A 115343-nucleotide genomic window follows, 5' to 3' on the forward strand; every position below is an offset into this window, starting at 1 on the left:
TCAGTTGGAAGATTTGTATTTGCCATACAAACAAAAGCGCAAAACAAGAGCGGTAAAAGCTCGAGAAAAAGGATTAGAACCTTTGGCTAAAATCCTTATGAAACAAGTGGAGCGCGATGTTGATGGCAGAGCAGCACAATTTGTGAACGACGAGGTTGCCAATGAGGATGAAGCTTTGCAGGGAGCTCGAGATATTATTGCCGAATGGGTGAATGAAAATGAAGTGGCTCGTAATTCGGTTCGTGGAATTTTCCAACGTCAGGCTATAATTCGTTCAAAAGTTATTAAAGGAAAAGAGACAGAAGGAGAGAAGTTTAAAGATTACTTTCAGTCGGAAGAGCAATTGAAAAGATGTGTTTCGCACCGTATTTTGGCTTTAAGAAGAGGAGAAGCTGAGGGAATTTTAAGATTGGAAATTGCTCCAAACGAAGAAGATGTATTGGATAGACTGGATAGAATTTTTGTGAAGGGAAATACCCAGGCATCCGAACAAGTTGAAGTGGCAGTGAAAGATGCTTACAAAAGATTGCTGGGGTCGTCGATTGAAACAGAGTTTTCGAAATCTTCGAAAGAAGCGGCAGATAAGGAAGCCATTCGTGTTTTCTCTGAAAATCTGCGACAGCTATTGTTGGCTTCGCCATTGGGGCAGAAAAGAGTTTTGGCTGTAGATCCGGGTTACAGAACCGGTTGCAAGATTGTTTGTTTAGATGCACAGGGGAACTTATTGCACAACGAAACCATCTATCCTCATGCTCCACAAAATCAGGGAAAGATGGCAGCAAAGAAGCTGACCAATATGGTAGAAACCTACAATATACAAGCTATTGCAATTGGAAATGGAACTGCCAGCAGAGAAACCGAGCGATTTGTTACCAATTTGCATTACGATAGAAAAGTTCAGGTGTTTGTGGTGAGTGAGGCGGGAGCTTCCATTTACTCTGCATCGAAAGTAGCTCGTGAGGAATTTCCACAATACGATGTAACGGTTCGTGGAGCGGTTTCTATCGGAAGAAGATTGATGGACCCCTTGGCTGAACTTGTGAAAATTGATGCCAAGTCGATAGGTGTTGGGCAATATCAGCACGATGTGGATCAAAATCTACTAAAGCAAAGTTTGGATCAGGTTGTGGAATCCTGTGTGAATAAGGTTGGCGTAAACCTGAATACTGCAAGTAAGCACCTGTTGAACTATGTTTCGGGATTGGGACCGCAATTGGCGCAAAATATTGTTGATTACCGTGCCGAGAATGGAGCATTTACAACTCGTAAGGAAATCACGAAAGTGAAGCGAATGGGAGCCAAGGCGTTTGAGCAATGTGCTGGTTTCTTAAGAATACCGAACTCCGAAAACCCTTTGGATAATTCAGCTGTGCATCCCGAATCGTACAAGATTGTAAAGCAAATGGCAAAGGATTTAAAAAGTTCGGTGGCTGATTTGATTGATGATAAGGAATTGCGAAAGCAAATTGATTTGAATAAATATGTAAGCGATGAGGTTGGCTTGCCTACTTTGAAAGATATTATTGATGAGTTGGAAAAACCAGGTCGAGATCCGAGAACTGCCATTAAAGTATTCCAGTTTAAAGAGGGAATTTATAAGGTAGAGCAGTTGGAAGTGGGAATGGAGATGCCTGGTATTGTTACCAATATTACCAATTTTGGTGCCTTTGTTGATGTGGGAGTAAAGCAAGATGGCTTGGTTCATATTTCACAATTGGCAAACCGATTTATATCCAATCCTGCCGATGTGGTTCAATTGCATCAGCATGTAAATGTAAAAGTTACCGAGGTTGATGTGGCTAGAAAACGCATTCAGCTTTCGATGAAAGATTGTGAGCAGTAGGTTTGAAGTAATGTAAGTATGTGGTGTATTTTCTTTCCTGTAGCCTGCAGGAAGAAAAATACACCCCTGAAAAAGCTTCCCGCAGCTTGCAGGAAAGAAAATACAGTATGTAAAAACCTTCCTGTAACCTGCATGAAAAAAAATATAGTATGTAATAATGTTCCTGCAACCTGCAGGGAACTTTCTACAGCCTGTGTACGCATTCCTGTAATCTACAGTAAGAATTCTAAACTGAGAATTTGCTTTTGGGAAGTTTTAGCTATTTTTGAAACGCGATAATAAAAAATAAAAATATGGATTTTAACGATCAGGATGTAATCATAGAATGTCCAAATTGTAAAAAAGAGATGATTGTAAAGATTTTAGAGATCACCAATCATCATACGGTAAGTTGCCCGGAGTGCGGTAAGAAGGTAGATTTATCAGCAAATGATCCATCTGCAAAGTTGGGTATTCCGAAAGATTATAAACCATTTGAAGGTTTGGGTGATTACTTGAAAGAAGTAGAGGCAAAAAGAAAGAAATAGAATATAAAAAAAGAGACGCAATAATTTGCGTCTCTTATAGTTTGCGATTTATCGTCGATTAACGTCTCCACCGCTTGAACTGCTTACATTAAATTTTTCCGGACTTCCGTAATAGCTAACATCACCACCCGAACTGGCATGTGCTTCTATCGATTCTACAGCATAAACGCTTACATCGCCACCGCTCGAAGCTTTAGCTTTACATTCCAAAGCTTTTAAATCACTGGCTTTAAGATCGCTTCCGCTACTTGCTTTTCCGTAGAAATAATCAGCTGATCCGTAAAGAACTGCGTCAGCACCTGAACTTACCGAACAGGTAACATCTCCAGCTTTTAATTCAAGTTTTGCATCGGCACCACTGCTCACCGAAATATCTAGATTCTCAGCTTTTATTAAACTGCGAGATTCTAGATCAGAACCACTTGAAACATTTATTTCATCAACCATTACCAAGGTTACATATACATTCAATTTCTTGGCTCTGCGAATGCTCTCTTCCGTTTTAATAATCAGCTTGTCACCTTTAACACGAGTAACAATTAATTCTAATAAATTTTCATCTGCTTCCACAGTTACCGATTCTTTATCGCCTTGCACGATATAAACATCAATACCACTGCTGGCTGATATTTTAGAAAATGTTCCGATTTCTCTTTTTTGCTTTTGCACATCTCCGTTACCTTTTTCGCCCCAGAATTGAGCATTTACAGTAGTGGAAAATACTAGAGTTATGGCAACAAAGCTTAAGGATAGTTTTTTTATCAAATTATTCATAAGGATAAGATTTTAGTGAATACGTTAATCAGTTTATAAGACGCCGGTAATAGGCATCAAGTTACAGTTCAAGAGAAAAAAAATAAAAACCCTACTAAGGATTTTATTTTCTATTGTTTTAAAGACCTAGTAATGATTGGAAGTGTTGCATCAAAATTAAAATAGAGATCTGAAAAATCAGATCTCTATTTTAATTTATATTGTATGGTTAAAAGAGCTTTTTTTACAATATATCGCCACCTACGGGGCTATTTTTTGAATGATCATGTGTTGCTACCATATTGTAGCTCCTATAGGAGCTATTAAAATCCTGTAGGGATGTTAGTATGGTAGTTGTCAATTCATAATTAAAATAAGAAGTGCTGTAAGCACGAAATAAAATAATAGCAAAATTATTCGCTTAGTAATGATATCAGTTCTTTTTTTTATAATCTAAACTCATTAGAATAGATTGAGAAATGGTTGTTTAATAAGGCTTTTAAATCGTTGAGATATGGAATTAGTATTCCGATCAGTAATTTTGCCTGGAATCTGTGTGTGATTTCCCAAAATAATGACGGCGGGAGAGGCTGGTAATTCTGATTTTTCAATCCTACTAAAGAAGCTGGTATTTCCGCTCAAAACAGCACTATCCTGATAACTTACCTTTGAGACAACATTTATATGGGTCTCTTTTGAAAGTTTTTGATTCAATTCACTCGCCATCTCATTCAATCGTTCCAGTCCCATGTAAATTACTACTGTATCATTGTTCTCAATTTCTTTGATAATTTGATTTAACCCACTCTTTTTACCCCCAACTTTTACTGCCGAATGAAAATGAATTCCGGAAGATTTCCCCCGTTCTGTTAAGGGAATCCAATATTCGTTTGCAGCAGCCATTCCAGCGCTAATTCCTGGTATCAGTTCAAAGTCAATTTCCGATTCCATTAAGAATCTGATCTCCTCAACACCTCTACCGTAAACCATAGGATCGCCAGATTTTAATCTCACCACCTGATAGCCTAATAAATAGTACATCAACATTTGATCGTGAATTTGCTCTTGACGTGTTACTGGATTTTTCCCATCACCAGAGCGTTTTCCAGCATCCAGGACTATCGCTTTTTTAGGGAATAGCGAACGAACTTCATCTGTAATGAGAGCATCACTTAAAATTACATCGGCATTTTCGATGCTTCTTAGTGCTTTTATTGTGAGCAGATCAGCGGCGCCAGGTCCGGCGCCAACAATCCATATTTTTCCTTGTTTCATTGGTTTCAAGTTTAATTGGAGTTCAAGCCTAATGCTTAAAATCTTGTCCCTTCACTATTTCATCAACATACTTTTTGCGGATAATAAAGTCCCCGAAAGTTTCTCCATCTTCTCTGGTTTCGGAGTAATCTTTAAGAAGAGGACGTAATTCGGTAAGAATTTCATCTTCGTTTACATTTTCTCTGTAAAGATTATTTAAGCGAGTACCATTGAAGTTTCCTCCCAAATAGAGGTTGTACCTGCCCGGACCTTTTCCTATAAAGCCTATTTCGGCAACATAAGGTCTTCCACAACCATTGGCACAACCAGTCATTCGAATCACAATTTCATCTTTATACAATCCGAATTCACTTAAACCATTCTCAATTTTGTCAATTAAATTTGGTAAATACCTTTCTGCCTCGGCAAATGCCAAACTACAAGTGTTTAATGCAACACAAGCTATAGAGTTGGCTCTTGTTCCGGAAATTGCTTGTGGAAATAATCCGTACTTTTTAAGAATTTGATTGACCTTGCTTTTGTCAGATTCCTTAATTTTTCCAAGAATCAAGTTCTGATTCCCTGATAATCGGAAGTCAGATATTTTTAATTCTGCTATCTCTCGCAGAGCGGTTTTTAGCTTTATATTTTCTTCATCTTTCACTCTACCACCTTCTATAAATAGCCCCAAATACCATTCTTTATTTACGGTTTGATGCCATCCAAATTTATCTCCATTTCGAATTAGGGTATAGGTACGTTCCTCTTCCAGTTCATAGCCCAATTTTTCGTGTAATAGATCTTTAAATTTATCAATTCCCAAACGATCAATGGTATATTTTAAACGGGCATTCTTTCTTACTTTTCTGTTTCCTTGTTCTTTCTGAACCAGTACAATTTTCTCAGCTACATCAACTGTGTTTTCAGCCTTTGCAAAACCCAAAACAGTTCCCAATCTAGGATAAGTTTCTGCATCGCCAAATGTGGTTCCCATTCCACCTCCCACAACAATATTAAAACCTTCTAAAACACCATTATTTTCTATGGCAATAAATCCAATATCCTGGGTGAAAACATCGGTATCGTTAAAGGGAGGAATGGTAAATCCAATCTTAAATTTACGCGGCAAATATACCGGTCCGTAGAGAGGCTCCACTTCACCTGCACTTCCTTCGGCTACCTTTTTTTTGTCTAACCAAATTTCATAGTATGCCGGAGTACGTGGAGTAAGATGATCACTAACCTTATTGGCATATTCCTGAACCTGATTAAATACATTGGAGGAATAAGGATGTGGACTTGCCATTACATTTCTGTTTACATCACCACAAGCGGCAATGGTATCTAACAGAGATTGATTTATGGACTGAATACTTGGTTTCAAATTTCCTTTTAGTACCCCATGAAATTGAAACGCCTGTCGGGTTGTTAGCTTTAAAGTTCCGTTGGCATATTCATCAGAGATCCGATCCATTTGTAACCACTGGTCCGCATTCACTAATCCACCGGGAACTCTTACCCTTATTAAAAAAGAGTAATCGGGTTCCAATTTTTGTTTCTTTCGTTCACGTTCAGTATCTCTGTCAAATTGTTGATAAATGCCATGAAATTTAGATACCTGTCGATCATCAAGCGCAATTGCATCAGTTACGCTATTGGCAAGACTTTCCTCTAATGTGCCGCGTAAATAATTGCTATCGGTTTTTATTTTTTCTATTTCGGACAATTCAGCCCAATTTATATTTTTATCTGTCATGATTTGTTTTGCTTTAATCTAAACTGGTTTACTATCCGTTTAATACACATCTAAAAGAAGTCTTCTTTCTTTTTTGAGCTTCTTAAAGTATTCTTCAGCTTTATCGGGAGTAACTCCTCCTTCAATTTCGATAATCTCTTTTAAGGTATGCTGAACATCTTTAGCCATGTAATTTTTATCACCGCAGATATAAAAATGAGCTCCACTTTCCAGCCATTTGAAAACTTCTTTGGCATTCTCTTTTAGTCGATGTTGCACGTAAGTTTTTTCTTGCTGATCTCTCGAGAAAGCTACATCTAATTTGTTCAGGACTCCTTTTTGAAGGTATTTCTGCCATTCGACCTGATACAGGAAATCCTCCTTGAATCTTTGGTTCCCAAAGAACAACCAACTGTTTGCATTTTCGCCCTTTTGTTCCAGTTCTTGAAGAAAACTTCGATAAGGAGCAATTCCCGTTCCGGCACCCACCATTATTACTGCTTTGTTATTCTCCTTTGGCAATCGGAATGCTTCGTTTTTTTCAATAAATATTGGAATGTGATCGCCAATATTAATTTGATCGGACAGGTAGGTTGAACATGCTCCGTTTCGATCTCGTTTTTTATGCTTGTATCTAAGGGAAGCCACGGTAACATGAACTTCTTCAGGATTCTGAGCCGGACCGGAAGAAATCGAGTAGAGGCGAGCGTATAATACTCTTAGAATTCCTAGCAATTCATCGGCTTGAATCTTTCCCTGGTAATCTTCTAACAGATCGTAAACATCGGCACCGTAAAGGTATTTGTCAAGTGCTTTCTCATTTTCAAGTAGCGAAGCCAGTTTGCTGTTGTTTACAATTGCATTGTATTTTTCAAGAACCTCTTTATTGAGCACGGTAATTTCTAATTTGTGCTGTAGTGCGCTGAAAATCGACAACTGCTTACCTCCAACACTTACTATTCTTTCCGGATCATCCCCAAAGAAATTGATGATCAGTTCGACCAGATCAACAGGATTGTTTGGTAAAATTCCTATGCTGTCTCCCGCTTCATAACTTATACCTGAATCCTCCAATGAGATTTCAACATGGAATATTTCTTTTTCAGACTTATCGGTAGTAATTCTTACCTTATCCAACACCTCTGCATAAAAAGGATTGGCTCTGTTGAATTTCTTCTTTACCTGGACAACGGCATTGCTTGTGCTGGTTGAACTGATTTCTGGGTTTAATTTTTTCAATTCTTCTGCGATTGCCTCAATCCAATTGACAGCATCTTCTTCATAAGCAACATCTGCTTTTTGAATGGGAACAATTGCCTCTCCTCCTAATTTTGTAAATGCTTCATGAAAATCTACCCCTGTTTGGCAAAATTTTTTGTACGATTTATCGCCAAGAGCTAAAACAGAGAATTTGGTTTCATTAAGTTTCGGCGCTCTTGAACCAAGAACGTATTCATGAAAATCTTCAGCTTGTAAAGGTGGTTCGCCTTCACCGTGAGTACTCACAATTAGAAATAGATATTTCTCCTTTTTTAGATCATTCTTTTTGTAATCATCAAGAGATTTAAGATTTGGATTAAATCCTAAAGCTTTAATTCTCTCGTGCAAATCAGTGGCAATTTCTTTGCTGTGACCTGTGTGAGTCCCGTAAAGAATGGTGATTTTTTCAGAAGAAGTTACAGGAGTTTGAATCGAAGAACTATCTGCGCTTGCATTTCCATTTATAATTCCTGAAATGTATCCGTCCACCCAAACCAACTGTTCGTTTGAGAGATTTTTAATAATCGAGTTAAGCTGCTCGAGTTGTTCTGTATTTAGTTTATAATTTGTTGTCATGATTTAGTTTGCAATTAGTAGTTTTTGTAATCGGTAATTTTCAAAGTAATCCTTTAACTGATTGCGGATTTGGATGGATTTGTACACATCTTCGCCATTTGAACTTACAGCAATGCTGATATTTTCCCGTTTGTAAATGGCAGGAGAAACAAATTCACAAAATTCTGGTTGATCGTGAACATTTAGTAACACGTTAACATCACGACAATCGCGAATTAATTGCTTGACAAACGAAGGATCATCAACACAACTGTAGATGAGATAGTAGTCTTTCAGAAAATCTTTGTGGTATTGTTGTTCGTGATAAACTATACCCGAATTCTTAATCCAGCTAATGATTTTGGGAGCAATAATTTCAATTAAATTTGTGCTTCGCTGCAGTATTTTTAGTTTTTTGTAGGCATCTTCGCCTCCTCCGATAATCAGAATTTTTTTATCGGTAACATCTATTGCTATGGGTAAAAATTGTTTTTTCGACATAATGCTTGTTTTTAAATGTGATAATCAACGGGATGTTTTTCTTCTCTTCCAAATTTGATTTTATTCCATGTTCTTTCGTGTAGAAAATAAAGCCCCATTTTAGTGAAGAGTTCTACACCACCAATCGACATTGCCCAGGTGATATCGCCAATGATCAACCATGAAATTAAGACGGTATCTATGGTTCCAATAGTTCTCCATGAAATGGTTTTGGCGATGCTTCTGTAGGTTTTTTCTTTCATTTCTTTTGCTTACAAATAAAAAAAGAGCCTTTCTGGATTGCAGAAAGGCTCGATATGCTTGGTCATAATAGTGCACAACGAATTCTGCTAGGGAGGAAACCATAACATACACATACAACAACATGCAAAAATGTTGAGTTGGATACTGATATGTGAATTTTTGAAATTCATTCTTAATTTTAATATGCTATATCTAAAGCAATTGAATTCATAAAAAAAGCCTTTCTGCGAGTGCAAAAAGGCTATTCTATATATTTTGATTCGATTTAACTCATCAAGCAATTCCTTTTTGCAAAACACAATTTTCCATACACATACAACACATTGTACATGCAACAGAAACATTCATTTTATTATTTAGGATATTACTCATTATTTTGTTTTAAATCGGACTAAATGATCTCTTATTCGGCTACAAGGATATGAAGATATTTTGAATAATCCAACATAGTGCAACAAAAATAATTTCAGCCAATTGCCGTTTTACTTATTTAAATCGATTGCATGCATCTAAATAAAATGAGAATTTAAGAATTTTAAAAATTATGAATTGTTAACATGGAATTTGTTGCTTGGGATTCAATCTCTTCATATATTTACGGCACAATAAATAAATTACAACTATGCTCCCAAAGTTTTTACTAGCAGACAATTCACAAGAGTTACCAGACACTCTTTTCATCGTTCACACACGCAATCCGAAATGTATTATCGAATGTGATGTTGAAGATTTTAATTCCAACCAAACGATTCATTGGATGGATAAAACTCCTGAAGATCAAAATATGATTGAAGATTTGTTGGATGAAGCAGAAACTTTCTATAACGATGAATTGGACAGTCAGGAAGATCTTTACGACGAAGAATTTGAAGATTAAATACATATTGCATGACAAAAAAGTTAAAACGATCATCGAATAAGTTGGTCGCAGGTGTTTGTGCGGGAATTGCTGAATATTTGAATCTTGATGTTACACTTGTGAGAATATTGTATGTGCTAATTTCTATTTTTAGTGCCGGATTTCCTGGTTTATTAGTTTACATTATTTTCTGGTTTGTTATGCCTGATTATAAGGATATCTAGTATTGATATAATCATTGTAAATGATATTGGAGAAAACGGAAGTTTTCTCCTTTTTTTATGCCATAAATTAAGATTGTACAGCAAGTTTATTTATGCTAGAAACATGTGTTCTAAAACAGTTCAAAAAGACCACATTTGTCATGATTTAGAAAAGTGTTTTCATCTATTTTTGCAGCGAATTTTTGAGGTGATATTAAATAACAGAACTAAATATATTAATCTGAATTGTAATATTTCCTTACGCAAACAACAACACTTAAATATTCTAACTGATGAACCTAAAAAAACTGATCCCTTTACTTGGGTTGGTATTTATCTGTATGGGAGTTTCTGCTGAAAATCTTCCATCGAAAACCAAAGTGAATCGTAGTATTGACTTTGTAAGTAAACACTTGTGGCGTGGATCTAATAGTGGTACAGCTCCTACAATTGAGCCAACACTTGAGATACAAACCGGCAAATTTACTTTTGGGGCTTGGGGAGCCTATGCTACTGATGATAGTTATCAAGAGGTAGATTTCTACGTACAGTACAACACACCATTATTTCAGTTTAGCTTGTACGATTTTTATTGTCCGAGACCAAATTTTGAAAACTCGAAATTCTTCGACTTTGATAGTGAGAATAGTGTTCATCTATTCGATGCTACAGCTAAATTTAAAGGGCATGCAAAATTCCCAATTTCAGTAATGGGATCTGTGCTTTTCTATGGAGAATTCGATAAAGATGAGAATGGAGATCAACAGTATTCAACATATTTCGAATTTGGTTACTCTAAGCTAATTGCAGGGAAAAAATTCTCTTGGGCACTTGGTTTTTCGCCATTCGAAGGCATGTACGATGACAAGTTTAATGTGGTAAATGTGAACATGTGCATGTATGATCAAATTAAGCTTACAGATCAGTTTTCATTACCTATTAAAGGAGGGATTACCTTGAATCCTGCTACAGAGAGATTGTTTTTGACTTTTGCTGTTACCATTAAGTAATTTCAAAAGTATAGATATGTAAAGGCTTCCAATCGGAAGCCTTTTTTTTGTTATAATATGGAGAAGCTCCACATTAGGCTGTTGAAGCGTTCCATATTAAGCTGTTGAATGGTTCCACATTAGGCTATGGAAGCTTTCCACATTAGGCACTGATAATTTTTCATAGGCTGAGCTTTTGATGTGACTATTTTATCAATTCAAAAGAATTGGTGATATTTAAGTTTTTAAGATAATTGTACCAGAAAACTATACAATGACAGAGTTAGAGAAAGTAAATCAGTTTCATGATGCTTTTGGTGTGAACGTAGAACAGACTCCAAAAATTCCAGGTCGTGAAAGGTGTGAATTGAGACAGAATATTATACAGGAAGAGGTTGATGAATTAAAAGCTGCATGGGAATCTGGCGATTTGGTTGAAGTGGCAGATGCATTGGCAGATATTCATTACGTACTAATGGGAACAGTATTGGAATTCGGCTTGCAGGATAAATACCCCGATATTTTTTCGGAGGTTCACAAAAGCAATATGAGTAAGCTGGATGCAGATGGCAAACCTTTATACCGGGAAGATGGGAAAGTAATTAAATCGGACTTATTTAATGCACCTGATATTGAAAAAATCTTAAAAGGATAGAACATCATGAAAAAACTAAAGCACATATTCCTTGCACTATTTTTATTTTTAGCCATCAATCTTTCTGTTGAAGCGCAAAAAGTATCTCCGCTAAATGGTTTTGATAATTTAGTTGGTGGCATTTGGTTGACAGAAGGAGAATGGTCAAACGGTCAGAAATTTAAACAGGAAGTTGATTTTTCCTGGGGGGTAAATCAAAAAATTGTAAAGGTAAAGACTTATGGAACCATTGATCCTAAAGGTAAGGAATATGGCTTGAGGAATGAAGGGATTCGATCTTATAATACTCAAGATTCAGTGATTCAATTTTGGGAGTTTGATATTTTCGGAGGTATTACTACGGGTATTTGTTATTTCAATAATAAAGATCTTTATTATGAGTATGACTACAATGGAGAAACCTTAATAGAGAGCTGGATTTATATGGATGAGGATAATTATAAGTATCAGATAGGAAACATGAGAGATGGCGAGATGGATAAAGTTTACATGAAATCATCGTATCGAAGAATTAAAAAATAACAGGAGCTATGAATTTAAAGAAGTATCATATTGATGCATTTACAGATATGTTGTTTGGTGGTAATCCAGCTTGTGTAATTCCATTAAATGAGTGGTTGCCCGATGAGGTTTTATTTAATATTACGAGGGAAAATAATTTGGCGGAGACAGCCTTTTTTGTACCTGTAGAAAATGGATTTCGTATTCGTTGGTTTACGCCCGAAGTTGAAATGGATTTGTGTGGTCATGCTACATTGGCTACCGCTCATGTTATAAAAAATCATCAGAATTATAAAGAAGATATTATTCGTTTTGAATCGTCAAGTGGAGAGTTGAATGTTACTTGCAAGGAAGGTAAATATGAACTGGATTTTCCGTCGAGAGTGCCTGTGGAATCTGAATTGCCGGATATTATTTCTTCCAGCTTAAACATTCTGCCAAAGGAGATATATAAATCACGAGACTATGTTTTGGTTTATGAGAATGAGGATGAAATTTTAGCTTTAAATCCAGATAAAAATAAACTAGAAGGTATTGATTTGGGACATGGAGGAATTGTTTGCACATCAAGAGGGAAAAAGGTAGATTTTGTATCCCGATTTTTCACACCTGGAGCGAGTATTTTTGAGGATCCCGTAACAGGTTCTGCACATTGTAGTTTAATTCCATTTTGGAGTGAAAGATTGGATAAGAGGGAGATGTTAGCTCATCAGATATCTTCACGAATGGGAGTTTTGTATTGTGAAAACAGAGGTACACGTGTGAGAATTTCGGGGAATGCAATAACATATAGTTCAGGAGAGATATATTTGAAATAATATGGAATATATAGAGGAACAAGTATTCGAAAATCAGGATTTTTCAGGTTTGGAAATGGATAAAGCTGAGTACGATAATTGTAGGTTTAAAAATTGTTCATTTGCCAATGCAGATTTATCGAATTTGATTTTTCTGGAATGCGAGTTTGAAAGCTGTGATTTAAGCAATGCAAAAGTGATTAATACTGCACTTCGGGATATTGAATTCAATGCTTGTAAAATGCTTGGAATCTCTTTTGCCGATTGTAACAATCTAATGCTTTCGTTTAATTTTACAAATTGTCTGTTGAATTTAAGTTCGTTTTACCAATTAAAATTAAAAGCAATAAAGTTTAGAGACTGTAAATTATCTGAAGTTGATTTTACTGAAGCTGACCTTAGTCAATCTCTTTTTGAAAATTGTGATTTAAGCGGAGCAGCCTTTGAATATACCACTTTAGAAAAAGCAGATTTAAGTACTGCAATTAATTATTCGATTCACCCGGAATCCAATAAAATTAAAAAAGCAAAGTTCGCTGCACAAGGCTTGGCAGGATTGCTTCAACAGTATGATATTGTGATAAAATAAAAAATCCCGCCAAGTAGACGGGATCAATGTTAAAAGCAAATTTGTAATATTTGATGATATTTATGCAGCTGATTCACTTAAAGATTTGGCTTTAGGAAAATCTACTGGAACTTGAGTTAAGTTGTGAGTGTAATTGGTAAATGAAATTTCCATTACTACTGCCAAAAAATCAATTAAGGCTTTTTCATCGTATCCAGCAGCAAAAAACTCATCTAGTTTATTTTGACTTACTTTTCCTCTATTTTGAGCTACTTCGGCAGCGAGAGTGCTTAAAGTGTTAAGCTTGGCGTCGGCAATACTTCCTTCTCTTAACTGAATCGTTTCATCTTCGGTAAAACCATTCATTTTGGCAATTGCAGTGTGCGCAGCTAAACAATATTCACATCCGTTTACTTCTGATACGGCAAGTTTAATTGCTTCCATTTCCTTGCCCGAGAAACTGTCTTTACCAGCTTTGCTTGAAAAGTTAAGATAGTTTTCTAAGGTATCACTCGAATATGCAATAGTAGCATACAAGTTAGGAACCATTCCCAATTGACTTTTTACCTTATCTAAAATCTGTTGTGCTTTAGCGTCTACTTGATCTCTTGTTGGTACTTTAATTGTTCTCATCTCGTTATATTTTTTGTAATTATTAATATATGATCTTTTAACTTTTTGCGTTTTGATCTTTTGTTATTACAAAGATGGAGCAATAAAAGAGGGGGAAGAATGGCTATTCTTCCCCCTGACTTGATGATTTTTCCTTTTGGATTAAATAATGACTGTTTTTTTGAATTCAGTTGGACTTTTGCCCACTATTTTTCTGAAAAAACGACTAAAGTGAGCGGCATCTTCAAAGCCTATTTCAAAGGCAATTTCTTTTGCGCTTTTATCGGTATACAGGAATAATCGTTTCGCTTCTAAGCCTATTCGTTCCTGAATAACTTGCAAGGGCGTTTTATCGTTGTACTCGCCAAATAGGTTCGATATGGTTTTAGGAGATTTATTCAGTAATTCGGCATAATCAGCAACCTTGTGTTTATCGCGAAAGTGCATTTCAACCAATACATTATACTGACGAATAAGATCGAGCTTGTCTTGATTAATTTCCGGATTTTTAAGGTTCTTTCTTACTAGTCTGGTACACTTTATAAGAAATCTCTTTAAAAGCACCTGAAGCATTTCTCCTTGAATTTGATCAGAGTTTTCAAATTCTTCGAGAATAACTTGAACCAACAAATCAAAACTTTCTTGTTCCTTTGAATCCAGTGATACTATTGGCACCTCAGAAGAACCAAAAAACAAATAGCCATGGCATGAAACTTCATGATCGTGCTGTTGAATGCAATAAAACTCACGATTGAAAGAGAGTAAATTTAAACAATCCGTATTCTCAAGAATCTCGAATTGGTTAAGAGGAGTAAGAAATAGAATCTGATTCTGAAGAATATGGTATTGAATACCATCAACAATAATGGTTGAGTTTCCTTTTCTCTGCCATAATATCCGGTACAACGGCTCCTTGTTCACAAGTTTGATACTTGGAGTAGAGAATGAGCAAAACGAGAAATAGGAGGCATTCCTTTTATTTTCAAAAACGTGATTCATTAATTAATAAGATTGGTGATTACATGTTGACATATTCGAATCCATCATTAGGGTGTAGTGGATCTTCTGTTCTATCATGTAAAAGCACATGATATTCCAGGTAAGATTTAAGATTGGTCATCCAAAATGTCCATCCATTGCTGCAACCAACATAGTTGTTCATTTTACTGTCTTCATCCAATTTAATGTCGCTTTGAGTTAATTTTACCAGAGTCATTCCTTTTTGGCGACTTAATTCTATTTTCACGGTGTTATCGGCAAATTGAAATACTATTTTATCTTTTCCGTTTGCTTCAATAATCTTTCCTTTTTGCTCATCGTCCCAATTGTGCCACTTCCATATATAGGTATCACCAGTCTGAGTAAATTCTTTTGACGCTCTTTTAGCTCCATTTTCACTTCTGAATGTTACTTTTTTAAGAAACCATCTTTCCAATTTATGCCTGGTAGCCCAACACTTGTAGACTTTTTCGATAGGCACATTAATGTGAATTTTACGAACAAAATGACTCCAATCTCTATTTTCCATTTTACTGATTTGTGATTTTTTACCAGATAATAAAATACAAAAAAAGGGACAGAAAACCGTCCCTTTTTTTGTGATCGAAATTATTTAGACCTCTTCGGGATGTTCTTTTTTGAACTTATCCCAATAGGTGTTTAGAGTTGATTTCATATCCTTATGCAACATTAATATACCTGCCAAGTTGGGCAGAGCCATTAAAACAATTGTGATACCTGAAATGGTCCAGATAATGGTAGTATCGGCAAAAGAGGCAATAAAAAATCCGGCACAATAGATAATTCTGTATGGTAAAACTCCTTTAGCTCCAAATAAATAAGTTACAGAACGACCACCATAATACGCCCAAGCTATGGCTGTAGAGAATGCAAATAACAGTAATCCAATTGACACAATCCAACGTCCCCAATCACCAAGTAAACTTCTGGAGAATGCTTCTGCAGTTAGTGGTGCTGAGTGAACAAGTGAATTACCTTTAAAGTACACTCCATTTTCAGATATAGATTTTCCATCCTGTATTTTAATACTTCCTGTATACAAATCATCATTGGTAGTGTATACCATAACTTTTTCAGCTATGGATCGAGCATTGATAATGCTGATTTGATTTTTGATAACACCTTGCTCAACATTTAACTCACCTGAAAATACAGGAAGTTCAGCTTGATTGCCTAAAAACTGAATCAGCTTGGTTCTATCCTCTTCTTTTGTATCATCATATTGGTCAGCCATTATAATCATATCAGTTGACTGGAAACGATTCGGTAATTTTTCAGTCCATACTCCTGAAGAAAGAATTACCAAACCTGTTAATGTACAAATGATAATTGTATCAATAAATGGCTCTAAAATAGCAACCATACCTTCAGATACAGGCTCTTCCGTTCTGGCAGCAGCATGAGCAATTGGAGCCGAACCCTGACCAGCCTCATTACTGAACAATCCACGATTTACACCTTTAGTTAATGCATAAGAAAAACCAGCACCTAAAAATCCACCAACAGCTGCAGTTCCTGAGAATACATTGGTAAATATTGAAACAAACGAAGGAATAATATTTTCGTAATTATAGAATATCACGGCAAGTGCACCAACAAAATAAATAATTGCCATACTAGGAACTAACTTTTCGGTTACCTTGGCAATTCTCTTAATACCTCCCAAAATTACGAATGCTAAAAGAACGGTTAGGATTCCTCCTACAATCATTTTATCGAAGCCAAAAGTAGAATATAGAGAGTTGGTTATAGAGTTAATCTGAGGTAAACTACCTGTTCCAAATGAAGAAAAAATAGTCATGGCTGCAAAGAAACCAGCTAGCCATTTCATATTCAGCTTATTTTTCATGTAGTACATCGGTCCACCAGAGATAAAACCCTTTTCGTCGGTTTCACGATATTTGTGCGAAAGTGTAACCTCAACAAATTTGGTAGTCATACCCAGAAATGCGGTTACCAACATCCAAAATAAGGCTGCCGGTCCTCCCAGGTAAATGGCAAGAGCTACACCTGCAATATTTCCAGTACCAACGGTTCCTGATAAAGCTGTGGTAAGAGCTTGAAAATGGGAAGCATCTCCTTTTTCACCAGGTTTGTCGTATTTGCCACTAACTACTTTAATGGCATGTTTAAAAAAACGGAATTGTGGGAATTTTAGATAAATAGTAAAGAATAAACCGGTTCCAATAAGAATAAATGGAAACCACTGGCTTCCTCCTAAATATCCTTCAATTAGGGTTAAAAAGTCATTAATGCTATGCATAAATTAAGGGTTAATGGTATTGAGTTATCGAATTTTTTATTGAAAGTCATCTAAGATAAGGGAATATTTTTAAAATGGGCAGAGCCAAACTAAATCAATAATTTCCATAATAAAGAAGAATTTGAAATGTTCTTTTCTAATCAATTTAACATTCATGTAATATTAAAATAAATCTGTTGATCTGCTTGTATAGCCATTTTGTCGAAAAAAAGGGTTTCCTCACAAGTAATTTTTCTACATTCAATATTGATTTTTTTTTGAAAGATCTTTAGAATAAAAAACTAACCATCCCTTTTGGATGATATCTATACCAAAACAACAAAAAAATGAAAAAGTTAATTTATGTGCTGCTATTTTTTATAGCTGCAAATGTCAATGCTCAAAATAACATTGACTTTCAAAAGCCTCCAAAACAAATTTTGGATTTGGCTGATGTTGAACGAGCTCCTTCCGTATTGATGGATGAGAGCAAAGAGAACATGGTATTGTTGTATCGTGATGCGTACAAAACAATTGCCGAATTGTCGCAGGAAGAAATGCGTTTAGGGGGACTTCGCATTGATCCAAAGACTAATATTGGCAGCCGTGTTAGCTATTACAATAATGTTAAAGTAAGACGATTGGGTGCTAAATCGGATGATGCAATTCAATTCAAAGGATTACCAACAAATCCACGATTTTCTAATTTTGTATGGTCTCCTGATCAATCAAAGTTGGCAATGACGAATACAACAGCTAAAGGTGTTGAAGTTTGGGTTTTGGACCTAAAAACGGCCAATGCAAACAAAATTGCTGAAGGAAAAGTTAATGCAAACCTGAGAGATGTTATCAATTGGTTTAAAGATGGAGAATCGGTATTGGTGAAATTTGTTGCTGAAGCAAGAAAAGAATTAATTAATGCGAAAAGTTCTATTCCATCAGGACCAACGATTTCCGAAAATGCTGGTAAAAAGGCTCAAAACAGAACTTATCAGGATTTGTTGAAAAATAAAACAGATGAATTCAACTTCGAACAATTGGCAATGTCTGAATTGTTTAAAGTTAAATTGGACGGATCATCAGAAAAATGGTTATCAGCTGCGATGTACAAAAGTGTTACTTTCTCTCCTGATGGTAACTATGTAATGATAAGTGTTGTTGAGAAACCATTTTCTTACTTAGTACCTTACTATCGTTTTCCTTCCAAAACTACTATCTATACAAAGGATGCAAAAAAGGTTGAGGATGTATTAACAGTACCTTTGATTGAAGATTTACCACAAGGATTTATGGCTGTACGTAAAGGTCGTCGATCGGTTCAGTGGAGATCAGATGCAGCTGCTTCTATCATTTATGTTGAAGCTTTAGATGGAGGAAATCCTGAAACGAAAGTTGATTTCCGTGATGAAGTTTTCCAGTTAGAAGCTCCTTTTAATGGCAATGGAAAAAGTATTTTGAAAACAATCAATCGTTTTTACGATATTGAGTGGGGAACAGAAAAAATGGCTATTGCTCATGATTACTGGTGGAATAGTCGTAATACTAAATCTTATATTTTTAACCCATCGGATGCTTCAGTAGCTCCAATCAAGATTTACGATCGTAACTATCAGGATAGATATAATGATCCAGGAAGTTTTGTAAGCAAGAGAAACAAGTATGGAAAATCAGTTCTTGCTCTTGATGGTGATAATGCATATTTGTTAGGTGCTGGTTACTCAAAAGAAGGTCAATTTCCATTCCTGGATAAATTTAATTTGAAGAGTAAGGAAACTAAGCGTCTATACCAGTCGAAGTATACTGATAAATTAGAAAGTCTAAGAGATTTTGATGCGGATAAAAAAGAATTGCTGGTTCGAATTGAGTCAAACAATGAGTATCCTAACTATTTCTTCAGAAAACTTAAAAATAAGAAGTTAGAGCAAATTACTGCTTTTGAAAATCCTTTTAAGAGTATCGAAGGAATTCATAAAGAAGTGATTAATTACAAAAGAGAAGATGGCGTTGAACTTTCAGGAACTTTATATCTTCCAGTAGGATACGATATGGAGAAAAAAGAGAGAGTTCCAATGATTCTTTGGGCTTATCCAACCGAATATAAGGATAAGGCTAGTGCAGGTCAAACGACTTCAAATCCAAATGAGTTTACCTATTTGTATTGGGCTTCTCCTGTATTTTGGGTAACTCGTGGTTATGCGGTTTTAGATGATGCTTCTTTCCCAATTGTTGGAGAGGGTGATGAAGAACCAAATGACTCATTCCGCACTCAGTTAGTTGCAAATGCAAAAGCAGCTATCGATGCGGTTGACGATTTGGGATATATCGATAGAGAAAGAGTTGCTTGTGGAGGACACAGTTATGGTGCATTTATGGTAGCTAATTTGTTGACTCATTCGGATTTATTTGCGGCAGGTATTGCGCGAAGTGGAGCTTACAACAGAACTCTTACTCCGTTTGGTTTCCAAAGCGAGGAAAGAAACTATTGGGAAGCACCAAAGGTATATTATAACATGTCTCCTTTTATGCACGCTGAAAAAATGAAGCATGCACTTCTATTGGTTCATGGTGAGGCTGATAACAATTCAGGAACTTATCCAATGCAAAGTGAGCGTTATTTTAATGCATTAAAAGGTTTAGGAGCGACAGTTCGTTTGGTAATGTTGCCAAAGGAAAGTCATTCGTACCGATCAAAAGAAAATATCATGCACATGTTGTGGGAGCAAGATCAATGGCTTGAAACTCATGTAAAGAATAAAAAACAAGTAGCAGATAAGTAATATTTGCCTTATTAAAAGAATAAAGAGCCTGCACGAAAGTGTGGGCTTTTTGTTTATCTATTTATTTGTAATAATGATAAATAAAGAATGTGTTTATTATTGAATCATTATAATTATTATATTTAGTATGAAATTCTAAAGGGAGAGGTTGCTGAAAATCTTAAGAGTAAGCATTAATGTTAATATTTAACACATGAGAAAAATATTAGTTTTTATTGTTATAGTTTGTATAGCAAATGTATCATTTGGGCAAGAAAAGAATAGGGTAAAGGAAATCGGTCTTGCTTTTAATAATTTAGACGAATTTGGTTTTGTTTATAAAATAGGGCACGAGAAATCGATGTGGAGGTTTAATGTTATAGCATTAAATAATTCTAAAAGTGAAACCGAGAATTTGAATGTTTTAGATAAGGAATATAAAAGTTTAGGTTTTAGTTTTAGTGCAGGAAAAGAATATTATAGTGAATTAACTGCTAACTTTAAATTTAAATATGGTTGGGATTTATTTTATGGATATTATAAGAATAAGGAAAAAGAACTCTCTTCTAATATGTATGATTCAATGGATAAATTAGAAAATAAATCTAAAAATTATGGAGTAAATCTTGTTTTAGGTATTAATTATCCAATAAATGATCATATTGTATTAGGAGCAGAGGTTACGCCGGGAATAAGTTGGTATGAAAAGGAATATGAACTTAATGGTAATAAAACATCGGGAAGAGATGGCTATAATTTTGGATTAACTAATTCTGATGCTAAAATTACACTATCCTATAGATTTTAAAAAATAGTATCAGCAGTTGAAGATAAAAAGGAATAGTTCACAAGAGCTATTCCTTTCTTTTTGCCTATCCATCAGTTTTGTTAATTTTGCAAAGAATAAATTAAGACAGAAAGTTAGCACGTGATATATCCAGATAATTTTGAAATAAAACTAAGGTTCGATAAAGTTAGAGAACTTGTTAAAAAGCAATGTCTAAGTTCGCTTGGTCGCGATTTAGTTGATGAAATTCGTTTTTCCAATTCGCACAGAACTGTAAATCGTTTGGTAAACGAAACCAATGAATTTAAAACCATTTGCCAGGAAGAAGAGAGTTTTCCAATTGGCTACTTTATTGATGTAAGAGGAAGTTTGGAAAAAGTTCGTATTGATGGAACTTACCTGGAATTAGAGGAATTGTACAATTTAAAGCGTTCTTTGGAGTCGATTTCTGCCATTCTTCGCTTTTTTGAGAAGAAGGATGAGGATGATTATCCATACCTGTTGAAATTAACTGGCAACGTGAAAATGTATCCATACATTTTCGAAAGAATCAATGGTATTATCACAAAGAATGGAAGAATAAAGGATAATGCATCGCCCGAATTACAGCAAATTAGAAGCTCTTTGATTCAGAAGCAATCGAACATATCAAAGCGCATGCAATCTATGTTAAAGATGGCACAACGTGAAGGTTGGGTGGATAGAGATGTAGCACTTTCTATTCGTGATGGTAGAATTGTAATTCCAATTCCTGCAGGTCACAAACGTAAGATCAAAGGGATTGTACACGATGAATCGGCAACAGGAAAAACCAGTTATATTGAACCTGCCGAAATTGTTGAAACCAACAATGAAATTCGAGAATTGGAGTATGCTGAACGTCGTGAGATTATTAAAATATTACAAGAGTTTACAGCTCAACTTCGACCATATATCGACGATTTATTTCGCGCTTACGAATTTTTAGCAAATATCGATTTTATCAGGGCAAAAGCAATGTTCTGCATTCAAGTGAATGCACTTTTGCCTAAAATGGTAAATACACCAACTCTGTTATGGGAAAAAGCAACACATCCGCTTTTATATCTTACCCTGAAAAATGAAGGTAGAAAAGTGATCCCTTTAAATCTTCAAATTGACGATGATAAGAGAATTATTTTGATTTCAGGTCCTAATGCCGGTGGTAAATCGGTTTGTTTGCAAACAGTAGGATTGTTACAGTACATGTTTCAGTGTGGCTTTTTGGTTCCCATGGAAGAGGAATCAAAGATTGGTATTTACGACAAAATTTTCATTGATATTGGAGATGAGCAATCTATCGAGAACGACTTAAGTACCTACAGTTCTCACTTGATGAACATGAAACATTTCCTTCGTAATTCAGATAAAGATACTTTGGTATTGATTGATGAGTTTGGAACAGGAACGGAGCCTGCATTGGGTGGCGCGATTGCCGAATCGATATTAGATAAGTTGAATCGTAAACAAGTTCTTGGTGTAATCACTACTCACTATTCCGGCTTAAAACACTTTGCTTCGGAAGCTGACGGAATTGAGAATGGAGCTATGCTTTACGATTCGCATCAAATGAGACCTTTATTTCAATTGGAGGTTGGCAAGCCAGGTTCTTCATTTGCATTTGAAATTGCAAGAAAAATTGGCTTACCGGAAGAAATATTAAAAGCGGCAACCGATAAAATTGGTGAAGATCACATCAATTTTGACAAACACTTGCGTGATATTGTTCGCGATAAGCGATATTGGGAAGGTAAAAGAGATAAAATACGCAGAAACGATAAGAAACTCAACCAGCTTGTTGAGCAATACGATAAAGAGCTAAAAGATGCCAGTAAACTGCGTAAAGATATTATCGAAAAGGCACAGGAAGAGGCGAAACAATTGCTTCAGAACGCCAATAAAACGATAGAAAAAACCATTCGCGAGATTAAAGAGAGTAAAGCCGAAAAAGAAAAAACCAGAAAAGTTAGAAAGGAATTTGAAGAGACGAAAGTTGAATTAACTCAGTCTGAACTGGAGGAAGAGGAGAGAATCAACCGAAAAATTCAGAAACTTCAAAATCGCGAAAAGAAAAAAAATCGAGGAGCTAAAGAGGAAGTAAATCAGGTTAAAGCAAGTAAGCCAGTTGTAAAAGCCAAGAAACAATTCAACCCTGGTGTAATTGAGAAAGGAGATAATGTAAAACTAGATAGTCAAACTTCTGTTGGAGAAGTGATTGAAATCAATAATAAAAATGCTGTTGTTGCATTTGGAAGTATACAAACAACAGTTAAAATTCAGCGTCTTACAAAAGTTTCTAAATCACAAGTTAAGAAACAAGAGAAGACATACAATCAAACATCAGCATTGGTTCAAGAGAGAATCTCCAAAAGGAAACTGAATTTTAGACAGGATTTGGATGTTAGAGGTACGAGAGGCGATGAAGCATTACAAATTGTAATGAATCATGTTGATGAGGCAATTATGCTAGAGGTGAAAGAATTTAGAATTTTACATGGAACTGGCTCTGGAATTTTGCGTCAGTTGATTCGCGAATATTTGCAGACTGTAGGTTTGGTTCGACATTTTAGAGATGAGAAAATTCAAATGGGAGGATCGGGAATAACGGTTGTAACTATGGATTAAGAAAATAGAATCTAAAATAAAAAAGGGAAATTCATTGAGTTGAATTTCCCTTTTTCTACTATTATTCTAACCCGTCATTGATTGCTTTTGCATAGGAACTGCTTTTTCCATAAGCAGCACATTTTTGAATATCATCATACAGCCAAATAAATCCACCATCGATATTCTCTTTTTCGTTAGAGATTTTTTCTTGAATAATGGCTGGTTTATCACCATTACTGCAGTTTTCACCATTTCGACACCACAATCCGTAGGATACTTTTAAGTCTCCGAAATATTGATTCCACTGAGAAGGTTTGTTTTTCCAACCACCAGCGTAGCACTGCAAATAAACTCGGTCAACAGTTCCAGCCTGTTTTGCTTCTACTTGTTCATAAACCGCTTTCCAATACTCATCTTCGTTAAAAGGGCATAGCGCAACTTTATATCCCATATCTGCAAGCATTAAGCTAAATTCAACTGTTGAAGGAACATCGAAGGTAACTTCATCGTCGTAATTAATTGCAGATGCACCAGTAATATCTTGTAATTTTTGAAAAGCCTTGTAAAGTTTTGTGTCAGGACCGATTCCTTCGGTAGCAATTAAGTTTTTAATATTTTCCCACGATTGAGCTCCCCATGCGCCAACCCCAAGTTCTATTCTGTCAACCGAAGTTGGTTCAGTTGTTAAGGTAGCTAATCTGGTTTTCCATTCTGGATCTCCTATGTATTCACCTTCTGCATTGATAATAGGTGTGTCGTTAAAATTCATACTAGCATCAGCGCCAATATGTATGGTCCAAATAATCACAGTTGAAAAACCTGATGATTTTAAATCTTCCATTACTTCCATTCCACCCGAGTAGAATGGTCCGCCACCAAAAACGGCAGAATACTTTCCAGCAGGAACTTCTGAAGAGTTTTTCGATGAGTTATCAGAATCATTATTTGAATCACTACAAGCATTGCAAGCCGATAATGTGAAAAAAATAAAGAGATAGCTTAATTTCTTTAGAATTGTCATTAGTGTAAATTTATGTGTAAAAATATAGCTCTAAAGTAATTGTTAAGGGTTAATGAAAGAGTTAATCTTGACTTAACAGATAGAAAAAGGCATTAATTGAGCAAAAAAAGAGCCATTCTCTAAGGAATGGCTCGAAGTAAAAGGTGTGAAATATTTTTAGATAAACATGCTTATCAATACATAAAGGTAATGAGCAAAAGTACCTGCAAGTATACCACCAATGGTATGTGATAGCAGTGCTTTTGATGTTAACTCACGATAATTTAAGGTATCTAACATTGCGGTATGTGTACTTAAGTAACCACTCCAACACATTCCCATTGCAGTAAATACGGCAATTACGTTTCCATCGATAATTCCTTTAGCAAGGAATGCTTTTACCAATGATAAAGCCGCTCCAACCGCACCTAGAGATGTCACCGGAAATGCGATTAATTCTGGATGTTTAAATCCGAATAAGCCTTCGAAAATCCACCATACATATCCAGCCAATTCAGGCAATATAGGTACTCCTTCATAAGCTAATCCCTGGTATCCTAAAGCAGCATCTTTTGGTCCAAAAGTTAGCATCATAACCATGGTTGATATAATCAAAACACCAGGAATAATAGCAAGACCTAAGTCAACTCCCGATTTTCCTCCATCTAAGATAGAGTTAAGGAAACGAAGGAATACGCTACCTTCCGATTTGAAGCTAATTTTTTCAGTTGCACCTTCAAAATCATTATCCTTACGAACAGGAATGTTTCCTTTGATCAATCGTTGCATTAATCTAGTTGAAACAACAGCTCCAAACAATGCACCAACAAGACCAATAAGGGCAGGAATAAATAAATTCTCATCATTTCCAGGAATCTTTAGGGTAGACATGAAAGTGATTACAATTAATCCCATTCCGAAAGCAGTACCAAAATTGGTTAAAGAAACCAATTGGTAGTTTTTAAAGTATTTGCTAAAATTCTTATCATTAGCCAAACTAATAATAGCAGGATTATCCGATAAAAAAGTCAATACTCCCGCAAGTGCGCCAACACCAGGAAGATTGAATAATGGTTTCATAAGTGGAGCAAGAATTTTTTCCAGTAATCGAACCACTCCAAATTCAATTAAAAGCTTGCCTAATGCTCCCGATAAAACGGTAATTCCCATAATATAGAATACGGTATTCATTAACAAATCCCATGCAGTATTCATGATGGTATTCAGCATATTGGCAACGCCCATCGTATGACCGATGTATCCAAAAATTCCGAAAAATGTAAGAAGAAACATGACAGCTTCGTAGCGTCGCTTCTTCAAAAAATCCGTCTCTTTAATCGACTTAATTGCGTTCATTCTAAAAGGTTGTGTTTTTGTGTTTGTATTTCGCTGCAAATGTAAATTTTTGCAATGGTTTCCGTGATTTTTTTGATATGATCTTTATCAGCTTTTTAATGGGCTAAATATGTTGCAAAAGCATATTTAATATTTCATGTTTTATAATCAATAGAAGATAGTAATTACTCAATTTGTTGATAAAATCTTCTTCATTCTTCCCTCTAATTGTGCTAGCTTTGTCTTCCCAATCAAATTTCATCAATGTCGGCAGCAAAACACGCATTAAAAAGATATTTCGGATACGATCAGTTTCGTCCATTGCAGGAAAAGGTTATTCAATCGGTGCTTAAAGGCAACGATGCCGTGGTAATTATGCCTACCGGTGGAGGGAAATCGATGTGCTATCAGATTCCAGCTTTAATCATGGAAGGAGTTACCATTGTGGTTTCGCCATTGATAGCATTGATGAAAGATCAGGTGGAAGGATTAAGAGCCAATGGTGTTTATGCGGATTATTTAAATAGTTCTCAAACATCTCAGCAGCAAGCCAAGGTATTGGAGAACATTACTGCGGGTAATATAAAACTCTTGTACGTATCACCCGAGAAATTAGTGAGCCAGGAATTTTATTATTTGCTTTTGCAGATGAAAGTCAACTTGTTTGCTATCGATGAAGCGCATTGTATTTCGGTTTGGGGACACGATTTTCGTCCTGAGTACGCGAAAATGTCTTATTTGAAGAAGCAATTTCCGCATGTGCCAGTAATTGCTTTAACCGCTACAGCGGATAACTTAACGCAAAAAGACATATTAAGTCAGTTGAATTTAGAAAATCCTGAGAAATTTATTTCTTCCTTCGACAGACCAAATTTGAGTTTAACGGTGGCTCCCGGCAGAGACAAGTTTAAATCGATACTTGGATTTTTAAGACAACGTCCGCATCAATCGGGAATTATCTATTGTTTGAGCAGAAAGGCAACCGAAGGCTTAGCCGAGAAATTGAGAAATGCTGGCATAAATGCGGCTTATTATCACGCAGGTTTATCACCTGATGAGCGTGCACAAAGACAGGAAGATTTTATCAATGATGAAGTGCCGATAATTTGTGCAACCATTGCATTTGGAATGGGGATTGATAAGTCAAATGTTCGTTGGGTAATTCATTACAATTTACCACGAAATATCGAGTCTTATTATCAGGAAATTGGACGTGCAGGTAGAGACGGCTTAAAAGCGGATACCTTGTTGTTTTATAGCTTTTCGGATGTGATTGTGCATAGAAGATTTATTGAGGAATCAGCTCTTAAAGAAGTTTCGAACGCCAAATTGGAAAGAATACAACAGTTTTGCGATGCCCAGAATTGTAGAAGAAAAATACTCTTAAGTTATTTTGGAGAACATTTGGAAGAAGATTGTGGCAATTGCGATGTTTGTAAGAATCCACCTCGATTATTTGATGGAACTATTATTGCACAAAAAGCATTTTCAGCAATTGTACGATTGAAAGAACAAGTTGCTGCAGGAACTTTAATTGATATCTTAAGAGGATCTTCTCGCCAAGAAATTATAAATAAGGGATACAATAAAATCAAGACATATGGTGCTGGAAAAGATATAGCCCATTCCGATTGGCAACAATATCTTCTTCAGTTACTGAATCTTGGTTTTATATCAGTGGCTTACGAAAATGGCAATGCTCTAAAATTGACAGAACAGGGAAAAGAAGTTCTGTTTGGAGAACGATTGGTGAATTTGGTTCATTTGGCATCTATGAAATCTGAGCCGGAAGTAAAACCAATTGTAAAAACAGAGAAGCAAGTTGCCAGGGAAGGATTATTTGAGGCATTGAGAAAACTAAGACTTCAGATTTCTCGAGAAGAAAATATTGCTCCATATCTGGTTTTTTCAGACGCTACTTTACAGCAAATGGCTCAGGAAGAGCCTACAAGTGAGTTCGAGATGAAATTGATATCGGGGGTGGGAGATAGAAAGTACCAATTGTATGGTGAGTTATTCATTAATGAGATATTGGAATTTGCTCAGGCTAAAAATAAAGAAGCTAAAAAGAGTGGAGAATCTTTCTATAAAACTTACGAATATTATAAGCAAGGTTTTTCTGTTGATGAAATTGCCAGTATTAGAAAGGCAAATCCGGTCACCATTTATTCGCATTTAGCATCACTTTATGAAAAGGGAGCTGATGTTGATTTGTCTGAATTTTTCACATCATCCGAATTGGATCAAATAGGTAATGCATTCAGATCTTTAAACTATTCTGAAAATATAAAGGAACTCTATCTGTATATGAATGAGGAAATAGAATACTATAAAATACGCCTAGCAATATCTTATTTGAAAGTGACTTCATCGTGAATAACTAAGTATTAATCGTAAACATAAGCTTTCTATCGAAAAATTATGGATTGCTTAAATGTTTTTGTTAAATTGGGAGTTGGTTCAATTGAATCAGATCATCGAATTTTTCTTTTTTGATGATTTTTAACCTACACCTATAAATGATTTACAAAACATGAAAGCGAGAACAATAGTAAGTTTGGCTGCCCTTGGTTTTATGGCAGTTGCTTGTAATCAAAAGGCAAATATGCCTGATGCTCCTGATGCAAAGAAAATAGCAAAGGAACTAACAATTCACAACGATACTCGAGTTGACAACTATTATTGGTTAAATCAGAGAGAGGATTCTGCGGTAATCAATTATCTGACGGCTGAAAACGAATATACCGATGCCGTGATGAAGCATACCAAAGAATTTCAAACAAAATTGTTTGATGAAATGGTGGCTCGAATCAAAAAAACAGACGAATCGGTTCCTGCTAAATCGAATGGATATTTCTATTATAGCAGAACGGAAGGCGATGCTGAATATCCACTTTATTGCCGAAAGAAAGAAAACTTAGAAGCTAAGGAGCAAATCATGTTAAATGTTCCTGAAATGGCAAAAGGCTATAGCTATTTTAGTATTGGTGATTACTCAGTTAGCGAAAACAATAAGATTTTAGCCTACTCTGAAGATACACTTAGTCGTAGAAAATATACGATCAAATTTAAAAGCCTTGTAGATGATAAAGTTTACGAGGATGAGATTGGAAATACTACGGGTGGAATTACCTGGGCAAATGATAATAAAACTATATTCTATACTACAAAACATCCTGAAACTCTATTGCCTCATAAGGTATTTAAACATGTTTTAGGAACTTCAGCAGATAAAGATGAGTTGGTTTACGAAGAGAAAGACAATACTTTTTATACTTTTTGTTATAAAACCAAATCAAGAAAATACATCATGATTGGTGTAAGTAGCACAGTTTCTTCTGAATATAGATTTATTGATGCTAACAAACCAAATAGCAAGTTCAAAGTTCTTCAGCCAAGAGAAAGAGATTTGGAATATGGAGTATCTCATTACAAAGATCATTTTTATATCAGAACCAATTATCAAGCAAAGAACTTCCGTTTAATGAAAACACCAATTGCCAAAACGGAAAAAGAGAATTGGGTTGAAATGATTCCAAATCGCGATGATGTCTACTTAAGTAGTTTTGAGATTTTCCGTAATTATCTTGTAGTTAGTGAGCGAAAGAACGGTTTGAATCAAATCAGAATCAGAAATTGGGAAACAAATAAGGAACATTATCTTGATTTTGGCGAAGAAACTTATAGTGCCTGGATTTCAAACAATCCGGAATTTGAAACCGATGTGTTGCGATATGGATATACCTCATTAACAACTCCAACTTCAACTATTGATTACGATATGGAAAGCAAGGAAAAAACCATATTGAAACAGCAGGAAGTTTTGGGTGAATTTAACAAGGAGAATTACGAAGCGAAGCGTACCTGGGCTATTGCTGATGATGGAACCAAGGTGCCAATTTCTTTAGTATATCGAAAAGATAAATTTAAGAAAGGTACCAATCCACTTTGGTTATCAGCTTATGGTTCTTATGGTTCTAGTTCTGATGTTTATTTCAGTACGGTAAGATTAAGTTTGTTGGATAGAGGTTTTGTTGTAGCTACAGCTCATGTTCGTGGAGGACAGGAAATGGGACGTTATTGGTATGAAGATGGTAAGCTTTTGAAAAAGAAAAATACGTTTACCGATTTCAATGGATGTACCGAACATATGGTTGCAGAAGGATTTGCAGCAAAAGATAAAGTATTTGCTTGGGGTGGAAGCGCAGGAGGATTATTAATGGGAGCAATTGTAAACATGCAACCAGAATTGTACAAAGGTGTTATTGCTGCTGTTCCTTTTGTTGATGTGGTAACTACAATGCTCGATGAATCAATTCCATTAACTACTGGTGAATTCGATGAGTGGGGAAATCCTAAGGACAAGGAATATTACGATTATATGTTATCCTATTCTCCATACGACAATGTGAAAGCTCAAAATTATCCTGCAATGCTTGTAACTACAGGATTACACGATTCACAAGTGCAATATTGGGAGCCTGCTAAGTGGGTGGCCAAGTTAAGAGATATGAAGACGGATAAAAATCCACTACTACTAAAAACAAATATGGATTTTGGACATGGTGGAGCTTCTGGTAGATTTGAAAGATTGCATGAAGCAGCTTTGGAATATGCTTTCGTATTGGATCTTGCAGGAATAAATGAATAATAAATTGACAAATGTTTAATTAAGGCACCCTTTTTGGGTGCTTTTTTTGTATATTTAAATCTATTAGGAGACTTTAAAGACGCTATTACTACAATGATTCGAACTTTAATTATAGATGATGAGATGAAGAGTCAATCTACTCTTCATAAACTTTTGGAAAGATACTGTGAAGGTATTGAGGTGATTGGTTTTGCAAATAACGTTAAAACAGGTGTTGAAGCAATAAATAATTTAAAGCCTAATCTGGTTTTTTTAGATATTTCTATGCCTGATGGAGATGGGTTTGAAGTATTGCAAAATGTGCAAGAACGTAACTTTGAAGTTGTTTTTACTACTGCATTTAATGATTATGCCATAAAAGCTTTTCAATATTCGGCCATACATTATCTTTTAAAACCTATAAATTATATAGAATTGCAGGATGCTGTAAAAAGATATAAGGAAAATCATCAGGATATCGACTTAAATGAGAAAATTCAAGTGCTATATGATAGTTTAAATAACTTACATAAAAAGATAGTCCTTCCTACCTCAAATGGTTTGAAAATGGTTGAGCTTGATCAGATTATCTACTGTTGTGCTGACGGAAGTTATACCAATTTTTATTTAAAAGGTGAAGATGTTGTTATGGTTTCTAAAGCCCTTTCAAAGTTCGAAGAAATTTTACCCGCTGATAGTTTTTGTAGAATCCACAGTAAGTATCTAGTCAATTTAAATTACGTAAAACAATACGTTAAAGGGCGTGGTGGTAAAGTTTTACTAGCTAACGGTAAAGAATTAGATGTGTCGGAAGGGAAAAAAGCTGAATTTTTAAAGAATTTGAAGAATATTGCTCATTTTCTGCCAAATTCGAGTAAATAGAATTACGCAATTACAAACTCAAATTACGTAATCGGAAATTGGTATGTTGAAATAGGCAATTGGTGATTGAATTGCCTAATTTTCTTGAGTAATTTCATGGTGTTTTTGACTATCAAAGCACCACTACAATGATAGAAATAGTAAAAGAAGAGATTCTTAAAAAATTTGGAGGAGATTTAGTCTATACAAAAGATTGTAAATTTCTTGCCGATACAATATGTGAAGAAACAGGCAAACGAATTAGCACTACTACAATTCGACGATTGTTTGGTTTCCTAAAATCGAATACAATACCAGGAAAATACACTCTAAATATATTATCTGCTTACCTTGGTTATCAGAACTGGGAACATTTTAGCAGTGCTTTCGATGTAAAATCTCAAACGAATGAAAAGCCAAAAGAAAGTTGGAGTGAATTCTACGAGAAGGCATTTTCTTTTAGTAAGGAAACCTACAATATGATTGTTGGGCAATCGGGGATTCCATTTAATGCGGTTGTAAACAGAGATGATTCGGAGGAGAGAATTCAGCGATTTTTAAATTCTTCAAATACAGCTTTAAGTTTTGTTGCATCAGGGGGATATGGAAAATCTACCATGTTGGCAAAATGGTTTGAAAAAAAATGGATTGAAGAAAACAGTAAAGACGTGGTTCTATTTTTGAATGCGTCAATGATGATAAGTTTTCTAAATGCAGATTTTAAACTTGATTCCTGGATTCAAGATCAATTGAGATTTACCAAGAAAGATTCTTTAAAATATTTTCTAGATCACCCTGAAGATTGTGAAAGCAATATCATTTTTGTAATTGATGCTCTTGATGAAATTACGTATGATAATTTGAAGTTAGAGCGACTGTTTTTACAGTTGAAGCAATTCATTTTGAATTATAAGGATTCAGGAAATGTAAAACTTATTATAACGTCTAGGAATTCAACTTGGGGAAAATTTGCAATGCCGTTCGTCGTTAGTGGTAACGATCTAAAAAACTGTTGGTTCGATTTAAATAATGATCTTGAGAGAGTTAATGAGGCTAATTTGGGCGTTTTAAATCAAAGAGAAATACAGTATGTACTTGATAAAACTATAAATCAACAATATTCTTTGGGCTTAAAAATAGAAGAGTTGTCATATACTCACAAACGAACAATTTCTAATCCTTTTTTCTTAGAGTTATTTGTTAAGTTGTATTCTCCCGAAAGAGGATATCAAAATGATGAAGGTCAGGAATTGATGCAGGAATATATCAAGAATAAGATTTTTTATGCACGCTATTCTGAAGAAAAGGTGGATATTCTTCATGGGATATTAGATTTAATACAGCATGGTAAAAATGGCACTGCAGCAAAAAAATGGGAATTAAGAGATCGATATCCTGTGCATTTGAAAACAGCAGGTAATTATTATCTGGCTTATCAGGAGTTGATTTCTTACGGAATTATATCTGAATATACATCAACAAATGAATTTAATAGTTACTGTAAGTATGTAAAAATTACCAATGAAGTGCTTTTTGAATCATTAATTGGTATCAGTTTAATTGAAGCAAATGGAGGTCTTAATTTTGAATTGATATGTAAGGTTGATGAGGAATACGAAGGATATGACTTAAAAAATAGATTAATCTCAAATCTTCTATCTTCTGAATTTTTCAATAAAGAGAAATTGGTTTTAGAAGATTTATTAAGGCTAAGCGAGGATACATTATCAGATCCAATTGTTTTAGAAACGATTCTTAATTCTACATGCTTTATTGGTGATGATTTGGAAGAGTTTAAAGAGCAATTATCATCGAATAAGAGAATAAGTAAATTATTTTCTCGCTCATTTGGAAAAAAGTTTTCTTTAAATGAAAATAATACTCGATTGCTAAAAGTTGTTGCTGGCAATTCAGCAGATAAAGATTTAAGATTAAGATCATTAGGATTGATGTTGATTTCTTCGATTCATAACGGAGATACAATTAATGCTGATAAATATTACGTTGATTTAACTTCAGAAGAGGCTGATTCTTCATGTACTGGATATACAATAGCCATAAGATTTGCAGGAATATTAATGTATAATTATTTTATTCAGAATGATATTGAAGATCTTGAATTGTATAAGTTGTTTTATTACAGAGAAATGGCTTTTGTAAATTATGAACAAAGCGGATCTGTTGATGGAGAGTTTGAGATGATTCTGTGCACTGCATTGATATATATGAAATCATATCATAAAGTTCTTCAGTTAGTAGATGATGCAGAACATTTATATTATAAAAATGCAGGAAAAAAATGGTCTGTAAATTATCGTATTTTGCAATGCTTTAAGATTTTTGCACAACAGGCATTGGGAATTAAAATAGAATCAAATCAGGTGGAGTTTTTGCTTCAGAGTATGGCAGCAATTAAAACATCAGAAAACTACTATCTACAAATATATTACCACTCGGCTTTAAGTAAATATTATGCTGAAAACAATGATATTCTTAAAGTTGAAGAATTTTTTAACAGAGCTATTGAGTTGAGTGAGTATGCAAATTATCATTTGTGTACAACTGCTTTATATCGAAAAATGGCTCAGTTTTACAATAGTATAGGTGAAAAAACCAGAGAAAGAATTTGTTTAGCAGAGGAAGAAAGAATTTTGAAAAACCATGTTTCTAATTATTCATTAGAAGCCCTATTAGTATAATTACTCTTCACAATTCACTTTTAATTTATAAAGCTGTTTGCATTTGCGGGCAGCTTTATTTTATTTATCATGTTCTTATTCTCTTGCAAAATTTTAACTTTACATGTGGGAAGATATGCGAGCATAATCTTCAATATTTATTTTTGTATATAAATAGATTATATTACAGAAATAATAAGATTGTATATTACTGCGTTGATTACATAGTGAAATATATTTCTCTAAACTTCTTTATTTAAAATATAGAATAAATAACATGAATATTACTAGGATAAACCTACCCTCAATATTTAAATTATTAGTATTTTTTTATCTGCTATTATGTGGATTGATGACTTTTTCGCAAGAAAAATACTCGGTAACAGGTAAAATAATCATAGAACATGGAACTCTAGAAAATACAATTATTACGATCTATAAAAATGCGGAAAAAGCTGATGCAAAAATGATCGAAAATAGTGGGAAATTTAATTATGATTTAGAATTTGGGAATGATTATATTTTTGAATTTTCTAAAGAAGGATTTGTTACTAAGAAGGTAAGTATTTCAACTTTTGTTCCTATTGAAGTGTTGAGTCGAGATAGTCAGTTTCCTCCATTTAAGTTTAAAATTTCACTCTTTCCAGCATATAAAGGTTTAGACCTTTCGATATTTGATCAACCAATGGGAATGATCATGTATGATAAAGAATTGGATGATTTTGATTACGATAGAGACTATGACTCTCAAATTAGAGATGCAATTAAAAGAGCAGAGGAGGAAGCAAGGAAGAGAGCAGCAGAACTTGAAGCTCAGAGATTGGCAAGAGAAAAGGCATATAAAGATGCAATTCAAAAGGGAGATATTAATTTCAGAGGAAAGAAATATGAAGAATCGAAATTAGCATACAATGAAGCTTTGGCAATAAAGTCAGAAGAAGCTTATCCTAAGGCTCAAATAGCTAAAATTGATGCATTACTGGCAGGAGAGCAGGCGAAAGCTGATGAAGCTGCACGCTTGGCAGCAGAGAAGAAAGCGATTGATGAAAAGTATGCAGCCATAATAGCTTTGGCAGATTCTCAATTTACTGCTGGAGATTATGCAACTTCTAAAATTAGTTATACAGATGCTTTAGAAATAAAAGCGGAAGAAATTTATCCTAAATCACAAATTGCAAAGATTGATGAATTGTTAGTGGAACAACAAAGACAATCAGATGAAGCGGCTCGTTTGGCGGCAGAGAAGCAAGCTTTGGATGAAAAGTATACAGCTTTAATCACATCAGCAGATTCTCAGTTCGAGGCTAAAGATTATACCAATTCAAAATCAAACTATACGGAAGCATTGGTTTTAAAAGCTGAAGAAGTTTATCCAAAGTCGCAAATTGCAAAGATTGATGATTTGTTGGCAGAACAGCAAAGAAAAGCTGATGAAGCTGCTCGTTTGGTAGCAGAGAAGCAAGCTTTGGATGAAAAGTATGCAGCTTTAATCGCATCCGCAGATTCTCAGTTTGAGGCTAAAGATTATACAAATTCAAGATCAAATTATTCGGATGCTTCGGCATTAAAGACGGAAGAAGCTTATCCAAAGTCACAGATTTCAAAGATCGATGAATTGTTGACAGAGCAGCAAAGACAAGCTGATGAAGCAGCACGTTTGGCATCAGAAAAGAAAGCGTTGGATGAAAAGTATACAGCTTTAATCGCATCAGCAGATTCTCAGTTCGAGGCTAAAGATTATACCAATTCAAAATCAAACTATACGGAAGCTCTGGCTTTAAAGGTTGAGGAAGTATATCCAAAGTCACAGATTTCAAAGATCGATGAATTGTTGACAGAGCAGCAAAGACAAGCTGATGAAGCAGCACGTTTGGCATCAGAAAAGAAAGCATTGGATGAAAAGTATACAGCTTTAATCGCATCAGCAGATTCTCAGTTCGAGGCTAAAGATTATACCAATTCAAAATCAAACTATACGGAAGCTCTGGCTTTAAAGGCTGAGGAAGTATATCCAAAGTCACAAATTTCGAAAATTGATGAATTGTTGGCAGAACAGCAACGACAATCAGATGAAGCGGCTCGTTTGGCGGCAGAGAAGCAAGCTTTGGATGAAAAGTATACAGCTTTAATCGCATCAGCAGATTCTCAGTTCGAAGCTAAAGATTATACCAATTCAAAATCAAACTATACGGAAGCTCTGGCTTTAAAGGCTGAGGAAGTATATCCAAAGTCACAAATTTCGAAAATTGATGAATTGCTGGCAGAGCAACAACGAAAAGCTGATGAGGCTGATCGCTTGGCATCAGCTAAGAAAGCTTTGGATGAAAAATATACAGTATTAATAGCCTCAGCAGATTCTCAGTTCGAAGCCAAAGATTATACCAATTCAAAATCAAACTATACAGAAGCATTGGCTTTAAAAGCTGAGGAAGTTTATCCAAAGTCGCAAATAGCAAAGATAAATGAACTGATATCAGAACAACAAAGACAAGCCGACGAAGCTTCTCGATTGGCTTCAGAGAAGCAAGCCTTAGATGAAAAGTATGCAACACTAATTGCTTCCGCAGATTCTCAGTTTCAAACTAAGGATTATACAAATTCAAGATCAAATTATATTGATGCTTTAGCATTAAAAGCAGAAGAGGTTTATCCGAAATCACAGATTGCGAAGATTGATGATTTGTTGGCAGAACAACAAAGACAAGCCGATGAAGCAGCACGTTTGGCAGCTGAAAAACAAGCCTTAGATGAAAAGTATGCAGATTTAATTGCTTCAGCAGATACTCAGTTCGAAGCCAAAGACTATACGATTTCAAAATCAAATTATACTGATGCTTTGGCATTAAAGGCAGAAGAAACTTATCCAAAATCGCAGATTGCCAAGATTGATGCTTTGTTGGCAGACCAGCAAAAACAAGCGGATGAAGCAGCACGTTTGGCAGCAGAAAAACAAGCTTTGGATGAAAAATATGTAGCATTAATTGCATCCGCTGATTCTCAGTTTGAGGCTAAAGATTATACCAATTCAAAATCAAACTATACAGAAGCATTGGCTTTAAAAGCTGAGGAAGTTTATCCAAAGTCGCAAATAGCGAAGATTGATAATTTGTTATCAGAACAACAAAGACAGGCTGATGAAGCAGCACGTTTGGCATCAGAGAAGCAAGCTTTGGATGAAAAGCATGCAGCTTTGATTGCATCGGCAGATTCTCAATTCGAGGAAAAAAATTACACTAATGCTAAGGCTAAATATCGTGAAGCTTTAAGCTTGAAATCAAATGAATCTTACCCAAAATCACAAATTTCGAAAATTGATGAATTACTAGGAGAGCTGCAAAGACAAGCTGATGAGAAAGCGAAATTATTGGCTGAACAAAAGGCAAATGATGCGAAATACTTATCATTAATTCAATCTGCAGATAAATTCTTTGAATCGGAGAGGTGGCAATCATCTGCACAGGATTATCGTGGAGCCTTGGAATTAAAACCTGAAGAAAGATATCCAAAAGGAAAACTAGAGGAGATTGATGAAATTCTTGCTGAAATTGAGAGAAAAAACAAGGAGAAGTTAACCCTTAAATATCAGTACGCAGAACTAATTAAAGAGGCTGATGAAAGGTTTACTAGTGAAGAATATAATTTGGCGATTGGCAAGTATGAGGAAGCATTAAGTTTAAAACCAAAGGAGACTTATCCTACAAAGCAAATTAAGAGAATTGAAGTGATTTTGGAACGATTGGCACTTGCTGAAAGAAAACAAAAGGAATTGGACCAAAAGTATAGTGAGGAATTAGAAAAGGCAGAAGAATTTTTCAGTGATGAGAAATTTAGCGTTGCTCGTCATCATTACAAAGCTGCTCTTGAAATTAAGCCTAAAGAAGAATATCCAAAGGAGAAATTAGCAGAAATTAAGAAAAGGTTAGAGGCATTAAAAATATCGGAACAGGAAGCAATTGCTAATAATCCTACAAATTTTGAAAATAAGCTTTCGATTAAGAAAGAGCGGGAATATGCCAATATTATTGCAAAAGGAGATGAATCATTTAAATCTAATCAGTATACAGTTGCTAAGGTGATGTACGAAAGAGCATTGAATTTATTTGAAAGAGAGTATCCTAAAAAGCAATTGAAGGAGATCAATAAACTGATTCGTGATGGGAAATATTCAATTCTTTCCGAAGAGTATCGAAAACTGATAGCACAAGGAGATAAGGAATTGGCTGCTGATCATTATTCTGTTGCTAAATTTTATTACAAAAAAGCAATACGATTGAATTCATTGGAGAAATATCCAAAAACTCAACTTGATAAGATTGATGAGTTGGTAAATTCAAAAAAGAATCAGAAGATAGACAAGGAGTACAATGATTTAATTGATAAAGCGGATGACGCCTTCGATAAAGGAAGTTTAACGGTAGCCAGGTTCTATTACCAAAAAGCATCAAAATTGAAGTCGAAAGAAAAATATCCAAAAGAAAAACTGAAAATGATTCAAACTAAGCAAAGCAAAAAGTAATTTTGCATTATACATCCTATCAAAACACACTATGGCTTTAAATTATCTGTTTATTTTCTTTTTCCTGATTGCTTTCGTAGTTGGATTAATCAAACTTATTTTCTGGGGAGACATGGATGTGTTTCCTGCCATGATTGATTCTACTTTTAACATGGCAAAAACGGGTTTTGACATTTCCCTTGGACTGACAGGTGTTTTGACGCTTTGGTTGGGTATCATGAAAATAGGAGAGAAGGGTGGAATTATAAAGGTGTTTTCCCGACTGATAGGACCATTTTTCAATAAGTTATTTCCTGAATTGCCAAAGGGACATCCGGCTCATGGATCAATAATGATGAACCTTGCTGCAAACATGCTTGGATTGGATAATGCAGCAACTCCGTTGGGTTTAAAAGCAATGAAAGAGATGCATGAGGTAAACCCAACCAAAGACAGAGCTTCTAATGCTCAAATTATGTTTTTGGTGTTGAATACCTCGGGCTTGACAATTATTCCAATATCTATAATGGTTTATCGAGCTCAATTAGGAGCGGTAAATCCATCTGATATCTTCATTCCTATCTTGTTGGCAACCTATTTTTCTACCATTGCAGGATTAATTAGTGTTTCTATTGTTCAGAAAATAAAACTATGGGATAAGGTGATATTAGCCTATTTAGGTGGATTAACTGCTTTTATTATTGCATTGATTGCCTATTTTTCAAGCCTGGAAAAGGAACAGATCACCACAATATCTAAGGTAGTAAGTAATGTCTTTTTGTTTTCCATTATTATATCATTCATTTTATTAGCGGTTCGTAAAAAAGTAAATGTCTATGAGAGTTTTATTGATGGAGCTAAAGAAGGATTTTCAATTGCAGTAAAGATTATACCTTACCTAATTGCAATATTGGTTGCCATTGGAGTATTTAGAGCTTCGGGTACAATGGATTTATTGGTTGAAGGAATGAGACAGTTGTGTATTTTCCTTTCGGTAGATCCTGATTTTGTAGAAGCTTTGCCAACTGCGATGATGAAACCTTTAAGTGGAAGTGGTGCTCGTGGAATGATGGTGGATGCAATGCAGACACATGGAGCTGATAGTTTTGTTGGAAAATTGGCATCGACATTACAAGGAGCTACAGATACTACCTTTTATATTATTGCAGTCTACTTTGGAGCTGTAGGCATTAAGAATACCAGGTATGCAGTTACATGTGGTCTAATTGCTGATTTTTCAGGTATAATTGCTGCAATTGCAATTGCTTACCTTTTCTTTCATTAAAGAAGGATTTGCCTTACATTTGTCATCCTTAAAATTACGGATATGATAAAGTTTAAAATTGAAACAGAATATATTGAGTTGATAAAATTGATTAAAGCAACTCATATCAGCGAAAGTGGTGCTCAGGCAAAACTATTTGTAGAAGATGGTATTGTTGTTCGAAATGGAGAAGTTGAAACCAGAAAAAGAGCAAAAATTCGTCCGGGAGATAAAATTGAAATTTTCGATGAGGTGATTATCGTAGAATAACACACTTTAATAAAATAGAAAAAGCGCAAATACATTACTGTATTTGCGCTTTCTTTTTTAGCCAATAGTTAATGACTTTCAGCTAAAAAATCTATTAATAAAACTCTAAGAAGTTTTTCATCGAACCTAAGTAATACTCTTCCCAGCCTTCAACGATTTCTTCATAAGCTTCGTCTGGAATATTGGTGTGACTTAGTTCAATTTTGGTAGCATTACCTGCCTTCTTAAGAACAATTGTAACGATCGATGGATGTTCGGTTTCTCCAAAGAACCATTCCTGTACAATCTTATAATCTTTAACAATTTCAAGATTACAACCAGTAATATCGCCTTCCCACAAAGAGAATACTGTTCCAACTTTGTCATCCATTACGGCAGGATAACCTGTCCAAAGTTCTATTTGAAATGAATTGGTAAAGGCATTATACACCTCTTCCTGGCTTGCGCTGATATTAAAATTACAATTGAATTCTTTCATGGTATAAATAGGATTTTCAGCCTCAAAATTAGCTCGAATTATTTAGAAATCGATAACTTTTTTCAAATGAAATTGTTTCCTATAAAGGAAATCAATTGACTCATAAAAAATTGCAATGTCTAGATAGCAAAATATTCTAAGTTAAATCAGTCTAAATAAGAATAAATTTTTATATTTGTATCGATACATTTAAATATGAGTATAAATATTAAACTATAAGTTATATGTCTAGCTTTGAAATCCTAATGCCAAAATTGGGCGAGAGTGTACAAGAGGCTACTATCACGAAGATGTTCGTGAAGTTGAATGATCAGGTGGAAGAGGATGATATGCTTTTTGAGATTGCAACCGATAAAGTGGATTCTGAAATACCTTGTCCGGTAGATGGGAAAGTAATTGAAATCAGATTTAAGGAAGATGATGTTGTACCAGTTGGAGAAGTGGTTGCAATAATCGCCTTAGGAGATGCCGATGATGTTGAAGAGTCTGTTGTTGAAGAAAGCGCTGCTCCAAAAGAAGAAGTAGTAGAACAAACCGTAGGTTCTGTCGGTGCATCAGCCGAGAGCTATCAATCAGATCGTTTTTATTCTCCATTGGTTAAGAGTATAGCATCTAGCGAGAACATATCTGTTCAGGAATTGGATTCAATTCAAGGTCATGGTAAAGATGGGAGAGTTCAAAAGCAAGATATTTTGAATTATATAGCTCAACGAAATGGTTCTGCAGTTAGCACACCAGCTAAAGTTGCAAGCCCGGAAGTTTCTGCACCAAAAGCAAATAAAACAGAAGAGAAGCAAAAAGTATCTGCGTCAATTGGTGCGCAAGATCAGATTGTGGAAATGGATCGCATGAGAAGAATCATTGCGGATCATATGGTAATGTCGAAGCAAACTTCGCCACACGTTACTGCCATGGTAGAAGCCGATGTTACTGACATGGTGAATTGGAGAAATAAGGTTAAGGATGAGTTCCTTAAAAAGGAGAAAACCAAGCTGACCTTTATGCCAATCATTATAGAAGCTGTTGCCAAATCTCTTAGAGAATTCCCTGGAGTGAATGCTTCTGTCGATGGTTATAATGTCATTCTTAAAAAAGATATAAATATTGGAGTAGCAGTTGCTTTACCAAGTAACAATCTAATTGTGCCGGTAGTTAAAAATGCCGATCACAAAAATCTAATTGGATTAGCCAATGATATGAATCAAATGGCTGATAATGCAAGAAATAACAAATTAAGTCCTGATGATATTCAGGGAGGAACTTTTACGATTTCAAACTTTGGTTCTTTCAAGAATGTAATGGGAACACCTATCATTAATCAACCTCAGGTAGCTATTTTGGCTGTTGGTACAATCGAAAAGAAACCAGCAGTATTGGAAACAGCAGCTGGCGATGTAATTGTGGCACGTCAGAAAATGTTCCTTTCTCTTTCATACGATCACAGAGTGGTAGATGGAGCTTTAGGTGGAGCATTCCTAAGAAAAATAGCAGATTACCTTGAAGAATTTGATATCAACAGATCGATTTAATTATGGAGACAATAGAATTAACCTCAGTTAAGACTGGAAACAATAACAAAATGACCGAATCAAAGAAATTTAGTATTAAAGGTACCTCGAAAGAGTTATTAGGTCGTTGGTATCACATGATGACTCTGGGTAGAGCATTAGATGAAAAAGCACCAAACTACCTGAAGCAGGCAATCGGATGGTCATATCACGCACCTTACGCTGGTCATGATGGAATTCAGCTTGCTATTGGGCAAGTATTTGATAGAAAAAATGATCATCTTTTTCCATACTATAGAGATATGTTGACTTCCATTTCTGCTGGATTGACAGCAGAGGAGATTATCTTTAATGGAATTTCAAAAGATAATGATGTTGCAGGTGGAGGACGACACATGTCGAATCACTTTGCAAAGCCGGAATGGAATGTTCACAATGTTTCTTCTTGTACAGGAAATCATACCTTACATGCGGTAGGTTTAGGAAGAGCAGTTAAGAAATACGATCATAAAGGAGTGGTATTCAGTTCTCAGGGAGAATCTTCTGTTTCTGAGGGATATGTTTACGAAGCGATAAACGGAGCAACTAATGAGCAATTGCCAGTTGTTTTTGTTTTTCAGGATAATGGATATGGAATTTCAGTACCAAAGAAAGATCAAACAGCAAATCGAAAAGTTGCGGACAACTTCCGTGGATTAAAATACCTGAAAATCATTCATTGTAATGGTAAAGATGTATTTGATTCGATGAATGCGATGACGGAAGCCAAGAAAATTGCTTTGGAAACCTCAACTCCGGTAATCGTTCAGGCGAATTGTGTTCGTATGGGTTCTCACTCGAATTCAGACAAGCATGAATTGTATCGTGATAATGCTGAGTTGAATTATGTGACCGAATACGATCCATTGGCAAAATACAGAAGACTGTTGGTTCGTTACAAGCGATTTACTGAAGAAGAATTGCAGGCTATTGAAGCAGAGGTGAAACTGGAGGTGAAGAAGGCTCACAAAGCTGGATTAACTGCACCGGATCCAAGTCCGGAATCCATTCATGATTTTGTGATTCCAGAGCCTTACGTATCTGAAAAATATCCAGAGGGATTACATACGTATACCGGGAACAATAAGAAGTTAATTGAAGGATTGAATGAAACTCTAAAAGCAGAGTTCCGCCACAATCCTGATACATACATTTGGGGACAGGATATTGCCAACAAAGACAAAGGTGGTATTTTTAATGTATCCAAAGGGATGCAGCAGGAATTTGGTAAAGAGAGAGTTTTTAATGCTCCTATTGCTGAGGATTATATCATGGGAACTGCAAATGGAATGAGCCGTTTCAACGATAAATTAAGAATTGTTGTTGAGGGAGCTGAATTCGCAGATTATTTCTGGCCGGCAATGGAGCAGTTTGTTGAAACCACTCATGAATATTGGAGAACAAAAGGTCAGTATTCACCAAATATTACAGTTCGATTGGCATCAGGTGGATATATTGGTGGAGGATTGTATCATTCACAAAATATCGAAGGTGCACTGTCAACTTTTCCTGGCGTAAGAATTGTTTATCCTTCGTATGCTGATGATGCAGCAGGTTTGTTGAGAACAAGTATGCGTTCGAAAGGAATGACTGTTTTTATGGAGCCAAAGGCATTGTATAACGATCCTAAAGCATCGGCTGCTGTACCTGAAGATTTCGAAGTACCATTTGGAAAAGCTCGAGTGAGAAGAGAAGGTGCCGACCTAACAGTTATTACTTATGGAAATACAACACACATGTGTGTTGAGGTGGCAGATAAATTAGCCGAAGATACAGGAAAGCAGGTTGAGGTAATTGACCTTCGTTCATTAGTACCTTTGGATAAGGAAACTATTTTGCAGTCGATTGAAAAGACGAATAAAGTATTGATTGTTCATGAAGATAAGGTGTTCTCTGGTTTTGGAGCTGAAGTTTCAGCAACAATTACTGAAGAAGCATTTGAAAAATTGGATGCTCCTGTAAAACGTGTAGGATCAACATTTACACCTGTCGGTTTCAATAGAATATTAGAGAAGGCAGTTCTTCCGAATAACGATAGAATTTATGTGGCAGCAAAAGAGCTGTTAGATTATTAGATTAGGCAATTAGATTTTAGAAATGGGATATGAGTGTAAAGCTCATATCTCTCTTTTCAAAACTCAAATCCAAAAACAAATGAAAAAAATAGGATTATTCTATAGTTTCAATACAAATAAAACAGCCAAGAATGCTTCTAAAATCAAGAAAGCTTTTGGCGATACAGTTGAAATCGAAAATGTAAATGTTGAAGAGGTTGATGAGGAAACATTCCTTAGCTATGACAACATGGTGCTAGGTGTTCCAACCTGGTTCGACGGAGAATTACCAAACTATTGGGATGAGTTCATGCCAGCTATCGAGGATCTGAAATTAAAGGGAAAAACAGTAGCCTTGTTCGGATTAGGTGATCAGGTTGGATACCCTGAGAACTTTGTAGATGCAATTGGTATCTTAGCAAAAGCACTGGAAGAAAGAGGAGCCAAGGTGATTGGTCTGACTTCAACCGAAGGATTTACTTTCGAAAGATCAGCAGCTTTACGTAACGATCAATTCTTAGGTCTGGCTCTTGATATTGAAAATCAGGCAGCATTAACCGATGATCGAATTAAGACTTGGGTGAAACAGTTGAAAACTGAATTCAAATAAGCGATTACACAAATTAATTAATTAACGAAATAAAATTAGAGATGCACGACAGTGTGTCTCTTTTTTTATGCAACTAACTTAGATTCATTATAAATCACCGTCAGCAATAACTACAAGGCAATCAGAAAACGAAAAAATTCATAGCTTTACCAAACAAGGATATTGTATATGAATGAAATAACCCTCATACTACAAAACAGAACCTACAAAGGACTCTACGAATGCTGGATGTGTTGATTCAGTAAACTTGCTTGTCCCATAATTTAAGGGAAAACAATCTACATTTTATTACTAGCCATAGAACTGTCATTTAAATGATGACCAGTTGCTAATGTCTAACATACTAAAGTCTAAAATATGGACGGTATCGTATTTGATATCAAACGATATGCTGTGCACGATGGACCAGGGATTCGCACGACAATTTTTCTGAAAGGATGTCCATTGCGATGCATCTGGTGTCACAATCCTGAAAGCTTTTCTGCAAAAGTGGAAGAGTTTGAATTGCCTGAACAATTGGGCGATGTAAGTTTGATGAGGAAGAAACAAATTGGTCAAACCTACAGCAAACAGGAGCTAATAAAGGAAATTGAAAAGGACATTCTGTTTTTCGATGAGTCGGAAGGGGGAGTTACCTTTTCGGGTGGTGAACCATTAATGCAAATTGATTTTCTAGAAGAAATGCTTAAGGAGTGCAAGGCAAAAGACATTCACACAGTTGTGGATACTTCTGGTTTAGCAGCTTTGGATCATTTGAAAAGAATCATCGATAATGTTGATTTGTTCTTGTTCGATGTAAAGCACATGAAGGATGAAGAACACAAGAAACTAACCGGCGTTTCCAACAAGCAGATTCTTGAAAATCTCGATCATTTAATGCAAATGCAGCAGCCTCTTATTATCCGTTATCCAATGATTCCGGATTGTAATGATTCAAAAGACAATATCAATCAAATGATAAACTTCCTGAAGCAGTACGATTGGAAGCCTGAAGTTCACATTTTACCTTATCACAGAATAGGAAAAGACAAGTATGATCGATTCAATAAGGAGAATCACATGCCTGATATTCCATCCTTGAAAGAAGAAGATTGTGAATGGGTAAAAGCCCAATTTGAACAAGAAGGTTTCAAAGTCTGCATTGGAGGATGAAAATTAATTGAGAATGAGTAATAAGGAGAAGAATTACTACAAAACGATTTTACTTTATACTTATTACTTTCTACTTGATACTTAAAAAAGATGAACAATAGAATAAAGCAATTACGCGAGCAGAGTTTAAATGCCATCAACAGTATTTCTCACGAGAGAGCTTTGTTGATGACTGAATTTTATAAATCGGATGAAGCACAAATGGTATCTACGCCAGTAAAGCGAGCTTTGTCTTTTAAATACATATTTACCAATAAATCGATTTGTATCAACGAGAATGAATTGATTGTTGGAGAGCGTGGACCAGCTCCAAAATCATGTCCTACTTATCCGGAGATTTGTATTCACTCTTTGGAGGATTTACAAATCCTGAACGACAGACCTAAGGTTTCGTTTAGGGTGGAGCAGGACACGGTTGATGTTTACAGAGATACCATTATTCCTTTCTGGAAAGGAAAAACAAATCGCGATCGCTTGATTAATAACATGACCGATGAGTGGTTGAATGCTTATGGTGCTGGTGTCTTTACAGAATTTCAGGAGCAAAGAGCACCGGGACATACTGTGTTGGGGAAGAAAATGTTCCAACGTGGCTTCCTTGAAGTGAAAGAAGAAGTGCGACAGGAGATAGAGGCATTGGATTTCTTTGCCGATCCTTTGGCATACGAGAAGCAAGAGGAATTGAAAGCCATGGAGATTGTTTGCGATGGAATCATTCTGTTTGCAGAACGCCATGCCGATGAATTGGAGCGTTTGGCTACAAAAGAAAAAGATGGCAAACGTAAAGCAGAGTTGGAACAAATGGCAGCGGTGTGTCGCAGAGTTCCTGCACACGCACCTGAAACCATGCACGAAGCCTTACAGCATTACTGGTTCATTCATCTGGGTGTGATTACAGAGTTAAACCCATGGGATTCCTTTAATCCAGGAAGATTAGACCAGCACTTGTTGCCATTTTACGAAAAGGAAGTGTTGGGTGGAACATTAGCAAAAGAGGATATGTATGAGATGTTGCATGCTTTTTGGATCAAGTTCAACAACCACCCGGCACCGCCAAAAATGGGTGTAACCGCTAAAGAGAGTAATACCTACACCGACTTCTGTCTGATTAATATGGGTGGGGTAAAAGAAGATGGATCGGATGCGGTGAACGAAATGTCCTATGTCTTGTTGGACGTGATTGAAGAGATGAGATTACTTCAGCCAAGTTCGATGGTTCAGGTGAGCAAGAAGAATCCGGATCGCTTTATCAAACGCACTCTAAAGATTTTGAAAACAGGATTTGGACAGCCATCCATATTCAATACCGATGCAGTGGTTCAGGAAATGCTTCGACAAGGAAAGAGCATTGAAGATGCACGTAATGGAGGATGTAGCGGATGTGTTGAAACAGGAGCTTTTGGAACGGAAAACTATTCCTTGAGTGGCTATTTCAATCTGGCGAAGATTCTGGAATTGACCTTAAACAATGGATTTGATCCAAGAACGAAAAAGCAGATTGGCTTACAAACCGGAAATGTATCCGATTTTAAATCGTATGAAGATGTATTTGAGGCATGGCAAAAGCAGGTGCAGTACTTTGCAGATATCAAGATCAGGGGAAACAATGTAATTGAGAAACTGTATGCCAACTACCTGCCAGTACCATTCCTTTCGGTATTGGTTGACGATTGTATCTCGAAAGGGAGAGATTATAATGCAGGTGGCGCAAGATACAACACCAGCTATGTGCAAGGAGTTGGATTGGGAAGTTTGGCAGATATGCTAAGTGCCATTAAATTACATGTGTTCGAGAAAGAAAAGCTTTCTTTAGCAGAATTGAAGTATGCCATGGATCAGAACTTTGAAGGGTACAATGAGTTGAGATCGGATTTGGTATACAACACTCCAAAATATGGAAATGATGATGATTATGCAGATGATGAGGCTGTAGCCATTTTTGAGACATTCTACTCGGCAGTAAACGGTCGTCCTTCGGCAAAAGGGGGAGTATTCCGCATAAACATGTTGCCAACCACCTGTCACGTGTATTTTGGAAATGTAATGGGCGCTTCGGCAGATGGACGTTTGGCGGAGAAACCGCTATCGGAAGGTATTTCTCCTTTCCAGGGAGCAGACACGAAAGGACCAACTGCAGTTGTAAAATCTGCTTCGAAGATTGATCACTTGAGAACAGGAGGAACGCTATTGAATCAGAAGTTTAGTCCTTCTTTTATGGCAAACGATGCAGGAATAGAACAGGTAACGAAATTGGTGCGTTCTTATTTCCGCATGGACGGACATCACATACAGTTTAATGTGGTAAGTGTGGATACCTTGAAAGATGCACAAAAGAATCCAGAGAACTATAAGGATTTAATCGTTCGAGTTGCCGGATACAGTGATTACTTTAATGATCTGGGTGAAGACCTGCAGAACGAGATCATCGAACGAAACGAACATACGGGTTTCTAAAGTCGAATGGTCGAATAGTCAAAAAGTCAAATGGTTTAAAAGTGGAATAGTTGTATTGTGGGTGTTTTTAACCACAAAGGAAAACGAAGTATTTCACAAAGGACAGAAAGTAAAGAGCCTGAAAGGTTCTAATAATTATAGCCCGGGGCATCGCCCCGGGTAATTAGCATATAGATAAATCTGTCGCACGAGAAAATACTGATTAAAGAAATACAGTTCTTTGCGACGGAAATATCAAATGCTGGATTCATAGAATAAATAAGCAAACATCAACAATAAACAATGAAAAAACTGACCTTATTACTAATGGCATTCCTGTGTGTAGCGGGCGTGCAAGCCCAAAAGAGTTTCGAATTGGAGGACATCACCAACAAGGGAACATTTCGTGCCCGTTCGGTATATGGATTGCGATCGATGAATAGCGGAGAGAGCTATACAGTTCTGAAATCCGGATTAAAGATTGAACAGTATTCCTATGCTACGGGCGAATTGGAGGAACTTATCTTTGATTTGGCTGAGATTGGAAAAGATCAAATACAGAGCATTGATAGCTACGAATTTTCGGCTGATGAAAGAAAGATATTGATAGCCGGTAATCGTGAAGACATTTACCGACACTCCTATTCGGCAGAGTTTTATGTGTACGATAGAGATCAGAAAACATTCGAAGCCTTATCGACAGGAAGACAGCAGCTGGCAGACTTTTCTCCATCGGGAGATAGAGTGTGCTTTTTTAGAAAGAACAACCTGTTTGTGAAAGATCTGCAAAAGGGAAAAGAGACACAGATTACCTTCGATGGCAAATACAATCATATCATTAACGGTGCGCCCGATTGGGTTTACGAAGAGGAGTTCTCCTTCTCGCAAGGCTTTCAATGGTCGCCTGATGGAAAGACAATTGCCTATCTGCGTTTCGACGAGAGCAAGGTAAAACAATTCAACATGACCGTATTTAAGGGAATGAATCCTGAAAAGAAAGCCAATGCTTTGTATCCTGAGAATTACACCTTTAAATATCCAAAAGCAGGAGAGGACAACTCCATTGTGAGTGTTCATGTTTACGATCTGGCAAAAGCCAATACCACAACAATTAATGTGGGTGAAGAAACCGATCAGTACATTCCACGAATCAAATGGACTCAAGATTCAAAGGTGTTGAGTTTGGTGAGAATGAACCGTCATCAAAATCATTACGAATTGTTATTGGCAGATGTGGAAAGTGGAAAAACACATTTGCTATACGAAGAGAAGAACAAAGCATGGATCGATATCAACGATGATTTGAGTTTCCTAAAAGATGGAAAGCATTTTATCCTGACAAGTGAGAAATCAGGTTTTAACCACGTGTATTTGTACAACATGCAGGGCGAATTGGTGAGGCAAATCACCAAGGGAGACTGGGAAGTGACTCAATTTTTAGGATACAATGAAGCAAAGAAACTGTTCTATTATCAGGCTGCAGCTGTATCGCCTTTGCAAAGAGAGATTTATTCGGTAGACAGCAAGGGTAAAAAGACTACTTTACTGAGTGAGCAAAAAGGAACCAATAATGCCAACTTTAGCAAGGGACACAAGTACTACATCAACTATTTTTCGAGCAATGAGCAGCCTACCTTGGTGACTTTGCACAATGCCAAAGGAAAATTGGTGAGAACCCTGGAAGACAATAAAGATCTGCAAAAGAGAATGCAAGAATACAAGTTGCCAAAGCGTGAGTTCTTTAGTTTTACCACATCGGAAGGAGTGGAGTTGAATGCCTGGATGATTAAGCCTGTAGACTTTGATGAGAACAAAGAGTATCCTGCATTGTTGACTTTTTACGGTGGACCGGGATCTCAGCAGGTATTGGATCGTTACAGATTCGATTGGTCGGATTACCTGGCACAGGAAGGATTCGTAGTGGTTTGTGTAGACAACAGGGGAACTGGCGCAAGAGGGGAAGCCTTTAAGAAATGCACCTACATGCAAATACAGAATCTGGAAGCAATCGACTTGATTGAAACCGGAAAGTACATGGGCAAACAGCCGTTTATTGCTGCCGATAAAATTGCGGTGTATGGATGGAGCTTTGGTGGACAAATGTCGTCGCTATGCATGTTCCGTGGAGCAGATGTGTTTGCAGCGGGTATTGCTGTGGCTCCTGTAACTACCTACAGATATTACGATAGCATTTACTCGGAAAGATATTTAAGAACACCACAAGAAAATCCTGAAGGATACGATGAGTATGCACCTATCTATTTTGCGGATCAGCTGAAAGGAAAGTTTCTGTTGGTACACGGAACATCAGATGATAATGTGCACATGCAAAACACATTGGAGTTAGCAGAAGCATTGGTGCAAAACAACAAGAAATTTCAGATGCATTTGTATACCAATCGCAATCATGGGATTTATGGCGGACAAACAAGATTGCATTTGCACACTATGATGACAGATTTCCTTAAAGACAACCTGAAGTAATACGTTTTTGTTAGATGATAAATATTGTAGAGGCGCACTGCTGTGCGTCTTTATTGCAATTTACAAGGATGTACAATCGTAGTTTTTACCACAAAGGAAAACGATGTACATCACAAAGTAACACAAAGTAGAATGTTGCCTTTGGTCGGTAAAAATAGTGTAGAGGCGCACTGCTGTGCGTCTTTTCAAGAGATTTTTAATTGTATTTTAAACCACAAAGGAAAACAAAGAAAAAAGGAAGGCATCTTCCTTAAATAATAAATCATGTAGAGACGCACTGCCGTGCGTCTTTTCAATTCTGACCCGGAGCAATGTTCCGGTTTTTTTGTGTCATGTAGGTTTATTGGATAGGTTTGACAATGTTCAAATAATAAATTCGGGACTTATTAGGTAAGAAGTAAAACAATTAAAGAATTACCGCATGAATGTACCGTTTTACATGGGTAAAACTTATTTATAGTGAATCTAATCGAATTTAGGATACATAAATCGATAGTGATTGGTTAAATTCGGAATTGATATTCAAGCTTCAACAGGAGTAAAAGAGGATCGTATTTCATTCTTTATAGGAAATGTTTTGTCAATCTGTTGTGAAAAGTATTAAGTAAAAAGATATACTATGAATAGAATTTTGATTTTAATACTCTTAAGCTTTTTTGCTACCACTTTATTCGGACAAGAAAGCACAAGTAGTTATTCAACAAGCTTAAGGAACGAAACTCCGGTTTATACCGAATTCTCTACCAATGGAAAGTATATTGCAGCAGGGGTTTATAGAGCCGTTCGTGTCTGGGAAATTTCTACGAATTCATTTAAAGATTACCCAACAAGATTAAAGAATGAGACTCCACTTTTTATAAAATTTTCGCCAGACGATAAATACATAGCGGCAGGTATATATGGAGCGGTAAGAGTTTGGGAATTAAATTCTGAGAACTTCATTGACTATAAGGTGAAATTAAAAAATACGACCCCAAATTCGGTAAGCTTTTCTCCCGATGGAAATTATATTGCAACAGGAGTTTATGGAGCAGTAAGAGTCTGGAATATTAAATCGGGTGAATTTGTAGATTACCGAACAAGGTTAAAGAATGAAACTCCGGAGCATGTGAATTTCTCGCCCGATAGCCGCTTTATTGTTGCAGGAGTTTACGGAGAAGTTAGAACCTGGAAAATAATCAATTAAAAGCTATCCCACCATATGAGAATTGAAACCGTAAAAAACGCTGAGCTGTATTTTATTCTAGCTGCTAATTTTGATAGTGATTCATCCTTTGTTGATTCAATGGAAAACGATTCGTTTTTAGATCGAATGATTGATGTTCAGAAAGATGAGTTGGATTCAAAATTAAATGCGGTAATACAACGAAAAAAAGTTTATGAGGGCACTGTAGAATTTAATAATACGGATTACCCTTTAAACATATACATCAATGATTTTACGGATTACAATTGTTCGCTTATTTACATTAAGGTTTCAATAAATAAGGATACCCAATATAAGGATTACGTAAATCTAATTTATGGGAAAAACATTTTATACAAATCGCATGTAGAAAAACATTCATTGTTTGATTATCTCAGGGAGCATAACATATGCACCAAAAACGTAGGAGACATTTTTCTATTTCAGCAGATAAAAGAGTTGCATCCAGCTCTTCCGAGTGATTATGAAAGTGGTTTAGCCTATATCGAAAAATACAAACAGGATATTCATCAAATACTATTGATGTCTGATACTCAATCAAAGCATTTAAGAATCGATAATCACAAATCAAACTTTGAGAGCATATCTAATTTCTATGGAACAATAGATTTGTGCTCTCCAGTTACCCTTCTGCAATTTTATCAGTACCCAATTACATCCATTCACAACGATAATAGTAAAATAGATATGCAGCAACGTGCTTGTTGGTGGCTCGTTATTACGGATATGATTTTTGTCCAAAAGATGGTTCTTATTGATATTTTAAAGCGAATTAATCAAGTACAAACAAAAAAGGGGAGCAATACTGTAAAAGCAACAACACAGTTGGGAAGAGTATTGATACAGATGAAAGATTTTTGGTATTTCGAAGATTTAAAACAAGAGATAACCAAGGCTGTAGTAAATAAAATTAAGAGTAGGCTGGGTATTATATCCCTTTTAAATAGTGTATTGGAACGAATTGAATATCTGGAAAATCTTGTTCTCAGGGAAAACAATGAAAAACAGAACAGTCACAATCTTTATCTCAACATAATTTTATTGGCAATTGCTGTGATACAAATTGTGCCAATTATTTTTGAAATACTTGAAACAGTTGATAAAAGTGGAGTCATATCTGTTACAACAATTGTAATGTGGGTAAAGGCTTTTCTGATCAGTATAACATTACCATTGATGATTTTATTATTAAGAAAAGTAAATAACATCAGAATTGCAAGGTCAATTGTACCCATAAAAACAAAGACGAATGCAAATGATTAATCTAACCGATCAGCAAGTTGAGCAGCTTAATTCTTTAGAAAGAGTGAGCGATTTTCCTTCTATTTTTAAAACTCCAGGGCTAAATACGAAGGTAGATTACAAACAAAGAAGCGCCACAGGTGGAGTGTGCTTGTTTGCGAAAGAAAGGATAGAAGAAAATGAGATCATTTGTTTTGGAAACGGTTCAATAATCGATAAACCAATCATCTATTCCTATCAAATTGAGGAGAATATGCACCTGATTGGTCCAGGAGGATTGGATCACAACTGTCAAAAACCAAATTGCTATCTCGAAAGTGGAACGCATAATTTTATTGCTCTTCGTACGATCGAAAAAGATGAATTTTTAAGCTTTAATTACTTAACAACGGAGTATAGCATGAACAACTCCTTTCTTTGCAATTGCGGAGAAGAAGGATGTTTTAAAAATATTAAGGGATTTAAATATTTGACGAATCGAGAGAAGGAATATGTATCCAGGAACTTTCAGATGTCAGATTATATAAAAAAGAGATACTCTGATTTTCAAAATAGTATTTAAGGATACGATAGAAGGAAAGAAAACCACAACTCTAAAAGTAGTTTGCTTAAAATACCTAATAATTAGAATGTTAAAATTCATAAATTCGTTTGTTAATAAATGAAAAATATTTATATTGTATAGTGAATTGAAATGGTAAGACTGATGATTTAATTGTTTAGATCAGTTTTATAGAGAAGGAAAATATAAATTTCGTTTGCCGCGGGACTATAAATTAGCAGACGAAGAACAAAACAATTTACTTATGCATACCACCAAATCTGCATTGGGCAAGCAATTACTAAGCTTGACAAATTCTCAAAAGAAAAATTTCGGAAGACTGGGCACGGTGCCCCGCTGAATGAATCTTACCCAGGTGTAAATTCATTCACAAAACTGTCTGCAAAGGCTTTGCATGTATTCTTTACTTCCAATAATCAGGAATAAGAATCTTGTGAAGCATCCTACGAATCGTTCGCATCCCGATGAACGAGTAAAAATCCCACTATAAGAAGGTCTTACCAGGTAACTGGTGAGCAAATTTAAATGAAGCACGCTTGCTGTTGCGAATAAAGCAATTGTTTGTATTGATAAGATTGTAATTGCACGAACATGCTAATCTGTAAGGGATACAGGAAGATGTAAAGAGAAATCAATTGAACAAAACACAAAATACAACAAGCGATAAGGGTACTTACATAAGGCGATAAGAGCACTTACATAGAGCGATAAGGGTACTTACAACAAGTGATAGGAGTAGTTACATAGAGCGATAAGAGCACTTACAACAAGTGATAAGAGTACTTACATAGAGTGATAGGAGCACTTACAACAAGCGATAAGGGTACTTACATAGAGTGATAGGAGTACTTACAACAAGTGATAAGGGTACTTACATAGAGCGATAAGAGTACATTCATCAAGTGATAGTAAGCATTACATACAGTAAGAAAAAACGAAAAAGGAGGTCAAAAAATGAAACAGTAGATGAATAAAGGCAAGTTTTAGGCGAAACAAGCAACGAATAGGTATAGATTCTTAATTGAATGCTATTCAAACAAAGATTCACCCTATGTAGGTGAAAGTGTTAACTTAAATTGTTATTTATGAATTACATACAACAGCAGTTGGTCAGGCAGATGAAAAGTTTCCTGGCTTTTAAAAAGGAGCACGAAACAGAAATAGCTGAAAATCCTTTGTTGGTGAATATGGTGACTGATATTGAAAATATCGATATTGATGTGACTGCATTAATGGCTCAACAGGATAGAAACAGCAAAGCTCTTACTCATGAAAAATCATCGAAAAGTGAGGTTCTGGTTGATAAAGTGGTGAACACTTGCGATTTATTGAACAGTTATGGCAACTACGTGAATTTTGCCGTGTTTACCAACATCGAAGGTTGTAGCAGAACCGAGTTATCGCGATGCAGAGATGAGGAGTTATTAATTCGCGCAGGAAAAGTAAAAGACATTCTGAGCGATAACCCTACTGAGGCAAGCGAGGCAACCGTAACAGCCGAAGATATTACGGCTTTGGAAACTGCAATTGCAGATGTACATGCGGTGATTGATATCCCTCAGGAATTCAGAAGGATTCAGCATGAAATTACCTTAAAGCTGGATAAGGATCTGAATAATTACAAAGGTATCATGAACAATTCTTTAAAGGATTACATGCATTCGAAGTATAAGGTGGCGAAGCCTGAATTTTATGCTGCATTTGCTTTATCGGTTGAGATAGATGCTTTACCACAGCGTAAAAGAGCTTTGATAGGAACCATTACAGATGATAATGGCGAGCCGATTCGAAACGTGCGCGTTTCGGTTGATGGTGCTAAGCCAATTATTAAAGGTGGACAAAAGGGTGGATACTTTTTCCAGAACCTAACTGCTGGTCAGCATCAGTTGACTTTTAGCAGAAAATCCTACCAATCGGTTTCGGTGAACATTTTAATTGTTCCCGATCACACTGCCACTTTAGATGTGGTATTGAATAATATAGAAGTAGAAGAAGCAGTTGCCGCAGAGTAGGCTGTTCTTAATTCTCTTTTGTTTTGCCTAAAGTATATGAGCCACCAAGCAATTGGTGGCTTTTTTATTTGCAGTAAACATAGCATTTCAGGAATAGCAATAGCTTAGGAATACTACTATTATCATATTAAAAGATTATTTAGAATAAATCTACAAGCAGATACAATACATAAATTGAAGCTTATTGGTTAAATTGGAATTTATTTTATCAATAAATTGAAGAATATTTCTTTTGCAAAAGATAAAAAGCTTTTGGATTTACTTGTGCTGAGTAGTGGTTTGTAAATTAGAGAAATACGAAAATGAATAGTTAGGTTGTAAAACGCATAGCGTGTTATAAATATGTTAGGCATTATTTGAAAAACGACAATGAACGATATTAGAAATAAAATATGGTATTTTTTAGTTGACTCAAAAACAAATGAGATTCTGTCTTCTCTGATTGTTGTAAAGTATCAGAAATGGGATTTATATACAAATATATTTCTTGTAGTAACAACTTCTTCAAGTGTCGCAGCATGGACTATTTGGAATGTTTATCCAACATTATGGGCATTAATAATTGGACTAAGTCAGGTAATAACATTGATTAAACCTTACTTTTTATTCCCAAAATATATTAAAGTCTTTAACGAAAAGAGTATTCGTTGGCAACACCTATCATTAGAACTTGAAGAAATTTGGTTTGAATTAAATCAAGCACTAATTGATGAAAAAGCTTTAAGCTCTAAGTTCTTTGAGCTGAAAAAGAAAAGTTTAACATTTGACAATGTACCCGAAGATATTATCTTTTTTAGTCATGATAAGCTACAAACCATCGCTGAAAAAAAGTCCGAAATAAGTTTAACAAAAATTTGAATAAAATGAGTAAAGAAAAACAAACACCAAGACCACAACCGAGACCAACTCCACAGCCGAGTCCTAAACCAGAAATAAAGAGTTTTCCTGGACATAGAAACCCACCGCCGCCACCACCCAAAAAAAATAAATAAATGGATTTCGAAGAAACAAAAAACCCTGATGGCGCGAGTGTTTCACTCGTGTCCTGCTATGCAGAGGAATTGATGTTTTGCATTGGGCAAGCACCGAGTTGCAAACTCGAACCAGCTAGGATTGATGATTATAAGGACAACACGGTAAAAACTGAATAAGTATTACAAAATGAAAGAGAAGGGCGGTTGGTATTTGTTATATGCTAAGCATATTAAGCTCTCTTTTTAAGGAGTTAGCAAAAAGTTCCCAGATAGTGCTAGTTACTGCCCAAAGCAGGATTGTATGAAATGAATAAAAGTTTAATAACCAGTACACAATGAAACAAACATGAATTTTAGCATTCTAAAATACACACACGAGAATGATTGAATTCATGGAGAGTTCTATCTCGCCAAAAATATAAAACTTAAACAGATGAAAGAGAAGATATTGTTAGCATTTATTGGAGTTGTTTTATCATTTTCTGCCATAAGAGCGCAAAGCAATGTTGATTTGTATAGTAAAGACATTAAGGCTAAAAATTTGAAAGAGCATGTCTACATTTTAGCTTCGGATTCGTGTGCAGGTCGGGATGTTGGAACTTTGGGAATTAAAATTGCCCGTGACTATATTGTTTCTCAGTGGGAAGAGAATACCATGCTTCAATCTTATTTCGAAAAGTCTTGCTTACAAGCTTTCCCCCTGGTCACTATAGAAAAAAGAATGCCCCATTTGCATACCAGGGAGACTGAGCTCTTTGCTGATAAAGATTTTGAATACTCAGGTTTGTTTGATGATTTTAACAAAGAACTACCACTTGTATTTGCCGGATATGGAAGAGATGAAGACTTCAAAAATCTGGATGTGAAAGGAAAGGCGGTATTGACTTTGAATGATAATCTGCGAACAGGAATTAGAAATGCTAAGACTGCCGAAAAATATGGTGCCGAACTTACAATAGTGGCTAATCCTAAAAGCAGCAATCAATTTGAAAGCATTGTCTTGCAATTCGAAGATTTTAAAAAATTTAAGAAATACAGATTGCCCAATGTTGTTGGAACGGGAGATCTTTTGAAAGGCTTGCCAAATTATAGGTATATGACCATTAGCTCTAAAAGTGTAAAGAAATTAACAGGCAAGAATATACAGCATTGGAAAAATAAATCGGTTACCGGAAATGAGCCTATAGGAGAAATAAAGTTTGCGGTTGAACCATTTAAAGTGGATACCATTATTGAAAACAATGTTGTTGCCTATATTCCTGGAACAAATGCAAATGAATCGATTGTTATTGGAGCTCACTACGATCATTTGGGCAGCGTAGATGGTAAAATATACCATGGTGCCGATGATAATGCTTCGGGAGTATCAGCATTGATTGAACTTTCCAAAGCATTCGCGAAAGCTTATGAAGATGGATACAAACCTGAAAAGAACATCATATTTGTTGCTTTCTCAGCAGAAGAAGGTGGCTTATGGGGTTCTGAGTATTTTGTTGATCAGCTTGAGAATAAAGAGGATGTGAAGCTCATGATTAATATAGATATGATCGGACGTGCAGATTATCATCATGAGAACGATCCGGGCTACTTCTATTTTATTGGTAAACATTTGGCAGACTCTCTTTATACTCAAGAGAAGCAGCTTTGCAAAAAGTACAAGCTAACTTCTAATTATTCAGCAATTACAGATTATTCGGATAATAAATCATTTTCGGAAGTAGGAATACCTAGTATCTTCTTCTTCGATGGTAAAAACCATGACTTGCATAAGCCAACGGATACCCCTAATAAGGTTAATTACAAAAGGATGGAGAAAATAAGTAGAATGATTTTTGAATGCATTTGGAGAAATGCAGTGGTTTGTAAAAATTAATGAATTGTTCTAAAGCTAGCGCGAGCTTTTAGCTTGTATGTTATATGCTAAGCATCTCTAAGATGCTAAGCATGTTAAGCTCTCTTTTTAAGGATTTAGCAAAAAGTTCCACAGATAGTTCGGTAGCGAGGGGAGTGCAAAAGATATCATTTGCACCAAATATTTTAAATTGAAAGCATGAGAATTACATTACAGCTCCTACTCATATTGGTCCTAAGTTCACTTTTCTCTTGTCAGAATAAGATAAGTCAGGAAAAAGAAACAGGACCTAAGCCAAAGCAAATTGACTTTCAGCTTGACAAGTATGAGGGGATGATTGATGAAAATGTTGCTCAGTATAAAAATCAATCGAGGGTTAAATCGAATCCACTGATTGTATTGGATGGTAAACCGTATCGATATCATGATTTGAAGCAAGAAAAGATCCTTAAAGTTTATGCAGATACGATAATAAGCATTAGCTCTTTGCCATGGAGTACAGGGAAAACTTTGTATGGTACCCGTGCCGAAGATGGGGTGATTATTATATCGACCACTCGATAATCAGAGTTTACACTATCCTAAAGCTAGCGCGAGCTTTTAGCTCGTGCTCAGCACATGCAGTCTAAAGTAGCAATGTTTAATAATAGCATCAAAATCTCATTCATAAATCAATGCACTTGGGATGTTAGTATTTTCCTTGATAATAGATACGAGCGAAAGACGCCTCGCACCAACAATTTGCGCAAGCTTGGACTATTGGGAGTACACAAATCGAATTTCGCATGATATATCAAAAGGCTGAATTGACATAATCTTGGCACTGTATTTGTTATGATAACGACCTAACTAACAAATGATAACTATGAAACAAATACTTCTATTTTGGATTGGACTATTCCTTACAGTTTCTTCTTTTGCACAATCGATCGATAATTATTTCATTAGTCATGAGCATAAAACTGTACCCAAGTTATATTTACACACAGATAGAGAATATTATTTTAGAGGAGACACTTTATGGTTTTCTCCATATTTATTAGATGGCAAAAGCAACAAATTTATTTTAGATGATTGTAATCTTTATGTTGATCTTATTGATGATAAGGGAGAGATTGTTAAAAAGGGTAATTTCTTTTTAGATAAAGGAATGTGTTCGGGATATTTATTTCTAGATAGTAATACTATTCCGACAGGAACTTATGTTTTAAGGTCGTATACAGATCATTTGAAATCTTTTGATGAGGATTTCTTTTTTCGAAAAACCATAAAAATAAATCACATTCGACAGAGGGATGAAAACGCAAAATCAAAAGAAACAAATAAGGTGAAAGTTAATCTTGAATTTTATCCTGAGGGAGGATTTCTGCTTGATAGAAAGGTAAATAGGATGGCATTTGTTGCTCGTGATCAGAAGGGTGGTAAGGTTGACTTAAAATGTAAATTGGTTAGTAATACAGGCGAAGAATTTTCAATAGAAACAGATTATAATGGAATGGGTAGTTTTATGTTTATTCCTAAGTTAGGACAAGATTATAAAATTGAAAATGAAGAGAAATATAACATAAAGTATTCGTTACCAAATATTAGAACACAGGGATCTAAGCTTATGCTATCTAAAATTACGGATAAGGCTATTGGATTGAATATCATCTCATCCGATAGCTTGACATCTGATGAATTTTATATTGCCATGTTTCACAGAGGGGAAGGTATAAATTATGTGAAGATAGAAAAAGACAAGTTATCTCGGACAATATCTATCAAATGTGATTATTTGAGATCGGGAGTAAATAAAATTGTTCTTTTAAATACTCAATTTGAACCACTTTCGGAGCGTTTGGTATTTGTGAATAAAGACAAGGAGGATTATTTGATACAACTTGATCTTAATAAAGATAAATTTGAAACCCGTGAGAAGGTTAAAATGAAGTTGAGTCTTCCAAATGCGAAGAGTGACGAATGGGCTCGCTTATCTGTTTCGGTTGTGAATGAAAATATGGTGGGTTATCAGGATAATTTAGTTGATATTAAATCATATTTACTACTTGACTCTGAATTGAAAGGACAAATTCAAACCCCGGGTTTATTTTTTGTCGATGATGAGAATATTTCATCTGTAAGAAAACTTGATTTATTGATGTTGACAAAAGGTTGGCGTAATTATACTTGGGATTGTATCAAGAATCAGGAAGAGAGCAGAACTCAAAAAGTTGCTTCGGGAATAACATTTAGCGGGAATGTTAAAAAGATATTTACAAATAAACCATATGTAAATACAGATGTGTTTTTGAATATTGTCAACAGGGACTTACAAAAGATGGTATCGACAAAAACGGACAGTAATGGTTGTTTTAAGTTTGATTCAATTGTATTATATGATACTACAATGGTTATGATACAGGGTAAAAATTACAAGAATAAAAATAATACCCGATTATTACTTAATGATTTTGGATTAGAACATTTACCGGTAAGAAAATCAAATTTTGGTAATATTGAAGACATAGGAGAACTATCAACTGAAATGCGTCGTTTACGATATATCAACGAATTAGCATTGATGAAATTCTATCCTGAAAGAGATTCTAAGCTATTGAATGAAATTTGTATTGTGGCAAATCGAGAAAAAAAGCGCGATACTCATTTTAGGCTTTACCCTAAAAGTGTCACACCTAAAAAAATATCTGATATTGATAGAAATAGTAATAATATTTTTGATTACATGAAGGGACGCTTTGCTGGTGTAATAATTGGAAATGAAGCCGTTTTTATTCGGACTCTTACTCCTAATTCAGTAATTGGTGGATCAACAGAAGCACTGTTACTTTTAGATGGCATGCCTGTAGATTTTCAACAGTTAGAGTATATGGGAATGCATGATATAGATATGATAGAAATTGTTAAACCGCCGGAAACTGCAATTTTTGGAGTAAGAGGAGCGAATGGTGTTGTTTCAGTTTTTACTCGTAGTGGATACGAATACAAGCCAGTTGCTAAAAAAATACCAGGGACAATTATAAAAAAAATTAAAGGTTTTGAAAAGTTCTGTACTTTTTATTCACCGGTTTATACTTCTAAGAATATCGATTCGAAAATTCCTGACTATCGTCAAACAATATATTGGAATCCATCTGTTTTTGTTGATAGTAAAACAAAATCACTTTCATTTTTCACCTCAGATAATTTGGCGAATTATAAAATTTTAGTTGAAGGGATAAGTAAATCTGGTAAAGTTTGTACTGGGAAAATTGATTTTGTTGTAGATGAACGTAGATAAAAGGAACCAATACAATTTGAGTGTTTAAATGATAGAATGCATAGTTTTAATGAACTCCCCCCGCTACTGCACAAGTCTTCTCGTGTAGTATTGTGAAAGCGAAGTTCGTTACGTGCGTTAGCAAAGAGATTGTATATTTAGATAGTCGAATAGTAAAATGAAGTAAATAGAGCATGCTTAGAACAAAACACTGTGAATTGTGCGATCATCAGGAAACAAGTTTAAAGGAAGGAACGACTTGTGGATTGACAACTGGAAAACCGGATTTTGATACGACCTGTTCGAATATCAAGCTGAAAGATAAGTTTACAGATAAACTAAAAGTAGCAAACATTGAGTTTGAGAAAATCAGGCGTACAAAAATAGTAACTTACATCTACTTTGTAGTGTATTTTTTACTGGGATTAGCGGTGATTGCTGGTGCCTATTTATTGTTTACATATGCTTTAAACAAGGGTGTGGTAATGACAGTTCCAATAGTAATAATGGGAGCCGGACTTACTCTTTCGGGAATGGGAGTGGGTACTTTAATCAAGTTTACCCAAAATATAAAATATGCCAATAGAAAGAAGGCAAGCATAGATGGAGTATTGAACCTATACAAAATAGACTATGATATTGAAATGAAATTTGGAAGAGAATATCATGGAAGCCAGGAGGTGGATGCCAATGTAAAGTTTAGAAAAATTCGCTAGAGAAAATCAGTTATTGAAAAACAGATAGTATAAACCTGCATGCCATTTTAAATGAAGGAAATGAAAAAAGATAAAACGAAAAAGGGAGTTAGCAAAGGAAGGAAAAAGAGAAAAAGCCAGTTCATGCGCTCCATTGTCTTATTGGTAATTGCCCTTGCAGCCATAGTATGGTTTAGTCTGCCTTATTTGCAGCATCAAACGAAGGAGCAAAGCAATCGTAAAACCGAAATCCCATTTAAAAAAGAAGGTCAGCTTTCTTTCATTGATCAGCAAAATGAAGAGACAATTACAAAAATAGACATTGAAATTGCAGAGACTGATTACGAGACAACATTAGGATTGATGTATCGCCACAAGATGAATGAGGATCAGGGAATGTTGTTTGTCATGGAAATAGATAAAACTCAATCGTTTTGGATGAAAGAGACGTATATTACATTGGATATTGTGTATGTAAACAGTGCTTTCGAAATTGTGAAAATTTACAAATACGCACAGCCTTTATCCGAAGAATCTCTTCCTTCGATTAAAAAGGCAAAATACGTAGTTGAGGTAGTGGGAGGCTTTTGCGATAAACACAATGTGAAAGAGGGTGATTTTATTGCCTATGAAAGAGAATAGCACATAGTAGATTTTAGGTGCAGTGAGAGATATGGAAACGAATAAATAAGCATTTATGGAATTGGAATCAGAAAGGTTAATATTCAAAGAAATTACAATTGAAGATGTAGAGCTTATTCATCAACTTCATTCAGCACCAGAAGTTGACAGGTTTGGTACACTTGGAATTCCTAAAGATATTGGTGTGACAAAGGAAAGAATTCATTCAATAATGAATGCACGGTATGAAAAGGATAGAAAATCATACAATTGGAAAATTGAGACGAAAAATACGAATGAATTTATTGGATTAGCTGGCATATCATTATCAATGGATAAGTTTCGGCTTGGTGAGATTTATTATGAATTGGATCCTCATTATTGGGGGAGTGGATATGGAACAGAAATATCAAAAGAATTGATAAGAACAGGTTTCGATAATTTTCAACTTCATAAGGTGGAAGCAGGAGTTGCTACAGAAAATATTCAATCCATTCGAATATTGGAAAAATGTGGAATGACAAGGGAAGGACTGAGAAGAAAAATTCTTCCAATTAGAGGAGAATGGAAAGACAATTATCATTATGCAATTGTAGAAGATGATCCAAGGGAATATTAGCCAAAAGGTTTAAGCAATTAGAAAATGGACTATAAAACGAAAGATGAATAAATATTTCACAATCATATTGACTGTTATAACACTTTGTTCTAGTTCTAAAGCGCAGGAAATAGATTCTCTATTAATCAATGAAATAGGTGTAGATTCACTATTCAATCTTCAGCTTGAGTTGAAAGCCAGTCAGGGTGAATTATCAGATTGTGATTTTGCAATTCAAAATGCGACTAGTGATTTTGAAGATGGGATATATACCTTGCATTCAGATGCTTTCTCGGGATATTGTAGTTATTGTGCTGTATTGAAACAGGATTATAATATTGATTGGGTATTCGAAACAGATATGTTTTCGAATGAATATTACGAGTGCTACGATTCAATAGTCTCGGATAGATTTAATGAAAAGTATCGATATGATATTTTCGAAGCAGCCCGAATAAAAGCAGATAGTTTAGCTAAAACAGATAATTGGATAAAAGATGCAGAATACGAAGGTGGGATACCTGCATTATTAAAATTAATGACTACAGGAATAGAAATAGACTCAAGTGAATTATCTGTAGTTAAAACGAGGCTGCTTGTTCAAATTGAGCTTGATTCAAATGGCAAAGTAATGAATCCATATGTTATAAAAGGGATCAATAAAGCAATAGACAAACAGGTACTGAATCGAATGAATGAAATGCCTGATTGGAAACCGGCTTACTTATATGGAAAGCCAATAAAACAGAGGTATACCTTTCCATTAAATTTAACTTATCAGTAAACACAAATTTAAAACAGAGTTCACATTTAGAAAACAGGTTCTGTTAAAATAAGGATGATATTTACAATGTAGATTTATCGTAGATGCAGATGAATACATTAGTTTAGGTTATTGTTGTTGATAGAGCTCTCCATTGGGAGCTCTTTTTTATTACGTTTAATCTTCAGATTACTTTGTAAGCAGCTCATGGTTTTGTAGTTTTGCAAACTCAAATGAGCTTATTCTCATAAAATGATAAAAAAACAAATATGAAAATAGCAGTACCAGTAACAAGCAGCAGACAAATTGATGGACATTTTGGACATTGTGAATTTTATTGTGTTTATACCATTTCAGAAGCTAAGGAGATAGTAGAAACTGAGATTATGGAATCACCGAAAGGATGTGGTTGCAAATCGAATATTGCATCGGTTTTGGCTGAGGCAGGTGTAAAAGTAATGCTTGCTGGTGGTATTGGCGGAGGTGCAATAAATGTACTCAACAGAAATGGCATTGAAGTAGTTCGTGGATGCGCAGGAAATGCTGATGAAGTGGTAAAACAATTCATTTCAGGATTAGTAAAAGATAGTGGTGAAACTTGTCAGCATCATCATGGCGAGGGAGAAGGACATACTTGTAATCATTAATTATTCTTGTTCAAGCCACAAGGCTTTTACTTTTCTCCTTGAGATGAGAAAAGTAAACAAAAGAATCAAGTCAGCCTGATCCTGTTTGTAATGATAAAGTTACAATTTAGCACGCCTGACGGCAGGCTGACAAAACACGCTCTGAATTCTATGCTAATATCGTATAGACACATGCAGAAAGTGGAAATTGGTTTAGATATTTTTTTCAGTTGGGTAATTGGTAGAAGATACTTAATCTAAACAGGCTACTTTAATGGGAATGTTGTTGGTTTCAAACGAGATTGTTTCTTAAGAACCAAAAATGGAGTCGGGTTTATTCACCAGGCTTATGAACTCGCGAAAAGCTCGTTTGGGTGAAGCGCCAATTTATCCGAGAATTATTGACCAGTAATCACTAATTTACAACTAAGAATAGCTTGTGCAATAAAATCGAAAACATCAATCATGAAAATAAACATCACTCTACTTATTCTTTTGTTGGTATGCTCTTTATCCGTAAAAGCACAGTCTACAAAAGAAGAATATAGAATTATTAGCATAGAAGATTTAATTGCACAGGCTGATAGTCTGCATGGTGAGAAGGTAGAAATAGTAGGTTTGGTTGCGCACCTGTGTGGGGTCGATGGGAAGAAAATGAAATTAAAATCTCCAGGGGGCGCTCTTGTGAAGATTGTTCCAAAATCTGAGAAGGAAGCATTTGATTCATCGCTTAAAAAGCAAGTAGTTTGTGTTAAAGGAGTGCTTGAAATTACTCGAATTGAGAAGGCATATGTGGATAAAATGGAAAAGGAAGGAACCTTACTTTGCCACATCGATCATAGCGCATGTAAAGACAAGCCTTGGGTAAACAATAAAATTGAAACAGGTGCTGATGTTGAAATTGTAAAAAAATACATTGCTAAATTGAGAAAGATGATGGCTGAAAGTGGAAAAGACTACATCAACAGTGTATGCATTTGTGCCGATAAAGTAGAGCCCTTGAATCCATAAACCCACAAATTAAATGCAAAGGTTTTCGTTTCTATCCCTTTAAAAACAGTCAGTTTACTCGCCATAAGATTCATGATTATTCAGTACCTTTGGCTTTTGGAGGAATTCCATAAGTTTGAATCTTAAATTAGTAGCGAATGATAGAAGAAATTGTAACGGTTCACGATAAGTTTTCGGTAGAGATTAAGATGGGCTATGAAGCTCATAAAGATCGAAAGGTGAATGAGTTTTCGGTAAAAACATGGTTATTTATACCAAGTAAACTGGATATTAATTCATCAACTTATAAGAAAGAGGACTTTTATAATGATTTCAATTCCAACATTCGACTGATCACTCCTCCTTATGCATTAAGGGAAATTGCCCAGGGGAAACAATCTGTTTTTTCTTATCTAGAGGATGCTTTTAAGAAGGTTTCCAATTATCCATCGCCAAAGAATGAAGCCAATTATGAGTATCATATTCGCATGTTTCATTCCATTCTAAAATCGGCACTGCATAAGGAAATTCAACATATTTTGCGGAATGAGAAGGCGGATGACCGGCGTTTTCTGATTGAGGAGTATCTTGATAATGTAAAGAGAATTACGGAACATTATCGCGATTTGCGGCGAATTGTGAACGTTCCCACCATGCGAAAGGAGATGTTCGATTATTTCTTATTCGGGGATGAGTTCATGAGCAATCAGTTGGAGCAACATACTCACTACCTGCATCGGGGCTTACGAAAAATGCATGCATCCGATTTCGAGCAATATAAGGATGATATCATAAAGCTGATAAAAGATGAGCTTGCTTACAAGCGCTCTCAGGGATATTTGGTGGTTGAGAAAGAATCTTCCGATAAAAATAGATGGTTGGTGCATCGCCGGGGCGTATTCAATAAATATTTCGAAGGTCAATTGTTGCTTTCATCCAGAACCAAGAAAGAAGGTGTTTTTATGATGCAGTTGCTTTACAGTGTGGCTGCCGGATTGGCGATGATTATTGGTGCTGCTCTTACCTTTATTTTCCAAAAGAGTTTGGGCGCATTCACCATTCCTTTATATGTTGCTTTGGTAATTATTTACATGCTTAAGGATAGGATAAAGGACCTAAGTCGTCACTATCTGGTGGGGAAAATTAACAAGCGATTCTTCGATCATAAAACGGTGATTAGGGTAAAAGGCGATGAAAAAATTGGTTGGTGTAAAGAGAGTTTCGATTTTGTATCGGAAGATTCTGTGCCTTTGCGTGTAAGAAAACACCGCAATCGCTCTCGTATTATTGATATTGAAAGTCGTGGTGTGGGCGAGAAGATCATCTTCTATCGAAAGTTACTTCGATTAGACCAAAAAGCATTGGACAATTCTTATGGCAATTATAACATTACGGGTGTGGCAGACATCATTCGTTTTAATGTTTCTCGTTTCATTCAAAAGATGGATAATCCAGAGAAGCCGCTCTACTATTTGAACGAAGATAGCTTTGAAAAACTATCAGGCGAAAAGGTGTACTTTATGAATATGGTTCTCCGCTTTAAACTCGATGATGAAACTAGCTATCGTCGTTATCGAATCATCTTCAACCGTCGTGGCATTAAGAAGGTCGAAAAAGTGTAGTTGCAATTAGTTCAAGTTTATAATTCTATTTTAAATAGTAGTTCAATAGGGTTTCCTTCATGTAAATTCTAATCCATATAATGTTCTGAAAACGAACAATCACTGTGCGTAATCGATCACATTTACTTTCCTTGATATTAAATTTAATTAGGTTAAGTATCTGCTTACTAATAATAAATCTTAGGTGGTATAGCGTTTGTTAAGTAAGGAGAAAAACAACCCAAACTTAAAAATGATACGAAACTATTTCCGAATTGCTTATCGCAATCTGATGAAGAACCGTGTATTTACTTTGGTAAATATTCTCGGATTAGCCATTGGAATAACAGCTTGCCTGTTTATCTCCATGTATGTCAACTATCAAAAAAGCTACGACAGTTTTTACAAGGATAGCAATACCATTTATCGCGTGCGTTGGGAACGGCATTCCGAAAAAGGAGACGAGATTCGCTTTGCATCGGCATGTCCGGCAGTAGGCGATGCATTAATAGAATCTTTTCCTGAAATTGAGGCATGTGCTCATGCCTATAATGCAACAGGTATTTATTCCTATAAAGAACAAGTGTTTCAGGAAGAAAAGGCTTTTTGGGCAGATAATGAGTATTTAAAAATGTTTTCTTTCGATTTTATGAAAGGAAATTCGGATCAGGCTCTGCTTGCAGAAAATTCAGTGGTTATTTCAGAATCAGTTGCGAAAAAGTACTTTAAGGATGAGGATCCTATGGGGAAATTCCTGAGCATGAATAAGGAGTTAAAATTGGAAGTAAAAGGTGTGTTTAAAGATCGTCCAAAGAATGTTCATTGCTCGACAGATATCTTAATTTCATATTCAACTTTAGCCAAACTTTATGGTCCACAAGTTATGAAATCGTGGTTGTATAGCGGTTTTTATACTTATGTGCGTTTGAAAGATGGTACGGATCCAAAACAGGTAGAATCAAAAATACCGCCTTTATTAAAGGATAGAATTGCTGATGTTTTAAAGAAATATCAGTTGGAAATGTTTTTCTACTTGCAGCCGATAGAAGACATACATTTGACTTCGCATTACATGCAGGAATTGGAAGCCAATGGAGATATCAAAACGGTTAATTTTCTCGATATAATTGCCTATTTCATCATTCTAATTGCCTGGGTAAATTTCTTAAACCTATCCACCATATCCTATATCGGAAGAGCAAAAGAGGTTGGATTACGAAAAGTAGTTGGAGCCTCGAGATCAAAGATTGTTTTGCAATTTTTAATGGAAGCCATTTTCATTAATTTGTTGGCAGTATGTTTGTCAATGATATTTCTGGAATTGTTCACGCCCTTGTTTAAGAGTTTAAGTGGAATACCCGAATCATATAAAATCTGGCAGCATGCATGGTTGTATACAAGTTTATTTGGGATGCTATTTATCGGAATTTTCCTGTCGGGGATGTATCCGGTTTGGGGATTAAGTTTTACCGATATGAATAAAATGCTGAAAGGTGAATACAAGGGAAGTCGATCGGGTTTAATGCTAAGAAAAGGACTGGTGTTATTGCAATTTGTAATTTCAATTGTTTTGATAGCAGGAACTTTAAGTGTAATGGGGCAATTGAACTTTATGCGCAAAGCAGATCCTGGATTCAATAAGGAGGATGTGATTGTGTTGGGTACACCTATGGTGGGAGATTCAACTCTTTTATCGAAAAGAGATGTCTTTCGGATGGAATTGATGCGTCAGCCTAATATCCACACCGTCGCCTATTCATCTTACGTCCCTGGAGAGGCAATAAAATCGAATTTGGGTAGTATTTACAAAGAGGGAGATGAACCAACTAGTAGCAAGAACTATAGATTAATTCAAGTAAACGAAGAATTTCTTGATTTGTATGAGATGAAGATGCTTAAAGGAAGAAATTTCTCAAAAGAATTTGTGTCGGACGCTAAGACAGTGGTTATTAATGCTAAGGCAGCCCACCATTTGGGATTTGATCATCCTGAAGATGCAGTGGGTAAAAATATATTCTTACATAAGGCAAAGAGAAAGGTGATTGGTGTTATTAAAAATTATGCTCACCGTTCACCTAAGGAGGAATTCGAACCTATTATTTTTCATACAAGACCGGGGCTTTTAGGCTATTTATCGGTAAAATTGAATGGGGGACTAACAAATGAAACCATAAGAGATATTGAGAAAAGCTATCAGGAAATGTTCGCTGGTAATCCATTCGATTATTATGTGTTAAAAGAATCATACGAAGCACAATATGGCGATGATGAACGTTTTGGGAAAGTATTTGGAATCTTTGCACTTCTGGGAATCATCATTACTTCATTGGGTTTACTGAGCTTATCGGCATTTAGTGCCAATCAAAGAAGAAAAGAGATTGGGGTTCGAAAAGTAATGGGAGCAAGTGTACAAGGCTTACTACTCATGTTGTCTAAAGATTATTTAAAATTACTGATATTAGCTACTGTACTTATGTTTCCTCTTTTTTATTATGCATTGGATACTTGGTTGGAGAGTTTTGCATATAAAATGGAAATATCCCTTTATCTATTTGTGGTTCCTGTTTTTCTTGTCGGTTTTATTGCACTGCTAACGATTAGTTATCAATCATACAAAACGGCAAATTTAAATCCAATAAAATCAATAAAGTACGAGTAAAAAATAAAAAATGTAAGTTTTAAAACTCATTAGAATCCTCTTATTATTAATAATAAGAGGATTCATTGTTTTAATTTAATTGTGTTTGCTCAATTACAAGGAATGAATAAGATTTTGTAGGTAATACTGATGTTAGTGGTGGAGTTGCTTAGCTACCTAAGTGGAAAATGTATAGTAGATACTTGTAAATATCATCATGGATTTAATAATACCTTGTTTTTGGATAACAAGCTTCCAGGCGTCCAAAGAATTGCAACATCCGCTTTTTAAAATAAAGTGATTGCCGGGCAACGAAAAAATTGACTGCTGAAGTAAAATTCCTTAACTTTATGTAAGGTGTTATACATCAGATTATTGTGATCGATTTATTGTTTCATTAAAAAATCATATGCTATGTCAAGTACAGGAGGAATTATTGCAGGTTTTTTAGCTGGTTGTGCAATTGGAGTTGGATTAGGTGTTTTATACGCTCCTGATAAAGGGGAGGTAACTCGTAAGAAAGTGAAGGCGAAAGCAAAAGAAAAGGTTGAGGAAATGGATGCCGCTTTCGATAAAAATATGGAGAAAATGCGGGTTAAAATGGACGAACTAATTGTGGAGTTAGAGAAGAAGTTAGAAGACTTCAGAAGAAAAGAGACAAAAGAAGAGGAGGCGGTTTAACCTTCTTTTTGAAGACTGCTTATTACTGGAATTAGATTGTTAAAGAATCAGTTTACTAAATCAAAAAGTATTGGAAAAGCTCGCCGAACAATTCACGCAATTGAAAGAATTACTAATTGAGTATTTTGACTCTAATGTTGAATATTATAAGTTTGCCGGTTTCGAAAAATTAATACGACTCGTCGTAGCCATGACGTTTATTGCAGTAGTTTTCGTACTGTTGATATTAGCTTTACTACTTTTCGGTTTTGCTTTAGCAATATGGTTAGGCAATTTGTTGGAAAATGAACCAGTTGGTTATCTATGCGTAGCTTTCATTTATCTGCTTTTGTTACTCTTGGTTTACTTGCTTAAGAAACCATTGATTGAGCGCCCTTTAATCAAAATCTTCTATCAATTACTATACAAAGAGGAGGAGAGAAAAAGTAAATAAAACTGAATTCAATTGATTCGAACATTACACTTACGAGATAATTATTTTAGACATTAATAATTACTACAGGATTCTGTAAAAGAAGATTCTATATGAAACGATTTCATTCGCTGAAAGATATTGAAAGAGAGAGGTATCGCTTATATCTTGAAAAGGAGTTGGCTGGGTACAAATTGAAATATTTTTTTCGTAATGCTAAAACGAATTATAGTATTGAAAACCTATTTCAAGAAAGTATAGGTAATTGGGTGGGGAGGCTAATTGGAGGATTAATTCGGAAGAAACCTAAAACTTAAATTTCCATGAATATTATAATTAGAGCGGTGAGGTTATCATTTAAAAACATTGAGTAAAAGATTTATTAAAAATGAAGGTTGTTGATAATAAAATTTCAATAACCTTTCTTTTTTAAGGCGATGTAAGGGAAATAATTTGTCTCAGATCAATTGATGCAAAGCTTTGCATAAAATATCTTTTCACATTATTTCGGAATTGAAGCTTACATTTTAATAAAAAACATTTAAAAATAAAAAGCACAGTAAATCAATGTGTTGTATTTTTTATTTAGAAGAAATATTAGTGGAAAAGGACAATTGGGAATCGTAAGATTTGGAAAAAGAAGATTTTTTCACATACATTTGTCACATAGATTTGTCAACGTAATCAGATCGAAAGAAGGATTGTAAATGTTCGTTGACAAAGTTAAAAACAAAATGAATCTTTAAAGATTCGAACAAGAAAAAAAAGATATGCAATTTAATACAGTCATTATTATTAACGTCATTATTCGCGTCCTTCTGGACACGAATCGAGGTTGAGCATATTTAAATTAAACGAAATTAGTTTTACAAAATATCAAAGCCTCTTCCGAAACGAAGAGGCTTTCTTTTTATCAGGTTATTGTATGTTATCATTTAACGTAGTCATTATCGTCATTATTATTTCTATCGTCATTATTCTAATGAGGATCAGGGAAGACGTGCACACACAATAACTTCGAATCAAACGAAATTATGAGCGCTCTTCCCGAAACGGAAGAGCGTTTTTTTTTGCTCAAAATGAAGACAAACACAAAATAACTATTTAACGAATTAACCAAAATGTATAAAAATCAACTACGTAGCAATCAAACCACACAAGGTCGACGAATGGCTGGAGCCCGTAGTCTTTGGCGTGCCAATGGTATGAAAGAGGAGATGTTTGGGAAGCCGGTTATCGCCGTAGTGAACTCTTTCTCACAGTTTGTACCTGGACATGTTCATTTGAAAGATGTTGGGCAAATGGTGAAAAAGGAGATCGAAAAAGCTGGTTTTTTTGCTGCTGAATTCAATACTATAGCAATCGATGATGGCATAGCCATGGGACACGACGGAATGTTGTATTCCTTGCCATCGCGAGATGTGATCGCTGATAGTGTTGAATATGTTTGTAATGGACACAAAGTAGATGCAATGATTTGCATTTCGAATTGTGATAAGATTACACCGGGAATGATGATGGCTGCAATGCGTTTGAATATCCCTGCTGTTTTTGTATCGGGCGGTCCTATGGAAGCAGGTGAATCGAAAGGTGAAAAGCTTGATTTGGTTGATGCCATGGTAAAGGCTGGTGATGATAGCGTGAGTGATGAACGCATGCAGGAGATTGAAGAATCGGCGTGCCCAACTTGCGGATCCTGTTCGGGTATGTTTACTGCAAATTCAATGAATTGTTTGAATGAAGCACTTGGTTTGGCACTTCCAGGAAATGGAACAGTATTGGCTACTCACAAAAATCGCAAACAACTATTTTTGGATGCTGCAGAATGCATTGTAAACATCACCAATAGATATTACAGAGATGGAGATGATAGTGTTTTGCCAAGATCCATAGCTACGTTCGAAGCATTCGAAAATGCGATGACATTGGATATTGCCATGGGAGGTTCAACCAATACGGTTCTTCATTTATTGGCAATTGCTCATGAAGCAGGAGTTGATTTTACAATGGAAGATATGGATAAGCTGTCTCGCAAGACTCCAAACTTGTGTAAGGTGGCACCGAATTCAGAAAAATATTACATAGAAGATGTAAATCGTGCAGGAGGTATCATGAGTATTCTTGGTGAACTGGCAGATGGCGGATTACTAAAAACAAATGTTTATCGTGTGGATTATCCAAGCCTGAAAATGGCATTGGAAGAAAACAATCTTACGTCAGAAAAAGTTTCGGATAAAGCATTGGCGAATTACTATTCGGCACCAGGAAGAAAAGGCAGAAACTTAAGTTTTGCCTCTCAGAATGAAGTCTATGCAGATTTAGATCAGGACAGAAAAAATGGATGTATTCGAAGCATGAAGAATGCCTATACTCAGGATGGTGGATTAGCTGTACTGTTCGGGAATATCGCTCCTGATGGATGCGTTGTGAAGACAGCAGGTGTGGCTGAGGAGGTTTTCAATTTTAAAGGAAGAGCTAAAGTTTATCAGTCACAGCGTGACGCATGTGAAGCAATTCTGACCAAGCAAATTAATGCTGGTGATGTGGTGGTCATTCGCTACGAAGGACCTTCGGGAGGACCAGGAATGCAAGAGATGCTTTATCCAACATCTTATTTGAAATCAATGGGATTGGGCGCTAAATGTGCACTGATTACCGATGGAAGATTTTCAGGAGGAACTTCAGGTTTATCGATAGGTCATGTTTCGCCAGAAGCAGGAGCAGGAGGAGCAATTGCTCTGATAAAAGAAGGAGATGAAATTGAAATTAGCATTCCAAATCGAACACTTAATATCTGTATTTCGGAGGAAGAACTGGAAAGCAGGAGAGCAGAAGAACTCAGTTTTGGAGATAGAGCTTTTACCCCAAGAGGTAGAGGGAGAGAAGTGTCAAAAGCACTCCAGGCTTATTCAAAATTAGTTTCATCAGCAGACAAAGGAGCTATTCGACAATTGTAAAGCAAACAGCAAAAACGAACAACATGGAAACAGCAGCAAAAACCGAAAATAAAAAAGGAATGAATGATACCGATGAAAGAATTTCAGGAGCAGAGATATTGGTTCGAAGCCTGATTCAGGAAGGTGTTGATACAATGTTTGGATACATTGGTGGGGCGATAATGCCTGTATACGATGCATTGTATGACTATCAGGAAGAGTTGAAGCACTACATGTCGAGACATGAGCAAGGTGCTACCCATAGTGCACAAGCTTACGCACGAATTACCAAGAAACCGGGTGTGTGTTTTACCACATCAGGTCCGGGAGCAACCAACCTAATTACAGGTTTGGCAGATGCTTATTTGGATTCTACGCCTATGGTTGTAATTACAGGTCAGGTGGCAAGTGGTTTGCTGGGAACCGATGCCTTTCAGGAAACAAATATGGTGGGTCTTTCGATGCCGGTAACCAAATGGAATTATCAAATTACCAAGTCTGAAGAAATCGCGGAAGTAATGGCAAAAGCTTTTTACATCGCAAGATCAGGTCGACCTGGTCCTGTTTTGATTGATATTACAAAGGATGCTCAAATCGCAGAAGCGGACTATAAGTATAAAAAGTGTGAAGGGATTCGATCATATCAGCCAGTACCTAAAGTAAATCAAGAAGAAATAGAGGCGGCAGTGGAGTTGATCAATGCAGCAAAAAAACCATTGATTTTAGCAGGACAAGGAATTTTATTATCGGGAGCTGAGAAGGAATTGATGGAGTTCGCTGAAAAAACACAAACTCCGGTAGCTTGTACACTATTGGGCTTATCGGCGTTTCCTACCAATCATCCATTGTATGTTGGAATGTTGGGAATGCACGGCAATTATGGTCCTAATATGAACACCAACGAGTGTGATGTTTTGATTGCTATTGGTATGCGTTTCGATGATCGTGTTACTGGCGATACATCGAAATATGCAAAGCAGGCAAAGATTGTTCATGTTGATATCGATAAATCTGAGCACAATAAAAATATTCGGGTTGATGTCCCGGTTTTGGCGGATGCCAAACAAGCATTAACAGACTTGAACAAGTTGGTTAATGGAGGTGAAAGAACAGAGTGGATGCAATCTTTTTCGAATTACTATCAGTTGGAATACGATAAGGTAATCAAGAACCAAACGCATTCTACTCGCGATAATATTAACATGGCTGAGGTAATAGATGGCTTATCAGAAGCAACCAATGGAGAAGCTATTTTGTGTACCGATGTAGGTCAGCATCAAATGACAAGTGCTCGATATTACAAATTTAAGAATCCAAATACACAGGTAACATCCGGTGGATTAGGAACCATGGGATTTGGTTTGCCAGCTGCAATTGGAGCACAAATCGCAGCACCCGAATCTACAGTTGTATCGGTATCAGGAGATGGTGGTTTTCAAATGACAATTCAGGAATTGGCTGTAATTCGTCAATACAAATTACCTGTTAAGTCGATTGTTCTGAATAATTCATTTTTAGGAATGGTTCGTCAGTGGCAGGATCTGTTTTTCGATCAACGATTTTCTTACACACAAATGGACAATCCTGATTTTGTAAAGATTGTTGAAGGTTATGGAATTAAAGCCAAGCGTGTAAGCGAGAGAGATGATTTAAAAGCCGCAATTAAAGAAATGCTGGAAACTCCGGGAGCTTATTTCCTTGAGGTGGTTGTTGAAACGGAAAGTAACGTACTTCCGATGATTGCACCAGGAGCAGCAGTATCTGATATGAGGTTAGAGTAAAATTGTGTAAAACAGGAAGTAGATCATTGAGACTAATAAAATAAAGACATGAGAGAATATACAGTAACAATTTTTTCAGAAAATGATATAGGTCTTTTGAATGAGGTAACCATAGTTTTCTCGCGAAGAAAAATAAATATCGAAAGTTTAACAGTTTCCGAATCAGAAGTAAAGGGCGTATTTAGATATACTATTGTGGCATTTATGGATGACCATAGAGTTGAAAATGTAGTGCGACAAATCGAAAAAATTATTGGAGTATTTAAAGCCTTTTATTTCGAAGCAGATCAAATTGTTCATCAAGAGGTTGCACTATTTAAAATTGCGAATTCTCCTACATTAAATGGGAATCTGGAGGCTTTAATGAGAAAGCAGAATGCGAAAATTCTAACGGTTCAACCAGAATTTTTGGTGATCGAAAAGGTAGGATATAAAGCAGAAAATCAGGAGTTGTTTAATGAACTGGAACAGTTTGGAGTATTGCAATTTGCGCGTTCGGGAAGAGTTGCAGTATCCTGTCAACAGAAAGAATTTACCAGTTACCTTAAAGAGTTAACTCACTAAAACAGGCAGTTAGTTTTAACTATAGTAAAGAGAATATCTAATAATATTTAACCAAAATAAAAAATTAAAGAAATGGCAACAATAAACTTTGGCGGCACAGAAGAACAGGTAGTAACTCGTGAAGAATTTCCATTGGAAAAAGCTCGTGAAGTATTAAAAGATGAAGTTATTGCAGTTATTGGTTATGGTGTTCAGGGACCAGGTCAATCCTTAAACTTAAAAGACAATGGATTTAATGTAATCGTTGGTCAGCGTAAAGATTCAAAAACCTGGGATAAAGCAATTGCTGATGGTTGGGTTCCAGGTGAAACTCTTTTCGAAATTGAGGAAGCTTTGGATAAAGCTACTATCATTCAATATCTATTGTCGGATGCAGGTCAGATTGCAGTTTGGCCAACGGTTAAGAAATATTTGAAGCCGGGTAAAGCATTGTATTTCTCTCACGGATTTGGTATCACTTACAAGGAGCGCACAGGAATTGTTCCTCCAGCTGATGTGGATGTGATTTTGGTTGCTCCAAAAGGATCAGGAACCAGTTTGAGAAGAATGTTCCTTGAAGGACGTGGATTGAACTCATCCTATGCAATTTTCCAGGATGCAACAGGAAAAGCATTCGATAGAGTAGTTGCTTTGGGTATTGGAGTTGGTTCGGGATACTTGTTCGAAACCACATTCAAGAGAGAAGTATACTCAGATCTTACAGGTGAGCGTGGAACCTTAATGGGATGTATCCAGGGGATTTTTGCCGCTCAGTATGAAGTGCTTCGTGCCAATGGTCACTCTCCATCTGAGGCATTTAACGAAACGGTTGAAGAGTTAACTCAAAGTTTGATGCCATTGGTTGCTGAAAATGGTATGGATTGGATGTATGCGAATACTTCTACAACTGCTCAACGTGGTGCATTGGATTGGTGGAAGCCTTTCCGCGATGCAACCAAACCAGTTTTCGATAAGTTGTATAAGGAAGTGGCAGCAGGAAACGAAGCTCAGCGTTCAATTGATTCAAACAGTCAGGAAGACTATCGTGTTAAATTGGAAGATGAGTTGAAAGAACTTCGTGAAAGTGAAATGTGGCAGGCGGGTAATGCTGTTCGTAAACTTCGTCCGGAAAACAACTAAAAAGACACTAAAATCTAACAGATTCGATTAATCTGTTAGGTTTTATAAGTGCTTGAATATCCCATTTTTTGAAAGGGAGTGAAGCTTGTAAGTGATTGCTATTTAGGTTGATTGTAGGTGTTGGGTTAAAGATGTAGAACAGAAGATTCAGTTTGAATATCGTAATTGTAATTAAAATCTTGTTTTCCACTACAGTCATAAGTTTTTAGGTTTGTTCAGGATTTGAGAGAATCCACAATAAACAATCACAGCTAACAAAATCGAGATGAATACGAACTCAATTATTATAGGTTTAATTCTCATTCTTGACCTCATTATTGAAGGATCAAATTGGAAGACTGTGTTATAATCTGAACAAGATTAAACGATCATAATACAAAGTTCTTCCTAAGTGGAGGAACTTTTTTTTTACAACAAAAACTAATAGTAAATCACGTTAACAAAACACGAAAAAAATGAGTGATAAATTATTTATTTTCGACACCACATTAAGAGATGGTGAGCAAGTTCCAGGGTGCCAGCTAAACACAATTGAGAAAATTGAAGTAGCTAAAACTCTGGAGGCTCTTGGAGTGGATGTGATAGAAGCAGGATTTCCTGTGTCGAGTCCGGGGGATTTTCAGTCGGTCGTCGAAATAGCTAAGGCAGTAAGTAATCCTACCATATGTGCACTTACACGTGCAGTTGAGAAAGATATTGATGTTGCTGCTGAGGCTTTAAAATTTGCGAAACGAGGTCGTATTCATACCGGAATAGGTACTTCACCTTACCATATCAAGTCGAAATTAAATTCCAATCCCGATGAAATATTAGATCGTGCTGTTCGCGCTGTTAAGTACGCCAAGCGCTATGTAGAGGATGTTGAATTCTATGCAGAAGATGCGGGTAGATCGGATAACGAATATTTAGCAAGAGTTGTGGAAGCGGTAATTGCAGCAGGTGCTACGGTAATTAATATTCCTGACACTACAGGGTATTGCCTTCCATCGGAGTATGGTGCAAAAATCAAGTATTTGATGGAGAACGTATCCAACGTTCATAAAGCCATATTATCAACACATTGTCACAACGATTTGGGAATGGCAACTGCCAACTCACTTAGTGGAGTGATGAATGGTGCCCGTCAGGTTGAAGTAACCATTAATGGTATTGGTGAACGAGCTGGAAATACATCCTTGGAAGAGGTGGTAATGGCTGTTAAAACTCACCATCATCTGCCATTGCATACAGATATTAAAACCCAAGAGATTTTTGGTGCTAGTCGATTGGTTTCTTCATTAATGAACATGCCAGTTCAGCCTAATAAGGCAATTGTAGGTAGAAATGCATTTGCTCATTCTTCGGGTATCCATCAGGATGGAGTATTGAAGAATAGAGAAAACTACGAGATTATCGATCCTGTTGATGTTGGAATTCAGGAATCAGCAATTGTATTGACAGCAAGAAGTGGACGTGCTGCCTTGAATCACCATCTGAGTCAAATGGGATATGAGTTGTCTAAAGAACAATTGGACGATGCTTACAACAGATTCCTGGTAATGGCAGATCAGAGAAAGAACTTGAGTGAGAAGGATCTTTCTGAATTGATGGGTGAAACGGAGAATTTGGAGAAGACTGTTGAATTGGAGTTGTTGCAGGTGGTATCTGGTAAATCAACCATACCAATGGCTACGGTTCACTTGAAAATTAAAGGTGAAAGTTGTGCATCAACAGCTGAAGGCAACGGACCAATCGATGCTTGTTTTAATGCAGTTAAGAATTTGATTAAGCAGAAATTTACATTGGGAGAATTCCTTGTACAAGCATTAACTCGAGGTAGTGATGATCTTGGGAAAGTGCATGTTCAACTAGAGCATAATGGTAAAGTTGTGTATGGATTTGGTGCAAATGTAGATATTATCACCGCTTCGGTTGAAGCATTGGTAGATGCACTATCGAAAATCGTTTACTAGTTATTAAGATTCTCATTAAATAAATATTGAATAATTGGTACTCTCATTTAAAGTGAGAATAGCAAACAAGAAATTATAAGAATGGAACCAAAAACACTATTTGATAAGGTATGGGACGCTCACGTTGTTGAGAAAATTGAAGGTGGTCCCTCAGTATTGTATATCGATAAGCATTTAATTCATGAGGTTACAAGTCCGCAGGCATTTGCTGGTTTAGAACAGCGTGGTTTAAAGGTTTTCCGTCCTGAAAAAACCATTGCAACTCCAGATCATAATATACCTACCGAGAATCAGCACCTGACAATTAAAGATGAATTGTCGAGAAAGCAGGTGGAAACTTTGACAGCAAATTGTGAAAAGAATAACATTTCTCTTTACGGATTAAATCATCCATACAATGGGATTGTTCACGTGGTGGGACCAGAATTGGGACATACACAACCAGGTATGACTATGGTTTGTGGTGATAGTCATACATCTACTCACGGCGCATTTGGAGCTGTTGCTTTCGGTATCGGAACATCAGAGGTTGAAATGGTTCTGGCAACACAGTGTATTCTACAGCCTAAACCAAAGAAAATGCGAATTACCGTTGATGGTGAATTGCAAAGAGGAGTTACTGCAAAGGATCTTACTTTATATGTAATTGCACAGTTGGGAACAGGTGGAGCAACTGGTTACTTTGTTGAGTATGCAGGTTCAGCTGTTAGCAGTTTAAGTATGGAAGGTAGAATGACAGTTTGTAATATGAGTATCGAAATGGGTGCTCGTGGAGGAATGATTGCTCCGGACGAAACTACTTTTGAATATGTGAAAGGTCGCGAATTTGCACCTAAAGGTGAAGATTGGGATAAAGCAGTTGCAAAATGGAAAGCATTAAAAACAGATGATAAAGCTGTTTTCGATAAGGAATATACATATAAGGCTGAAGATATTGAACCGATGCTTACTTATGGTACTAATCCGGGAATGGGAACAGGTATTTCCGGAAGTATTCCTGATGCCACAAGTATAGATCCTACGGAATTACCAACATTCAAAAAGTCTTTGGATTACATGGGTTTTGACCTAGGGGATAGATTACTGGGTAAAAAAGTAGATTATGTATTTGTAGGTAGTTGTACCAACGGGAGAATAGAAGATTTGAGAATTCTTGCTTCGGTTGTTAAAGGAAAGAAAAAAGCTGATTCGATAACAGCATGGATTGTTCCAGGTTCTAAGCAAGTTGAGAAACAAGCGCAAGAAGAAGGATTGGTTGAAATTTTAGAAGAGGCTGGTTTCAAGCTTCGTCAGCCAGGATGTTCTGCCTGTTTAGCAATGAACGATGACAAGATCCCTGCTGGAAAATATAGTGTTTCTACATCGAATCGAAATTTTGAAGGAAGACAAGGACCAGGTTCAAGAACATTGTTAGCAAGTCCGTTAACAGCTGCAGCAGCCGCTGTAACAGGAGTGATCAGTGATCCCAGAGAATTGTTTTAGTAAAAATATTCATTAATATTTTTTAGCTAAAGGCTACAAGCCAAAAGCTAATAGCTCAAAAAAAAATAATATGCCAATAGATAAATTTACCGTGCTAGAGTCATCTTATGTGCCACTTCCGGTAGAAAACGTAGATACGGATCAGATTATACCTGCGCGATTTTTGAAAGCAACGAGTCGTGAAGGATTTGGAGAGAATTTATTCAGAGACTGGAGGTTTGCTGCAGATGGAACTCCTGATAAAGATTTCGTTTTGAATAAATCGAATTATACGGGAAAGATTCTGGTTGCTGGAAAAAACTTCGGAAGCGGATCTTCGAGAGAACATGCTGCATGGGCGATTCATGATTATGGATTTAAGGTAGTGGTAAGTAGTTTTTTTGCTGATATTTTTAAGGGAAATGCATTAAATAATGGAGTACTTCCTGTAATTGTCACACCTGAGTTTCTTACTAAAATATTCGATGCTGTAGAGAAAGACAATAACCAGGAATTAGTCGTTGATCTTGAAAAACAGAGCATTTCATTGAATGATCAAAAGGAAGAGTTTGAGATCAATCCTTACAAGAAAAACTGTTTGTTGAATGGATTCGATGATATCGATTTTCTTTTAAACAAGAAGGAAAGTATAAAAGCCTTTGAACTGAAAAACTAATCTTTCAAGCCTAATTAAATGAACGAACTGCGTAGCTTAGAAATTATGGATACCACCCTCAGGGATGGTGAGCAGACTTCGGGTGTAAGTTTCAATGCCGATGAAAAGTTAGGTGTTGTAAAACTAATGTTACAATCCCTGAAAGTCGATAGAATGGAGGTGGCTTCCGCCAGAGTATCGGAAGGCGAATTTCAAGCGGTAAGGCGAATTACCAAATGGGCAGAAAAGAATGACTGTTTGGATAAGATTGAAGTGTTGGGTTTTATTGACGGTAAGGCATCTTTAGATTGGATTTTTGAGAGTGGTGCTCGAGTGGTTAACTTACTTTCGAAAGGATCTCTAAAACACTTGCAGGGTCAACTTCGCAAAACACCTGGTCAGCACGTTCAAGATGTTAAGGATGCGGTTGCTTATGCTACAGAATTAGGAATAAAGGTTAATCTTTATTTGGAAGATTGGTCGAATGGAATGATGACTTCCCGTGATTACGTTTGGTATTTATTGGATGAATTGCAAAAGGAAAATATTCAGCGATTTATGCTTCCTGATACGCTAGGAGTTATGAATCAGGTTCAAGCATTTGATTTCTGTTATGCTTGTCGTGAAAGGTATCCAAAATTGCATTTTGATTTTCATGCACACAATGATTACGACCTGGCGCTTGCCAATGTATATTCAGCAGTTTTAGCAGGAATGAATGGTGTTCACACTACCGTGAATGGATTGGGTGAGCGTGCGGGTAATGCACCATTGGCATCGGTAGTTGGTGTAATAAAAGATCATTTGTCGCTTAAGATTAATGTAAACGAAGAGAAAATAAACACAGTCAGTAGAATTGTTGAAACATTCTCGGGAATAAGAATTCCAGCTAACAAACCATTGGTTGGTGAAAATGTATTCACACAAACCTGTGGAGTTCATGCCGATGGCGATTCCAAAGATGACTTGTATTTTAACAGATTAATGCCGGAACGATTTGGAAGAGAACGAAAGTATGCACTTGGAAAAACATCCGGTAAGGCAAATATCAAGAAAAATTTAGAAGAACTGGGAATGACACTTGAAGAGGAAACCATGAAAAAGGTAACTCAACGAGTGATTGAATTGGGCGATAAAAAGGAAACGGTAACTACCGAGGATCTTCCCTATATCGTTTCGGATGTTTTGAATCAGAGTATGGAAGAAATGCCAATTCGGATCAAACATTATTCACTCTCCTTATCGAAAGGTATGCGACCATTTGCTTCCATAAATTTGGAAATTAATGGTGAAATGCATGAAGGAACAGCTTCCGGTGATGGTCAGTATGATGCTTTTATGAATGCCATTTGGAGTATTTACGCCAAGTTGGATAAAAGACGTCCAATTTTGAAAGATTATTTGGTTCGAATACCACCTGGAGGAAAAACGGATGCCTTGGTTGAGACTTTGATTACCTGGGATTATAATGGTAAGTATTTTAAAACCCGAGGTTTAGATCCTGATCAGTTGGAAGCGGCAATTAAAGCCACTTCACGTATGCTCAACCTTTTGGAGCAACAAGATAGTGTAGAAAATAAATCAGTAACAACAGAATAATAAACAACAATGACTTATAAAATAGCAGTATTAGCAGGAGATGGTATTGGACCTGAAATAGTGGCTCAAGCAAAAAAGGTAACCGATGCAATATGCAAGAAATTTGGTCACGACTTCGAATATACCGAAGCACTGGTAGGTGCAACAGCAATTGATCAGGTTGGTGATCCTTATCCTGCAGAAACACATGAATTGTGTATGCAGTCAGATGCCGTACTTTTTGGAGCAATTGGAGATCCTAAGTTCGATAATGATCCTTCCGCTAAAGTACGCCCGGAACAGGGACTTTTGGCAATGCGTAAAAAATTGGGTTTGTATGCCAATCTTCGTCCGGTAAATACTTTTAAATCACTGATTCACAAATCACCATTGAAAACCGAATTGGTTGATGGTGCTGATTTTATGTGTATTCGTGAGTTAACGGGTGGTATTTATTTTGGTCGCCCGCAAGGGAGAAGCGAAGATGGACAAACCGCCTTCGATTCTTGTGTTTATACAGCAGGAGAAATAGAGCGAATTGTGCGTTTAGGGTTTGAATATGCAGGTAAGCGTAGAAAAAAACTAACTATTGTTGATAAGGCAAATGTATTGGCAACCTCAAGATTGTGGAGAGAAACTGCTCAGAGAATCGAGCCTGAATTTCCTGATATTGAAGTAGAATATATGTTTGTAGATAATGCTGCGATGCAAATTATTACCTGGCCAAAGCGTTTCGATGTGATGGTAACAGAAAACATGTTTGGAGATATCCTAACTGATGAGGCGAGTGTGATTTCAGGATCAATGGGAATGTTACCATCGGCATCAATTGGAGTTCATACTTCAGTATTTGAGCCAATTCATGGTTCTTATCCGCAAGCTGCAGGTAAAAATATTGCCAATCCTTGCGCTACTGTGCTTTCTGCGGCCATGATGTTCGAATATGCATTTGGTATGATGAAAGAAGGTGCTTTGATTCGTGAAGCCATTGATCAATCATTAGAAGCTGGTATTGTTACAGAAGATATAGCTGATGACAAGAAATCTTACTCAACATCAGAGGTTGGGGATTGGTTGGCTGGATATATAGAGAAAGCGTAAGTTAAAATGTTGACAGCGTAGAGCAGTCAGCTATCAGCCAAAGGAATATGCTGAAAGCTGATGGCTGTTTAATCAAGGGGGAAACGTGACGGAAAAACAAGAACACTATTATCCGAAAATGTCGGATATCGTAAAGGCAGGTAGAACGGTTAAAGAAGTAGTTCAAACAACACCAGTTCTGCAAAATTTAAACCTTTCGCTTAAATATGATTCCAATATCATGTTGAAACGAGAGGATTTACAGGTTGTACGATCTTATAAAATAAGAGGTGCCTACAATAAGATATCAGGACTTTCAAAAGAAAAATTGGCAAAGGGCATTGTATGTGCCAGTGCAGGAAATCACGCACAAGGTGTTGCTTATTCTTGTAAGAAATTGGCTTGTTCGGGAGTAATCTACATGCCGGAAACAACTCCAAAACAAAAAATAAAACAGGTAAAAATGTTTGGTGGTGAGTTCGTTGAAATTATCCTTACGGGAGATACTTTTGATGATGCCTCGAACAAGGCTGTGGCAGATGCCGCAGTACAAGGAAAAACATTTATCCATCCTTTTGATGATCCAAAAATTATTGAAGGGCAGGGAACTATTGGTCTGGAAATATTACAGGAATGTACCGAACCAATTGATTATATCATAGTTCCGATAGGAGGTGGAGGATTAGCATCAGGTTTAGGAGCTTGGATTAAAGAGTTTAGCTCGAATACCAAAATGATTGGAGTAGAGCCCGAAGGTGCTCCTTCTATGAAAACGGCTTTTGAGAAAGGTGAAAATGTTTCATTGGATTGTATAGATAGATTTGTTGATGGAGCAGCAGTTCAAAAGGTAGGAAATCTTACCTGGCGAGTTTGTCAAAAAGTGTTAGATGATGTAATTGTGGTTCCTGAAGGACTAATTTGTTCCACCATTTTACGACTGTATAACGAGGATGCAATTGTTGCTGAACCTGCAGGAGCTTTATCTATTGCAGCTCTTGAATTGCTCTCGGATAAACTAAAAGGAAAAAATGTAGTTTGTATTCTTAGTGGAAGCAACAACGACATCACCCGAATGGAGGAAATAAAGGAACGCAGTCTTCTTTACGAGGGGTTAAAGCATTATTTTATAGTCCGTTTTCCTCAGCGATCAGGAGCCTTAAAAGAATTTGTAAATGATGTTTTAGATTCTAGTGATGATATTACTCATTTTGAATATTACAAGAAAAGCAGTCGTGAAAAAGGACCAGCTGTAATAGGAATTGAAGTTCGGTATCCAGAGGATTTAAAAAGGTTGCAAAATAGAATGACAGAGCGAAACTTTGTTTTTGAATACCTAAATGATAAAACTGATTTGTTTCAGTTTATAGTATGAGAGAATAGTTTATAACAATCGAAAAAGCGATATCTGAAATACAGATATCGCTTTTTTTTATGAATTAATTTGTCAGAACTTTCATAATAAAACGAAACATATCTGATTTACTATCAACTTCTGTAACTTTACTATTGGCTCCGCCGTGTCCTGCGTTTTGTTCAACCCTCAGTAGAATAGGATTTTTTTGACTCGATCTATTTTGAAGGGCAGCAACAAATTTATACGAATGAAAAGGAGGAACTCTATCATCATTTTCAGAAGTCATTACCAACATAGCAGGATAATTCAACTCTTTTTTAATATTGTGCAGAGGTGAATACTGTCTTAAATTTAAAAAATCCAAAGAATCTTTAACAGTTCCAAATTCATCTAAATGAAAACTACCCACAGTAAATTTTTCGAATCTTAACATGTCTGTAACTGCCACTATTGGAATTACTGCAGCATACAATTCCGGTCTCTGAATGGCGGCAGCTGTGACAATTAAGCCACCATGTGAAGTTCCTGTAATGGCTAATTTTTTTGGATTTGTATATTTTTCAGCAATTAAGAATTCCGCAGCTTCATTGAAATCGTTAATTGAGTTTTGTTTATTTAACCTTCTACCAGCTTCAGCCCATTCAAACCCCAAATATCCACCACCACGAATATTTGCATATGCAAAAAGTCCTCCTTGTTCTATAAAATAGACAATGCCAGGATCAAATTTAGGAGTGGATATTGAACCAAAGCCACCATAAGTTTTTAAAATAGTTGGATTATTACCATCCAATTTTAATCCTTTTTTATAGACCAGTGTTAATGGAACTTTTGTACCATCCTTAGTAGTGTATTTTAAAAGTTTGTATTCATAGTTTTTATAGTGGTATGTAATATGTGTTTTTTCTCCATTTTTAGTTTCAAATGTGTTGATATTAAAATAGTATTGAATTTTTGGTAAGGTATAGCATTCATTATAATAAACTAGGTTTTCTTCATTTTTAGGACCATCAAATCCATAAACAGAGCTAGCGATTGGCATTGGTTTTGTGTGCAATGTTTTTCCGTTGAAATCGTACATTTTTATAATGGGTTGATGATCCGTTTGAAATACACATAAAATGCAATTTTCTTTTACACGAGTCTTTGTGAGAATGGCATCACTATGGGCAGGAACTATTTCACGCCACTGATAAGGAGCATATGGATCAATTTCTACTACTGATCCACAGTTGTTATTCAAAAATGTTTTGACAATGAATTTACCATCATTACTGTCGATAAATGAAAGTTCTTCAGCTTGTTTCATTAAAAGAGGACGTAAATATGGTTGTTCTGATTCGTAGTCAATAAAAAAGTAGTTGAAATGATCTGACACCTCTTCTTCCAGAACAAAAAATCTTTCATTGAAAGAGACTTTATATGAAAAGCTGGCATTTGGGTTTTTTCGTTTAAAAATCAATTTGTCTTGACTTTGCAATTCACCTAATTTGTGATAGTAAACCTCTTCTCCTTCAGAAGCTGAAAATTTACCATTGAAAGGGTATTTAGAATAGAAAAAACCATCGCGATACCATTTTACTGTTGAATATTTTATACCTTGAATTAGATCTTTGTTTTTTGTGCCTGAGGGTAAATTTATAACCCTGGCTTCCATCCAGTCAGAGCCATCTTCGCTTGTTAAATAACATAACTTTTGTGAATCCTTGGAAACAGAGAAGCCTCGAATGTTTTTTTTCTTCCCATTTGTATTGTAATTCGGATCAACTAAAAGATCATAAACTTCATCCGTTTTTTCTCCAAAATATAAACCTGCACTTGCATGCCCATTTCTAATCTTATATGAGAAATAATACTTTCCATGCTTAGCTGAGTAATTGGTCTCTGTGCAAGAATACCTGTCTAAATCATGTTTGCACCTATATTTAGTTGTACCACTCCTAATAAATTTATTGAAGAGCTTATTTTGTTCCTTCACCCATGTTTGCACTTCGAAGTTTTCAACATTTTCTAACCATCTGTAATCATCTTTAACCGGCAAATAGTTGAAAAAAGTGTCAATTACTTCTTTTTTCTGACAAGGAGGATATTCAATTTTTTGAGAATATGATTGAAAGATCAACAAAATACTAAAACAAACAATTAACAGATATTTCATTGTTTTTTGATTTTAGGTTATCACGAAGGTTTATTTCATTAATATTTTCATTAGAAAATCATAAAAATTGGCAGTGAAGTTAACACGAGAATAGATGTTTATACCACCATGATGACCAGCATTTTTTTCTACTCTTAAAAGAATAGGATTTGTTTGTACTTTTCTGTTTTGAAGTTCAGCCACAAATTTATAGGAATGCAATGGAGGAACACGATCATCATTTTCAGATGTCATAACCAACATAGCCGGATAGTTTACATCCTCCTTAATATTATGAAGAGGCGAGTAACTAAGCAGGTTTGTAAAATCCAAAGAGTCTTTTACTGTACCAAACTCATCTATGTGTAGAGCACCCACTGTAAATTTTTCAAATCGAATCATATCTGTAACGCCCACAACCGGGATTACAGCTGCATATAAATCGGGACGTTGAATAGCTGCAGCAGCTACTATCAATCCTCCATGTGAACCTCCTGAACAAGCCATTTTTTCAGGCTTAGAATATCCCTCTTTTATTAAGTATTCAGCAGCAGCATTAAAATCATCAATGGTATTTTGTTTGTTTAGGCGCTTACCTGCTCGAGACCATGAAATACCTAAATCTCCACCTCCTCTAATATTGGCATAAGCATAAACTCCACCTTTTTCAATAAAGTGAACAATACCTGGATCAAAGTGTGGCATTGAAATCGATCCAAAACCTCCATAGGCTTTTAATAAACAGGGATTATTACCATCAAGTTTTAAATCTTTTTTATAAACCAGGTTCATAGGAACATTAATGCTGTCATTAACTGGATATTGAATCGATTTTGTGATGTAATTTTTAAAGTTGAATGTAATGTTAACCGCCTCACCATATTCAATTTTAAAGGTTTTGATATTGAAATGATAAGAAATGGATGGCATGGTGTATTGCTGTCTGTAGAAAATAACATTTTCATCTTCTTTTTCCCCGTCAAAACCACTAATCGAACTGCCATTTGGGAAATTCATATTAAAAAGCTGCTTGCCAGAGTAATCGAATACTTTCAATATAGGATGTTGATTACTTTGGTAAGTTACCAGAATACGATCGATTTTTGGAATGCAATTTAGCATTACACCGTTTTCAATTTGTGGAATTATTTGTCTCCATTTATATGGATTATAGGGATCAATAGCCACAACAGAACCTCCATTTGATTTTTTACCAGTAATGGCTATCAATTCATTATCTTGACTATCTAGTATTGAGATGTTTGACCTTTGTTTCATTAACAATGGTCGTAGAAATGGTTTTTCTGAATGAAAATCAATAAAAAAGTAGTTGAAATAATTGGCAGTTTCTTCTTCTAAAATAAAATAACGCTCATCCGAGGTGGTTTGATATGTAAACTTATTAGAAGGATTTTTTCTTTTGAAAATTAACTTGTCATTTTTCTGATCATCACCTAAAGTATGATAGTAAACTTCTTCACCAACCGCTGCATAGAACTCACCTAAATTTGGGTATTTGGAATAATAGAAACCATTTCCTTTCCAGGCAACAGAAGAATATTTAATCCCTTTTAAGTGATCTTTCTTCTCGGCGCCAGAGGGTAAACCTACAACTTTAATCTCTCTCCAGTCAGTTCCATTTCGATTAATCATATAAGCCAAATTCTTAGAATCGAGCGAAACATCAAAGCCGGTAATATCAACTTTATCCCCATTATTTTTGAAGTTGGGATCTACTATTAGTTGATTAATATCATCAAAGCTGTCACCCATATATAATCCTGAAGATGCTAGTTTATTTCTGCGACCATAGCAAAAGTAGTATTGTCCTATTTTAGAGGCATAAAAACCATCTATATATGAATATTTCTTTATTGCTGCCTTCGAATTGTATTTTGAAGAAGCTTTTTGAAGGAATTTTTTGGATATTTTTTTTTCCGCTTCGATCCAGGATATTACACTATCTGTTCTTACATTTTCTAACCAACGGTAATTATCACGGACAAGATAATCATTGAAAAAAGTATCGATAACTGTATGTTTTTTACATGTAGGATATTCTATATTTTGGCTATTACCAGTGTGAACTATTAATAATAAGATTATAAAATTGATAAAGTATTTCATTAGATTGGGAATATGGTTTTAATTTAAATATCAAAAATAATAAAAACTATTGATAACTAATGGTAGTTAAAACTGATTTTAATTATTCGGAATTAATATTTTATTATGACAATAAAAAGTGGTAACTTTTTGCTGCCAAAGAAATCAAAGAAAACCCAAACCCTAAAAAACAGTTTTATGAAGAATGAATTTTCAAGAAGAGAGTTTATCCGAACAGGATCTGTCTCTCTTGCAGGAATGGCGATTTTGCCCTCATTTTTAAGTATGGGATGTAATCGACTTACTGAACAATCAGGATTGGAAGAGTACTTAGCTCATTTCAATGTTGATAGAGAAATACTACAAAAGGTGATTTCAGAAGCCTTATCAAGAGGTGGAGATTATTGCGATTTGTATTTCGAACACTCTCTTTCAAACTATGTTGGTCTTCAGGATAATGAAGTGAATCGTGCGGGTTCAAATATTGATTACGGTGTTGGTGTTAGGGTTTTGAAGGGTGATCAAACCGGCTATGCATTTTCTGAAGAGGTAAGTTTAGAAGCAATGTTGAAAGTAGCAAAAACGGCTGCAAGTATTGCCAATGAAAGCAAAAATTTCCCTGCTGTGGATCTATCAGAGAAGGTACATCCTGATTATTACAATTTTAAAACTTCGTGGGAAGACGTTTCCATCAAGCAGAAAATCCCATATTTACAAAAACTGAATGACAAGATCTTCGCACTAGATGATAAGGTGGATAAGGTTCAGGTTTATTTAAATGATGATTCTAGTTACATGCTATTTGCGAACTCTGAAGGAGTTTTAAGCTTTGATTACAGACCAATGTTCAGCTTATATGCAAGTGCAGTAATGATCGATGGAGATAAGAAAGAAGATTTTGGTGCTTCACGTTCGATGAGAGTTGGTTTTGAATATTTGAAGGAAGAATTGTTGGATGAAATGGCTAATGAAATTGTTACTGGTGCAAAACGACAGTTTTTAGCAGGTAAGCCAAAGGCAGGAGAAATGCCAGTGGTTTTGGCAGCAGGAAGTTCTGGTATTTTATTGCATGAGGCAATTGGTCATGCTTTCGAGGCTGATTTTAATCGCAAGGAAACGTCAATTTTTGCTGATAAAATGGGCAAGAAAATTGGTGAAGACTTTGTTACAATTGTTGATGATGGAACAAATCCTAATATTAGAGGATCTGTTAATATTGATGATGAAGGAATTGATACACAAAAGACCAAATTGGTTGAAAATGGTGTATTAACAAGTTACATTCACGATAGAATTAGTGCTAAGCATTATGGGGTAAATCCAACAGGTAACGGTCGTAGAGAATCTTTCCGTTATGCACCGCTTCCACGAATGAGAAATACTTATATGGAAAATGGTCCTCACTCAAAAGAGGATATCATTTCAAGTGTGAAGGAAGGTATTTTTGTTGATTCATTTACCAATGGAGAAGTTCAAATCGGAGCTGGTGATTTTACGTTCTATGTGAAGGCTGGATATTTAATTGAAGATGGTAAAATAACACAACCTATTAAGGATATCAACTTGATTGGTAATGGTCCTGAAGCTTTAGGACACATTGAAATGGTTGGTAACGACTTTAAAATGGACTGCGGTACTTGGACCTGTGGAAAAGGTGGACAAGGTGTACCTGTTTCGTTGGGATTACCAACTATTAAGGTTGCAAAGCTAACCGTTGGTGGTGTTAATGCTTAATAAAGCATTAGAGTTAACATTTTATCAATTAAAAAGAAGTTTCGATGAAAGACAATAAAAAAATGGAATTAGCCCATTGGGCATCCAAATATGCCACTGAAAATGGTGCCAAGGAAGTTTCAGTTTCGGTTTATGATTCTAAAGAATCCGAAGTTGAAGTAAGAAAACAAAAAATAGAAAAAATACAGGAATCCATAGAAAGTGGATTAAGTATTAAACTCTATGTGAATGGAAAATATTCTACTCATTCTACCAATCGATTAAAGAAGAATGAGTTGGAGAGATTTATCAAAGAAGCTATATTAGGAACCAATTACTTAGCTGAAGATAAATATCGCTCTCTGCCAGATCGCCATTTATGCTATGATGGAGAAGAGAAGGATCTGAAGTTATTCGATTCAAGCTATGACACCATTGATCCTCGTCAGAAGATTGATTTGGCGATGCAGGTTGAGGCGGAAACAATAGGAATGGATGATAGAATTATTACGGTTTCAGGATCTTATGGTGATGGATCCTATCGCAGTTATATGGTCTTGAGTAATGGTGTTGAAGGATTTAAAGAATCAACATCTTACTCGGTAAGTGCAAGTGCATCCATAAATGGAGGAGATAGTCGTCCGAGTGATTATCATTACAATGCTGCCAGATTCTGGAATCAACTATCAGGCGAAGGGGTTGGTAAATATGCAGTTGAACGCGCATTAAGGAAAATTGGAGCAAAGAAGATTAAATCAGGGAAAATGGAAATGTTGATTGAAAACAGATCCGTAGGTCGTGTATTTAGTTCTCTTCTTCAACCTTTGTTTGGCTATAATATTCAACAAAAAAGATCATTTTTAGAAGGTAAAATTGGACATAAAATCGCTACAGATTTATTGACGATTACTGACAATCCATTTATAGAATCTGGACGTAACTCTCGATTGTATGATAGTGATGGTTTGGCAGCTAGAAAAATGGCTGTTATAGAAAATGGTGTTCTTCGTACCTATTACATTGGAGATTACTATGGAAAGAAATTAGAAATGGAACCTACTACAGGTTCATCCTCGAATCTGATTTTCAAATCTGGCACAAAAAATCTGGAAGGATTAACCAAAGATATGGATGAGGGAATTTTGGTTACTGGTTTTAATGGAGGTAATTCCAATCCGGCAACAGGAGATTTCTCAGTTGGTGTTGAAGGATTTTACGTTAAGAAAGGGGTAATAATTCATCCGGTTTCTGGAATGAATATTACTGGAAATCATAAAGACGTTTGGAATCAGTTGATAGCGGTAGGTAATGATCCATTAACGAATCGTTCGTGGCAAACTCCAAGTATGATGTTTGAGGGAATTGATTTTAGTGGTTTATAGTCAATTCGAATATTTAAGATACAAAGCCCCAATCTTTAGTTGGGGCTTTATTTTGTTACATCAGTGAATGTATTTTGTGAAAGTGAGAATTGTTTTACTTTTACACTCAATTCCAATTAAGATCCCTCAGTTATGTGGAAAACACTATTTTCTTTTTTCAGCTTACTTTTTCTGTTTTGTACCATTTCATATGGTCAAAATGATTCTCTTGATTATCAATTTAAATTAGCAGATAAATACTTGCTTAAAAAGGATAGTATTATACAAGCGAAAAAGAATAAATTGGAAATTTTATTTGACTCACTTCAATTTTATAAAAGTTCGCAGAATACCGAAGAAGAATTTAAACTACAGGTTAAAATGACAAAGGAATATGAATCCTTTGTATACGATTCTGCCTTTCATTATGGAACCCAGGCAATAAAAACAGCTTATAAATTAAAGCAGCCTAAAAAAATTGCTGAAGCAAAAACCAATATCGCACTAATTTTATTGTTGAAGGGATTGTTTAAAGAAACTATCGATACCTTAGAAACAATAAATCCTAAAGTCTTAGATATAAATAAACGCATTCAATATTATTCGGTTGCATACAGATCTTATTATGACCTTTCCAATTCCAGATGGGGATATTATCAGCCCAAATATAGAGAAATAGGTCACAAATATTGTGAAAAGATATATGAGGAAGGAGATCCTAATTCGTTTGATTACCTTCTGGCTAAAGGCTTGAATAGTTTGATTATTGGGAGTAATAGAGAGGCAATTTCATACTATGAAAAATTGGTCAATGAGTACGAATTAACTTCACATCAATCAGCCATTTGCAATTGTGGGTTAGGAATTGCTTATTCGCGTTTCTTCGAGAATGATAAGGCAATGTATTATCTATTAAAAGCAACAATTGATGATATAAAATCCGCAACGACTGAAACAGTGGCAGCAAAGGTATTGGCAGAACTTTTACATTACGATGGAAGAGTAGAGGAAGCTTATAAATTCATTGAACATGCTCAGAAGGATGCAGGTTTTTTCGGAAGTCATGCACGAAGATTAGAAATTTCATATATCAAGCCAGACATTGAAGCTGCCATGTTGAATAAGGTGGAAAAAGAGAAGGATTTAATGTTTTCTGTTGCCATTATAATTTTCATTTTATCCATTGTAATTGTTTCATTTATTGTAATTGTATACAAACAATTAAGAGAGATTCGAAAAGCTAGAAAGGAAGTTCTTACTGCAAATGAGAATCTTCAGGAAGTAAATGATATGCTCCGAGAGGTAAGTAAAATTAAGGAGGAGTACGTAGGATATTATTTCAATTTTAGTTCTCAGTTTATTGAGAAAATTGAAACCATGAAAAAAGCCATTTCTCGACAGTTAATGACCAAGCAGTACGATACCATTGAAATGGAATTGAAGAATTACAATTCGAAGAAAGAACGTCAGAATTTGTTCGAAGATTTTGATAGAATATTCTTAAAATTATTCCCCGATTTTGTAAACCGATTCAATCAACTTTTCAGCGAAGAAAATAAAATATCATTAAAAGATTCCCAAAGTTTAAATACTGATTTGCGAATATTTGCTCTCATTCGTTTAGGCATAAACGACAATGAAAAAATTGCTAGTATTCTCAACTTCTCGGTAAATACTATCTACACCTACAAAACAAAAATTAAGAACCGAGCTTTGGTTCCAAATGAGGAATTTGACGCAAAAATAATGGAAATTAAATCGGTTTAAGTCAATATTACATCAATATATCGTCTATATTTTCTTGATTGTGCATTTTGTGTAATGTGCAGTAGGTCAGTATGAATTCATTTTTAGAATTCTTTTATTATCTATATTTCTTATAGGTATTTAGTAATTCAATGTGTCCGTAAGTTTCTTTGACCTTCGAAATTAAAATATCATTTCCTGCAGGATGATTTTAGTTTCGACCGGAAATGGGAAATCGGTTTTGAATACATCAAATTATGCTTCTAAACGAAGCTGACGCGTGAAGTACTAACTCTATTAAAAAGAATTATGAAAAAATTATTATTGTTGTTTTGGGCTGTGTTCCTTTCTATAGGGATTTTTGCTCAAACTCAGGAAATAAATGGAAAGGTGTTGGATGCGTCCAATGGAGAACCTTTACCAGGAGTTTCCGTTGTTGTAAAAGGTACAACTACAGGTACTGCAACAAGTCTTGATGGAGATTTTTCTCTTTCAGCCGATAAAGGTCAAATTCTTATTTTCTCTTTTGTTGGATACATTAATCAGGAAATTGCAATAGGTACAACCGAAAACGTTGAAGTACTGCTGGAGCCAGATGTTATGAATCTGGAACAGGTTGTTGTTGTTGGTTATGGAATCCAAAAGAAAAAGGATAAAACTGGTGCAGTTATGAATATTGGAGCAGATGATCTTCAACAAGGAGTTCTTCAGGATCCTATTCAGGGAATAATGGGTAAAGTTGCCGGTGTAAACATTACCAAAAAAGGTGGCGATCCAAATGCAGGATTTAATGTTCAGATTCGTGGTACCGCTGGATTCTTCTCAGGTACTTCTCCTTTATATGTTGTTGACGGAGTTCCTGGTGTTGATCCAACAACCATTTCAGTGGAAGATATTGAGTCTTTTAATGTCTTGAAAGATGCCTCTTCGGCGGCAATTTATGGATCTCGTGGTGCTACGGGTGTTATCCTTATTACTACAAAGCAAGGAAAGCGCAATCAGAAAGGCAAAATCTCTTATTCGGGGTATATTTCTTCTGATATTGTTGCCAATGAATTGGATTTGCTGAATGCTGACGAAATTAGACAATATGCAAGCGAGAATAGCTTAACACTTGATGACGGCGGAGCTGATACCGATTGGCAGGATGAAGTATTTCGTACAGGAATGTCTCAATCCCATAATGTTTCAATGAGTGGTGGTGGAGAAGATCATACCTACCGAGCAAGTATTGGCTATACCAACTTTGATGGTGTTGTAAAAGGAACAGATAGAGAAAGAGCAATTGTTCGATTGAATGCTATGCAGAAAGGTATAAATGATAAGTTGACATTGAGTTTAAATTTATCGGGTACTTTTGAGAATAACAATTACGTACAGACAAGTGGAAATAATGGAGAAGCCGTTTTGTTTCAGACGTTCTCCAGAAATCCAACTTACCCGGTATACAATGCTGATGGATCTTATTTTGAAGTAAATGACTTTGAAAACTCCAATCCTCTTGCCTTAATCAATCAGATTCAAAATGAGCGCGATGCTAAAAGATATTTAGCAAATGCTAAGGCAGATTTTGAGATTGTAGATGGTTTGGTTGCTGGAATGAATGTGAGTTATCGAAAAGATGATGATGAGACTTGGTTTCACCGTCCTTCCTATCAAATCACATCAAGTGATGGTGGATATGCAAGAAGAAGTTACAATAACAATGAGACCAAAATGATGGAAGCTACCATTAAATACAACAGAGTGTTTAAAGAAAAGCACAATGTGAATTTATTGGGAGGATATTCATGGCAGGAAGATAAAAGAACGAGCTTTGCCGCGCAAGGAAGAGATTTACTTTCGGATGATGTTAATGCTGATAATCTTAGGTTTGCAAATGACGTTTTACCGCAGGATATAGAATCTTGGAAAGAGAGAAGTCGTTTGATTTCATTTATTGGTAGAGCTGTTTACAACTACAATTCTAAATACTATTTTACAACTACAATTCGTCGCGATGGATCTTCAAGATTTGGAGCAAATAACGAATGGGGATGGTTCCCATCTTTCTCAACAGCATGGGATATTTCAAGTGAGAATTTTATGGATAATGCTAGCTGGCTTGATCAATTAAAGTTGAGAGTTGGTTATGGTGTTACCGGTAATCAGGAAATTGGTAATTATCACGATATCGCTCGTATTGGAACCGGTGGAAGAACTTTAGATCCTACTACAGGTGAAGAAACTCTTGTAATTCAGCAATCGAGTAATGCTAACCCAGATTTGAAATGGGAAGAGAATAGAGAGTGGAACTTTGGTTTAGATTTCTCTTTGTTTAATAACAAACTAACAGGTTCGATTGATTATTACGATAAAACTACCGACGATTTATTAGCTGAATATGCAGTTCCTGTTCCTCCAAACAGATACGATAGAATCTATGCAAATGCTGGAGAAATTAGCAATAAAGGTTTAGAGATCAATTTAACTGCAAACCCTATTCGTACTGATAATTTCACTTGGAAATCAACCTATTCATTTTCTACCAACAAGCAGGAAGTAGTTTCCTTATCCGATAATAAATATTCATTGGATAACATGCATACATCATGGATTAGTGGTAGAGGAATGGTTGGTGTTTGGACTCAGCTAATTGAACCAGGACGCGAGTTAGGAACTTTCTATGGCTGGAAAAATGCTGGAATCGATCAGAATGGACAGTGGTTGTTCTATGATAAAGATGGAAACATTACCAAGGAACAAAGAGATGAAGACCGACAAGTAATTGGTCATGCATTACCTGATTTTACAATGAGCTGGACCAACCAGTTCACATATAAAAACTGGGATTTGAATTTCTCATTAAGAGCAGTAGTTGGTGGTGATGTACTTAACGTTACCCGAATGATTCTAGGTAATCCAAATATGCTGCCAAATAGAAATGCATTGAAAGATGCAATGAAATTGGCTCCGATTCTTTCGGATGCTCCTAAATTCTCTGATTATTATATAGAAGATGGATCATTCCTTCGTTTAGACAACATCACATTGGGATACAATCTAGATGTGGATAAAATTAGCTGGTTAAGTAATTGTCGATTCTATGTTAGTTCGAACAACTTGTTCACACTTACCAATTATTCAGGTATCGATCCTGAATCAAGTTATGGTGGGTATCAGAACTTAGGTTTGGATATGTATGATGTTTATCCTAAAACCAAAACCTTCACTTTTGGAATGAAAGTAGGTTTTTAAGGAGAAGTAATTTACATGAATTGAAAATCTCAGGAATGGGATTTATTTCAAAGCTTAACTAGAAAAATGAACAAGATGAAAATAAAAATAGTTGGTCTTTTTGCCATACTCGCTTTGTTTGCATCGTGTACCGATTTAAACGATCAAGTATACAGCGAACTCTTGGCAGATGAATATCCTGAGAATGAAACTCAGGCACAGTTAATCACAAATAATGCCTACTCACAATTGCAATCGCATATCGATGGTGGCTGGTGGTTTGCACAGGAAATTACATCCGATCTTATTGTTGCTCCTACTCGTGGTTCCGATTGGGATGATGGTGGAAAATGGAGAGCTCTACACACTCACACATGGGATAACAATCATGAATATGTAAACAACATGTGGCGTAATTTTTACAATGGTGTTACGGAATGTAATAAGGCAATTGAGTATTTGGGAGATGCCGAAGCTTCTAAAAATGCTGTGGCACAAATGAAAGTATTGCGTGCCTATTATTACTATTTGTTAATCGATAACTATGGCGATGTACCTTACGTTACAAGTTTTGCTGACGCACCTGCTGAACCAGAGAAAGTAAGTCGTGCTACGGTTTTTAATAACATTATCGCAGATATCGAAAGTGTATTTAATGATTTGTCTGGATCTTCTACGAGTTCTGTAAACCAGTATACTGCCTATGCTTTATTGGCAAAATTATACTTAAATGCTGAAGTATTCACAGGAACTGCAATGTGGGATAAATGTGAAGAGTATTGTGATTTAATTATTGCAGGACCATACAGTTTGGAATCGAATAGACTGGGTGCTTTTGTTACTGAAAATCAAAATTCACCAGAGAACATTTTTACTGTTCCTTATGATGAGGATAACTACCAGGGATTTATTCTTCACCGTAGAACTTTGCATTACACGAATACAACAACTTTTAATGCCAAAACAACTTTCTGGAATGGCTTCTGTGCTCAGGAAAGATTGGTTGAATTGTTTGAGGATGCCGATCAGCGTAAAGCAGGTTTATTATTAGGACAGCAGTATTCATCAACTGGTGAAATGCTGGTAGATACTGATGCAGGTAATGCGCCGGTAATTTTCACTAAAGAAGTACCAGCCTTACGAATGGACGCTTCTTATTCATCTGAAGAAATTCGTTTCTCAGGAGCTCGTATGGTAAAGTTCGAAATTAAGAGTGGCGTTAAGGATAACCTGAGTAATGATCTTCCTATTTTCCGTTTAGCAGATTTCAAGTTGATGAAAGCGGAGTGTGAACTAAGAAAAACAGGAGGAAGTTTGGCTATCGCAAAAGCTGAAATTAATGATATCAGAACTATTGCTGGCGCGACAATCTGGGATAATGCTGATATCACATTGGACAATCTTCTAGCTGAAAGAGGTAGAGAAATGTGGTGTGAGGCGCATCGTCGTCAGGATTTAATTCGCTTTGGGAAATTTACAGATTCATGGTGGGAAAAATCACCTGATACCGAGACGAATTATTTGTTTCCGATACCTCAATGGGCGATCGATAGTAACGCAAATTTGAACTAATGGTGGAATCACCAATTGAAAAATAATTTAGAAATGAATAAATTATCAATAATACTAATAGCCATTTTCGCAAGTGTTAGTTTTACCTCTTGCGATGATGAAGTAGATGCTCCAAATGTTTTGGAAATCTACAATGGATACTATATTTCTGGTGATGCTACACCTTTTTCGGGACTTGAAACTGGTGGTGGAATGGTTGCCGGAAATGTAGTAGGACAAGCCACTAAATTTTTGGATTTAAGCAATGGGAATATTGTAATTACTCATGAAAACAATTCTACAGCAGAACAGCCAAATACAACCAGTTTTGGTTTGAATTCAGCTGATGAATTGGTTATCGATGGAGATGTAATAAACTTTGCTGAAACAGCTGGCAAGTACTTTTTTAGAATTGACACCACTGCTAAATCAATTTCTCATGTAGCAATTGAAAGCTGGGGAGCGATTGGAAGTGCAACTCCAGGAGGCTGGGGAGAGGATACTAATATGACCTTGGAATCTTCGGATAATGGAGAGTACATCTATACCGTAACAGTAGATTTGATTGGAGGCGAATGGTTAAAATTCAGAGCCAATGATCAATGGGCACCTCAATTTGGAGTTGTAGATGGAAGTTTATCATTGCGATTGTTCGATTCAGAATCTGATCCGGGATCTATTCAGGTTCCTGAGAGTGGCAATTACACAATCAAGTTGATTTTGGGAACCAAATTCGACTATGAATTAAAAAAGAATTAAATCTGTTGAAAGACAATTTAACAAAGCATTTCACCGTATTAGCCTTAGGTGAGATAAATTAGAAATTTTAGTTAGGGATGTTCGTCTTTTAACGGCGAACATCCTAAATTTATAGTCCGGTGGTTCATAAACCATTAGGATTTTTTCAGTTTTATTTAAGTATCAACCAACTATGAATTTGAGATCAATTCTTTATGCATTTCTGGGAGTGATGTTATTTGCATCATGTTCCAATGGAAAAATGGACACCACAGTAAAATCGCCTGATGGAAAAATTGGGCTTGAGTTTGTCATGCAGGAAGGACAAGCTGTTTACAATGTAACTTTTAACGGAAAGTCAATTATTGAACCTTCAAAAATGGCTTTCGATTTTAAAAACTTACCATCTATCGAAAAAGGATGGAAGATTGTGAATACTCAAAGCATGTCAAGTAATACTACTTGGGAAATGCAATGGGGTGAGAAAAGAACTGTTACGGATAATTACAACAAATTGAAATTATCTTTAGAAGAGGAAAAAGCGCCACATCGTAAAATGAACATTGTGTTTAAAGTTTATAACGATGGACTAGGTTTCCGTTATGAATTTCCTGAGCAGGAAGCAATGAAAGAGGTGATGATTACCGAAGAGAGAACTCAGTTTAATCTTACTGGTGATCACAAAGTATGGTGGATTCCTGGTGATTGGGATATTTACGAGCACCTATATCATACTACGAATTTTACAGGTATTAATGCTACTGAATTGCGAAATAACGACAATCTTGCTCAAACTTCTATTCCTGTGAATGCAGTTAATACACCAGTTACTATGAAAACAGCTGATGGTGTTTATTTGAGTTTTCACGAAGCAAATCTAACTGATTATTCAGGAATGACCTTGAAAGTAAACAAGGAAGAATTGATGTTTGAAAGTAACCTGGTTGGATCGAAGAACAATGATTATAAGGTGAAAAGAAGCTTACCTTTTAATACCCCATGGAGAACCATTCAAATTGCTGAAAGTGCAGGATCTTTAATCGAATCAGATTTGATTGTAAATTTAAATGAACCAAATAAAATTGGATCGGTAGATTATTTTAAGCCGATGAAATATGTTGGAATTTGGTGGGATATGCATGTTGGAACTAAAAGCTGGGATATGGCTAGTGGTAAACATGGTGCAACAACCGAATATGCTAAGGAATTAATCGATTTTGCAGCCGAAAATAATATTGGTGGTATTTTGGTTGAAGGATGGAATACTGGATGGGAACACTGGATTGGTTTCGAAGATCGTGAAGGTGTTTTTGATTTTGTAACTCCTTATAAAGATTATGATTTGGCTGAAGTTGTTCGTTACGGAAAGTCAAAAGGAGTGGAGTTGATCATGCATCATGAAACTTCAGCAGCTCCGAGAACTTACGATCAGCAAATGGATACAGCATACCATTTAATGAACTCTTTGGGAATTCATTCGGTTAAAACCGGCTATGTTGGTAAAATCATCCCTAAAGGAGAATTCCACCACGGACAGTGGATGGTAAATCATTACCGAAGAGCTATTGTAAAAGGAGCAAAAAATAAGATTGCGATTAATGCTCATGAACCTATTAAAGCAACCGGTTTAAGAAGAACTTATCCGAATGCAATAGCACGTGAAGGACTTCGTGGACAAGAGTTTAATGCATGGGCAAGCGATGGTGGTAATCCTCCGGAACATCTACCAATTGTTGCATTTACAAGAATGTTAGCTGGTCCTATTGATTATACTCCTGGTATTTTCAATATCAAGTTAACACCTCACAAGCCAAATAACCAGGTGAATACAACCTTAGCACATCAGTTGGCTTTGTACGTTGTTTTAAATAGCCCAATTCAAATGGTTCCTGATTTGATTGAAAACTACAAAGGAAATGATGCATTCCAGTTCATTCGCGATGTTGCTGTAAATTGGGAACAAACGAAAGTATTGAATGGTGAAATTGGTGACTTTGTTACCATAGCTCGTCAGGACAGAGAATCTAACAATTGGTTTGTGGGCGCTATTACTGATGAGAATGAGCGCGACATGGAGATCCGTTTTGATTTTCTTCCAAAAGGAAAAGAGTATAAAGCAACTCTTTATATCGATGGAAAGAATGCTCATTGGGATGAGAACCCAACAGAATATGAGATAAAAGAACAAACTGTAAATGCAGATTCAAACATGAAATTGCATTTAGCAGCTGGTGGTGGAGCAGCTATTAGTTTGATAGAAGTAAAGTAGATAAAACTTTAACAATATTTTAAGTGGTATTCCTTTAGGGGGATGCCACTTTTTTTGTAGCTTCACTTCATCAATTTTGAATACATAAAAGTTGATATCCATACAAATTACAAATACTTATAACATGCTAAAATTCAGTTTAAGAATAGGTGCTTTATGTATCGTTCTTATGAGCATTTTAGGGAATGCTCAAGCGCAAAAGGATGTTCGTTTAATGCGATATCCCGATGTAAATGGAAACCTTATTGCCTTTGTTTATGCCGGAGATATCTGGTCGGTAGATGCAAATGGAGGTGATGCTACAAGATTAACTTCTCATATGGGAATGGAATTGTTCCCAAAAATCTCACCAGATGGCAAGTGGATTGCATTCTCTGGTGAATACTCAGGAAGTCGTCAGGTTTTTGTAATGCCATCAACAGGTGGTACTCCAAAGCAATTGACCTATTACAATTCAGTTGGTATGATGCCTCCAAGAGGTGGATTCGATAATGCCGTTTTGGATTGGACTCCGGATAGCAAATCAATATTGGTTCGTATGAATCGTACAGCTTTTGGAGAGAGAAACGGTACTTACTACAAAGTAAATATTGATGGAGGAATGGAACAAGCATTGCAAATTCCTGAAGGTGGATTTGGTGTGTTTTCTCCGGATGCCAAGAAAATGTGCTTTGCTCCAATTAGTCGTGAATTCCGTACTTGGAAAAGATATAAAGGTGGTAGAGCTGCTGATTTGTGGATTTACGATTTAGAGAATGATCAATCGGAAAGAATTACAAAATTTGTAGGTTCAGATCAAATACCATCATGGTATAAGAATGCCATTTATTTTGCATCTGATCGTGATTTGAAATTGAATATATACAAATACGATGTAGACAGTAAAGAAATTACTCAGGTAACCCATCACAAAACATTTGACGTAATGTGGCCATCGGGAGAGAATGGACAGTTGGTTTATGAAAATGGTGGTCAGTTATTCAAGTTAAATTTGGAAACAGGAAAAGAGGAAAGAGTTATTGTAAACATCCACTTCGATAATCCAAACATACTTCCTTATTACAAAAATGTAAAAGATTTTATAGATGGTTGGGCAGTTTCTCCATCAGGGAAACGTGCCTTATTTGATGCTCGTGGTGATATATTCTCGGTTCCGGCTAAGAATGGTCCTAGCATAAATCTTACTCAAACACAGGGTGTGAGAGAAACTTCGCCTACTTGGTCTCCAAATGGGAAGTACATTAGCTACTATTCAGATGCTTCAGGGGAGTATGAAATTTATCTGTTGGAAAACAAAAAAGGAGCAAAAGCAAAACAGGTAACTTCAGGATCTTCTGCATGGATGTACGATGCCAAATGGTCTGCAAATAGCAAATACCTATTGTTCTTCGATAGAAGTTTAAAACTGAAATATTTGAATGTTGAAAGTGGGGAAGTAAAAGTGGCAGATGTTGCTAAACGTAACGAGATCAACGATTACAATTTCTCACCAGATTCGGAATGGATTACCTATGTGAAAGATAGTAAAAACGGACAGGGAGCAATTTGGGTACATCAAATTTCTACTGGTAAAAACACTCAGCTAACCGATGATACTTTTAGTGATTCGGAGCCTGTATTTTCAACTGATGGAAACTTCCTTTTCTTTACATCGAACAGAGACTTTAACTTGAGCTTTTCAAGTTTCGAGTTCAACTATCTGTACAATAATGCAACTCGTATTTTTGCAATGGCATTAAAGGCTGATGGACCAAAATTATTTCCATTAAAGAACGATGTTGAGGAGGTAAAAGAGGAAGTGAAAGAAGTTCCTAAATCAAATAAAAAAGGAAAGAAAGAAGCCAAAGAAGAAAAGAAATTAAAAGTAGAGATTGATTTTGATGGCATTACCAATCGCATTACTGCGCTTCCATTGTCTTCTGGTAGATATGGAAATTTAAATGCAGTTGAAGGTGGTGTATTGTATACAACCAATGGTAGTCTTCATCGTTTCGACCTTAAAAAAGAAAAGGATGAGGTCATTTTGGATCGTGTTTCTTCAGTAGTTTTATCAGGAAATGGAGATAAGATCATGTACCGTGCAGGATCAACTTTTGGTATCACTGGATTATCTGCCGGACAAAAGGCAAAAGCAGGTGAGTTGTCATTGGATGGTCTTGAAATGAAGATAGATCCTAAGAAGGAATGGGAACAGATTTATACAGATGGATGGCGTATTTTTAGAGATTATTTCTACGTTGCCAACCTTCACGGAGTGGATTGGGCACAAATTAAAGCCAATTACGCTAAGCTGATGCCTTACGTCAGTCATCGAGCAGATTTGGATTACATCTTGGGCGAAATTATTTCGGAAACCAATACAGGTCATGCCTATGTGAACTATGGTGATTTTGAGAAAGTAAAAACTGTTGAAACAGGATTGCTAGGCGCAAAATTACAAGCAGACTTAAGCAACAAGAAATATATCATCTCTAAGGTTTATGGGGGAGAGAACTGGAACAGTTCACGTCGTTCTCCATTAACCGAGCAAGGTGTAAATGTGAAAGAGGGCGATTTCTTATTAAGTATTAATGGCAAAGAATTAACTACTGCGGTAAATCCATATTTGTATTTAGAGAATACCGTAGGTAAAACTGTTGAAATTACTGTGAACAGTAAACCATCTTTCGAAGGAGCAAAAACTTATACTATCAAACCAATTGCTAGTGAGTTGGAATTGTTGTACCTAAATTGGGTGAATGAACGTCGTGAAATGGTAAGCAAATTGTCTGATGGGAAGATTGGTTATATCCATGTTCCGAATACTGCATTTGAAGGAAACAGAGAATTACACAGAGGAATGTATGCTTATCACGACAAGGAAGCTTTGATTATTGATGACCGTTACAATGGTGGTGGATTTATTCCTGATCATATGGCAGATTTGTTAGATCGTGATGTTTTGTCCTACTGGCACAGAAGAGGATTAGAGCCATCTCAAACTCCTGGTGTTGCTCATGATGGACCAAAAGCCATGTTAATTAACTCTTACTCTTCATCTGGTGGAGATGCTTTCCCATACTATTTCAGAAAGAAAGGATTGGGAACATTAATCGGTACTCGTACCTGGGGCGGATTAGTTGGAATGTCCGGAAATGCAGGTTTGGTTGATGGTGGATACATTGCCGTTCCTCGATTCGGTATTTTCGATGAGAATCAGAAATGGATTATCGAAGGAATTGGTGTTTATCCTGATATCGAAGTTTACGATGAACCTCATTTGGTAGCTAAAGGAATCGATCCATCCGTAAAGAAAGCTGTTGAGATCTTACTGAAAGAACTTGAGCAGAAGAAGGCGAAAAAAGTTTCAGCACCAGCTGATCCGAATCGTTCTGAGTGGATTGAAGAAGATATCAAGTAAGAAATATTACAATAATTTGATTAAAGGAGTACCATTTGGTACTCCTTTTTTTATCGGTAAAAATTCACTTAAAAACATGTGAAATTTAGATTACAACTAAAATACAAAAATCAGTTAAGCATAATGAATGATAGGTCAATAATTATTGGTATTTTCATACAAATAAAAAACAATAATTATGATTCTATCTATTTCGAATTGGTGGAGCGATATGAGTATGGTTGAGCAGGTATTCTGGGGAATAGCCATTCTTTTTTCGTTCTTTTTTGTTATCCAAACCGTACTAACATTTTTCGGTGGAGATGTAGAAGACATGGATGTTGATGGAGATGCTGATACGGCTATTGATGGTGACGGTGGTATCGATTTTCAATTTCTTAGTCTTAAAAACCTAATAGCCTTCTTTACTATTTTTGGTTGGACGGGAATTATCTGTCTACACTCAGGATATAGTCCTGGAATCTCCGCATTAATTGCTACTGTTGCAGGATTAATAATGATGTTTATTATGGCATCAATTATGTATATGATGGGCAAATTAGTTGAAGATGGAAGCTTGAAGATAAAAAATGCTTTAGGCAAGTCTGGAAGTGTATATCTTCCTATTCCTGCTAAACGCGGAGCAATGGGAAAAGTACAAATTAAAGTTCAAGGGCTACAAACCTTAGATGCAATTACAGATCATGAAACTGAAATTCCAACAGGAGCAATTGTTGAAGTTGTAGATATTTTAAATAATCAAATTTTAGTAGTAAAACCCAATTAATTAATAAAACACTATGGGAGAATATTTAGTATTATTGATTGCCTTCGCGGTATTCATTGTTTTTGTGCTATTAGTAACTTTTTTTAGACGTTACAAAAGATGTCCATCCGATCGAATATTGGTTGTGTATGGTAAAGTTGGTAAAGGAAGTGGAACAGAATCTCGTTCGGCAAAATGTATTCATGGTGGAGCTGCGTTCATTGTTCCTGTCATTCAAGATTATGCTTTTCTGGATTTAACACCAATATCAATTGAAATTAATCTGACGAATGCCTTAAGTAAGCAGAACATTCGTGTGGATGTACCATCTCGATTTACCGTTGGTGTATCTACAGAGTCAGGTGTAATGACTAATGCTGCAGAACGTTTGTTAGGTTTATCTCAGGAAGATATCAGTAATTTAGCGAAAGATATTATTTTCGGTCAGTTGCGTTTGGTTGTTGCTACCATGGATATTGAGGAAATCAATAGCAACCGTGATAAATTTTTGGCAGCAGTATCGTCTAATGTCGAAGCTGAATTGAATAAGATTGGTTTAAAACTGATCAATGTGAACGTAACCGATATCAATGATGAATCGGGATACATTCAGGCTTTGGGTAAGGAAGCAGCTGCAAAAGCAATTAATGATGCTAAGAAAAGTGTTGCAGAGAAGAATCGTGATGGTTCTATTGGTGAGGCTAACGCACATCAGGAGCAGCGTGTACAGGTAGCCGCAGCTGATGCATCGGCAGTAGAGGGGGAAAATAAAGCTAAAGTTACCGTTGCCAATTCTGATGCGAGTAGAAGAGAGAAAGAAGCGGAAGCAGAACGTTTGGCTGTTGCAGCAGAGAAAGTAACTCAGGCGAGAGCATTAGAGGAAGCTTATGCTGCTGAGCAATTAGCTGAAAAAGCTCGTGCAACTCGTGATAAAGCATCTCAAACTGCGGATATCGTTGTACCAGCTCAAATTGATAAGGAGAAAATTGAGATTGCTGCAGAGGCGATTGCTGAGCAAACGCGTCGTCATGCAAAAGGTGAGGCAGATGCGATTTATATGAAAATGGAAGCGGAAGCGAAAGGTATCTATGAGATTTTGAGTAAGCAAGCTGAAGGTTTTGATAAGATTGTGAATGCCGCTGGTGACGATGCTAAGGATGCTGTAATGTTAATGATTGCAGATAAATTACCAGAATTGGTTTCTACTCAGGTTGAAGCTATCAAGAACATCAAGATTGATAAAGTTACTGTTTGGGAGAATGGTGGTGGCAAAGATGGTAAAACATCTACTGCTAACTTCATGCAAGGAATGATGGGATCTATTCCTCCAATGGAAGAATTGTTCAAAATGGCTGGAATGGAATTGCCAACTTACCTTGGTAAAAAGGTAGACGAAAACAATGAAACGGTTGATTTCGAAGATGTATCTGATAAGGATAAGAAAGAGGAAGAATAAACTCTTTCAGTAAATAGAATTGAATAGGAGCACCATTGGTGCTCCTTTTTTGTTATGGTTTACCCCCTGCGGGGAATGAATTTTGATTTTAAAACACCACCCATTACATGGGCGGTTACTGATAGTTCAGTCACTTCGTGACACTTTTAAGAGTTAAAGAGAGAATGTATTATATAAGTGGGTTTAGATTTGCATGCGAAGTTTATGCCCTGAAAGGGCAAAACCATGAATAACCACCCGTGTAACTGGTGGTATTAATCCATGAGTGATGATATCCCCGAAGGGGGTAAACTATTTTAAAAAATACTCTTCTAAAATTTCTATTCCCGCTTCTTCTAGTAGCCTTCTGTATTCATCAACGAACGATTCCTTCTTATGGTGTTCCTGTTGATTCTTAACGTAGTTTATAATTTGATCTTTCTCATGATGAGATTTTGTAAGAGCAGCGTATCCTGAAGCCCAGCCTTTGAAATCAGGAAAATCATGATTTTGCTTCAGCCAAATAGATGATGAAGTCTTCAACTCTCTCATAAAATCAGCTAAAGCAATGCTTGGATGGAGATCGGTGAATATATGAATATGATCTTCCATTCCATTTATTCGATACAAATGACATTTTTTATTCTTTATAATTCCGTGCATGTAGGCGAATAGATGTTGGAGCTGATCAAGAGGGAGTATTTTTTCACTGCTCTTAGTCCTAAAAATGACGTGATAGTAAATTTGTCTGTAGCTACTCATGGTTTTTTGGGTTACCCCCCTTCGGGGAATGGATTCATATTTGTACTTTCCCATCTATTTCATGAATGGTTATTCATTGTTTTGTCACTTCGCGACATGCTTTATCATCTAGATGCTTTCGATCCTCTAATCTAGTTCATCTATTTTTTCCTTCTTCCCATACCTATATTTAAACCCATAATGTCTCATCACTCTTCTTTGGTTCGAAGGAGTACTTTTTCGTAGGGCAAACCGAATTATAGTAGCAGTTTCTCTAATTAAATTGTCGGCTTCTATGCGAAAGGCACGCAGTTTCTTTTGTTGTTCATCCAATATGCGATCGGCCGGACCAACTTCATGAAATTCTTTTTCAGCATGTTCTAAGCACTCTTGCACTTCTTGTGCCGATGGGTTTTGCATTGCGGAATATCCATTTTGTACTGCATGTTTATCTCCGGTAAGGATGGTTCTTGCTGCAGCCAGTATTTCAGCTTGTTGACTTAACTTTGGAGTTCGTCCATTAAGATGTAAGCCGTACATGGTAAAAATTTCTTCCGAATGATTCTTGCGTCTGCTTCTTCGTCGGAGTACTTCGAAAAAATCACGAACAATAAAGTTTAAGTCCGAAAGTGTTTCGTTCTTTTCTCGAGTTTCCTTTAGTAGATCAACAGCTGAAGAATTGAGCCTATGGTATAATGTGTGATAAGGAGTCAAAATCAATTCAATATTATGAATGTAGTCAAGATCTAATACTTGATCATCCTCATTCAGAATTGCTTTGGCTGTTGAAATACACTTCTCTAGTAAATAGATTCTATCTTGATCGGATCGGGGATATACTATTTTAGGCATTTTTATTAATGTTTTGTCTCGAGTATGTATTTAGATTTTAGTTTCCTATCGATTTTTATTGGGCGCAATGGGTATATTATCAATACTGAGGTGATTGTGTCCGGGCGCAGCACATATAATTTAAAGATTATGCCTAGTGTGCTCGGTCACAATGTAAATAAATTTGAAATTACAGGTAATGTGCCTAGGCGCGATGCATGTAAATTAGAAAATATACAGACTGTGACTCGTTGCAATATGCACAATTTTGAATTTATACCGAGTGTGCCTTGTGACAATGTGTCTCATTTCAAAATGAAGCATTTTGTGCACATTTGAATTGAATTGTAAATTCAACTTGAATCGATTTCTCGTGCAGAAAATCTATTGTGAATTAATAAGTCTTGCAAAATATTGATTTTAGAATGACTGTTTGTTTATTTAAGCTTGATTTGAATATAACAATAATCCTTACTCAATACAAACAATTAGTAGAAATGTATTGTTAATACAAATTGATTTAATTAGAATATCGAAATGTTAACCTTGGCTAGCAAATATTCTTTTGATCTAAATGATTAAGATTAATAGTTTTTAATCTTATTTAGAATTAATTTGTTTAGTGTATTTAATTGTGTTTTGCATTTGGGTTGATTTTATTGATTATAGTTGAATCATCTGTGTTTATTGATGATTTGACTTTAATTTTTGATTTAAGAGTGAGTGATAAACATAGAGATGGCTACTTGTTAAAAAATGCAAATTGAATTGTTAAATAACTAATTCTTTCGTTAATTTACAAGACGCTTACACTTATGTTGTGTATTTTGTATAATCAAATCACTAAAAACAGATTACAAATGATTAAAAATTTTATTGGCAAAGTTAGTCTTTGTGGTACTTTGGTTTTGACAGCGGCAGGAATGCTATCCGCTCAAAGTAACATGGATGCTAAACTTCCGATGGATCCAAATGTAAGGACCGGAAAATTAGAGAATGGTTTAACGTACTATGTGCGTCATAACGAAGAACCAAAAGATCGCGCCAGCTTCTACATTGTTCAGAATGTTGGTGCTATTCTTGAGAATGACAATCAGAATGGATTGGCTCACTTTTTAGAGCATATGGCTTTTAACGGAACCGAAAATTTCCCAGGAAAAGGCGTTCTGAATTATCTGGAAAAGTATGGTGTTGCTTTCGGGCGTAACATTAATGCTTATACAAATGTAGACGAAACAGTTTACAACCTTAGTAATATTCCTACCTCAAACGAGAATCTATTGGATTCTGCTTTGTTGGTATTGCATGATTGGTCGAATTACCTAAGCCTTACAGGTGAGGAAATTGATAATGAACGTGGTGTTATTCATGAAGAGTGGAGGACTCGTAGATCAGGTGGAATGCGTGCTTATTTAGAGCAAAACAAAGTAATTTATAAAGGATCAAAGTATGCGAAGCGTGATGTTATTGGTAGCCTAGATGTAATTGACAATTTTGATCACAAAGTAATTCGTGATTTTTATCACGACTGGTATCGTACCGATCTACAGGCAATTGTTGTAGTTGGAGATGTTGATGCTGAGAAGTTTGAACAGAAGATAAAGGAAATGTTTGCTCATATTCCTGCAGTTAAGGATGCAAAGGAAAGAGTTTATTACGACGTTCCTGGAAATAAGGAGCCAATTGTTGGAATTATTACTGACCCAGAAGTTAGTAATTACAAATTTGACATCTTTTACAAGCATAAAGCGACTCCATTTCAAGAGAAAAATTTAAAATACTACCGTAATTCTATAATTGAGGATTTGTATTCAAGTATTTTGGGTGATCGCTTAAATGAATTGCTTCAGAAAGGTGACGCTCCATTTATTAATGGATGGGGAGCATACTATAACAGAGCAAGAAAAATGGATGTTTATCACAACAGTGTAACTCTAAAAGAAGGTAATTTACTTGGAGGTACTGAGACATTCTTAAATGAAATTGAAAGAGCGAACAGACACGGAGTTGTTGCTACAGAATTGGAAAGAGCAAAAACAGAAATGTTAAGTCGTATCGAAAAACAATATAAGGATCGCAACAAGCAGCATAACGACAGATTGGTACAAGGATATAAGAGACATTATCTTGTGAATGAGCCTGTACCAGGTATCGAGTTTGAGTTTGAAGCAATGAAGAAATTATTGCCAGGTATTTCTGCCGATGAGGTAAATGCATTTTCGAAAAAGTGGATGACAAAAGAAAATGTAGTTATCACGTTTACTGCTCCTGAGAAGGAAGGTATTGAATTGCCAACTGAAGCACAATTGCTTTCACTGGTTGAGAAGGTGAAAAATGCTGATTTAAAGCCTTACGTAGACAAAGTAATTACTGAGCCTTTGATTGCTGAAATGCCTAAAGCTGGTGTTGTTAAAAAAGAAGCTAAGCTTTCTGATTTTGATGCTACTGAATGGACTTTAGCTAATGGTGCAAAAGTAGTAGTTAAAAAGACTGATTTTAAAGAGAATGAAATTCGTTTGCAAGCTTTTAGTAAAGGTGGAAATTCTTTATATGGTGTTGAGGATCTTGCTTCAGCTGAAATGGCAGGTGGTTTTATTGCTAACTTTGGTTTAGGTCAGTTTGATCAAACAAGTTTACAAAAACTATTAACTGGTAAATCGGTACGTGTATCTCCATATATTGGTGAATTAACTGAAGGATTTAGCGGAAACTCTTCTGTTAAAGATTTTGAAACCTTATTGCAGTTGGTACACATGTATTTTGTTGCTCCACGTTTCGATAAGGATGCATTTACTGCATTAAAAGGTAGATATATGGCATATGTTGCCAATATGGGATCGGATGTGAATAAGGCGTTCAGAGATTCAGTTTCTGTAACTACTACTGATCACAATCCTCGTACGATCTTATTCAATACAGATATGATTGCTAGTTTAAATCTTGAGACCATGAAGCGTGTTTATCAGGAAAGATTTGTTGATGCTAGTGACTTTACTTTTGTATTTGTTGGTAATATCGATGCTGAAAAAGCGAAACCAATGATTGAAACTTATCTTGGTAGTATTAAGGATATCGATCGTGAAGAAACCTGGAAAGATACTGGTGTAGATTATCCTAAAAAAGATACTTATAACCATTTTGCAAGAGAAATGGAAACTCCAAAAACAACTATTCATATCGACTTGCACGGTGATATTAAGTACTCAAGAGAGAACAGTATCATGATGGATATTGTAGCTGAATTGTTGGATAAAAGATATACTGATGTGATTCGTGAGCAAGAAGGTGGATCGTATGGCGTTGGTGTTAGAGCTTCTGTAGATAAATTGCCTCGTGAAGAGTACAATTTAATTGTTCGTTTCGATACTGATCCAGCTAAAGCTGATAAGTTAAAAGGTATTGTTTATGAAGAAATTCAAGCTCTATTTACTAAAGGAGTTAAGGAAGATGATTTAGTTGAGGCTAAGGAAAACTTCATTAAAGAATATCAGGAAAATCTTCGTAAGAATGGATATTGGATTAATGCAATCAACCATTATTACATTTATGATGAGAGTGTACTTTCATTAGAAGATTATGAGAAGATGATCAACTCTATTACTAAAGAAAAGGTGGAGAAATTTGCTAAGAAATACTTCGCTAAAACTGGAAAAGTAGAGATTGTAATGTCTCCAAAAGAGAAATAGTATAATCCATACTAGATAATAAGTTCTAAAGGTCGCGCGAAGGTGCGACCTTTTCTTTAGGATCTAATCTAAAGAGAAAAAGGCACCTTAATCATCCATTTCGGAATCGTAAAGTGCCTTTAAAAACAAATCTAACTTAAAACGCGATATCCTAAATTTGATATCTAAGGAACTATTCTTAGTTAGCAAGAATTGCTTGTTGTATTAATCTGTTAGCAAGAGTAAATAATGCGCTGCCGACCATGAAAAGTGATTGGCATTTAAACCTTCTCCGGTAATAGGATGGTAGTTTTCACGAATAGGAGCATCTTGCAGTAAACCTTTAGCATTCTGCAATAGTTTTAGGCTCAATCTATCCGCTTCTGTATTGTATCCATAGTTTTTCAAAGCTTGTATACCAAAGTATGCCTGATCTAACCAAACCGGACCTCTCCAGTATCCTTTTAATGGATTGAATTTTTTGTGATCGGCAACCAGGGTAGGAAAGGGTACTTTTGTTGCGAATTTTGTAGGATCTGTTAGTAAGGATTTTACACCCTTTGCCTGCTCCTGATTAGCAATTTTAGTATAAAGAGGTATCCATCCTTCAGGTCCTTGCTGAACGGTTAACAATTCACCCGTTTTAACGGCTCTGTCGTAGAAGAAACCTCTGGTTTCATCGTAAAATTCTTTGGCAATTCTCTCTTTTAGCTTTTTAGCTTGAGAATCGAATTCATTTGCTTCTTCACTTTTACCTAATAGCTCAGCCAAGTCAGCTAATTGCTCTTTTTCGGCAAACAAGTAGGCATTCAAATCAACCGATTCCTGATCCATCGACCATCCGTGATCGTTGTTCTTTAACATTTTGGCATCATCGAAACGAACCGCATTGTCCATTCCACTTTCCCATTTTGCTGCTATTATTGTGCCATCAGTCGAACCATATTCGCACAATCCATTTTGGTCGTGATCGCGATACTGATACCACCATTTGTGGTATTTCACTAGCTTAGGATACATCTCACCAACGAAATCCAAATCCTGAGTTCTTTTGTAGATCTCCAACACAGCCCAGGCAGCCAATGGAGCTTTGGTATCGCGCCAATTGTTCTCCTTTGGGTCGAAATACACGCAATCGGCAACCATGCCCATATCGTCCTGATATTGGAACATAGAGTGCAGGTTACTTTTTGCCAATTCAGGATTGAATCGAACCAAGGCAACAGCCTGTTTCCAGCTATCCCACGACCAAAATCCGTAGAATCCCTGGTAAGCTGCCGAAGGAAATACTCCATCGTGTTGTAAATCTCCCGCAGGAGAACGCCAGTTGCTGGTTAATGTTTGTACACACTTCACAGCTAATCGTTTGTTTTCTTCTTTATCCAACAACGTATTTTTGCTATCCAAAGCCTTGGTAAGATATTCGTTCCAACGAGTTTTGTTATCGGCAAATACTTGTTGAGGATTTTCCAGCCATGTTTTCAGTTGGTTAGCTTCAGCCATTATTTCCTGATTATTAAAATAATGGGAGTGAAGTATGGTGATTTTACTTTGTTCACCAGCTTTTAAAGCCTGAATTTCTTTCAGATTCATTTGATAGGAAAGCTTGTCATCTGCAATTGCAAGTTCTTTTCCTTCCTGGTTTTGAATTAGGAATACTTCATCACTTTTTTCGTAATTCACCTGAATGCCATTTGTACTTGTAGCCAATTGCAGTCCTTTATCGAAAAGCTGACCTTTCCATCCAACTTGTAGGTTCAAATCTTCAGCAGAATTGTTCGTAATGGATGTTTGCAAAAGAGAAGTTCTGTTGCTGGCAAATATCAAACGAATATCGATTGTTAGATCCTTAAGTTTAAGAATTTGTTTAAGCATTCCGGGCTTATAGATCATTTCAGCC

Annotated in this window: 83 protein-coding genes (2 of these 83 running past the window's edge); 65 read left to right on the top strand and 18 right to left on the bottom strand. The window is 35.9% G+C overall.

Annotated features, from left to right (window positions below; all coding sequences use genetic code 11):
* Together GCQ56_RS03610 and GCQ56_RS03615 are read left to right on the top strand one after the other, a co-directional pair.
* Positions 1-1843 carry the 3' portion of a Tex family protein gene (locus GCQ56_RS03610; protein ID WP_152733014.1) on the top strand. 287 nt of this gene lie to the left of the window's left edge, so only the last 1843 of its 2130 coding nucleotides appear in the window; its start codon lies beyond the left edge, outside the window; its stop codon occupies positions 1841-1843.
* Between the two features lie 293 nt (positions 1844-2136).
* On the top strand, positions 2137-2370 hold the full coding sequence (locus GCQ56_RS03615; protein WP_152733015.1) for a hypothetical protein: 234 nt from the start codon (positions 2137-2139) through the stop codon (positions 2368-2370).
* Positions 2371-2418: 48 nt separating this feature from the next.
* On the opposite strand, the gene GCQ56_RS03620 is transcribed toward GCQ56_RS03615, so the two are convergent.
* The 6 genes from GCQ56_RS03620 to GCQ56_RS03645 all read right to left on the bottom strand — a co-directional run bounded on the left by GCQ56_RS03620 (position 2419) and on the right by GCQ56_RS03645 (position 8670).
* Positions 2419-3144: a head GIN domain-containing protein gene (locus tag GCQ56_RS03620; RefSeq protein WP_152733016.1), complete on the bottom strand. Its 726-nt coding sequence runs from the start codon at positions 3142-3144 to the stop codon at positions 2419-2421.
* Between the two features lie 441 nt (positions 3145-3585).
* Positions 3586-4398 carry a uroporphyrinogen-III C-methyltransferase gene (gene cobA, locus GCQ56_RS03625; RefSeq protein WP_152733017.1) on the bottom strand — a complete coding sequence of 271 codons (813 nt, stop codon included), beginning with the start codon at positions 4396-4398 and terminating at the stop codon, positions 3586-3588.
* Between the two features lie 28 nt (positions 4399-4426).
* Positions 4427-6133 (bottom strand): NADPH-dependent assimilatory sulfite reductase hemoprotein subunit, encoded by a 1707-nt coding sequence (locus GCQ56_RS03630; RefSeq protein ID WP_152733018.1) that lies wholly within the window; start codon positions 6131-6133, stop codon positions 4427-4429.
* Between the two features lie 39 nt (positions 6134-6172).
* Positions 6173-7948: an assimilatory sulfite reductase (NADPH) flavoprotein subunit gene (locus tag GCQ56_RS03635; protein WP_152733019.1), complete on the bottom strand. Its 1776-nt coding sequence runs from the start codon at positions 7946-7948 to the stop codon at positions 6173-6175.
* A gap of 3 nt (positions 7949-7951) precedes the next feature.
* Positions 7952-8428 (bottom strand): bifunctional precorrin-2 dehydrogenase/sirohydrochlorin ferrochelatase, encoded by a 477-nt coding sequence (locus GCQ56_RS03640; RefSeq protein WP_152733020.1) that lies wholly within the window; start codon positions 8426-8428, stop codon positions 7952-7954.
* Positions 8429-8439: 11 nt separating this feature from the next.
* A complete protein-coding gene (locus GCQ56_RS03645) occupies positions 8440-8670 on the bottom strand; it encodes a DUF2061 domain-containing protein (protein WP_152733021.1) in 231 nt (76 codons plus the stop codon).
* Between the two features lie 623 nt (positions 8671-9293).
* Here GCQ56_RS03645 and GCQ56_RS03650 point away from each other — a divergent pair.
* From GCQ56_RS03650 to GCQ56_RS03680, 7 genes are all read left to right on the top strand, one after another.
* Complete coding sequence (locus GCQ56_RS03650) at positions 9294-9548, top strand: hypothetical protein (protein ID WP_152733022.1); 255 nt, start codon at positions 9294-9296, stop codon at positions 9546-9548.
* Between the two features lie 11 nt (positions 9549-9559).
* Positions 9560-9754, top strand: coding sequence for a PspC domain-containing protein (locus GCQ56_RS03655; RefSeq protein ID WP_152733023.1), 195 nt, complete (start codon positions 9560-9562; stop codon positions 9752-9754).
* A 272-nt stretch (positions 9755-10026) separates the two neighbouring features.
* Positions 10027-10743 carry a hypothetical protein gene (locus GCQ56_RS03660; RefSeq protein WP_152733024.1) on the top strand — a complete coding sequence of 239 codons (717 nt, stop codon included), beginning with the start codon at positions 10027-10029 and terminating at the stop codon, positions 10741-10743.
* Positions 10744-10996: 253 nt separating this feature from the next.
* The gene (locus tag GCQ56_RS03665) at positions 10997-11377 is read left to right on the top strand and encodes a nucleoside triphosphate pyrophosphohydrolase family protein (protein ID WP_152733025.1); all 381 of its coding nucleotides are present in this window, start codon (positions 10997-10999) and stop codon (positions 11375-11377) included.
* Positions 11378-11383: 6 nt separating this feature from the next.
* On the top strand, positions 11384-11899 hold the full coding sequence (locus tag GCQ56_RS03670) for a hypothetical protein (RefSeq protein ID WP_152733026.1): 516 nt from the start codon (positions 11384-11386) through the stop codon (positions 11897-11899).
* An 8-nt stretch (positions 11900-11907) separates the two neighbouring features.
* On the top strand, positions 11908-12696 hold the full coding sequence (locus GCQ56_RS03675; protein WP_152733027.1) for a PhzF family phenazine biosynthesis protein: 789 nt from the start codon (positions 11908-11910) through the stop codon (positions 12694-12696).
* 1 nt (position 12697) lies between these two features.
* A complete protein-coding gene (locus GCQ56_RS03680; RefSeq protein WP_152733028.1) occupies positions 12698-13264 on the top strand; it encodes a pentapeptide repeat-containing protein in 567 nt (188 codons plus the stop codon).
* A gap of 60 nt (positions 13265-13324) precedes the next feature.
* Here the strand turns inward: GCQ56_RS03680 and GCQ56_RS03685 are convergent, their stop codons facing one another.
* From GCQ56_RS03685 to GCQ56_RS03700, 4 genes are all read right to left on the bottom strand, one after another.
* Entirely contained in the window at positions 13325-13876 is a 552-nt protein-coding gene (locus GCQ56_RS03685; RefSeq protein ID WP_152733029.1) for a carboxymuconolactone decarboxylase family protein, read from the bottom strand.
* A gap of 141 nt (positions 13877-14017) precedes the next feature.
* Positions 14018-14854, bottom strand: coding sequence for an AraC family transcriptional regulator (locus GCQ56_RS03690; protein ID WP_152733030.1), 837 nt, complete (start codon positions 14852-14854; stop codon positions 14018-14020).
* A gap of 19 nt (positions 14855-14873) precedes the next feature.
* Positions 14874-15383, bottom strand: a complete 510-nt coding sequence (locus GCQ56_RS03695; protein ID WP_152733031.1) for an SRPBCC domain-containing protein — start codon at positions 15381-15383, stop codon at positions 14874-14876.
* 84 nt (positions 15384-15467) lie between these two features.
* On the bottom strand, positions 15468-17138 hold the full coding sequence (locus tag GCQ56_RS03700; RefSeq protein ID WP_152733032.1) for a sodium:alanine symporter family protein: 1671 nt from the start codon (positions 17136-17138) through the stop codon (positions 15468-15470).
* Between the two features lie 326 nt (positions 17139-17464).
* Between GCQ56_RS03700 and GCQ56_RS03705 the strand changes: the two genes are divergently transcribed.
* The 3 genes from GCQ56_RS03705 (at position 17465) to GCQ56_RS20735 (ending at position 23303) form a co-directional block, all read left to right on the top strand.
* Complete coding sequence (locus GCQ56_RS03705; RefSeq protein ID WP_152733033.1) at positions 17465-19894, top strand: S9 family peptidase; 2430 nt, start codon at positions 17465-17467, stop codon at positions 19892-19894.
* A gap of 193 nt (positions 19895-20087) precedes the next feature.
* Entirely contained in the window at positions 20088-20681 is a 594-nt protein-coding gene (locus GCQ56_RS03710) for a hypothetical protein (RefSeq protein WP_152733034.1), read from the top strand.
* 120 nt (positions 20682-20801) lie between these two features.
* Positions 20802-23303, top strand: coding sequence for an endonuclease MutS2 (locus GCQ56_RS20735; protein ID WP_299992867.1), 2502 nt, complete (start codon positions 20802-20804; stop codon positions 23301-23303).
* Between the two features lie 61 nt (positions 23304-23364).
* Here the strand turns inward: GCQ56_RS20735 and GCQ56_RS03720 are convergent, their stop codons facing one another.
* Together GCQ56_RS03720 and GCQ56_RS03725 are read right to left on the bottom strand one after the other, a co-directional pair.
* On the bottom strand, positions 23365-24306 hold the full coding sequence (locus GCQ56_RS03720) for a lysyl endopeptidase (protein WP_152733035.1): 942 nt from the start codon (positions 24304-24306) through the stop codon (positions 23365-23367).
* Positions 24307-24462: 156 nt separating this feature from the next.
* A complete protein-coding gene (locus GCQ56_RS03725) occupies positions 24463-25641 on the bottom strand; it encodes a nucleoside recognition domain-containing protein (RefSeq protein WP_152733036.1) in 1179 nt (392 codons plus the stop codon).
* Between the two features lie 243 nt (positions 25642-25884).
* Between GCQ56_RS03725 and recQ the strand changes: the two genes are divergently transcribed.
* From recQ to GCQ56_RS03760, 7 genes are all read left to right on the top strand, one after another.
* On the top strand, positions 25885-27996 hold the full coding sequence (gene recQ / locus GCQ56_RS03730; protein ID WP_152733037.1) for a DNA helicase RecQ: 2112 nt from the start codon (positions 25885-25887) through the stop codon (positions 27994-27996).
* Between the two features lie 157 nt (positions 27997-28153).
* On the top strand, positions 28154-30271 hold the full coding sequence (locus GCQ56_RS03735) for a S9 family peptidase (protein ID WP_152733038.1): 2118 nt from the start codon (positions 28154-28156) through the stop codon (positions 30269-30271).
* A 33-nt stretch (positions 30272-30304) separates the two neighbouring features.
* Complete coding sequence (locus tag GCQ56_RS03740) at positions 30305-31132, top strand: LytTR family DNA-binding domain-containing protein (RefSeq protein ID WP_152733039.1); 828 nt, start codon at positions 30305-30307, stop codon at positions 31130-31132.
* Between the two features lie 128 nt (positions 31133-31260).
* A complete protein-coding gene (locus GCQ56_RS03745; RefSeq protein WP_152733040.1) occupies positions 31261-33810 on the top strand; it encodes a hypothetical protein in 2550 nt (849 codons plus the stop codon).
* Positions 33811-34141: 331 nt separating this feature from the next.
* Positions 34142-38305 (top strand): hypothetical protein, encoded by a 4164-nt coding sequence (locus GCQ56_RS03750; protein ID WP_152733041.1) that lies wholly within the window; start codon positions 34142-34144, stop codon positions 38303-38305.
* A gap of 31 nt (positions 38306-38336) precedes the next feature.
* Positions 38337-39569 carry a nucleoside recognition domain-containing protein gene (locus GCQ56_RS03755; protein ID WP_152733042.1) on the top strand — a complete coding sequence of 411 codons (1233 nt, stop codon included), beginning with the start codon at positions 38337-38339 and terminating at the stop codon, positions 39567-39569.
* A 42-nt stretch (positions 39570-39611) separates the two neighbouring features.
* The gene (locus GCQ56_RS03760) at positions 39612-39818 is read left to right on the top strand and encodes an RNA-binding S4 domain-containing protein (protein WP_152733043.1); all 207 of its coding nucleotides are present in this window, start codon (positions 39612-39614) and stop codon (positions 39816-39818) included.
* A 94-nt stretch (positions 39819-39912) separates the two neighbouring features.
* On the opposite strand, the gene GCQ56_RS03765 is transcribed toward GCQ56_RS03760, so the two are convergent.
* Entirely contained in the window at positions 39913-40296 is a 384-nt protein-coding gene (locus GCQ56_RS03765) for an SRPBCC domain-containing protein (protein ID WP_152733044.1), read from the bottom strand.
* Positions 40297-40520: 224 nt separating this feature from the next.
* On the opposite strand from GCQ56_RS03765, the gene GCQ56_RS03770 reads away from it, so the two are divergent.
* From GCQ56_RS03770 to ilvA, 35 genes are all read left to right on the top strand, one after another.
* Positions 40521-41825, top strand: coding sequence for a dihydrolipoamide acetyltransferase family protein (locus GCQ56_RS03770; RefSeq protein ID WP_152733045.1), 1305 nt, complete (start codon positions 40521-40523; stop codon positions 41823-41825).
* Positions 41826-41827: 2 nt separating this feature from the next.
* Complete coding sequence (locus GCQ56_RS03775) at positions 41828-43918, top strand: thiamine pyrophosphate-dependent enzyme (RefSeq protein ID WP_227005980.1); 2091 nt, start codon at positions 41828-41830, stop codon at positions 43916-43918.
* 79 nt (positions 43919-43997) lie between these two features.
* Positions 43998-44507: a flavodoxin gene (locus GCQ56_RS03780; RefSeq protein ID WP_152733046.1), complete on the top strand. Its 510-nt coding sequence runs from the start codon at positions 43998-44000 to the stop codon at positions 44505-44507.
* 357 nt (positions 44508-44864) lie between these two features.
* Positions 44865-45659 carry a glycyl-radical enzyme activating protein gene (locus tag GCQ56_RS03785; protein WP_152733047.1) on the top strand — a complete coding sequence of 265 codons (795 nt, stop codon included), beginning with the start codon at positions 44865-44867 and terminating at the stop codon, positions 45657-45659.
* A 90-nt stretch (positions 45660-45749) separates the two neighbouring features.
* Positions 45750-48113, top strand: a complete 2364-nt coding sequence (hypD, locus tag GCQ56_RS03790) for a trans-4-hydroxy-L-proline dehydratase (protein ID WP_152733048.1) — start codon at positions 45750-45752, stop codon at positions 48111-48113.
* Between the two features lie 282 nt (positions 48114-48395).
* The gene (locus tag GCQ56_RS03795) at positions 48396-50576 is read left to right on the top strand and encodes a S9 family peptidase (RefSeq protein ID WP_152733049.1); all 2181 of its coding nucleotides are present in this window, start codon (positions 48396-48398) and stop codon (positions 50574-50576) included.
* A 619-nt stretch (positions 50577-51195) separates the two neighbouring features.
* Complete coding sequence (locus GCQ56_RS03800) at positions 51196-51762, top strand: WD40 repeat domain-containing protein (RefSeq protein ID WP_152733050.1); 567 nt, start codon at positions 51196-51198, stop codon at positions 51760-51762.
* Between the two features lie 15 nt (positions 51763-51777).
* Positions 51778-53046, top strand: a complete 1269-nt coding sequence (locus tag GCQ56_RS03805) for a hypothetical protein (protein WP_152733051.1) — start codon at positions 51778-51780, stop codon at positions 53044-53046.
* Positions 53033-53587 carry a hypothetical protein gene (locus tag GCQ56_RS03810; RefSeq protein ID WP_152733052.1) on the top strand — a complete coding sequence of 185 codons (555 nt, stop codon included), beginning with the start codon at positions 53033-53035 and terminating at the stop codon, positions 53585-53587. Before GCQ56_RS03805 ends, GCQ56_RS03810 begins: the two co-directional genes overlap by 14 nt.
* 1085 nt (positions 53588-54672) lie before the next feature.
* Positions 54673-55599 carry a carboxypeptidase-like regulatory domain-containing protein gene (locus GCQ56_RS03815; protein ID WP_152733053.1) on the top strand — a complete coding sequence of 309 codons (927 nt, stop codon included), beginning with the start codon at positions 54673-54675 and terminating at the stop codon, positions 55597-55599.
* Between the two features lie 369 nt (positions 55600-55968).
* Positions 55969-56457: a hypothetical protein gene (locus GCQ56_RS03820; protein ID WP_152733054.1), complete on the top strand. Its 489-nt coding sequence runs from the start codon at positions 55969-55971 to the stop codon at positions 56455-56457.
* A gap of 549 nt (positions 56458-57006) precedes the next feature.
* Positions 57007-58446, top strand: a complete 1440-nt coding sequence (locus tag GCQ56_RS03825; RefSeq protein WP_152733055.1) for a M20/M25/M40 family metallo-hydrolase — start codon at positions 57007-57009, stop codon at positions 58444-58446.
* Between the two features lie 177 nt (positions 58447-58623).
* On the top strand, positions 58624-58989 hold the full coding sequence (locus GCQ56_RS03830; RefSeq protein WP_152733056.1) for a hypothetical protein: 366 nt from the start codon (positions 58624-58626) through the stop codon (positions 58987-58989).
* A 301-nt stretch (positions 58990-59290) separates the two neighbouring features.
* The gene (locus tag GCQ56_RS03835) at positions 59291-61705 is read left to right on the top strand and encodes a TonB-dependent receptor plug domain-containing protein (RefSeq protein ID WP_193323703.1); all 2415 of its coding nucleotides are present in this window, start codon (positions 59291-59293) and stop codon (positions 61703-61705) included.
* A gap of 173 nt (positions 61706-61878) precedes the next feature.
* The gene (locus GCQ56_RS03840) at positions 61879-62400 is read left to right on the top strand and encodes a hypothetical protein (RefSeq protein WP_152733058.1); all 522 of its coding nucleotides are present in this window, start codon (positions 61879-61881) and stop codon (positions 62398-62400) included.
* A 60-nt stretch (positions 62401-62460) separates the two neighbouring features.
* Positions 62461-63021: a DUF192 domain-containing protein gene (locus GCQ56_RS03845; RefSeq protein ID WP_193323704.1), complete on the top strand. Its 561-nt coding sequence runs from the start codon at positions 62461-62463 to the stop codon at positions 63019-63021.
* A 55-nt stretch (positions 63022-63076) separates the two neighbouring features.
* Positions 63077-63619: a GNAT family N-acetyltransferase gene (locus GCQ56_RS03850; RefSeq protein ID WP_152733060.1), complete on the top strand. Its 543-nt coding sequence runs from the start codon at positions 63077-63079 to the stop codon at positions 63617-63619.
* A gap of 43 nt (positions 63620-63662) precedes the next feature.
* On the top strand, positions 63663-64382 hold the full coding sequence (locus GCQ56_RS03855) for a hypothetical protein (RefSeq protein WP_152733061.1): 720 nt from the start codon (positions 63663-63665) through the stop codon (positions 64380-64382).
* A gap of 248 nt (positions 64383-64630) precedes the next feature.
* A complete protein-coding gene (locus tag GCQ56_RS03860) occupies positions 64631-65008 on the top strand; it encodes a NifB/NifX family molybdenum-iron cluster-binding protein (RefSeq protein WP_152733062.1) in 378 nt (125 codons plus the stop codon).
* Positions 65009-65452: 444 nt separating this feature from the next.
* Positions 65453-65998, top strand: coding sequence for a hypothetical protein (locus tag GCQ56_RS03865; RefSeq protein ID WP_152733063.1), 546 nt, complete (start codon positions 65453-65455; stop codon positions 65996-65998).
* Positions 65999-66135: 137 nt separating this feature from the next.
* Positions 66136-67599 (top strand): hypothetical protein, encoded by a 1464-nt coding sequence (locus tag GCQ56_RS03870; protein WP_152733064.1) that lies wholly within the window; start codon positions 66136-66138, stop codon positions 67597-67599.
* A 232-nt stretch (positions 67600-67831) separates the two neighbouring features.
* Positions 67832-70237: an ABC transporter permease gene (locus tag GCQ56_RS03875; RefSeq protein WP_152733065.1), complete on the top strand. Its 2406-nt coding sequence runs from the start codon at positions 67832-67834 to the stop codon at positions 70235-70237.
* 393 nt (positions 70238-70630) lie between these two features.
* On the top strand, positions 70631-70897 hold the full coding sequence (locus GCQ56_RS03880; protein WP_152733066.1) for a YtxH domain-containing protein: 267 nt from the start codon (positions 70631-70633) through the stop codon (positions 70895-70897).
* A gap of 70 nt (positions 70898-70967) precedes the next feature.
* Complete coding sequence (locus tag GCQ56_RS03885) at positions 70968-71330, top strand: hypothetical protein (protein ID WP_152733067.1); 363 nt, start codon at positions 70968-70970, stop codon at positions 71328-71330.
* Between the two features lie 92 nt (positions 71331-71422).
* Entirely contained in the window at positions 71423-71626 is a 204-nt protein-coding gene (locus tag GCQ56_RS03890) for a hypothetical protein (RefSeq protein WP_152733068.1), read from the top strand.
* Between the two features lie 804 nt (positions 71627-72430).
* Positions 72431-74266, top strand: coding sequence for a dihydroxy-acid dehydratase (gene ilvD, locus GCQ56_RS03895; protein ID WP_152733069.1), 1836 nt, complete (start codon positions 72431-72433; stop codon positions 74264-74266).
* 23 nt (positions 74267-74289) lie between these two features.
* Positions 74290-76026: a biosynthetic-type acetolactate synthase large subunit gene (gene ilvB / locus GCQ56_RS03900; RefSeq protein WP_152733070.1), complete on the top strand. Its 1737-nt coding sequence runs from the start codon at positions 74290-74292 to the stop codon at positions 76024-76026.
* Between the two features lie 48 nt (positions 76027-76074).
* On the top strand, positions 76075-76590 hold the full coding sequence (gene ilvN / locus GCQ56_RS03905; protein ID WP_152733071.1) for an acetolactate synthase small subunit: 516 nt from the start codon (positions 76075-76077) through the stop codon (positions 76588-76590).
* 72 nt (positions 76591-76662) lie between these two features.
* On the top strand, positions 76663-77709 hold the full coding sequence (gene ilvC / locus GCQ56_RS03910) for a ketol-acid reductoisomerase (protein WP_152733072.1): 1047 nt from the start codon (positions 76663-76665) through the stop codon (positions 77707-77709).
* Positions 77710-78164: 455 nt separating this feature from the next.
* Entirely contained in the window at positions 78165-79661 is a 1497-nt protein-coding gene (locus GCQ56_RS03915; protein ID WP_152733073.1) for a 2-isopropylmalate synthase, read from the top strand.
* Between the two features lie 81 nt (positions 79662-79742).
* The gene (leuC, locus tag GCQ56_RS03920) at positions 79743-81143 is read left to right on the top strand and encodes a 3-isopropylmalate dehydratase large subunit (RefSeq protein WP_152733074.1); all 1401 of its coding nucleotides are present in this window, start codon (positions 79743-79745) and stop codon (positions 81141-81143) included.
* Between the two features lie 70 nt (positions 81144-81213).
* Complete coding sequence (gene leuD, locus GCQ56_RS03925) at positions 81214-81798, top strand: 3-isopropylmalate dehydratase small subunit (RefSeq protein ID WP_152733075.1); 585 nt, start codon at positions 81214-81216, stop codon at positions 81796-81798.
* Between the two features lie 18 nt (positions 81799-81816).
* Positions 81817-83376 (top strand): alpha-isopropylmalate synthase regulatory domain-containing protein, encoded by a 1560-nt coding sequence (locus tag GCQ56_RS03930; RefSeq protein WP_227005981.1) that lies wholly within the window; start codon positions 81817-81819, stop codon positions 83374-83376.
* Between the two features lie 9 nt (positions 83377-83385).
* Positions 83386-84456, top strand: a complete 1071-nt coding sequence (leuB, locus tag GCQ56_RS03935) for a 3-isopropylmalate dehydrogenase (protein ID WP_152733076.1) — start codon at positions 83386-83388, stop codon at positions 84454-84456.
* Between the two features lie 85 nt (positions 84457-84541).
* Entirely contained in the window at positions 84542-85807 is a 1266-nt protein-coding gene (ilvA, locus tag GCQ56_RS03940; protein ID WP_299992859.1) for a threonine ammonia-lyase IlvA, read from the top strand.
* Between the two features lie 64 nt (positions 85808-85871).
* Here the strand turns inward: ilvA and GCQ56_RS03945 are convergent, their stop codons facing one another.
* Positions 85872-87947, bottom strand: a complete 2076-nt coding sequence (locus tag GCQ56_RS03945) for a prolyl oligopeptidase family serine peptidase (protein WP_152733077.1) — start codon at positions 87945-87947, stop codon at positions 85872-85874.
* Positions 87948-87977: 30 nt separating this feature from the next.
* Entirely contained in the window at positions 87978-90053 is a 2076-nt protein-coding gene (locus GCQ56_RS03950; RefSeq protein ID WP_152733078.1) for a prolyl oligopeptidase family serine peptidase, read from the bottom strand.
* 177 nt (positions 90054-90230) lie between these two features.
* Between GCQ56_RS03950 and GCQ56_RS03955 the strand changes: the two genes are divergently transcribed.
* From GCQ56_RS03955 to GCQ56_RS04000, 10 genes are all read left to right on the top strand, one after another.
* Positions 90231-91766: a TldD/PmbA family protein gene (locus GCQ56_RS03955; protein WP_152733079.1), complete on the top strand. Its 1536-nt coding sequence runs from the start codon at positions 90231-90233 to the stop codon at positions 91764-91766.
* 44 nt (positions 91767-91810) lie between these two features.
* On the top strand, positions 91811-93127 hold the full coding sequence (locus GCQ56_RS03960) for a TldD/PmbA family protein (protein ID WP_152733080.1): 1317 nt from the start codon (positions 91811-91813) through the stop codon (positions 93125-93127).
* 132 nt (positions 93128-93259) lie between these two features.
* A complete protein-coding gene (locus tag GCQ56_RS03965; RefSeq protein ID WP_152733081.1) occupies positions 93260-94873 on the top strand; it encodes a DUF6377 domain-containing protein in 1614 nt (537 codons plus the stop codon).
* Between the two features lie 288 nt (positions 94874-95161).
* Positions 95162-98089 carry a TonB-dependent receptor gene (locus GCQ56_RS03970; protein ID WP_152733082.1) on the top strand — a complete coding sequence of 976 codons (2928 nt, stop codon included), beginning with the start codon at positions 95162-95164 and terminating at the stop codon, positions 98087-98089.
* A gap of 75 nt (positions 98090-98164) precedes the next feature.
* A complete protein-coding gene (locus GCQ56_RS03975; protein ID WP_193323705.1) occupies positions 98165-99640 on the top strand; it encodes a RagB/SusD family nutrient uptake outer membrane protein in 1476 nt (491 codons plus the stop codon).
* A 33-nt stretch (positions 99641-99673) separates the two neighbouring features.
* A complete protein-coding gene (locus tag GCQ56_RS03980) occupies positions 99674-100378 on the top strand; it encodes a SusF/SusE family outer membrane protein (RefSeq protein ID WP_152733084.1) in 705 nt (234 codons plus the stop codon).
* A gap of 172 nt (positions 100379-100550) precedes the next feature.
* Positions 100551-102626, top strand: coding sequence for a glycoside hydrolase family 97 protein (locus GCQ56_RS03985; protein WP_152733085.1), 2076 nt, complete (start codon positions 100551-100553; stop codon positions 102624-102626).
* Positions 102627-102750: 124 nt separating this feature from the next.
* Positions 102751-106026: a S41 family peptidase gene (locus GCQ56_RS03990; protein WP_152733086.1), complete on the top strand. Its 3276-nt coding sequence runs from the start codon at positions 102751-102753 to the stop codon at positions 106024-106026.
* A gap of 178 nt (positions 106027-106204) precedes the next feature.
* A complete protein-coding gene (locus tag GCQ56_RS03995) occupies positions 106205-106792 on the top strand; it encodes an NfeD family protein (RefSeq protein ID WP_152733087.1) in 588 nt (195 codons plus the stop codon).
* 13 nt (positions 106793-106805) lie between these two features.
* Positions 106806-108227 (top strand): flotillin family protein, encoded by a 1422-nt coding sequence (locus GCQ56_RS04000; RefSeq protein ID WP_152733088.1) that lies wholly within the window; start codon positions 106806-106808, stop codon positions 108225-108227.
* A 291-nt stretch (positions 108228-108518) separates the two neighbouring features.
* Here GCQ56_RS04000 and tnpA read toward each other — a convergent pair whose 3' ends face one another.
* Both tnpA and GCQ56_RS04010 read right to left on the bottom strand, forming a co-directional pair.
* Complete coding sequence (gene tnpA / locus GCQ56_RS04005; protein WP_227005982.1) at positions 108519-109022, bottom strand: IS200/IS605 family transposase; 504 nt, start codon at positions 109020-109022, stop codon at positions 108519-108521.
* Positions 109023-109094: 72 nt separating this feature from the next.
* On the bottom strand, positions 109095-109799 hold the full coding sequence (locus GCQ56_RS04010; RefSeq protein WP_152733089.1) for a hypothetical protein: 705 nt from the start codon (positions 109797-109799) through the stop codon (positions 109095-109097).
* 839 nt (positions 109800-110638) lie between these two features.
* Between GCQ56_RS04010 and GCQ56_RS04015 the strand changes: the two genes are divergently transcribed.
* Positions 110639-113464 (top strand): pitrilysin family protein, encoded by a 2826-nt coding sequence (locus GCQ56_RS04015; protein ID WP_193323706.1) that lies wholly within the window; start codon positions 110639-110641, stop codon positions 113462-113464.
* A gap of 204 nt (positions 113465-113668) precedes the next feature.
* On the opposite strand, the gene GCQ56_RS04020 is transcribed toward GCQ56_RS04015, so the two are convergent.
* Positions 113669-115343: the 3' portion of an MGH1-like glycoside hydrolase domain-containing protein gene (locus GCQ56_RS04020; protein ID WP_152733091.1), read on the bottom strand. Its footprint extends 353 nt past the window's final position; 1675 of the gene's 2028 nt are visible here — the last part of the coding sequence; its start codon lies beyond the right edge, outside the window — the gene reads right to left on this strand; it ends in the stop codon at positions 113669-113671.

The sequence above is a fragment of the Marinifilum sp. N1E240 genome (genome assembly GCF_009295825.1).
In the GTDB taxonomy this organism is placed as follows: domain Bacteria; phylum Bacteroidota; class Bacteroidia; order Bacteroidales; family Marinifilaceae; genus Marinifilum_A; species Marinifilum_A sediminis.

What these genes read in the sequence shown, in the direction of transcription:
- GCQ56_RS03665 (WP_152733025.1), top strand. Translation starts at nt 10,997, where the DNA reads ATGACAGAGTTAGAGAAAGTAAATCAGTTTCATGATGCTTTTGGTGTG.
- GCQ56_RS03640 (WP_152733020.1), bottom strand. Translation starts at nt 8,428, where the DNA reads ATGTCGAAAAAACAATTTTTACCCATAGCAATAGATGTTACCGATAAA.
- GCQ56_RS03950 (WP_152733078.1), bottom strand. Translation starts at nt 90,053, where the DNA reads ATGAAATACTTTATCAATTTTATAATCTTATTATTAATAGTTCACACT.
- GCQ56_RS03965 (WP_152733081.1), top strand. Translation starts at nt 93,260, where the DNA reads ATGTGGAAAACACTATTTTCTTTTTTCAGCTTACTTTTTCTGTTTTGT.
- GCQ56_RS03930 (WP_227005981.1), top strand. Translation starts at nt 81,817, where the DNA reads ATGAACGAACTGCGTAGCTTAGAAATTATGGATACCACCCTCAGGGAT.
- GCQ56_RS03945 (WP_152733077.1), bottom strand. Translation starts at nt 87,947, where the DNA reads ATGAAATATCTGTTAATTGTTTGTTTTAGTATTTTGTTGATCTTTCAA.
- GCQ56_RS03820 (WP_152733054.1), top strand. Translation starts at nt 55,969, where the DNA reads ATGAACGATATTAGAAATAAAATATGGTATTTTTTAGTTGACTCAAAA.
- GCQ56_RS04010 (WP_152733089.1), bottom strand. Translation starts at nt 109,799, where the DNA reads ATGCCTAAAATAGTATATCCCCGATCCGATCAAGATAGAATCTATTTA.
- GCQ56_RS03840 (WP_152733058.1), top strand. Translation starts at nt 61,879, where the DNA reads ATGCTTAGAACAAAACACTGTGAATTGTGCGATCATCAGGAAACAAGT.
- GCQ56_RS03960 (WP_152733080.1), top strand. Translation starts at nt 91,811, where the DNA reads ATGAAAGACAATAAAAAAATGGAATTAGCCCATTGGGCATCCAAATAT.
- GCQ56_RS03855 (WP_152733061.1), top strand. Translation starts at nt 63,663, where the DNA reads ATGAATAAATATTTCACAATCATATTGACTGTTATAACACTTTGTTCT.
- GCQ56_RS03705 (WP_152733033.1), top strand. Translation starts at nt 17,465, where the DNA reads ATGAAAAAGTTAATTTATGTGCTGCTATTTTTTATAGCTGCAAATGTC.
- GCQ56_RS03985 (WP_152733085.1), top strand. Translation starts at nt 100,551, where the DNA reads ATGAATTTGAGATCAATTCTTTATGCATTTCTGGGAGTGATGTTATTT.
- GCQ56_RS03690 (WP_152733030.1), bottom strand. Translation starts at nt 14,854, where the DNA reads ATGAATCACGTTTTTGAAAATAAAAGGAATGCCTCCTATTTCTCGTTT.
- GCQ56_RS03870 (WP_152733064.1), top strand. Translation starts at nt 66,136, where the DNA reads ATGATAGAAGAAATTGTAACGGTTCACGATAAGTTTTCGGTAGAGATT.
- ilvD (WP_152733069.1), top strand. Translation starts at nt 72,431, where the DNA reads ATGTATAAAAATCAACTACGTAGCAATCAAACCACACAAGGTCGACGA.
- recQ (WP_152733037.1), top strand. Translation starts at nt 25,885, where the DNA reads ATGTCGGCAGCAAAACACGCATTAAAAAGATATTTCGGATACGATCAG.
- GCQ56_RS03805 (WP_152733051.1), top strand. Translation starts at nt 51,778, where the DNA reads ATGAGAATTGAAACCGTAAAAAACGCTGAGCTGTATTTTATTCTAGCT.
- leuB (WP_152733076.1), top strand. Translation starts at nt 83,386, where the DNA reads ATGACTTATAAAATAGCAGTATTAGCAGGAGATGGTATTGGACCTGAA.
- GCQ56_RS03615 (WP_152733015.1), top strand. Translation starts at nt 2,137, where the DNA reads ATGGATTTTAACGATCAGGATGTAATCATAGAATGTCCAAATTGTAAA.
- GCQ56_RS03725 (WP_152733036.1), bottom strand. Translation starts at nt 25,641, where the DNA reads ATGAACGCAATTAAGTCGATTAAAGAGACGGATTTTTTGAAGAAGCGA.
- GCQ56_RS03800 (WP_152733050.1), top strand. Translation starts at nt 51,196, where the DNA reads ATGAATAGAATTTTGATTTTAATACTCTTAAGCTTTTTTGCTACCACT.
- GCQ56_RS03830 (WP_152733056.1), top strand. Translation starts at nt 58,624, where the DNA reads ATGAGAATTACATTACAGCTCCTACTCATATTGGTCCTAAGTTCACTT.
- GCQ56_RS03980 (WP_152733084.1), top strand. Translation starts at nt 99,674, where the DNA reads ATGAATAAATTATCAATAATACTAATAGCCATTTTCGCAAGTGTTAGT.
- GCQ56_RS03810 (WP_152733052.1), top strand. Translation starts at nt 53,033, where the DNA reads ATGCAAATGATTAATCTAACCGATCAGCAAGTTGAGCAGCTTAATTCT.
- GCQ56_RS04000 (WP_152733088.1), top strand. Translation starts at nt 106,806, where the DNA reads ATGGGAGAATATTTAGTATTATTGATTGCCTTCGCGGTATTCATTGTT.
- GCQ56_RS03880 (WP_152733066.1), top strand. Translation starts at nt 70,631, where the DNA reads ATGTCAAGTACAGGAGGAATTATTGCAGGTTTTTTAGCTGGTTGTGCA.
- GCQ56_RS03695 (WP_152733031.1), bottom strand. Translation starts at nt 15,383, where the DNA reads ATGGAAAATAGAGATTGGAGTCATTTTGTTCGTAAAATTCACATTAAT.
- ilvC (WP_152733072.1), top strand. Translation starts at nt 76,663, where the DNA reads ATGGCAACAATAAACTTTGGCGGCACAGAAGAACAGGTAGTAACTCGT.
- GCQ56_RS03835 (WP_193323703.1), top strand. Translation starts at nt 59,291, where the DNA reads ATGAAACAAATACTTCTATTTTGGATTGGACTATTCCTTACAGTTTCT.
- GCQ56_RS03720 (WP_152733035.1), bottom strand. Translation starts at nt 24,306, where the DNA reads ATGACAATTCTAAAGAAATTAAGCTATCTCTTTATTTTTTTCACATTA.
- GCQ56_RS03710 (WP_152733034.1), top strand. Translation starts at nt 20,088, where the DNA reads ATGAGAAAAATATTAGTTTTTATTGTTATAGTTTGTATAGCAAATGTA.
- GCQ56_RS03975 (WP_193323705.1), top strand. Translation starts at nt 98,165, where the DNA reads ATGAAAATAAAAATAGTTGGTCTTTTTGCCATACTCGCTTTGTTTGCA.
- GCQ56_RS03670 (WP_152733026.1), top strand. Translation starts at nt 11,384, where the DNA reads ATGAAAAAACTAAAGCACATATTCCTTGCACTATTTTTATTTTTAGCC.
- leuC (WP_152733074.1), top strand. Translation starts at nt 79,743, where the DNA reads ATGGAACCAAAAACACTATTTGATAAGGTATGGGACGCTCACGTTGTT.
- GCQ56_RS03735 (WP_152733038.1), top strand. Translation starts at nt 28,154, where the DNA reads ATGAAAGCGAGAACAATAGTAAGTTTGGCTGCCCTTGGTTTTATGGCA.
- GCQ56_RS03845 (WP_193323704.1), top strand. Translation starts at nt 62,461, where the DNA reads ATGAAAAAAGATAAAACGAAAAAGGGAGTTAGCAAAGGAAGGAAAAAG.
- GCQ56_RS03995 (WP_152733087.1), top strand. Translation starts at nt 106,205, where the DNA reads ATGATTCTATCTATTTCGAATTGGTGGAGCGATATGAGTATGGTTGAG.
- GCQ56_RS03850 (WP_152733060.1), top strand. Translation starts at nt 63,077, where the DNA reads ATGGAATTGGAATCAGAAAGGTTAATATTCAAAGAAATTACAATTGAA.
- GCQ56_RS03680 (WP_152733028.1), top strand. Translation starts at nt 12,698, where the DNA reads ATGGAATATATAGAGGAACAAGTATTCGAAAATCAGGATTTTTCAGGT.
- GCQ56_RS03890 (WP_152733068.1), top strand. Translation starts at nt 71,423, where the DNA reads ATGAAACGATTTCATTCGCTGAAAGATATTGAAAGAGAGAGGTATCGC.
- GCQ56_RS03970 (WP_152733082.1), top strand. Translation starts at nt 95,162, where the DNA reads ATGAAAAAATTATTATTGTTGTTTTGGGCTGTGTTCCTTTCTATAGGG.
- GCQ56_RS03915 (WP_152733073.1), top strand. Translation starts at nt 78,165, where the DNA reads ATGAGTGATAAATTATTTATTTTCGACACCACATTAAGAGATGGTGAG.
- hypD (WP_152733048.1), top strand. Translation starts at nt 45,750, where the DNA reads ATGAACAATAGAATAAAGCAATTACGCGAGCAGAGTTTAAATGCCATC.
- GCQ56_RS03770 (WP_152733045.1), top strand. Translation starts at nt 40,521, where the DNA reads ATGTCTAGCTTTGAAATCCTAATGCCAAAATTGGGCGAGAGTGTACAA.
- GCQ56_RS03650 (WP_152733022.1), top strand. Translation starts at nt 9,294, where the DNA reads ATGCTCCCAAAGTTTTTACTAGCAGACAATTCACAAGAGTTACCAGAC.
- GCQ56_RS03755 (WP_152733042.1), top strand. Translation starts at nt 38,337, where the DNA reads ATGGCTTTAAATTATCTGTTTATTTTCTTTTTCCTGATTGCTTTCGTA.
- GCQ56_RS03860 (WP_152733062.1), top strand. Translation starts at nt 64,631, where the DNA reads ATGAAAATAGCAGTACCAGTAACAAGCAGCAGACAAATTGATGGACAT.
- GCQ56_RS03990 (WP_152733086.1), top strand. Translation starts at nt 102,751, where the DNA reads ATGCTAAAATTCAGTTTAAGAATAGGTGCTTTATGTATCGTTCTTATG.
- GCQ56_RS03865 (WP_152733063.1), top strand. Translation starts at nt 65,453, where the DNA reads ATGAAAATAAACATCACTCTACTTATTCTTTTGTTGGTATGCTCTTTA.
- GCQ56_RS03775 (WP_227005980.1), top strand. Translation starts at nt 41,828, where the DNA reads ATGGAGACAATAGAATTAACCTCAGTTAAGACTGGAAACAATAACAAA.
- ilvB (WP_152733070.1), top strand. Translation starts at nt 74,290, where the DNA reads ATGGAAACAGCAGCAAAAACCGAAAATAAAAAAGGAATGAATGATACC.
- GCQ56_RS04015 (WP_193323706.1), top strand. Translation starts at nt 110,639, where the DNA reads ATGATTAAAAATTTTATTGGCAAAGTTAGTCTTTGTGGTACTTTGGTT.
- GCQ56_RS03955 (WP_152733079.1), top strand. Translation starts at nt 90,231, where the DNA reads ATGAAGAATGAATTTTCAAGAAGAGAGTTTATCCGAACAGGATCTGTC.
- GCQ56_RS03780 (WP_152733046.1), top strand. Translation starts at nt 43,998, where the DNA reads ATGAAAAAAATAGGATTATTCTATAGTTTCAATACAAATAAAACAGCC.
- GCQ56_RS03660 (WP_152733024.1), top strand. Translation starts at nt 10,027, where the DNA reads ATGAACCTAAAAAAACTGATCCCTTTACTTGGGTTGGTATTTATCTGT.
- GCQ56_RS03825 (WP_152733055.1), top strand. Translation starts at nt 57,007, where the DNA reads ATGAAAGAGAAGATATTGTTAGCATTTATTGGAGTTGTTTTATCATTT.
- GCQ56_RS03655 (WP_152733023.1), top strand. Translation starts at nt 9,560, where the DNA reads ATGACAAAAAAGTTAAAACGATCATCGAATAAGTTGGTCGCAGGTGTT.
- GCQ56_RS03750 (WP_152733041.1), top strand. Translation starts at nt 34,142, where the DNA reads ATGACTTTTTCGCAAGAAAAATACTCGGTAACAGGTAAAATAATCATA.
- GCQ56_RS03745 (WP_152733040.1), top strand. Translation starts at nt 31,261, where the DNA reads ATGATAGAAATAGTAAAAGAAGAGATTCTTAAAAAATTTGGAGGAGAT.
- GCQ56_RS03645 (WP_152733021.1), bottom strand. Translation starts at nt 8,670, where the DNA reads ATGAAAGAAAAAACCTACAGAAGCATCGCCAAAACCATTTCATGGAGA.
- GCQ56_RS03815 (WP_152733053.1), top strand. Translation starts at nt 54,673, where the DNA reads ATGAATTACATACAACAGCAGTTGGTCAGGCAGATGAAAAGTTTCCTG.
- GCQ56_RS03785 (WP_152733047.1), top strand. Translation starts at nt 44,865, where the DNA reads ATGGACGGTATCGTATTTGATATCAAACGATATGCTGTGCACGATGGA.
- GCQ56_RS03620 (WP_152733016.1), bottom strand. Translation starts at nt 3,144, where the DNA reads ATGAATAATTTGATAAAAAAACTATCCTTAAGCTTTGTTGCCATAACT.
- leuD (WP_152733075.1), top strand. Translation starts at nt 81,214, where the DNA reads ATGCCAATAGATAAATTTACCGTGCTAGAGTCATCTTATGTGCCACTT.
- cobA (WP_152733017.1), bottom strand. Translation starts at nt 4,398, where the DNA reads ATGAAACAAGGAAAAATATGGATTGTTGGCGCCGGACCTGGCGCCGCT.
- GCQ56_RS03635 (WP_152733019.1), bottom strand. Translation starts at nt 7,948, where the DNA reads ATGACAACAAATTATAAACTAAATACAGAACAACTCGAGCAGCTTAAC.
- GCQ56_RS03630 (WP_152733018.1), bottom strand. Translation starts at nt 6,133, where the DNA reads ATGACAGATAAAAATATAAATTGGGCTGAATTGTCCGAAATAGAAAAA.
- GCQ56_RS03875 (WP_152733065.1), top strand. Translation starts at nt 67,832, where the DNA reads ATGATACGAAACTATTTCCGAATTGCTTATCGCAATCTGATGAAGAAC.
- GCQ56_RS03685 (WP_152733029.1), bottom strand. Translation starts at nt 13,876, where the DNA reads ATGAGAACAATTAAAGTACCAACAAGAGATCAAGTAGACGCTAAAGCA.
- GCQ56_RS03795 (WP_152733049.1), top strand. Translation starts at nt 48,396, where the DNA reads ATGAAAAAACTGACCTTATTACTAATGGCATTCCTGTGTGTAGCGGGC.
- GCQ56_RS03765 (WP_152733044.1), bottom strand. Translation starts at nt 40,296, where the DNA reads ATGAAAGAATTCAATTGTAATTTTAATATCAGCGCAAGCCAGGAAGAG.
- GCQ56_RS03675 (WP_152733027.1), top strand. Translation starts at nt 11,908, where the DNA reads ATGAATTTAAAGAAGTATCATATTGATGCATTTACAGATATGTTGTTT.
- GCQ56_RS03760 (WP_152733043.1), top strand. Translation starts at nt 39,612, where the DNA reads ATGATAAAGTTTAAAATTGAAACAGAATATATTGAGTTGATAAAATTG.
- GCQ56_RS03700 (WP_152733032.1), bottom strand. Translation starts at nt 17,138, where the DNA reads ATGCATAGCATTAATGACTTTTTAACCCTAATTGAAGGATATTTAGGA.
- ilvN (WP_152733071.1), top strand. Translation starts at nt 76,075, where the DNA reads ATGAGAGAATATACAGTAACAATTTTTTCAGAAAATGATATAGGTCTT.
- tnpA (WP_227005982.1), bottom strand. Translation starts at nt 109,022, where the DNA reads ATGGGAAAGTACAAATATGAATCCATTCCCCGAAGGGGGGTAACCCAA.